Origin of the sequence: Luteipulveratus mongoliensis (assembly GCF_001190945.1) — a bacterium.
GTDB lineage: Bacteria > Actinomycetota > Actinomycetes > Actinomycetales > Dermatophilaceae > Luteipulveratus > Luteipulveratus mongoliensis.
Genome location: NZ_CP011112.1, coordinates 2,598,714 through 2,714,056 on the forward strand (window position 1 = coordinate 2,598,714; position 115,343 = coordinate 2,714,056).

Annotated in this window: 104 protein-coding genes, 1 tRNA gene, 1 pseudogene and 1 riboswitch (2 of these 107 cut by a window edge); of the genes and pseudogenes, 57 read left to right on the forward strand and 49 right to left on the reverse strand. The window is 68.0% G+C overall.

Annotated elements, in window-relative coordinates; translation table 11 throughout:
* The 10 genes from VV02_RS12430 to VV02_RS12475 all read left to right on the forward strand — a co-directional run.
* Window positions 1-53: the 3' end of a winged helix-turn-helix transcriptional regulator gene (locus tag VV02_RS12430; protein WP_052591839.1), read on the forward strand. 442 nt of this gene lie to the left of the window's left edge; only the last 53 of its 495 coding nucleotides appear in the window; the start codon falls outside the window, past its left edge; its stop codon occupies window positions 51-53.
* Between the two features lie 57 nt (window positions 54-110).
* Window positions 111-851, forward strand: coding sequence for a TIGR03936 family radical SAM-associated protein (locus VV02_RS12435; protein WP_052596927.1), 741 nt, complete (start codon window positions 111-113; stop codon window positions 849-851).
* A 324-nt stretch (window positions 852-1,175) separates the two neighbouring features.
* Complete coding sequence (locus tag VV02_RS12440; RefSeq protein WP_052591840.1) at window positions 1,176-3,674, forward strand: Rne/Rng family ribonuclease; 2,499 nt, start codon at window positions 1,176-1,178, stop codon at window positions 3,672-3,674.
* 179 nt (window positions 3,675-3,853) lie between these two features.
* On the forward strand, window positions 3,854-4,162 hold the full coding sequence (gene rplU, locus VV02_RS12445) for a 50S ribosomal protein L21 (protein ID WP_052591841.1): 309 nt from the start codon (window positions 3,854-3,856) through the stop codon (window positions 4,160-4,162).
* Between the two features lie 13 nt (window positions 4,163-4,175).
* Entirely contained in the window at window positions 4,176-4,448 is a 273-nt protein-coding gene (gene rpmA / locus VV02_RS12450) for a 50S ribosomal protein L27 (RefSeq protein ID WP_052591842.1), read from the forward strand.
* Window positions 4,449-4,589: 141 nt separating this feature from the next.
* Entirely contained in the window at window positions 4,590-6,119 is a 1,530-nt protein-coding gene (gene obgE / locus VV02_RS12455) for a GTPase ObgE (RefSeq protein WP_052591843.1), read from the forward strand.
* 77 nt (window positions 6,120-6,196) lie between these two features.
* Window positions 6,197-7,342, forward strand: a complete 1,146-nt coding sequence (gene proB, locus VV02_RS12460) for a glutamate 5-kinase (protein WP_083450120.1) — start codon at window positions 6,197-6,199, stop codon at window positions 7,340-7,342.
* A gap of 26 nt (window positions 7,343-7,368) precedes the next feature.
* Window positions 7,369-8,166, forward strand: a complete 798-nt coding sequence (locus VV02_RS12465) for a DedA family protein (protein ID WP_169787680.1) — start codon at window positions 7,369-7,371, stop codon at window positions 8,164-8,166.
* 73 nt (window positions 8,167-8,239) lie between these two features.
* Window positions 8,240-9,508: a glutamate-5-semialdehyde dehydrogenase gene (locus VV02_RS12470; protein WP_052591846.1), complete on the forward strand. Its 1,269-nt coding sequence runs from the start codon at window positions 8,240-8,242 to the stop codon at window positions 9,506-9,508.
* A gap of 9 nt (window positions 9,509-9,517) precedes the next feature.
* On the forward strand, window positions 9,518-10,213 hold the full coding sequence (locus VV02_RS12475) for a class I SAM-dependent methyltransferase (RefSeq protein WP_052591847.1): 696 nt from the start codon (window positions 9,518-9,520) through the stop codon (window positions 10,211-10,213).
* On the opposite strand, the gene VV02_RS12480 is transcribed toward VV02_RS12475, so the two are convergent.
* Window positions 10,179-11,195, reverse strand: coding sequence for a glycosyltransferase family 2 protein (locus VV02_RS12480; RefSeq protein ID WP_052596929.1), 1,017 nt, complete (start codon window positions 11,193-11,195; stop codon window positions 10,179-10,181). The two genes, VV02_RS12475 and VV02_RS12480, sit on opposite strands and share 35 nt — an antisense overlap.
* 61 nt (window positions 11,196-11,256) lie before the next feature.
* Here VV02_RS12480 and VV02_RS12485 point away from each other — a divergent pair, with 61 nt between their 5' ends.
* The 6 genes from VV02_RS12485 (at window position 11,257) to VV02_RS12510 (ending at window position 13,792) form a co-directional block, all read left to right on the forward strand.
* Window positions 11,257-11,448 (forward strand): hypothetical protein, encoded by a 192-nt coding sequence (locus VV02_RS12485; protein WP_052591848.1) that lies wholly within the window; start codon window positions 11,257-11,259, stop codon window positions 11,446-11,448.
* A gap of 17 nt (window positions 11,449-11,465) precedes the next feature.
* Window positions 11,466-12,053 carry a nicotinate-nucleotide adenylyltransferase gene (nadD, locus tag VV02_RS12490; protein WP_052591849.1) on the forward strand — a complete coding sequence of 196 codons (588 nt, stop codon included), beginning with the start codon at window positions 11,466-11,468 and terminating at the stop codon, window positions 12,051-12,053.
* Window positions 12,054-12,410 carry a ribosome silencing factor gene (gene rsfS / locus VV02_RS12495; protein WP_052591850.1) on the forward strand — a complete coding sequence of 119 codons (357 nt, stop codon included), beginning with the start codon at window positions 12,054-12,056 and terminating at the stop codon, window positions 12,408-12,410.
* Between the two features lie 68 nt (window positions 12,411-12,478).
* Window positions 12,479-13,138 (forward strand): histidine phosphatase family protein, encoded by a 660-nt coding sequence (locus VV02_RS12500; protein ID WP_245633063.1) that lies wholly within the window; start codon window positions 12,479-12,481, stop codon window positions 13,136-13,138.
* Complete coding sequence (locus VV02_RS12505; protein ID WP_052591852.1) at window positions 13,135-13,629, forward strand: DUF4442 domain-containing protein; 495 nt, start codon at window positions 13,135-13,137, stop codon at window positions 13,627-13,629. Before VV02_RS12500 ends, VV02_RS12505 begins: the two co-directional genes overlap by 4 nt.
* Before the next feature lie 90 nt (window positions 13,630-13,719).
* A tRNA-Ala gene (locus tag VV02_RS12510) sits at window positions 13,720-13,792 on the forward strand.
* On the opposite strand, the gene VV02_RS26020 is transcribed toward VV02_RS12510, so the two are convergent.
* The 6 genes and pseudogenes from VV02_RS26020 to VV02_RS12530 form a co-directional block, all read right to left on the reverse strand.
* Window positions 13,784-15,007: a DUF3322 and DUF2220 domain-containing protein gene (locus VV02_RS26020; protein ID WP_083450121.1), complete on the reverse strand. Its 1,224-nt coding sequence runs from the start codon at window positions 15,005-15,007 to the stop codon at window positions 13,784-13,786. The genes VV02_RS12510 and VV02_RS26020 overlap by 9 nt on opposite strands.
* Window positions 15,004-17,685, reverse strand: coding sequence for an ATP-binding protein (locus tag VV02_RS12515; protein ID WP_245633064.1), 2,682 nt, complete (start codon window positions 17,683-17,685; stop codon window positions 15,004-15,006). The genes VV02_RS26020 and VV02_RS12515 overlap by 4 nt, the downstream gene beginning before the upstream one ends.
* 453 nt (window positions 17,686-18,138) lie before the next feature.
* A pseudogene (locus VV02_RS27445) lies at window positions 18,139-18,342 on the reverse strand (ATP-binding protein); the annotation flags it as partial.
* On the reverse strand, window positions 18,339-18,980 hold the full coding sequence (locus VV02_RS12520) for a DUF4194 domain-containing protein (protein ID WP_052591854.1): 642 nt from the start codon (window positions 18,978-18,980) through the stop codon (window positions 18,339-18,341). The pseudogene VV02_RS27445 and the gene VV02_RS12520, both read right to left, overlap by 4 nt.
* Window positions 18,980-20,494 (reverse strand): DUF3375 family protein, encoded by a 1,515-nt coding sequence (locus VV02_RS12525; RefSeq protein ID WP_083450122.1) that lies wholly within the window; start codon window positions 20,492-20,494, stop codon window positions 18,980-18,982. Before VV02_RS12525 ends, VV02_RS12520 begins: the two co-directional genes overlap by 1 nt.
* A 369-nt stretch (window positions 20,495-20,863) precedes the next feature.
* A complete protein-coding gene (locus VV02_RS12530; protein WP_052596931.1) occupies window positions 20,864-21,286 on the reverse strand; it encodes a TIGR03668 family PPOX class F420-dependent oxidoreductase in 423 nt (140 codons plus the stop codon).
* A gap of 57 nt (window positions 21,287-21,343) precedes the next feature.
* Between VV02_RS12530 and VV02_RS12535 the strand changes: the two genes are divergently transcribed.
* From VV02_RS12535 to VV02_RS12545, 3 genes are all read left to right on the forward strand, one after another.
* Window positions 21,344-21,868, forward strand: coding sequence for a carboxymuconolactone decarboxylase family protein (locus VV02_RS12535; RefSeq protein WP_052591856.1), 525 nt, complete (start codon window positions 21,344-21,346; stop codon window positions 21,866-21,868).
* Window positions 21,869-21,929: 61 nt separating this feature from the next.
* On the forward strand, window positions 21,930-22,274 hold the full coding sequence (locus VV02_RS12540) for an ArsR/SmtB family transcription factor (RefSeq protein WP_245633065.1): 345 nt from the start codon (window positions 21,930-21,932) through the stop codon (window positions 22,272-22,274).
* A 141-nt stretch (window positions 22,275-22,415) separates the two neighbouring features.
* On the forward strand, window positions 22,416-23,432 hold the full coding sequence (locus VV02_RS12545) for a LacI family DNA-binding transcriptional regulator (protein ID WP_218917407.1): 1,017 nt from the start codon (window positions 22,416-22,418) through the stop codon (window positions 23,430-23,432).
* 8 nt (window positions 23,433-23,440) lie between these two features.
* Here VV02_RS12545 and VV02_RS12550 read toward each other — a convergent pair whose 3' ends face one another.
* From VV02_RS12550 to VV02_RS12560, 3 genes are read right to left on the reverse strand one after another with little or no spacing between them, the layout of a single operon-like run.
* Window positions 23,441-24,331, reverse strand: coding sequence for a carbohydrate ABC transporter permease (locus VV02_RS12550; RefSeq protein WP_083450124.1), 891 nt, complete (start codon window positions 24,329-24,331; stop codon window positions 23,441-23,443).
* Window positions 24,321-25,268: a carbohydrate ABC transporter permease gene (locus VV02_RS12555; protein WP_157063392.1), complete on the reverse strand. Its 948-nt coding sequence runs from the start codon at window positions 25,266-25,268 to the stop codon at window positions 24,321-24,323. Before VV02_RS12555 ends, VV02_RS12550 begins: the two co-directional genes overlap by 11 nt.
* Before the next feature lie 28 nt (window positions 25,269-25,296).
* Window positions 25,297-26,679, reverse strand: coding sequence for an ABC transporter substrate-binding protein (locus tag VV02_RS12560; protein WP_052591858.1), 1,383 nt, complete (start codon window positions 26,677-26,679; stop codon window positions 25,297-25,299).
* Between the two features lie 276 nt (window positions 26,680-26,955).
* Between VV02_RS12560 and VV02_RS12565 the strand changes: the two genes are divergently transcribed.
* The 9 genes from VV02_RS12565 (at window position 26,956) to VV02_RS12605 (ending at window position 38,677) form a co-directional block, all read left to right on the forward strand.
* Window positions 26,956-28,320: an ABC transporter substrate-binding protein gene (locus VV02_RS12565; RefSeq protein ID WP_218917408.1), complete on the forward strand. Its 1,365-nt coding sequence runs from the start codon at window positions 26,956-26,958 to the stop codon at window positions 28,318-28,320.
* A complete protein-coding gene (locus tag VV02_RS12570; protein WP_052591860.1) occupies window positions 28,317-29,249 on the forward strand; it encodes a carbohydrate ABC transporter permease in 933 nt (310 codons plus the stop codon). The genes VV02_RS12565 and VV02_RS12570 overlap by 4 nt, the downstream gene beginning before the upstream one ends.
* Window positions 29,246-30,124: a carbohydrate ABC transporter permease gene (locus tag VV02_RS12575; RefSeq protein WP_052591863.1), complete on the forward strand. Its 879-nt coding sequence runs from the start codon at window positions 29,246-29,248 to the stop codon at window positions 30,122-30,124. The genes VV02_RS12570 and VV02_RS12575 overlap by 4 nt, the downstream gene beginning before the upstream one ends.
* A 41-nt stretch (window positions 30,125-30,165) precedes the next feature.
* Window positions 30,166-30,870 (forward strand): hypothetical protein, encoded by a 705-nt coding sequence (locus VV02_RS12580; RefSeq protein ID WP_157063393.1) that lies wholly within the window; start codon window positions 30,166-30,168, stop codon window positions 30,868-30,870.
* 10 nt (window positions 30,871-30,880) lie between these two features.
* The gene (locus VV02_RS12585; protein WP_052591867.1) at window positions 30,881-31,969 is read left to right on the forward strand and encodes a glycoside hydrolase family 172 protein; all 1,089 of its coding nucleotides are present in this window, start codon (window positions 30,881-30,883) and stop codon (window positions 31,967-31,969) included.
* Window positions 31,966-34,437: a GH116 family glycosyl-hydrolase gene (locus VV02_RS12590; protein ID WP_083450125.1), complete on the forward strand. Its 2,472-nt coding sequence runs from the start codon at window positions 31,966-31,968 to the stop codon at window positions 34,435-34,437. The genes VV02_RS12585 and VV02_RS12590 overlap by 4 nt, the downstream gene beginning before the upstream one ends.
* Window positions 34,438-34,510: 73 nt before the next feature.
* A complete protein-coding gene (locus tag VV02_RS12595; RefSeq protein ID WP_052591869.1) occupies window positions 34,511-36,049 on the forward strand; it encodes an FGGY-family carbohydrate kinase in 1,539 nt (512 codons plus the stop codon).
* The gene (locus VV02_RS12600; RefSeq protein WP_052591874.1) at window positions 36,046-37,680 is read left to right on the forward strand and encodes a fucose isomerase; all 1,635 of its coding nucleotides are present in this window, start codon (window positions 36,046-36,048) and stop codon (window positions 37,678-37,680) included. Before VV02_RS12595 ends, VV02_RS12600 begins: the two co-directional genes overlap by 4 nt.
* Window positions 37,681-37,714: 34 nt before the next feature.
* Window positions 37,715-38,677, forward strand: a complete 963-nt coding sequence (locus VV02_RS12605) for a DUF3500 domain-containing protein (protein ID WP_052591877.1) — start codon at window positions 37,715-37,717, stop codon at window positions 38,675-38,677.
* A gap of 10 nt (window positions 38,678-38,687) precedes the next feature.
* Here the strand turns inward: VV02_RS12605 and VV02_RS12610 are convergent, their stop codons facing one another.
* The 23 genes from VV02_RS12610 to VV02_RS12715 all read right to left on the reverse strand — a co-directional run bounded on the left by VV02_RS12610 (window position 38,688) and on the right by VV02_RS12715 (window position 64,402).
* The gene (locus VV02_RS12610; RefSeq protein WP_052591879.1) at window positions 38,688-40,499 is read right to left on the reverse strand and encodes a glycosyltransferase family 39 protein; all 1,812 of its coding nucleotides are present in this window, start codon (window positions 40,497-40,499) and stop codon (window positions 38,688-38,690) included.
* Window positions 40,500-40,863: 364 nt separating this feature from the next.
* Window positions 40,864-41,367, reverse strand: a complete 504-nt coding sequence (locus tag VV02_RS12615; RefSeq protein ID WP_052591881.1) for a DUF6328 family protein — start codon at window positions 41,365-41,367, stop codon at window positions 40,864-40,866.
* Complete coding sequence (locus tag VV02_RS12620; protein WP_052591886.1) at window positions 41,364-41,567, reverse strand: hypothetical protein; 204 nt, start codon at window positions 41,565-41,567, stop codon at window positions 41,364-41,366. Before VV02_RS12620 ends, VV02_RS12615 begins: the two co-directional genes overlap by 4 nt.
* 41 nt (window positions 41,568-41,608) lie before the next feature.
* Window positions 41,609-42,013 (reverse strand): rhodanese-like domain-containing protein, encoded by a 405-nt coding sequence (locus VV02_RS12625; protein ID WP_218917409.1) that lies wholly within the window; start codon window positions 42,011-42,013, stop codon window positions 41,609-41,611.
* Window positions 42,010-42,510 carry a cysteine dioxygenase gene (locus VV02_RS12630; RefSeq protein WP_052591889.1) on the reverse strand — a complete coding sequence of 167 codons (501 nt, stop codon included), beginning with the start codon at window positions 42,508-42,510 and terminating at the stop codon, window positions 42,010-42,012. The genes VV02_RS12625 and VV02_RS12630 overlap by 4 nt, the downstream gene beginning before the upstream one ends.
* 27 nt (window positions 42,511-42,537) lie before the next feature.
* Window positions 42,538-43,506 carry a GNAT family N-acetyltransferase gene (locus tag VV02_RS26025; RefSeq protein ID WP_245633066.1) on the reverse strand — a complete coding sequence of 323 codons (969 nt, stop codon included), beginning with the start codon at window positions 43,504-43,506 and terminating at the stop codon, window positions 42,538-42,540.
* 7 nt (window positions 43,507-43,513) lie between these two features.
* Window positions 43,514-44,488 (reverse strand): ABC transporter substrate-binding protein, encoded by a 975-nt coding sequence (locus VV02_RS12640; protein WP_052591892.1) that lies wholly within the window; start codon window positions 44,486-44,488, stop codon window positions 43,514-43,516.
* 115 nt (window positions 44,489-44,603) lie between these two features.
* Entirely contained in the window at window positions 44,604-44,699 is a 96-nt protein-coding gene (locus VV02_RS27450; protein ID WP_425412269.1) for a putative leader peptide, read from the reverse strand.
* A 29-nt stretch (window positions 44,700-44,728) separates the two neighbouring features.
* Window positions 44,729-44,842: riboswitch (SAM riboswitch) on the reverse strand.
* Window positions 44,843-44,933: 91 nt separating this feature from the next.
* On the reverse strand, window positions 44,934-46,412 hold the full coding sequence (locus VV02_RS12645) for an MFS transporter (protein WP_052591893.1): 1,479 nt from the start codon (window positions 46,410-46,412) through the stop codon (window positions 44,934-44,936).
* A gap of 68 nt (window positions 46,413-46,480) precedes the next feature.
* Entirely contained in the window at window positions 46,481-48,061 is a 1,581-nt protein-coding gene (locus VV02_RS12650; RefSeq protein WP_218917410.1) for a glycoside hydrolase family 3 protein, read from the reverse strand.
* On the reverse strand, window positions 48,058-48,882 hold the full coding sequence (locus VV02_RS12655) for a carbohydrate ABC transporter permease (RefSeq protein ID WP_052591896.1): 825 nt from the start codon (window positions 48,880-48,882) through the stop codon (window positions 48,058-48,060). The genes VV02_RS12650 and VV02_RS12655 overlap by 4 nt, the downstream gene beginning before the upstream one ends.
* Window positions 48,879-49,775: a carbohydrate ABC transporter permease gene (locus VV02_RS12660; protein ID WP_052591902.1), complete on the reverse strand. Its 897-nt coding sequence runs from the start codon at window positions 49,773-49,775 to the stop codon at window positions 48,879-48,881. The genes VV02_RS12655 and VV02_RS12660 overlap by 4 nt, the downstream gene beginning before the upstream one ends.
* Before the next feature lie 4 nt (window positions 49,776-49,779).
* Complete coding sequence (locus VV02_RS12665; protein WP_052591904.1) at window positions 49,780-51,096, reverse strand: sugar ABC transporter substrate-binding protein; 1,317 nt, start codon at window positions 51,094-51,096, stop codon at window positions 49,780-49,782.
* Between the two features lie 271 nt (window positions 51,097-51,367).
* Window positions 51,368-52,624, reverse strand: a complete 1,257-nt coding sequence (locus VV02_RS12670; protein ID WP_052591906.1) for an acyl-CoA dehydrogenase family protein — start codon at window positions 52,622-52,624, stop codon at window positions 51,368-51,370.
* Between the two features lie 12 nt (window positions 52,625-52,636).
* Window positions 52,637-53,968 carry an acyl-CoA dehydrogenase family protein gene (locus VV02_RS12675; protein WP_052591908.1) on the reverse strand — a complete coding sequence of 444 codons (1,332 nt, stop codon included), beginning with the start codon at window positions 53,966-53,968 and terminating at the stop codon, window positions 52,637-52,639.
* 118 nt (window positions 53,969-54,086) lie between these two features.
* Window positions 54,087-54,536, reverse strand: a complete 450-nt coding sequence (locus tag VV02_RS12680) for a type II toxin-antitoxin system PemK/MazF family toxin (RefSeq protein ID WP_052591910.1) — start codon at window positions 54,534-54,536, stop codon at window positions 54,087-54,089.
* Window positions 54,537-54,613: 77 nt separating this feature from the next.
* Window positions 54,614-55,381, reverse strand: a complete 768-nt coding sequence (locus VV02_RS12685) for an IclR family transcriptional regulator (RefSeq protein ID WP_052591913.1) — start codon at window positions 55,379-55,381, stop codon at window positions 54,614-54,616.
* Window positions 55,378-56,730 (reverse strand): (Fe-S)-binding protein, encoded by a 1,353-nt coding sequence (locus VV02_RS12690; RefSeq protein ID WP_179945360.1) that lies wholly within the window; start codon window positions 56,728-56,730, stop codon window positions 55,378-55,380. The genes VV02_RS12685 and VV02_RS12690 overlap by 4 nt, the downstream gene beginning before the upstream one ends.
* Window positions 56,730-57,944, reverse strand: a complete 1,215-nt coding sequence (locus VV02_RS12695; RefSeq protein ID WP_052591916.1) for an FAD-binding oxidoreductase — start codon at window positions 57,942-57,944, stop codon at window positions 56,730-56,732. Before VV02_RS12695 ends, VV02_RS12690 begins: the two co-directional genes overlap by 1 nt.
* Window positions 57,944-59,413, reverse strand: coding sequence for an FAD-linked oxidase C-terminal domain-containing protein (locus VV02_RS12700; protein ID WP_052591918.1), 1,470 nt, complete (start codon window positions 59,411-59,413; stop codon window positions 57,944-57,946). Before VV02_RS12700 ends, VV02_RS12695 begins: the two co-directional genes overlap by 1 nt.
* Window positions 59,414-59,417: 4 nt before the next feature.
* Window positions 59,418-61,022, reverse strand: coding sequence for a malate synthase A (gene aceB / locus VV02_RS12705; RefSeq protein ID WP_218917411.1), 1,605 nt, complete (start codon window positions 61,020-61,022; stop codon window positions 59,418-59,420).
* Window positions 61,023-61,123: 101 nt separating this feature from the next.
* On the reverse strand, window positions 61,124-62,104 hold the full coding sequence (locus VV02_RS12710) for a phosphotransferase family protein (protein WP_052591921.1): 981 nt from the start codon (window positions 62,102-62,104) through the stop codon (window positions 61,124-61,126).
* Between the two features lie 69 nt (window positions 62,105-62,173).
* Window positions 62,174-64,402: a SulP family inorganic anion transporter gene (locus VV02_RS12715; protein WP_052591923.1), complete on the reverse strand. Its 2,229-nt coding sequence runs from the start codon at window positions 64,400-64,402 to the stop codon at window positions 62,174-62,176.
* 214 nt (window positions 64,403-64,616) lie between these two features.
* Here VV02_RS12715 and VV02_RS12720 point away from each other — a divergent pair, with 214 nt between their 5' ends.
* The 3 genes from VV02_RS12720 to trmB all read left to right on the forward strand — a co-directional run bounded on the left by VV02_RS12720 (window position 64,617) and on the right by trmB (window position 68,610).
* Window positions 64,617-65,897, forward strand: a complete 1,281-nt coding sequence (locus VV02_RS12720) for an MFS transporter (protein WP_083450129.1) — start codon at window positions 64,617-64,619, stop codon at window positions 65,895-65,897.
* Between the two features lie 91 nt (window positions 65,898-65,988).
* Window positions 65,989-67,833: a translation elongation factor 4 gene (gene lepA / locus VV02_RS12725; protein WP_052591924.1), complete on the forward strand. Its 1,845-nt coding sequence runs from the start codon at window positions 65,989-65,991 to the stop codon at window positions 67,831-67,833.
* Entirely contained in the window at window positions 67,834-68,610 is a 777-nt protein-coding gene (trmB, locus tag VV02_RS12730) for a tRNA (guanosine(46)-N7)-methyltransferase TrmB (protein WP_052591926.1), read from the forward strand.
* A gap of 6 nt (window positions 68,611-68,616) precedes the next feature.
* Here the strand turns inward: trmB and VV02_RS12735 are convergent, their stop codons facing one another.
* Window positions 68,617-69,144 carry a GNAT family N-acetyltransferase gene (locus VV02_RS12735; protein ID WP_052591937.1) on the reverse strand — a complete coding sequence of 176 codons (528 nt, stop codon included), beginning with the start codon at window positions 69,142-69,144 and terminating at the stop codon, window positions 68,617-68,619.
* Window positions 69,144-70,325 carry a GNAT family N-acetyltransferase gene (locus VV02_RS12740; protein WP_052591939.1) on the reverse strand — a complete coding sequence of 394 codons (1,182 nt, stop codon included), beginning with the start codon at window positions 70,323-70,325 and terminating at the stop codon, window positions 69,144-69,146. The genes VV02_RS12735 and VV02_RS12740 overlap by 1 nt, the downstream gene beginning before the upstream one ends.
* 43 nt (window positions 70,326-70,368) lie before the next feature.
* Between VV02_RS12740 and VV02_RS12745 the strand changes: the two genes are divergently transcribed.
* Window positions 70,369-70,842, forward strand: coding sequence for a hotdog fold domain-containing protein (locus VV02_RS12745; protein WP_052591941.1), 474 nt, complete (start codon window positions 70,369-70,371; stop codon window positions 70,840-70,842).
* A 219-nt stretch (window positions 70,843-71,061) separates the two neighbouring features.
* Complete coding sequence (locus VV02_RS12750) at window positions 71,062-71,640, forward strand: TMEM165/GDT1 family protein (protein WP_052591943.1); 579 nt, start codon at window positions 71,062-71,064, stop codon at window positions 71,638-71,640.
* A 48-nt stretch (window positions 71,641-71,688) separates the two neighbouring features.
* Here the strand turns inward: VV02_RS12750 and VV02_RS12755 are convergent, their stop codons facing one another.
* Both VV02_RS12755 and VV02_RS12760 read right to left on the reverse strand, forming a co-directional pair.
* Window positions 71,689-72,402 carry a hypothetical protein gene (locus tag VV02_RS12755; RefSeq protein ID WP_218917412.1) on the reverse strand — a complete coding sequence of 238 codons (714 nt, stop codon included), beginning with the start codon at window positions 72,400-72,402 and terminating at the stop codon, window positions 71,689-71,691.
* A gap of 214 nt (window positions 72,403-72,616) precedes the next feature.
* Window positions 72,617-73,507: a LysR family transcriptional regulator gene (locus tag VV02_RS12760; RefSeq protein ID WP_052591945.1), complete on the reverse strand. Its 891-nt coding sequence runs from the start codon at window positions 73,505-73,507 to the stop codon at window positions 72,617-72,619.
* 70 nt (window positions 73,508-73,577) lie between these two features.
* On the opposite strand from VV02_RS12760, the gene VV02_RS12765 reads away from it, so the two are divergent.
* Window positions 73,578-74,600 carry a YeiH family protein gene (locus VV02_RS12765; protein WP_052596953.1) on the forward strand — a complete coding sequence of 341 codons (1,023 nt, stop codon included), beginning with the start codon at window positions 73,578-73,580 and terminating at the stop codon, window positions 74,598-74,600.
* Here the strand turns inward: VV02_RS12765 and VV02_RS26030 are convergent, their stop codons facing one another.
* Together VV02_RS26030 and VV02_RS12775 are read right to left on the reverse strand one after the other, a co-directional pair.
* Window positions 74,601-75,227: a DUF4232 domain-containing protein gene (locus tag VV02_RS26030; RefSeq protein WP_169787683.1), complete on the reverse strand. Its 627-nt coding sequence runs from the start codon at window positions 75,225-75,227 to the stop codon at window positions 74,601-74,603.
* Entirely contained in the window at window positions 75,224-75,973 is a 750-nt protein-coding gene (locus VV02_RS12775; protein ID WP_169787684.1) for a ribonuclease FAU-1 family protein, read from the reverse strand. The genes VV02_RS26030 and VV02_RS12775 overlap by 4 nt, the downstream gene beginning before the upstream one ends.
* Before the next feature lie 38 nt (window positions 75,974-76,011).
* Between VV02_RS12775 and hemW the strand changes: the two genes are divergently transcribed.
* Window positions 76,012-77,247: a radical SAM family heme chaperone HemW gene (hemW, locus tag VV02_RS12780; protein WP_052591950.1), complete on the forward strand. Its 1,236-nt coding sequence runs from the start codon at window positions 76,012-76,014 to the stop codon at window positions 77,245-77,247.
* Between the two features lies 1 nt (window position 77,248).
* On the opposite strand, the gene VV02_RS12785 is transcribed toward hemW, so the two are convergent.
* Entirely contained in the window at window positions 77,249-77,650 is a 402-nt protein-coding gene (locus VV02_RS12785) for a DUF4870 domain-containing protein (RefSeq protein WP_052596955.1), read from the reverse strand.
* Window positions 77,651-77,817: 167 nt separating this feature from the next.
* Here VV02_RS12785 and VV02_RS12790 point away from each other — a divergent pair, with 167 nt between their 5' ends.
* From VV02_RS12790 to VV02_RS12815, 6 genes are all read left to right on the forward strand, one after another.
* Window positions 77,818-78,864, forward strand: coding sequence for an NlpC/P60 family protein (locus VV02_RS12790; RefSeq protein WP_052591952.1), 1,047 nt, complete (start codon window positions 77,818-77,820; stop codon window positions 78,862-78,864).
* 152 nt (window positions 78,865-79,016) lie between these two features.
* Window positions 79,017-80,189 carry a hypothetical protein gene (locus VV02_RS12795; protein WP_052591954.1) on the forward strand — a complete coding sequence of 391 codons (1,173 nt, stop codon included), beginning with the start codon at window positions 79,017-79,019 and terminating at the stop codon, window positions 80,187-80,189.
* A gap of 124 nt (window positions 80,190-80,313) precedes the next feature.
* Entirely contained in the window at window positions 80,314-81,171 is an 858-nt protein-coding gene (locus tag VV02_RS12800; RefSeq protein ID WP_052591957.1) for a hypothetical protein, read from the forward strand.
* Window positions 81,171-82,493, forward strand: a complete 1,323-nt coding sequence (pgsB, locus tag VV02_RS12805; RefSeq protein ID WP_052591959.1) for a poly-gamma-glutamate synthase PgsB — start codon at window positions 81,171-81,173, stop codon at window positions 82,491-82,493. Before VV02_RS12800 ends, pgsB begins: the two co-directional genes overlap by 1 nt.
* Window positions 82,486-83,496 carry a poly-gamma-glutamate biosynthesis protein PgsC/CapC gene (locus VV02_RS12810; RefSeq protein ID WP_052591961.1) on the forward strand — a complete coding sequence of 337 codons (1,011 nt, stop codon included), beginning with the start codon at window positions 82,486-82,488 and terminating at the stop codon, window positions 83,494-83,496. Before pgsB ends, VV02_RS12810 begins: the two co-directional genes overlap by 8 nt.
* Window positions 83,493-85,604 (forward strand): CapA family protein, encoded by a 2,112-nt coding sequence (locus tag VV02_RS12815; RefSeq protein ID WP_052591962.1) that lies wholly within the window; start codon window positions 83,493-83,495, stop codon window positions 85,602-85,604. The genes VV02_RS12810 and VV02_RS12815 overlap by 4 nt, the downstream gene beginning before the upstream one ends.
* An 8-nt stretch (window positions 85,605-85,612) precedes the next feature.
* On the opposite strand, the gene VV02_RS12820 is transcribed toward VV02_RS12815, so the two are convergent.
* Window positions 85,613-86,461 carry a DUF3097 domain-containing protein gene (locus tag VV02_RS12820; RefSeq protein ID WP_245633067.1) on the reverse strand — a complete coding sequence of 283 codons (849 nt, stop codon included), beginning with the start codon at window positions 86,459-86,461 and terminating at the stop codon, window positions 85,613-85,615.
* Window positions 86,462-86,679: 218 nt separating this feature from the next.
* Between VV02_RS12820 and hrcA the strand changes: the two genes are divergently transcribed.
* The 3 genes from hrcA to VV02_RS12835 are packed head-to-tail and all read left to right on the forward strand — an operon-like array spanning window position 86,680 to window position 89,588.
* Window positions 86,680-87,705 (forward strand): heat-inducible transcriptional repressor HrcA, encoded by a 1,026-nt coding sequence (hrcA, locus tag VV02_RS12825; RefSeq protein WP_052591967.1) that lies wholly within the window; start codon window positions 86,680-86,682, stop codon window positions 87,703-87,705.
* On the forward strand, window positions 87,702-88,829 hold the full coding sequence (gene dnaJ, locus VV02_RS12830; protein ID WP_052591969.1) for a molecular chaperone DnaJ: 1,128 nt from the start codon (window positions 87,702-87,704) through the stop codon (window positions 88,827-88,829). Before hrcA ends, dnaJ begins: the two co-directional genes overlap by 4 nt.
* Window positions 88,830-88,847: 18 nt before the next feature.
* Window positions 88,848-89,588: a 16S rRNA (uracil(1498)-N(3))-methyltransferase gene (locus tag VV02_RS12835; RefSeq protein WP_052591970.1), complete on the forward strand. Its 741-nt coding sequence runs from the start codon at window positions 88,848-88,850 to the stop codon at window positions 89,586-89,588.
* Here VV02_RS12835 and VV02_RS12840 read toward each other — a convergent pair.
* A complete protein-coding gene (locus tag VV02_RS12840) occupies window positions 89,535-90,353 on the reverse strand; it encodes an ArsR/SmtB family transcription factor (RefSeq protein ID WP_052591973.1) in 819 nt (272 codons plus the stop codon). The genes VV02_RS12835 and VV02_RS12840 overlap by 54 nt on opposite strands.
* A gap of 65 nt (window positions 90,354-90,418) precedes the next feature.
* Here VV02_RS12840 and VV02_RS12845 point away from each other — a divergent pair, with 65 nt between their 5' ends.
* The 6 genes from VV02_RS12845 to VV02_RS12870 are packed head-to-tail and all read left to right on the forward strand — an operon-like array spanning window position 90,419 to window position 96,424.
* A complete protein-coding gene (locus tag VV02_RS12845) occupies window positions 90,419-91,786 on the forward strand; it encodes an MFS transporter (RefSeq protein WP_169787685.1) in 1,368 nt (455 codons plus the stop codon).
* A 43-nt stretch (window positions 91,787-91,829) separates the two neighbouring features.
* Window positions 91,830-92,930 carry a PhoH family protein gene (locus VV02_RS12850; protein WP_052591977.1) on the forward strand — a complete coding sequence of 367 codons (1,101 nt, stop codon included), beginning with the start codon at window positions 91,830-91,832 and terminating at the stop codon, window positions 92,928-92,930.
* Window positions 92,927-93,421, forward strand: coding sequence for an rRNA maturation RNase YbeY (gene ybeY, locus VV02_RS12855; RefSeq protein ID WP_052591979.1), 495 nt, complete (start codon window positions 92,927-92,929; stop codon window positions 93,419-93,421). Before VV02_RS12850 ends, ybeY begins: the two co-directional genes overlap by 4 nt.
* 13 nt (window positions 93,422-93,434) lie before the next feature.
* Window positions 93,435-94,778, forward strand: a complete 1,344-nt coding sequence (locus VV02_RS12860; RefSeq protein ID WP_052591981.1) for a hemolysin family protein — start codon at window positions 93,435-93,437, stop codon at window positions 94,776-94,778.
* The gene (gene era / locus VV02_RS12865) at window positions 94,775-95,689 is read left to right on the forward strand and encodes a GTPase Era (RefSeq protein ID WP_052591982.1); all 915 of its coding nucleotides are present in this window, start codon (window positions 94,775-94,777) and stop codon (window positions 95,687-95,689) included. Before VV02_RS12860 ends, era begins: the two co-directional genes overlap by 4 nt.
* Window positions 95,690-96,424 carry a class I SAM-dependent methyltransferase gene (locus tag VV02_RS12870; protein WP_052591984.1) on the forward strand — a complete coding sequence of 245 codons (735 nt, stop codon included), beginning with the start codon at window positions 95,690-95,692 and terminating at the stop codon, window positions 96,422-96,424.
* Window positions 96,425-96,429: 5 nt separating this feature from the next.
* On the opposite strand, the gene VV02_RS12875 is transcribed toward VV02_RS12870, so the two are convergent.
* From VV02_RS12875 to VV02_RS12885, 3 genes are read right to left on the reverse strand one after another with little or no spacing between them, the layout of a single operon-like run.
* Window positions 96,430-97,062, reverse strand: a complete 633-nt coding sequence (locus tag VV02_RS12875) for a DUF1345 domain-containing protein (protein ID WP_052591986.1) — start codon at window positions 97,060-97,062, stop codon at window positions 96,430-96,432.
* On the reverse strand, window positions 97,059-97,859 hold the full coding sequence (locus tag VV02_RS12880) for a family 1 encapsulin nanocompartment shell protein (RefSeq protein ID WP_052591988.1): 801 nt from the start codon (window positions 97,857-97,859) through the stop codon (window positions 97,059-97,061). Before VV02_RS12880 ends, VV02_RS12875 begins: the two co-directional genes overlap by 4 nt.
* A complete protein-coding gene (locus tag VV02_RS12885; RefSeq protein ID WP_052596957.1) occupies window positions 97,856-98,878 on the reverse strand; it encodes a Dyp-type peroxidase in 1,023 nt (340 codons plus the stop codon). The genes VV02_RS12880 and VV02_RS12885 overlap by 4 nt, the downstream gene beginning before the upstream one ends.
* 211 nt (window positions 98,879-99,089) lie before the next feature.
* On the opposite strand from VV02_RS12885, the gene VV02_RS12890 reads away from it, so the two are divergent.
* The gene (locus VV02_RS12890; protein ID WP_052596959.1) at window positions 99,090-101,363 is read left to right on the forward strand and encodes an FdhF/YdeP family oxidoreductase; all 2,274 of its coding nucleotides are present in this window, start codon (window positions 99,090-99,092) and stop codon (window positions 101,361-101,363) included.
* 378 nt (window positions 101,364-101,741) lie between these two features.
* Here VV02_RS12890 and VV02_RS12895 read toward each other — a convergent pair whose 3' ends face one another.
* Complete coding sequence (locus VV02_RS12895) at window positions 101,742-102,881, reverse strand: M4 family metallopeptidase (protein WP_245633068.1); 1,140 nt, start codon at window positions 102,879-102,881, stop codon at window positions 101,742-101,744.
* 119 nt (window positions 102,882-103,000) lie between these two features.
* Between VV02_RS12895 and VV02_RS12900 the strand changes: the two genes are divergently transcribed.
* Window positions 103,001-104,011 (forward strand): right-handed parallel beta-helix repeat-containing protein, encoded by a 1,011-nt coding sequence (locus VV02_RS12900; RefSeq protein WP_083450135.1) that lies wholly within the window; start codon window positions 103,001-103,003, stop codon window positions 104,009-104,011.
* 6 nt (window positions 104,012-104,017) lie between these two features.
* Here VV02_RS12900 and VV02_RS12905 read toward each other — a convergent pair whose 3' ends face one another.
* Window positions 104,018-104,602: a hypothetical protein gene (locus VV02_RS12905; protein ID WP_052591992.1), complete on the reverse strand. Its 585-nt coding sequence runs from the start codon at window positions 104,600-104,602 to the stop codon at window positions 104,018-104,020.
* A gap of 91 nt (window positions 104,603-104,693) precedes the next feature.
* On the opposite strand from VV02_RS12905, the gene VV02_RS12910 reads away from it, so the two are divergent.
* The 3 genes from VV02_RS12910 (at window position 104,694) to VV02_RS12920 (ending at window position 108,999) form a co-directional block, all read left to right on the forward strand.
* Entirely contained in the window at window positions 104,694-105,467 is a 774-nt protein-coding gene (locus VV02_RS12910) for a hypothetical protein (protein WP_157063395.1), read from the forward strand.
* A 244-nt stretch (window positions 105,468-105,711) separates the two neighbouring features.
* On the forward strand, window positions 105,712-107,463 hold the full coding sequence (gene leuA, locus VV02_RS12915) for a 2-isopropylmalate synthase (protein ID WP_052591996.1): 1,752 nt from the start codon (window positions 105,712-105,714) through the stop codon (window positions 107,461-107,463).
* A 168-nt stretch (window positions 107,464-107,631) separates the two neighbouring features.
* A complete protein-coding gene (locus VV02_RS12920) occupies window positions 107,632-108,999 on the forward strand; it encodes a ferredoxin reductase domain-containing protein (protein WP_052591998.1) in 1,368 nt (455 codons plus the stop codon).
* A gap of 4 nt (window positions 109,000-109,003) precedes the next feature.
* Here the strand turns inward: VV02_RS12920 and VV02_RS12925 are convergent, their stop codons facing one another.
* Both VV02_RS12925 and VV02_RS12930 read right to left on the reverse strand, forming a co-directional pair.
* On the reverse strand, window positions 109,004-111,523 hold the full coding sequence (locus tag VV02_RS12925) for a glycoside hydrolase family 65 protein (protein WP_052591999.1): 2,520 nt from the start codon (window positions 111,521-111,523) through the stop codon (window positions 109,004-109,006).
* Window positions 111,520-112,263: an HAD family hydrolase gene (locus VV02_RS12930; protein WP_425412294.1), complete on the reverse strand. Its 744-nt coding sequence runs from the start codon at window positions 112,261-112,263 to the stop codon at window positions 111,520-111,522. Before VV02_RS12930 ends, VV02_RS12925 begins: the two co-directional genes overlap by 4 nt.
* A 263-nt stretch (window positions 112,264-112,526) precedes the next feature.
* On the opposite strand from VV02_RS12930, the gene VV02_RS12935 reads away from it, so the two are divergent.
* Complete coding sequence (locus tag VV02_RS12935) at window positions 112,527-114,323, forward strand: methylmalonyl-CoA mutase family protein (RefSeq protein ID WP_052592003.1); 1,797 nt, start codon at window positions 112,527-112,529, stop codon at window positions 114,321-114,323.
* Window positions 114,320-115,343, forward strand: the 5' end (the start) of a protein-coding gene (gene scpA, locus VV02_RS12940) for a methylmalonyl-CoA mutase (RefSeq protein ID WP_083450136.1). Its footprint extends 1,208 nt past the window's final position; only the first 1,024 of its 2,232 coding nucleotides appear in the window; it begins with the start codon at window positions 114,320-114,322; the stop codon falls past the right edge of the window. The genes VV02_RS12935 and scpA overlap by 4 nt, the downstream gene beginning before the upstream one ends.

The window sequence follows — 115,343 nt, forward strand, 5'->3', positions numbered from 1 at the left end:
TGCTGGCCGACATGTCCGCCGCGGTTGCCGCCGCCCCGCCGTCAGCGGGCTGACGAGTCTGGCGGGCGAGGCTCAGAGCGCGGATCGGGCAGGCCGTACTCTCCATGCTCATGGCCAAGCGTGTTCCAGAGGGTCCAGCCCCCGACCCAGCAGTCCAGAAGCTGCGCGTGCAGTACGCCAAGCGTGGCCGGCTGCGGTTCTCCTCCACCCGCGACTTCCAGCGTGCGCTGGAGCGCGCGCTGCGCCGGGCGCAGGTTCCGATGGCGTTCTCGGCCGGCTTCCACCCCCATCCCAAGATCAGCTATGCCAACGCGGCGCCGACGGGCACCGCGAGCGAGGCCGAGTACTTCGAGATCCAGCTGCGTGAGCGTCGCGACCCCGACGATGTTCGGGACGCGCTCGATGCTGCCCTGCCGACCGGGCTCGACGTGCTGGTCGTTCGTGAGGCCGAGGCGGGCTCGTTGGCCGACCGGTTGCAGGGCAGTGAGTGGCGGCTGGACTTCGCCGGCGTGGACACCGCGGTGGTCGGGTCGGCAGTCGAGGCGTTGCTGTCCCGGGAACGGGTCGAGGTCACCCGGATGATGAAGAACGGGCCACGGACGTTCGACATGCGCGAGGCAGTCCTGTCCGCTGTCGTGACCGAAGGTGACCGTACGCCGGGGGCCGCCTCGGGTGCGCGACTCACCCTCGTGCTGCGGCACACCACGCCGACCGTGCGCCCGGATGATGTGCTCTCCGGGCTGCGTCAGGTGGGCGATCTCGAGCTCGACCGGACGCCACTGGTCACCAGGTTGCGGCAGGGTCCATTGGTCGACGACACGGCCGTGTCGGACCCATTGGAAATCGATTGACATTTCAGTGTGTGCGATACTGGCTGACGGTCGCACAGAGTTCCACAGTGCCTGTGTGCCCCGATCACGTTCCGACCGCGAGCGCGCCAGCATCTGGCTGCCCGCACCGCGTGGGTGGCTGACGCTTTCTGGCGAAGCCGCCGACCTGAGCTGATCGGCGCCGAGGTTCCGGTGACGCGCAAGCCGCGAGCCCCCTCGTCGTAGCAGACGACTTCCGTCCGTCGCGATCCCGCGACAGCGGCGGCGTATCACCGCACCACGCGGGCGCGTCGAGCCACCCGGCTCGCGCTGTGGGCCGCCCGTGTGCTGACGGGAGGAGGGGCTTTGACCCTCGACTTTTCTGACCAGTCCGAGACGGACGAACAGACCACGCAGCCGGACGAGGCTGCCGCCAACGAGTCCAAGCAGGACGCGCCGACCGAGACGACGCCTGAGGACACGAGTGCGGCGGAGGCCCCCATGGGCGCCTCGGCGTTCGGACTCCTCTTCCAGGCTCCTGATCTCGAGCAGCGCGTGCCGCGCCGTCAGGCCCAGGTCGTCCTGGAGGACGACGACGAGACCGATGACGAGGACGACTCGATCGAGAGTGCGGACTCCGGTCCTCGCGACGACGACTCCTCGGCCGATGACGAGTCCGGCCAGGGCCCGCGGCGTCGGCGCCGCGGCGGACGCGGTCGGCGTGGCACTGCGCGCGACGACCGTGACGAGCGGGACGGTCAGGACACCGACTCCGAGGACACCCCGTCCGAGAGCCAGCAGGCCGGCAACACGTCCGGCAAGGGTGGCGGCCGCACCAAGAACGCCAAGAAGGACGCCGAGCAGGACTCCCAGCAGTCCGAGGAGTCCGACGCCGGGCCTGAGGACGACAGTCAGGGCGACTCCGATGAGTCCGGCACCAGCCGTCGTCGTACGCGCCGTCGTCGCCGTAGCGGCACCAGCGCACCCGAGGGCGAAGACCCGCCCGGCACCGTGACCAAGGTCCGTGAGCCGCGCAAGGGTCGCGACGAGGTCACCTCGATCAAGGGCTCCACCCGTCTTGAGGCCAAGAAGCAGCGTCGCCGCGAGGGACGCGAGGCCGGTCGTCGCCGCACCGTGATCACCGAGGCTGAGTTCCTCGCCCGGCGCGAGAGCGTCGAGCGTCAGATGGTCGTGCGCGAGAGCGAGGGCCGTACCCAGATCGGTGTGCTCGAGGACGGCGTGCTCGTCGAGCACTACGTCTCCCGCGAGAGCCAGCAGGCCTCGATGGCCGGCAACGTCTACCTCGGTCGAGTCCAGAACGTCCTGCCCAGCATGGAGGCGGCGTTCGTCGACATCGGCCGTGGCCGCAACGCGGTCCTGTACGCCGGTGAGGTCAACTGGGATGCGGCCGGCCTGGAGGGTCAGCCCAAGCGCATCGAGCACGCGCTGAAATCCGGTGAGAGCGTCCTGGTGCAGGTGACCAAGGACCCAATCGGCCACAAGGGTGCGCGGCTCACGTCGCAGATCTCCCTGCCGGGTCGCTACCTGGTCTACGTACCGGGCAACTCGATGACCGGCATCTCGCGCAAGCTGCCCGACACCGAGCGGGCCCGTCTGAAGAAGATCCTCAAGGAAGTCGTCCCCGAGGACGCCGGTGTCATCGTGCGCACCGCTGCTGAGGGCGCGAGCGAGGCCGAGCTGAAGGCCGACGTCGAGCGACTGACGAAGATCTGGGAGAAGATCCAGAAGACGTCCCAGACCGCCTCGGCGCCCTCGCTGGTGCACGGCGAGCCCGACCTGACCGTCCGCGTCATCCGCGACGTGTTCAACGAGGACTTCGCCAAGCTGATCGTCTCGGGCAACCAGGCCTGGGAGCAGGTGAGCGACTACGTCAGCTCGGTGGCTCCTGACCTCGCCGACCGCCTCCAGAAGTGGACCGGTGAGAAGGACGTCTTCAGCGTCAACCGCGTCGACGAGCAGCTGGCCAAGGCGATGGACCGCAAGGTCTGGCTGCCCTCCGGTGGCTCACTGGTCATCGACCGCACCGAGGCGATGACCGTCATCGACGTCAACACCGGCAAGTTCATCGGCTCCGGGGGCAACCTCGAGGAGACCGTCACCAAGAACAACATCGAGGCGGCCGAGGAGATCGTCCGCCAGATGCGGCTGCGCGACATCGGCGGCATCATCGTCGTCGACTTCATCGACATGGTCCTGGAGTCCAATCGCGACCTCGTGGTCCGCCGCCTGCTGGAGTGCCTCGGGCGCGACCGCACCAAGCACCAGGTCGCCGAGGTCACCTCGCTCGGCCTCGTGCAGATGACCCGCAAGCGGGTCGGCACCGGCCTGATTGAGATCTTCTCCGAGCCCTGCGAGCACTGCGGAGGCCGCGGCATCATCGTGCACGACCACCCGGTCGACAAGGGCGGCAGCAGCAACGGCGGCAGCTCCAGCGGTGGCGGCGGCAAGGGCAAGCGCAACAAGGGTGGCGGTGGCCAGGGCAACCAGGGCGGCGGTCAGTCCAGCAAGCCTGCCGACAAGGAGGAGGCGACCGAGAAGGTCGACTCCAACGGTCGTACGGCGGCTCAGATCGCGGCTGCCGCACACGCCGCAGCGGTCGGCACCGGTGAGGAGAAGGCCGACGAGTTGCCGGTCGAGGCGCCTGCGGTGGCCGCTCCGGCCGCCGCGCCCGAAGCCGACAGCCTGCCGATCGTCGTGGCCGAGGCTCCGGCGGACAGCGCGCCTGCTCGCCGTCCCCGTCGCAAGCGCGCACGGGTCGTGGCCCCGGCTGGGCCTCCCGGTGCGGCCGCCGCGACGTTGGTCGACCCGACCAACGAGGCAACCACCGCAGCCGAGTCCAACTGAGTTTGGTTCTGACGGGAGGCACCGGGTAGTCTTGATCCTCGGTGCGTCCCGTCGGACCGGTCACACGGATGAGTACGACTGTATTCGTGTGCCATGTTTGAGGTCCCAGCGCTGAGCGCCGGGACAGCACCCATGTTCTTCGTGAACTGACCCCTGAACGACTAGAGAGTGAGACAGACGTGTACGCGATCGTTCGCGCGGGCGGCCGCCAGGAGAAGGTCTCCGTCGGCGACGTCCTCATCATTGACAAGGTCAACGGTGAGGCCGGCGACAGCATCGACCTCACGCCGCTCCTTCTCGTCGACGGCGAGACCATCACCAGCGACGCTGACAAGCTCGCCAAGGTGACGGTCAAGGCCGAGGTCGTCAAGGCCGAGAAGGGCCCCAAGATCACGATCATCAAGTACAAGAACAAGACCGGTTACCGCAAGCGCCAGGGTCACCGTCAGCCGCTGACCCGCGTCAAGGTCACCTCGATCGAGTCCTGAGGGAGATACAGAGATGGCACACAAGAAGGGTGCGTCCTCGACCCGCAACGGTCGTGACTCCAACGCACAGCGACTCGGCGTGAAGCGCTTCGGTGGTCAGGTGGTCAACGCCGGCGAGATCATCGTTCGCCAGCGTGGCACGCACTTCCACCCGGGCCAGAACGTCGGCCGTGGCGGCGACGACACGCTGTTCGCGCTGTCGGCCGGCGCCGTCGAGTTCGGCACCAAGGGCGGCCGCAAGGTCGTCAACATCGTCGCCCAGGAGACCGCTGACGCGGCCGTCTGAGCAACGCATGACCTCACGTGAGGGGGCTGGCCTGCACGGCCCGCCCCCTCTCGCATGTCCTCAAGCAGGTACGCCACGCGTCACCTCCCGAGGGCGCCCGCACGTCACACTTGGTCACATCAGCTGACCGACAGGAGCACCATGGCTACTCAGTTCGTCGACCGCGTCGTCCTGCAGGTCGTCGCCGGCAACGGCGGTCACGGAGTGGCCTCGGTGCACCGAGAGAAGTTCAAGCCGCTCGGCGGCCCGGACGGTGGCAACGGCGGTCGTGGCGGTGACGTCGTCCTCGAGGTCGACCCGCAGTCCACGACCCTGCTGGACTACCACCGCAGCCCTCACCGCAAGGCCACCAACGGCAAGCCGGGCGCCGGAGACGAGCGCAACGGTGCAGACGGCGACGACCTGGTCCTTCCGGTCCCCGAAGGCACGGTCGTCAAGGACGGCAGCGGCGAGATCGTCGCCGACCTGGTTGGCGCTGGCACCCGGTTCGTGATCGCCCAGGGCGGCCGCGGGGGACTGGGCAACAAGGCGCTCGCCTCGGCGCGTCGCATCGCTCCTGGATTCGCGCTGCTGGGTGAGCCGGGCGACGAGCTCGACGTCGTCCTGGAGCTGAAGACGCTCGCCGACGTCGCTCTGATCGGCTTCCCGTCGGCCGGCAAGTCGAGCCTGGTGTCGGTGATGTCCGCTGCCAAGCCGAAGATCGCCGACTACCCCTTCACCACGCTCGTGCCCAACCTCGGCGTCGTCACAGCCGGCTCCGAGCGCTACACGATCGCCGACGTACCCGGCCTGATCCCCGGCGCCAGCCAGGGCAAGGGTCTGGGGCTGGAGTTCCTGCGCCACGTGGAGCGCTGCTCGGTCCTGGTGCACGTGATCGACTGCGCCACCCTCGAGCCGGGCCGCGACCCCATGACCGATCTCGACGTCATCGAGCACGAGCTCTCCGAATACGTCCCCGACGCCTCGCTCGGCGGCAAGCCGCTGTCCGAGCGCACCCGCATCGTGGTTCTCAACAAGGCTGACGTGCCCGACGCCCGTGAGCTGGCCGAGATGGTGCGCCCCGACCTGGAGGCCAAGGGCCTCGAGGTGCACATCGTCTCGGCGGTCGCGCACCAGGGTCTCAAGGAGCTCTCCTTCGCGCTGGCCGGTCACGTCGCGACCGCCCGCGCCGAGGTCGAGGTCGCCACACCGGCCCGAATCGTGTTGCGCCCCAAGGCTGTTGACGACTCCGGGTTCGAGGTTCGTCGTGAGCACACCTCCGACGGCGATATCTTCCGCGTCGTCGGTGAGCGCCCGACGCGCTGGATTCGCCAGACTGACTTCGCCAACGACGAGGCTGTCGGCTACCTCGCGGACCGGCTCAACCGGCTCGGCGTCGAGGACGCACTCTTCAAGGCCGGTGCCGTCGCCGGGTCGACGGTCCTCATCGGACCGGTCGACAACGCCGTGGTCTTCGACTGGGAGCCCACCATGGCCACCGGCGCTGAGCTGCTCGGTGCGCGCGGCACCGACCTGCGGCTGGACGAGCAGCACCGTCCGACTCGCGCCGAGAGGCGCGATGAGTTCCACTCCCGCAAGGACGGCCAGCGCGAGGCGCGAGAGTCCCTGCAGGCCGAGCGTGAGGCCGGGATCTGGACCGAGCGCCCGCCTGTCGAGGTCGACGAGGACTGAGCGCCGACGTACGACGTCCGTTCCTCTGACATGGACATCGAGGCGACCGCCGCCCGCGCGAACTACGCTCGGCTCCTGTGAGCGAGCCCAGCACGACGTCGGCACGCGCGGCAGTGGCCTCGGCGCACCGCGTGGTCGTCAAGGTCGGCTCCAGCTCGCTGACGGACGAGGCGGGCAACCTGTCGCCCGACCGCCTTGCGGCGCTGGTCGATGTGCTCGCCCGACGCCGTCTGGTCGGCAGCGAGATCGTGCTCGTCTCCTCTGGTGCGATCGCGGCCGGGATCAAGCCGCTCGCGCTCTCTCGTCGCCCGCGTGACCTGGCCACGCAGCAGGCGGCGGCTAGCGTCGGTCAGGGCGCGCTGCTGGCCGCCTACACGGGGGCGTTCGGCCGGCACGGCCTGACCGTTGGGCAGGTGCTGCTCACCGCTGACGACGTCACGCGGCGTACCCACTACACCAACGCGCGGCGCACCCTGGAACGTCTGCTCGCCCTGGGCGTTGTCCCGGTCGTGAACGAGAACGACACCGTCGCGACGCACGAGATCCGTTTCGGCGACAACGACCGGCTGGCTGCCCTGGTGGCGCACCTGGTCGATGCCGACGCGCTCGTGCTGCTCTCGGACGTCGATGCGCTGTACGACGGCCCGCCGAGTCGTGCCGGCAGCGCCAGGATCGCCGAGGTCGCCTCCGTGGAGGAGATCGCACATGTCGACATCGCCGGGACCGGATCCGGCGTCGGCACCGGCGGGATGCAGACCAAGGTGGAGGCCGCGACCATCGCTACGGCGGCTGGCGTACCCACGGTGCTGACGGCCACGCCCCTGGTGCAGGCTGCGCTGGACGGCGATGACGTCGGGACGGTCTTCCACCCGACCCACGGGCGAGGCCGCGCACGACGCCTGTGGCTGGCGTACGCCACCACACCGCAGGGGCGCCTCGTCCTGGACGACGGCGCCGTGGCGGCCGTCACGCAGCGAGGCAAGTCGTTGCTCCCGGCGGGGATCGTGGGGATCAACGGACGCTTCTCCGAGGGCGACCCGGTGGACCTCGTCGACACCCGCGACCAGGTCGTGGCGCGCGGTCTGGTCAACTACGACGCGAAGGAGCTGCCCGACCTGCTGGGTCGCAGCACCCGTGATCTGGCTCGCGAGCTCGGACCCGAGTACGAACGAGAGGTCGTCCACCGCGATGACCTCGTAGTGATGCACGGACACCGGCGATGAGCCCGGCCGACGAACGGAGAGACGACGTGGGGCAGCCCGCGCACGAGGGGACGGCTCCGGCCGACACCGAAGACCTGGACACTGCGCACCTCGACGGTGCGACCGCCAGTCGCGAGGTCGAGGGCGAGGAGGCCGAGGCCGAGGGCAAGGAGTGGTGGGAAGACCCGCGGATGCCCTGGAAGGGCAAGCCCGGACGCGCCGATCTGTGGTGCTGGGGCGCGATCTCGCTGATCGGCATCTACGGCTTGGTGACGCTGCCGTTGCGGCCGATCCTGCTCAGCCTCAACCCGTATGCACTGGCCGCGGTCAACGGCTCCTCTATCGCGATGGTCGACATCGGCGCCGACGTCAAGCTGGGTGACGAGCCCTACTGGTGGATCGGGATGCTGCTCGCGTCCCTGTCCGTGATCAAGTTCGACTGGATCTTCTGGTGGGCCGGGCGCCTGTGGGGGCACGGGATCATCGAGGTGATCGCGGGTCGGTCGCGCTGGGCCGCACGCACCGCGCATCACGCCGAGCGACTGGCTCACCGGTTCGGCGCTCCGGCGCTCTTCCTCGTCTGGTTCATCCCGTTCATCCCCAGTGCGATCGTCTACGCCTTCCTCGGCAACGCCCGGATGAAGCTGCGGACGTTCCTGCTGATCGACTTCCTCGGTGCGCTGTGCAACCGGGCCGTCTACGTCTATCTCGGCTACCGCATCGGTGAGCCCGCCAAGGACGTCGTCAACCTGATCAGCAAGTACAGCTGGTACATCTCGATCGCGCTGATCGTCGGGATCTTCGTCAGCAGCGCCCTGCGAGCTCGCAAGCAAGCTGCCGCCTGAACGTGCTGCCGGCGCGTACGACATGTGAGCACGCCTTCGTCATCGCAGCGATCCGCACCTAGGCTTGACGGTTATGCAGACTTCACAGCTTCGGGTGGCGGTCGCGGGGAAGGCTGCGCTAGCGGCGAGCCGCCGGCTGGCGCTGCTCCCGAGGGCAGACAAGGACGCCGCGCTGCTGAGCCTCGCCGATGCGCTCGAGGCCGCGACCGACCGCATCGTCGCGGCCAACGGCAAGGATCTGGCTCGCGGTGAGAGCGCTGGGATGCCGGACAGCCTGCAGGATCGGCTGCGGCTGACACCGGAGCGCGTCGCGGCCATCGCGCAGGCCCTGCGTGACCTCGCGGCCCTGCCGGACCCGGTCGGGGAGGTCGTACGCGGGTCGACCCTCGCCAACGGCCTGCAGGTCACGCAGGTCCGCGTCCCGATGGGCGTGGTCGGGATGATCTACGAAGCCCGTCCCAATGTCACTGTCGATGCGGCCGGACTCGGCCTGAAGTCCGGCAACGCCATGATCCTGCGTGGCGGCTCGGCCGCCGCGAGCACCAACGCCGCGCTGGTCGAGACGATGCGCGAAGGACTGACGCGGCTGGGTCTGCCCGCCGACACCGTTCAGCTGCTGAACGGCGGTCGCGAGGACGTGACCGCGCTCATCACCGCTCGAGGGCTCATCGACCTGGTGATCCCACGCGGTGGCGCCGACCTCATCCAGACCGTGGTCACTCAGTCCACGGTGCCGGTGATCGAGACCGGTGTCGGCAACTGCCACGTCTACATCGATGCGGCGGCCGACCTCGACATGGCGCTGGCGATCGCGGTCAATTCCAAGACACATCGTCCGAGCGTCTGCAACGCCGCGGAGTCCTTGCTGGTCCACCAGAAGGTGGCGGCCGACTTCCTGCCCAAGGTGCTCGCCGAGCTCGGGGGAGCGGGCGTTCTGCTGCACACCGACGAGCAGGCGAGCGCGGCCGCCGAAGCCGCCGGAGCCGCGTACGAACCAGTGACCGACGAGGACTGGGCGACTGAGCACCTGGCGATGGAGATGAGCGTGGGTGTCGTGCCGAGCCTGGACGCGGCCCTGGACCACATCGCGCTCTACGGCACTCAGCACACCGAGGCGATCGTCACCCAGGACCGGGCTGCGGCGCGGCGATTCACGGCGGAGGTCGACGCGGCCGTCGTCACGGTCAACGCCTCCACGCGGTTCACCGATGGCGGCGAGTTCGGTTTTGGTGCTGAGATCGGTATATCCACACAAAAGCTGCACGCGCGTGGTCCCATGGCGCTGCAAGAACTGACGAGTACCAAATGGATTGTCAACGGCGACGGCCAGATCAGGGTTTAGGGAGCAGTTTTGGAAGGCACAGAAGTTCGCAAGCTGGCCGCGGTCGAAGACCGTCACTGGTGGTACGCCGAGCGGCGCGCCATTCTCGCCAAGGCGTTGGCCGGTCTGACACCTGGCAAGGCCGTCGACATCGGGGCGGCCGGTGGCGGCAACACCCGAGTTCTGGTCGAGCACGGCTGGTCGGCAGCACCGCTGGAGTACGGCGCCGACGGTGCCGAGGTCGCCAATGAGCGCGGACTCCCGGTGCTGCGTGCCGATGCCATGAAGATCCCGATCAACGACGGCTCGTTGGACCTCGTGGTCGCCTATGACGTCCTCGAGCACCTTGAGGACGACGACCGCGCGGTGGAGGAGATCCACCGTTGCCTGCGGCCCGGAGGCGCCTTCTTGATCTCGGTGCCGGCCGACCCACGTCTGTGGTCGGCGCACGACGAAGCCGTTGGACACGTGCGGCGCTACACCCGCCCGGAGCTGATCGGTCTGCTGGAGCGGCACGGGTTCGAGATCGACTCTGTCGTCTCCTGGATGGTGCTGCTGCGTCCGGCCGTTGCCTGGCGGCGGCGTTCGACCTCCGGCAGCGACCTGGACGACCCGCCGCGCCTCGTCAACGCCGCCCTTCGGTCGGTGGTCGCGATGGAGCGGGTGCTGCCCCTCGGCAAGCTGCCGGGCGTCAGCCTGGTCGTACGCGCTCGCCGGCCTGCCTGACCTCGGCGTCGGGCCGGCGTTCGCTTGGGCTCACAGCCTTCGCGTTCACCGGCCCGAGCAGTGAGTCGTAGGCGACGTAGTAGGTCGGCCGGGCCTGCTGGGTGGAGTAGATCCGCCCGACGTACTCGCCGAGGATGCCGAGGCACAGCAGCTGCAGTGCGGCGAACCCGGCGACGATCACCACCGTTGAGGTCCAGCCCGAGATGGCGTTGCCCATGAGCTTGCTGATCACGGCGTAGGTGAGCAGCGCAGCCGCGATCGCGAAGCCCCCCAGCCCGAACCACGTCGCCAGGCGCAGGGGTGCCAGGCTGAACCCGGTGACCGAGTCGATCGTGAGCTTGAGCATCTTGGACAACGGGTACTTCGAGTCGCCAGCAGCGCGAGCATCCCGCTTGTAGCCGACCTCCGCCTCGGGAAAACCGAGCGTCGGGATGACCAGCCGCAGCACGCGGTGGTGCTCCGGCAGGGCGTTGACGGCGTCGACCGTCGCGCGGGACATGAGGCGGAAGTCGCCGGCGTCCATCCGGATGTCGTCGCCGCCGATGATCCGCATCATGCGATAGAACCCGCGGGCCGTCGTGCGCTTGAAGGCACTGTCGGTGCTCCGGTCGCTGCGGACGCCGTAGATGACGTCGGCACCCTGAGCACGGCCCGCCTCGAGCATCTCGCCGATGACTTCGGGCGGATCTTGCAGATCGGCGTCGATCGTGGCGATCCAGCCGCCTCGTGCGTTGCCCAGGCCGGCCGAGATCGCGGCCTGATGCCCGGAGTTGGCGCGCAGCCGGATCACGCGCAGCTGCGGCCACTCACGCAGGAATCGCTGCAGCAGCACGGGTGTCTGGTCGCCTGAGCCGTCGTCCACGGCGACGACCTCGTACGACACGCCGAGCGCGTCCAGGGTCGGTCGTAGTCTCTCGACGAACAGTGGAAGGACCTCTTGCTCGTCGTACATGGGCACGACGACGGACAGCTCTGGAGTCATGGTGCGCACAGGATAGACGACCCTTTCTGGGTCAACCCGGTGCAGCAAGTAGGCTGCGCCCATGACGTCGTCCTTGATCTCTTTCGCCGCTGCAGAAGGCGAGCACGCCGAGCGTGAGCTGCCCATGCCGCCCATCGGTTACGGGCTGTGCGCGATCGGCTTCTTCCTGATCCTGCTGGCCATCCTCTGGTCGTTCCGCAACACCGCAGCCAAGCTCGGCGCGACGACGCCACACCACGAGCAGGAGCACTGACCATCAGGCTTGGCGTCATGGGCGGCACGTTCGACCCGATCCACCATGGTCACCTGGTCGCCGCCAGCGAGGTGCAGTCGCTCCTCGACCTCGATGAGGTCGTCTTCGTGCCGACGGGTCAGCCCTGGCAGAAGGCCGGCAAAGTCGTCACCGAGGCCGAGCACCGCTACCTCATGACCGTCATCGCGACGGCTTCCAACCCTCGCTTCTCGGTCAGCCGGGTCGACATCGATCGTCCCGGCCCGACCTACACGCTCGATACGCTCAAGGACCTGAAGCGCCAGCGGCCGGACGCCGAGCTGTTCTTCATCACCGGCGCCGACGCGCTCGCGCAGATCCTGTCGTGGAAGGGCGTGGACCAGATGTGGGACCTCGCCCAGTTCATCGGGGTGACCCGCCCCGGGCACGTGCTGACCGACGACGGCCTCCCGCCGGACAAGGTCACCCTGCAGGAGGTGCCCGCCATGGCGATCAGCTCGACCGACTGCCGCAAGCGAGTCGTCAACGACAAGCCGGTCTGGTATCTCGTGCCCGACGGTGTCGTCCAGTACATCGGTAAGTACAACCTCTACCGGCCTGGTGCCGGAGAGCTTCAGGAGGACTGAGTGGCCGCCACGACCCGAGCCATCGATCTGGCCAAGGCCGCAGCCGCAGCCGCCCAGGACAAGATCGCGACCAGTGTCATCGCCATTGACGTGAGCGACCAGCTCGCGCTGACCGACGTGTTCGTGATCGCCTCGGCGTCCAGCGAGCCCCAGGTCTCCGCGATCGTCGACGCCGTCGAGGAGCGCCTGCATGCGTTGCAGGTCAAGCCTGTTCGTCGAGAGGGCCAGCGCGAAGGGCGCTGGGTCCTCATCGACTTCGGAGACATCGTCGTCCACGTCCAGCACGAGGAGGAGCGTGAGTTCTACGCCCTCGAGAGGCTGTGGCGTGACTGCCCGACGATCGATCTGACGGTATGAGCGGCAACGTTGCCGGCTCGGCGGAGCCTGCGACGCCGGACGGAGGAGGCGCTGCGCGAGGGGGCATAGTGAGCGAGAAGGCCCACGGGCCTTCTGAACGACTCATGCGCGCCGGCTCGAGCCGGCGCCGGATCATCGTGTGGCGCCATGGTCAGACCACGCACAACGCGGCCGGCATCTGGCAGGGACAGCTCGATACTGAGCTGTCCGAGCTGGGTCGTGAGCAGGCCGCTGCTGCAGCCGCCGTCATCGCCGGCTACGAGCCGGGACGGATCATCGCCTCCGACCTCAAGCGCGCGTCCGAGACCGCGCGGGCGCTGGGCGACCTCGTGGGTCTCACACCGGCGTACGACCCCCGCCTGCGTGAGATTCATGTCGGCGAGTGGCAGGGCCTCACCGCGGGGGACGTGGCTGAGGGCTATCCCGAGCTGCAGGACGCACTGGCCCGTGGTGAGGACGTCGCACGTGGCGTCACCGGCGAGACGATCGCACAGGTCGTCGACCGGGTCAGCGAGCTGCTCGATGAGCTCACGGCAACGCTGGGGGAGGGCGAGACCGTGGTCCTCGCGACGCACGGTGTCACCGGACGTGCGCTGGCCGCACACCTGGTCGGCATCGACCAGGGTGTCGCGTGGATGTCGCTGGCCGGCCTGCACAACTGCCACTGGGTCGAGATCGTGGAGCACCGGTTCGGCTGGCGGATCGAGTGCTGGAACCTCGGCGCATGAGCACGGACACGCCGTACCGGTCGCGCAAGCACCTGCAGCCCCAGCTGCTCGCTCGCGTCATGAACTACTGGCCGCCGATGCTCGGCACGGGCATCCGGGTGCAGCAGATCGCCGACGACTGGACACGCGCGCGGGTGAAGCTGCCGTTGACGCGGCTCAACCGCAACCAGCACGGCACCGCGTTCGGCGGCTCGATCGGGGCCATGTCGGACGGGTTCTACGCGCTGCTGCTGATGCATCAGCTCGGTAAGGACTACAAGGTCTGGGACCAGGCGGCCGAGATCGAGTACGTCAGTCCGGGCACCGGCACGATCTACGCCATCTTCGAGATGCCGGTCGAGGTCGTGGCCGATATCCGGCGGCGCTGCGAGGGCGGAGGCAAGGTCCTGCAGTGGTTCGAGACGGATCTGACGCTGCGCGACGGCACCGTCGTGGCACGGGTTCGACGGCAGGTCTACGCCCGCAAGAAGCGCGAGGCAGCAGCGACCTGAGCCGGTCGTTCGGCGGGCGGGCCCGATTTGGTCGCGGGGAGATCGACTGGCTAGAGTATGCCGGTCGCCGCGATTCGCGGAGATGCACCTGGGGCTGTGGCGCAGCTGGTAGCGCACTTCCATGGCATGGAAGGGGTCAGGGGTTCGAGTCCCCTCAGCTCCACCCAGAGGAAGAAGGGCCCTGATCGCGGATCGCGGTCAGGGCCGTTCTGCGTTGGAGTTCGAGCTCTCCCACGGCCGCATCCAGGGGAATCCGCTCTTGCTCGACGCGTCGATGCAGTCGGTGGTCCTCGGCAGTGATGTGCAGGAGCACCTCAAGTTCGGGGGTAGTGAGGTCGGCCGGCTTCCACTTGAGCCCAGCCTTGATGGGCTGGTTCCCGCGGTCGGTGTTGGTGCCGTACACCTCGTACTGCGTGTAGGCATCCAGGTGCATGAGGATCGACCGCGTCTTTCGGATTCGTGCCCGCAACGAGTCGAGGATCCGGTAGCCGTCGGCGTCGATGTCGCCCCAGTAGATGACGTTGTCGGCGCCCGCGACCCACTCGCACTCGGCGAGTCGTGCTGGAGCCATGTCGCCGACGCCCCACACGACAATCAGGCCGGGCTGCTGTGGAAAGTAGAAGTATGTGTCCTGGTTCTCGACGATGAGGACGGTAGTCGGGGTGTACGCCAAGGTGGTCACGTCCCCGCGCACCCATGTGTCGTGTCGCCGCCCGCCGGCCGCCAGATGCGCCGGGTCGCAGTAGCTAAACCTGATCGTGGCGGGGCGGCCGAGTAGTTCGATCGGTCCGATGCCGGTGAGGGCGGTGATCTCCCTGTGGCGTGATGCGGCGTTGAGCCACTTGCCGTGGACGCCGGGCAGCGGGATCTGGCGAGGGGTGAGGTACTGCCAGCCGTTCGGGTTCTCCTGAAACCACTGAGCGACGTTCAGGAGGGTTGTGACATCCGCATCGTCCCAGTTGCGCGTGCGCCGGAGAACGCTGATGGCGTCCGGCGCCGCCGGAAATCGCTGGCGAATGCTTTCCCAGCGGGAACCTAGATCGATGAGTCGCGCAGTCCAGTCACCTTGAGCGAATCGGCACATCGTCTCGATGTCGGCGAACTGGAGATGCGTCGGGAGCGGCTGGTCGCTCAGCCCGACCTTGCGTATGACCTCGTCGATGCCGACACCGGCTGGGAGAGTCCAGTCAAACCACGTACGAGCCCACGCCTGATAGTCGGGCCACCGCGTTTGCAGGGTCGTCTTGCTGACCGTCCCGAGCAGCGGCACGCTGCGTCCTGCGGTCCAGGGGCTGGGTTCGACACCGGCCACGACGGAGCTCAGGTGCGTTCCGAGCCACTTGCGCACGCCCTCACGAGCCTCTTCCAGCGTCTTCACGGCTTCGTCCCAACGACCTTGCGCATGAAGTCCAGACGCGAACGGTGCTGGTCGTCCTTCGCCACCGCGTAGATCAGCGAGGTGGCGCTGGTCGCAGCCTCAAACTTTCCGACAGGCGCGGCGATGATCGGCTGGAAGCCGAACCGCAGCCAGACGTTGATGGCGCGCTCGGTGAACTGGTCGTCGGCCTTGATGAGCGCCTCGTCTAAGAAGACGGTGGCGAACTTCGGTCGGCTAACTCCCTCGGTTCCGACGTGATAGCGAACAGCGGCCGCCAGGACGAACGCGGTCAGCTCTTGGGTCTCACCACCGGACTTCTCGCCGCTGAAGTGGTTGTAGGTCGTGGCGGTGCCGTCCTTGTGCTCTGCGCGCGCCTGGATGGTCATGTGTCGTCGTACGTCGAACAGGTCGGAGACCTGCTTCTCGGTCGCGACCATGTCCATCGCTGCGTCAAAGGCGGGGAAGCGTTCGAGAGCGGCCTCGTAGGTGATGCCCTTCGTGGCACCGGAGCCAAGCGAGCCCAGCTGGGCAAGGAAATCCTTGGTGTCGGCAGGCTTCTCGTCGCGCAGGATCTGGATCGACAGGGTGCTGTCGCCACCGAACGGTTCAGGTGCGAGCAGCTCATTGATGGCGTTGATGCGGTCTCGGATAATGCGACGCTGGGACTCATAGCTGTCCGCGATGCCGCCGACGTTCACGTTGGTGAAGTCGAGGACTTGCTGTGCGAACTGCTCCTGGGCAAGTGCCAGTCCGTAAGTTGTCTGCTGGCTGCGGATGCGGGCGTACTCGACGTAGTCGGTCTCGGGGTGTGGATTCTCAACTGAGACACCGATCGGAACGACGGTGGTGTATTCCCGGTTGAACGCCACCATCACGTCACGGATGTTCTTGAGCGCCACACCCTTCTGACCAGCTGCACCGGACTGTGCCTTGCGGAGGTGCTGAGCGAGTCTGCCCAATGAGCCCGGCTGCAGGTTCTCGTGAATGAGTTCGTCGACGTTGAATGCGCTGCGCGCTTCGTCGTCGAGACGCTTCATGTCAGGTTCTTCGACGCCACGTCCGCGGAGCATGTCGCGCGACCGCTCTGCGCCTTCCTTGTCGTCTATGACCTTGTCGCGGAGGAGTACGGCCTTCTCGGCAGCATCCTGCGCTTCAAAGAAGCGGCGGCCGGCGGTGTCAGCCTCGGCCCTTCGGCCCTTGGCCGCCTTCTCCAGCTCATCGAGCTCGTCGTCGCTGGATAGCGCGGCTCGCTGCCTGCGCAGCGAGTCCAAATGCTCTTCAGCTGCGACCAGGTCGTATCGATGCCACTCGCGGGTGGCTTCCTGGAACCATTCGTGCGCCGCCTGCGCCTGAGTGAGGTCAAGATGCGCTTGCTTGAGTGCCTGCGCCTCCTCGTTCGCTTTCACGGCCTCCGAGTCGGTCTCGGCCATCTTGATGTCGAGTTCCTCCAGCAATCGCTGGGGCGAGAAGCCGATGTTCCGGCGACCGGCACCGCCGTGCTTGCCGGTGCCCTTCGGACCGCGGACCTGCCCGCTCTTGGACACACCCCACGTGCCGTCGGTGAGCTGGTTGAGACCCTCGCCGTCTTCGACGCATTTGTGGGCGAAGCGGCGAGCAACCTCGTGCGACAACCAGCCGGCGTACCGGTGTTCCGCGTAGAACACGCGGCCCGCGATTTGATGCTCGGGGCCTGTCACGAGGTTGTACGTGCCGCTCGGGACAGCCTGGGAGTGGATGATCGGTGGCGTCTTGACGTGGTTGACCTTGCGCCGGAACTCCTTGATGGTCTCCTCGGGCACCAACAGCGTCAGCGCCCAACCGCCGACCGCGCCTTCGAGGGCGTCACGCCACTCCTCGAACTCCGGTTCCACGTCCATCAACTCGCCGACAAACTTCAAGTCAGCCGCGGGGATGCCGGTCAGCCTCGCCCACTCGTCGCGGCGGGCAGCCATGTTCTGGGGAATGAGATCCTTGCGATTCGCGTAGTACGCGCGCTCCTTGCGTAGCGTCGTGAGACGCGACTGCGCATCCCACTCGGCGCCGTTGGCCTTGCGTAGGGGGTCGGCGATGTAGGCCAGGTGGCGAGACACCGTGCCCAGGAAGGCCGTGGTCTCGGCGCGCTGAGCGGTTAGATCGTCCAGAGTCAATGGAGGCGCCAGATGGGTTCCGACGCGCTCGGACATGTACGCCCGCGCCGTCCGGACTTCATTAGCGCGGCTCTCCGCAGAGCGGATGTCGGTTTCGAGCGAGGCTGCTTCGGCCCCACCCGCTTTGAGGTAACGAATCTGGGCGTTGAGGGCTGCCGCGTCCGCGGTGTCCTTCTCGATCTGAAAGTTCGACACTGCAGCGGTCGCGTCGCGTGCCTCCTGCGCCAGCCGAGGCTCCAAGTCATCGAGGATGCTGAACTCACGCTCTCGCACCCAACGCCAGAACGGGGTGTCTGCCTGAAGGCGACCATCGCCGTAGCCGAGGTCTTGGAAGAAGGCGTCGGCGTTGGCATTCGTCTCGAATGACTGCCGATAAGTCAGCAGATCCTTAAGAATCTCGGCCTTGCGCTGCCGGTCGTATAGCTCCTTGCGGGCCTCGCGAACCTTATCCCAGAACTCTCGTGCCTCACGTACCGAGGCCAGTAAGTCTGCTGGCTCGTCCAGAACGAGGTTCGTGAACAGCCAGTCCACGCCGGGGATCTCCTGACTCGCCTGGATCCGGTACAGGATGTCCATCAGGTTGGTGAAGTTGCTCGAGAGGCCGAGCTCGTCGGCCAGCCACGTAAGATTCGCGGTCTTCGTCTTCGCGGGCACCATGTCCGGAAAGGCAGCCCGGAGGCTCTTGCCGTGCAGTGGAACGTGCGGTGGGCGCGTGTAGGCGTCCAGCTGGCGTACGTCAAAGAAGCCCTCGATTCGTCCGTGTGCTTCATGGGACGGCTTCTCATCGTCCGTGTTCATGAAGTAGGCGGAGAAGACGGTTAAGGATTCACCGTCAAGGTTCGCCCAGGTGTGGGCGATGGCCGACCAGGTGGCCCGCTTGTCACGGAGAGCGAACACGCGAGTGCCCGCGAGCGACTCTTCCTTGTCGTAGACACCGCGGACGTATGTAGCAATGGAGCGCGCCTTGCCGCCGCCCGCGGATGCCTTGTTGAACATTCTGCCGGGGTGTAACAAGGCCGACGTGGCGTCGAGGTAGGACGACTTTCCCGTGCCGGTACTGCCTGAGATGAGCGTAGCCTCGCCGACGCCGGCAGGGTCCATGCGGTGGTAGCCCGTGAACGGACCCCAATTGAATACCTGAGCCGAGGCGAGGTACCACTGGGCAGGAAGGAGCGTCGCGTCGTTCACTTGTCACCATCCAGGCCATCAGCTCGACCTTCATCTTCTCGGTCGTTGTCCTGCTCTTCGCCGAGCAAAGAGACGGTAATGGTCTGCAAGACATCCGGCCCGTAGAAGACGGGCACCGCGGGGGAGATCTTCCAGCTCTCGCCACCGTTGGCGGGAGACCGGCCCATGATCAAGCCGGTCTCGAAGAGTCGCTTTAAGGCAGCCTCGGCATTCTTGTCACGGGCAACGCGGTCCTTTTCCCGCTCGCCCCACATCTGTTCCCAGGCGTCGGCGAACTCTCGGCGCGCAACGCTAACGGTTGGGGCGTTGGCGACGGCAGCGCGTTGATATCGGTCGACGAGGACAAGCACGGCCATTGCCAGCTCGCGGCTCATCGCTCGCTGGGGCGTCAGGATCCGGTAGTCCTGGTCGGCGTCGACCTGCTTCTGGTAGGCGATCCGATGGCCGGGGGCGACGACCAACTCTAGATAGAAGTCGTGGAGGCGGGATCGCACGTGGCCCTCATGCTCAATGAGAACGTTCCACAGGCGAACGCGCTGGTTGCCGTCGAGCAGGTGATCCTTGAAGAGGACGGTCAACAGTTCGCGGATGTCGGACGGTTCGGTGCCGAGGTCTCCGTCGAAGAGGGGTGGTTCCATCAGTTCCCCTCGGTCGGCTTTCGATAAACGATGCGGGTGATCTCATAGCGGACGATCGACCCGTTGGGTGCAAGCGTCTCGATCACTTCTAGCGCATCGCTGTAATGGCTTGATTCGCCGACCTCGGCGACCTTGTGGGCACGCTCGAAGTACGGAACAAGTTCCACGGCGCGGCGGAGGCTTTCGGGCGACAGGTCCCAGATCTCGGCCGTCGACATGGACTGCCCAGGCTCGAGAGCATCGAGCGTCGTGGCGATGTGTGTGGCGACGTCGTTAGTGTGCGGACCGGACCAGCGGGCAAGCAGTGCTGGATCAGTGTGCGTGGCTGTGGACATCTCGAGTTCGTCCAGAGTCTGGGGAGCAGCAGGCGCCTCGCGGACCCTATACGAGGGAGGCGCATGGTTGATCTCGACGCGGACGGGGAACGGGATCACCCCCGCCGGCACCTTTCGTTGCGTCGTTGCGCGCAGAGCCGCTGCGGCCTCGCGGAGCGCGGCCATCCACGCTGTACGGTCCGTCGAGGTTACGGCGCGCTTCTTGAACGCGTACGTGACGTCCTCGAGGCTTGCGTTGAAGATATCGATGAGCGGCTTGATCTGGGTGTAGAGCCCAACCGAGGTGTCGGCCAACGCGCGCTTCTCCCGGTCGTTGAGGAGGCCGCCGAGCTCGCTCTCGGAGATGGCGGCGACGTTGCGGGTTAGCGACTGACGCTGCGAGGGATCTGACAGAACCGCGAGCGCCTCCTTAGTCGCGCGACCCTGTGGAGTGTCGGTCACCTCATCCCATGCTTCGGCGTACGCGTTGATGTGAGTGATCCCGTCGACCTCGTCCTCACGCACCTTCTCCAGGAGCGAGCGACGTGTGCGGGGGAGTTCCTGCGCCATCCAGCGCAGCGCGAGCGAGATTCGCTGCTGGGTGTTGAGGGTGTCGTCGTACCAGCGCTCGAACTCGTCGAGGCCAACGCCGCCAGCCTCACCAGATTCGAGGAGGCCCTTCCGGATCGTGAGGGCTTCGATCTCGTCGTCGATCTGCTGGATCTGCCGTTCGATGTCCCCGCTGAGTCGGGCCGACATGCGCCCGAAGCTCGCCACCATCTCGCCTACAGCGGCAGCGGCCGTACCACGGCGTGAGTCCCCGAGTCTCTGGACAAAGGCGACCGCCTCGTGGGCCTCTGCCGTGCGTGTAAAGCACGGTGTGCCGTTTTCGTCATCGGTGCGCCAGAGCCAGTCCGCCTTTACCCAGTCCCGGCAGAGGTCGGAGAGCTTGCGGCCGCTGCCGTGTACCTCGCGCACCTTCGGGGTCTCGAGGTCGTTCGCGTTCAGGGTGCGAAGGAGGGACTCGACCTCGGTCTCGAATACGTCGGTTGGAATCGAATCGCGCTCGGTGGAGAACGTGTTGGCCAGGACAGTGATGAGGATGCCGGCGTTGCCCTTCTGCAACATGCTGACGGCGGCATGGTCGTCGAGCATGCGGAGCAGAGAATCGTGTTCAGCCAAGAGCTCTGCAGGGGTCATGTCGGATCTCCCTTCCCCGAAGAGTCATATTCTGGTTGTAACCACCGACAGACTCGATCACTGCGATGTGAGTCGCCCCAGCCGTACGTCAAGAGGCATCGGGATGCTGCTCGCTCTGACGGCGATCGAACGTCACACCCGACAGCTGGTCCATGGCCTTTGAGCACGGCAAGCGTTCGGCCGGTGGGTTCTGGCGTCGCGTTCGTTGCAGGCGCCTGGTGCGAGGAGGAACGCGCCGTGCCCGGCATTCCTGAGGCGTGGCCCGACCGCTGGACCGAGATCGCCTGAGGGCCGGCACGTCACCCGGCGCTTCGGGTCGCCTCACCGACCCGGTCGTGTTGTCTCTGGTCGCCGCCGTCGACGTCGCCCTCAGCTGCTTGACGCGGCCCAGCCGGTCCAGGCGGTGATGTCGATGCGGACGACCAGGTCGTGCGGCGGGCGTTCGCGGTACTGCTCGTACTTTCCCTGGAGGGCACGCATGGCGGCCGCGATGTCGGCGGGGTCATCGAGCACTGCGGCCTGGCCGTCGACGCGCGCCCACCAGAGCTGGGACCAGTCCTCGTCGTACTCATCAGCAAGGACGCACACGGCCGGGTTGCGCTCGATGTTGCGCAGCCGCTGCAGGGCGGTCGTCGTCTTGGGCTTGTGGTCGACCGCGAACAGCAGCGCGTCGCCGTCGACCACGAACGTGATGGGCACCAGGTGCGGCGCGCCTGACGATCCCACCGTGGCCAGCCGGGCCACTCTCGCTGGGGTGAGCCGCCGGCGTACGCCGTCCTCGTCGAGTCGCACGACGGCCACGCTAGCGTTGCGATGGTGAGCTCAACGTCGGGAACGAGACCGGTTCGAGTGCCTCCGCTGCCACCCGAGGAGCGTGACGAGCGACAGACGGCGCTGGTCGCAGCCGCAGGTGCCGAGCTCGGGGTCTACACGACGCTCGTCCGGAGCACTGATGTCTTTGCGGACCTGCTGCCGCTCGGTCAGCGGCTGCTGCAGAAGTCCACGCTGGAGGACTCGGTACGCGAGCTGCTCATCCTGCGCGTCGCCTGGCGGTGTCGTGCGCCGTACGTGTGGTCTCACCACGAGGTCATCGGCCGGTCGGCGGGACTGACCGACGATGACATCGCTGCGCTTGCCACCGACTCCACCGCGTCCCAGGACGCGACGCGGGCTTTGCTGCTGGACGCGGCCGATGACCTGGTGGCCGACCATCGGCTCAGTGACCGCACCTGGCAAGGCTTGTCCGATCCGTACGCGACCGAGCAGCTCATCGAGATCTGTCTGCTCGTCGGCCTGTACGCCATGCTCGCCGGGACACTGAACTCGCTCGGCGTCGCCCTCGAGGACGGGCAGCAGCCGCCGACCTGGGCCTAGGCGTGTCGCTGGTCCAGCAGCATCCTTCGATGACTGTCGAACTAGCCCGTACGATGGGCGGGTGCCAGCCATCGCGTCCGACAGTGCCTCGTCCCGCGAGGCGACAGGCCATCGAGCGGTCGGCACGATCCAGGACGTGCTGACGGCGTTGAGCGACCCAGTGCGTCTCGAGATGGTTCGCCGGCTGAGCGCGGCCGATGGTCAGCTGCCGTGCGCCGCGCTCTACGACGGCATCTCCAAGTCGACGGCGAGCCATCACTTCAAGGTCCTGCTCGAGGCCGGCGTCAGCGAACGGGTGGTCGAGCAGGGGCAGGCGTGTCAGCGCCTGCGGTCTGCCGCCGTCGAGAAACGCTTTCCCGGGTTGCTCGACTCGGTCATCTCGGCTGCCAATATCGACCGCATCTGAGGGCAATGATGATTTCGAACAGTGTTGTGCTGCAACGAGTAAACGATTGCCTGACGCTATTCTCTGCACAACGTGTGTAGCTGCCGACCAGAGAAGATCGGTAGCGAGGGGTAGGAGACGACCATCGCCAAGATCAAAGACGTGGCCGAGCTGGCAGGTGTGTCAGCTGCGACCGTCTCGCGGGTCCTGAACAACGTCCCGACCGTGGACGCAGATCTCGCGGAGCGCGTACGCGACGCCGCCAACGAGCTGGGCTATCGCGCCAATGGTGTCGCCCGGAGTCTGCGCCGACAGCGCACGGATGTCTGGGCGCTCATCATCAGCGATATCGGCAACCCGTTCTTCACCTCTGTGGCACGCGGTGTCGAGGACATCGCCCAGCGAGAGGGCTTCTCGGTCGTGCTGTGCAACACCGACGAGGACCCGGCCAAGGAAGCGCGTTACATCGACGTCGCCGAGCGGGAGCAGGTCGCGGGAGTTGTGATGTCTCCCAACGCTTTTGGCAGCGACATCTCTCGCCTGACCGCGGCCGGTATTCCCGTCGTGGCCATCGACCGTCCGCTGCGCGAGCCGGTCGACTCGGTCCTGGTGAGCTCGGCTGATGGGGCGCGGCTGGCCACGGAGCACCTGTTCGAGCAGGGCTGGACCCGTCCGGCCTGTGTCACCGGTCCGGCGCGCGCCGACACGGCCGAGCAGCGGCTCGCGGGCTACCGCGATGCGTTCGCCGCACTGCGTCGCCGACCTGCCAAGTCACTGGTCCGGCACACCGACTACCGCGCCGAGTCGGCGCGCGAGGCGGTGGCGTCACTGCTCGACTCGGCGAGCCCGCCGGACTCCTTCTTCCTAGCCAACTCCTCGCTCGCGCTGGGAGCGCTGCAAGAGTTCCGTCGTCGCGGGCTGCTGCCCGGCCGTGACGTGGGTCTGGTGTCCTTCGACGACCCGCCGTGGGCCGGTTTCGTCAACCCGCCGATGTCCGTCGTGGTGCAGCCGACCTACGAGATCGGCGTCCAGGCCGGCGAGCTGCTGCTCAAGCGGATCGGTCACCCGCTGGCCGGCAAGGACGCTCGCACGATCACGCTGTCGACCGAGCTGATCGTGCGTGACAGCTCCCTGCACAAGCCACGCCGGACCAGGGCCAAGGCCGCCCAAACTGCTTGATACGAGGGCTACTTCAGCCCTGAGGTCTTCATCGAGTCGACCAGCCAGCGCTGGCCGATCAGGAAGACCAGGATCGTCGGGATGACGGCGATGAGCGCCGCCGCGAGGACGTAGTTGTACGCCGTGGCGTACTGCCCCTGCAGACTGGCCATGCCGACCTGGATCACCGCGAGGTCCGGGTCGGACGTCGTCACCAGCGGCCACAGGAACGCGTTCCAGTTGGCCAGGAAGAACAGCACGGATAGCGACGCCAGGGCCGGCCGGGACAGCGGCAGGATCACGTGCCAGTACAGACCGGGATAGCCGCACCCGTCGAGCTCGGCGGCATCCTCCAGCTCCTTGGGCACATTGAGGTAGTACTGCCGTAGCAAGAAGATGCCGAACGCGTTGAAGATCGCCGGCACGATCAGTCCGGCATAGCTGTTGAGCATCCCGAGCTCGCGCACGATGAGGAACAGCGGCACCAGGATGACCGGCAGCGAGACCAGCATCGTCGACACGATCGCACCGAAGGCGAACCCGGAACCGCGAAAGCGCAGCCGTGCCAAGGCGTACGCCGCCATGGAGTGGAACAGCAGCGCCAGGACGGTGACGACCACCGACACGATCGCGCTGTTGAGCAGGTAGCGCTTGATGTCGATCTCGGTCAGGACGTAGCGGATGTTCTCCAGCGTCCAGTCCTTGGGCCAGCCGGAGGAGAACGTCTCGGCCGACGGCTTGAACGCGGTGAGCAGCAGCCACGCGATCGGGAAGAACACGATGAGGGCGATCACCCACGCGATGACTCCGCGCAGCGCCTTCTTGGCGCGCGGGCGGCGACGGCGTACGCCGGGCGCAGCGCTGCTGGCCGGCCGTGACTTCGTCGCCGAGGTCGTACGGACCGTGGTGTCAGCCGGCATGGAAACGTCCACCCTTCGTGAACCGGAACAACAGACCCGTCACCAGCATCAGGAAGGCGACGAGGATGACGGTGATCGCGGCCGCGTAGCCGTAGTGCCCGAAGGTGAAGGCCTGCTGGTAGACGTAGAAGACGACCGTTGACGTCCGGTTGTCCGGTCCGCCCTTGGTGAGGACGAAGACCAGGTCGAACGCCTGCAGGCCGGTGACCGACGCGACCAGCGAGGTGATCAGCACGAAGAAGCTGGTCGGCTGCAGCAGCGGCCAGATGACGTGCCGGAACCGCTGCCAGGGCGTCGCTCCGTCGATCTTCGCGGCGTCGAGGTACTCGGGGTTGATGTCCTTCAGCCCCGCCATGAACAGCAGCATCTGGTAGCCCATCGTGAACCAGACGCTGATGAGCACGTAGCTGATCAGCGCGTACTTCGGATCTCCCAGCCACGAGATGCCGTCGAGGCCGACCTTGTCCCCGGCCTTGGACAGCACACCCTGCTTGTCCACCAGCAAGAACTGCCACAGCAGGCCGACGACGACGAGGCTGACGGCGTTGGGCAGGAACAGCAGGGTTCGTACGATCGCCACGCCGGGGAAGTAGTCGCGCACCAGCAGGGCGAGCCCGAGGCCGGCCACGAACGACAGCGGGACGAACAGCACGACGTACTTCACGGTCACCCAGATGCTGCTCCACAGCATCGGGTCGCCGAACATCCGCTGGAAGTTGTCCAGGCCGATGAAGTCGTAGTGGCCGAAGCTGTCGACCTCGAACAGCGCGATACCGAGAGCGAGCACCATCGGGATCGCGACGAAGAGCAGGAGCCCGATCGCGTCCGGGGCCAGGAACAGCCAGCCGGCAAGGTTCTCCCGGCGTCGGCGTCGAGAGCCGAGGCCCTCGCGGGAGGGCGCGACGGGTGTCGCGTCCGATGAGGTGATGGTGGCCATGACGGGCCGACCTCCTTGTGGCTGGTCGCTAGAGGATGGTGGCGCCGTCGTACGTCTGCAGGAAGTTGTCGATCACATCGCTGGCCCGTCCGGCGGCGCTGCCGGTGGCCTTTCCACTGAGCTGGGTGCCCTGGATCGCGTCCGAGATCGCCTTGTAGACCTCGGGTGGATACCGCGGCTCGGAGCGCACGGTCGGGACGATGACATCGGCGAATGTCTTCAGAGGCCCGGAAGTGAAGGCGCCATGAGCCCGAGCCGAGGCTTGCACCGAGGCTCGCGTCGGCAGGTTGGTCTTGGCGACGGTGTTCCACTGGCGGCCCCGCTCGACACCCTCCGGGCTGGTCGACGCCAGCGCCCAGGTGATGAACCTTGCGGCGGCCTCAGGGTTGTCGCCGTAGGTGTTGGCGGCGAAGGCCCAGCCACCCCCGCACGTCTGCTCCTTGCCACCGGCCGGGGTCGGCAGCGGCATCACGCCGTAGCGGTACTTCGGCTTGAGGTTGCGCATGTCGGAGACCGCCCAGATGCCGCTCTGCTGCATGGCGCTGAAGCCCGCCGCGAGGTTGGAGGGCACGTCCCCGGCGCCACCGCCGAGCGCCTGCTTGGGTGCCAGGCCTCGGCGCTGGGTGTCGCTCCAGAGGGCGAGCGCGCGGCGTACGGCCTCGGAGTCGAACTCGCTGGCGGAGGCGTCGGCGGTGACGGGAGTGCCACCGGCCTGCCACATGAAGGGGTACCAGGTGAAGTTCTGGTAGTAGCCGGGGACCGTCTCGAACTGGACGCCGAAGCGCTGCTTGGTCGTGAGCTTCTCTGCGACGTCGAGCATCTGGTCCCAGGTGCGGGGGAGGTCCGCCTCGGACAGCTTGGCCTTCTCGAACGCTGCGATGTCGTAGTACAGCGCCAGCGGCTCGATCTCCATCGGCATCGCATAGACCTTGCCGCCCACCGTCCGAGTCTCCAGCGCACCCTTCACGAAGTCGGAGCGCACGCCCGGCTCGAGGTGCGGCGTCAGGTCCACGCACGCGCCGCCGTTGTAGTAGCGCAGGAAGTCACCAGGGCTGATCAGGAAGATGTCCGGACCCTCACCCGTGGAGAACGCGGTCTGCAGGACGTTGCCCCCGAGGTACTGGCTGCCGGGGATGAAGCGCAGCTTGATCCTGACGTCGTTGTTGCGATTCCACTCGGCGACCATCGACTCGAACCACTTGCTCTGCGGGCTGCCCGTGGGGTCCGGCGCATAGAAGTTCCAGAAGGAGAGCTCCTTGGTGTTCTTGCCGCCTCGGCTGCACCCGGTGAGGATCGGGGCGCCGGCCAGGCCGGCGACTGCGAGCCCCGTGCTCAGCCTGAGGAACTGACGTCGACCGACGGTCGAGCGTGTGACCCGAGGGGAGGGGTCAGCCGGTGTCTCTTCGCGCATCTCACGACCTTGGGGCATCGGCGAGCGCGGCACTGCGCCCGAGTAATCGATTTCTACGACCGTAGAGCCGCGCCTGTGGCCCGTCAAGGGATTCGCCGGAAGGCGCCGTTCCGAGCGTGCTGTCCACGCTTTCACGAATGTGTTGCGCGGGTGCGCACCCCCTGCGTACATTGCGAACCAACGGCCAGTAATCGATTCCCCGACGTGCGCGTGTACGCCGTCGCGGGGCCTGTGAGTGGCCGATCGACCTTGCAACGACGCACGGCGGAGGCAGCCATGTCGCAGTTCCCGATCCACGACCCCGACGACTCGACCCCTTCACTCGAACAGCGGGCAGGTGGTGAGCAGCCGCAGTCGTACGGCCGGCGTACGGTCCTGCAGATGGTGGGCGCAGCGGCGCTTGCCCCGGCGCTCGCCGCGTGCGGCGGCTCCGACGGAGGTGGCACGTCGGCATCCGGTCCGCTGTCCCTCGTCTACCTCGGTGACGCCACGCAGCAGAAGGCCTTCAACGAGCTCTTCGGGGCGTTCAACAAGAAGCACCCCGACATCAAGATCAACGCCCGGGGCATCGCCGCGAAGGACTGGGCCACGTTCGCCAACACGGTCTCGACGCAGATCGCCGGTGGCAAGACCCCCGACATCGTCAGCGTCGCGACCGAGGGCCAGAAGCTGTTCTCGTCCAAGGGTCTGCTCGCTCCGCTCGACCCCTTCATCGCGAAGGACAAGAAGCTCGTCGACGACTTCTACGCCGGCATCGACCCGCACCTCAAGGACTGGACCAAGAAGTACGGCTCGACGGACGGCAAGACCTACTTCATCCCCGGCGGCTACAACCCTGCGCTGATGTACTGCAACACCGAGGTCTTCGCCAAGGCGGGCGTCACGCTTCCGACCAAGGACTGGACGTGGGAGGAGTTCATGGCGGCGGGCAAGCAGATCAAGGCCAAGACCGGCGCGTTCCTGCTGCCCATCGGCTACGGCTTCCCGTTCGTCGACATCATGCCGTGGCTGCTGACCAACGGCGCCAGCACGCTGAACGCTGACTGGGACGAGCCGACGTTCAGCTCGCCGGAGGCGATCGAGGCGGCGACCTACGTCAAGAGCCTGCTCGATGCGGGACTCTCGCCCAAGCCGGGTGGCACGTTCGATGCGGCCGCACAGTTCGAGAAGGGCAAGGTGGCGACGCTCGGCGGCGGTCGCTGGCCGACGCTCGACATGCGGCGCCTCAAGGTGGTCGAGAAGACTCGAATCGTCAACTGGCCCACCAAGACTGGGCACGGCGCACCGATCGGCTGGGACGGCTGGCCGATCATGAAGGCGTCCAAGCAGAAGGACAAGGCCTGGACGTTCCTGAAGTGGATCATGTCCAAGGAGGCCTCCGAGTTCTACGCTCAGATCGGCGGCACCAACGTGCCGGCGCTGACCAGCGTCGCCACCAGCGCGACCTTCCTGAACAACGCGCCCAAGGGTTCCGAGCTGCTCGCTGAAGCCATCACCTACGGCACACCGATCCCGTCACCGGACCGAGGCGCCGAGATGCAGGCCGTCGTCACGGCCGGGTGGCAGGCGGCCATCACCGGCACCAAGCCCGTCAAGGACGCGCTCGAGCAGGCCAACACCAAGCTGGCCGGGTTGGTATGACAGCAGCGCTCAGCCGTCGTACGGCGGCCGCCGGGTCTTCCCGGAGGTCGCCGGCGACTCGGCAGCGCTGGGTGGCGTACGCGTTTCTCAGCCCGGCCGCGCTGCTGTTCCTGGTCTTCATCGCCGGACCGTTCATCGCGGCGATCGTGCTCAGCTTCTACAGCTGGGACATGCTGACGCCGGCGCGGTTCAACGGCGTCAGCAACTTCACCGAGATGTTCTCGGACTCGTTGCTCTACAAGGCGCTGGGCAACACGTTCATCTTTGCGTTCGCGTCCGTCATCACCCACATCGGCGGGGGGCTGCTGCTCGCGCTCGGCGTGAATCGCGTGATGAACCGGGCACTTTCGTACTTCGTGCGGACCACGTTGTTCTTCCCTTTCGTGATCTCGTGGGCGGCGGTCGCGCTGCTGTGGAAGTACGTCCTCGACCCGACGTTCGGGATCGTGACCTACTACCTCGGCGAGGTCGGCATCACGGCGCCGGACTGGTTCACCGATCCGACGTGGGCGCTCCCGTCGATCATTGCGATCGACTTCTGGCACACCATCGGATTCACCTTCGTCATCATGCTGGCCGGCCTGCAGACCGTGCCGAAGGACCTGGTCGAGGCGGCCCGTATCGACGGCGCCGGGCCGTGGCAGATCTTCTGGAACGTGACGGTGCCGCTGATGTCGCCGACGATCTTCTTCGCGGGCGTGGTGACCTTCATCGGTGCCTTCCAGATCTTCGATCCGGTGCAGATCATCACGCCCAACGGCGGACCGGACAACTCCACCATCACGATCGTGATGTACCTGTGGCAGAAGGGTTTTCAGGCCTTCCAGGTCGGCTACGCCTCCGCCGTCGCGCTCCTGGTGTTCGCGGTGATGATGGTCGCGACCCTGTTCCAGCTGTGGCTCAGCCGAAAGTGGGTGCACACGCAATGAGCGATCTCATCCCCAAGATCGATGCGCCCAAGCCGGCGGCCGTACGACGCCGGCGTCGCCCCACCGCCGGCTCGCTCCTGATCGATCTCGTGCTGCTGGTGATCGGCGTGGTGATGGTCGCGCCGCTGGTCTGGCTGGTGGTCCAGAGCTTCACGCAGGAGAGGTCCGCGTTCTCGATCCCGCCGGGCTGGGTGCCCAAACCCTTCACGACCGACAACTTCGAGGGGATCTCCGGACTCATCCCGTTCGGGCGGATGGCGCTCAACAGCCTGCAGGTCGCGGTGATCTCCACAGCAGGCTCCATGATCGTGAGCATCCTTGCGGCGTATGCGTTCTCGCGGTTGCAGTTCCGCGGGCGGGACTCGATCTTCGTGGTGATGCTGGCGGCTCTGATGGTGCCCGTGCAGATGACCGTCATCCCGGTGTTCATCCTGATGCGCCACCTGGGTCTGATCGACCACCTGGCGTCGCTGTGGCTGCCGGCGCTGATCAACGTCTTCGCGATCTTCTTCTTCCGGCAGTACTTCAACACGATCCCGCGTGACCTCGACGAGGCTGCGACGATCGACGGCGCGGGCCATCTCTGGATCCTGTTCAGACTGCTGGTGCCCCTGTCGGGTCCGGCGATCGCCGCGATGACGATCCTGGCGTTCGAGGCCTCGTGGAACAACTACTTCGGACCGCTGATCTTCTTGAGCAGCCCCGAGAACATGACGCTCCCCATCGGCCTGGTGACACTGCAGAACGGCCAGGGCGGCTCGTCGGTCATCGTGTTCGCGGCGATCACAGCCGTCGTGGTGCCGGTCCTCCTGCTGTTCCTGCTGTTCCAGCGCGCGTTCGTCGCGAGCATCGCCACCGCCGGGATCAGGGGGTGAGTGCCGTGACCACCGCACCGACTCCCGCGCAGACTCAGGTCATGAGTCGCACGTTGCGCGGCTGGTGGCCGCACCTGCCGACTCTGCTGTGCGCGAGCGTCGCGATCTGCCTGTCCGCAGGCCTGACGGTCGCGCTCGCGCCTGGTGTCACACCGGTCTCCGTGCTCCTGGCCGCTCTGCTCCTCGGGCCGTGGGCCGCTGGGCTGGTGGCGTGTGTCCACCAGATCGTGATCGAGGACGACACCTCCGTGCGCCAGTGGGTCCATTCCGTACGCCGGTTCGCCGTCTTCGGCGTGGTCGTCAGTACGCCTCCTGCCGTGGCAGCCGCACTGCTCGTGGTCGCGCTCCGCGCCTGGCACCTGAGCGGCAGCGTCGTCGCACTGGCTCCGGTGGCCGTCAGCGGGGCCGTGACCGTGCTGCTCCTGCTCGGTGGAGTGGCTGCCCTCCCGCTGGGCATCGCCCGGCCCCACCTGCGTGGCACGCGGCTGTGGTTGACGGCCTTCCACCTGGTGTCCCGCTGGCCGGTGCGGTTCGTGGCGGGTCCCGTGCTGGTCGTACTCGGCGTGTGGGCCTCGACCTCGTTGACCGCCTCCTTGCTCCTGCTCGTGCCCGCACCCGCAGCGCTCGTCCTGGGCGCCGCATTCTGGACGTCTGCGCTCGAGATGGGCGCGAATGACCTTGATATTCAAGAGAACTCGGAGTCTCCGAGCCAAACCACACCCGAGAGGATCACTCGTGCAGCTTGACCGTCAACCGATGGATCTGGCCCGACTTCGCGACGTCCAGACCCGCTCCATCTCGCCGGAGAACTTCGACGGCGCGAAGGGCGGCGGTGGTCGCGCCACCGAGGGCACCGGCAAGGACTGCGCGGTCGATCTCGGGCGTGGCTGGAAGGTCTCGCCCAGCGTCGACATCGCCGGGCACGCGACGTACGACATGGCCGCCATCGACGAGCCCGGCAAGATCACGCACATCTGGCTGACCACCCATCGCAACAACTGGCGCACGCTGGTGCTGCGGGCGTACTGGGACGGCTCGGACCAGCCGGCGATCGAGGTGCCGCTCGGCGACTTCTTCGCCAACGGGTGGGGTCGGTTCTCGCAGGTCACGTCCTCGATGGTCGCGGCCAACCCCAACGGCGGTTTCAACTCCTACTGGCCGATGCCCTTTCAGAAGGGTGCCCGCCTGACGATCGAGAACCTGTCGCCCGAGCAGGCCACGGTCTACTACCAGGTGACGTACGAGATCGGCGGCGACGTCGAGGGCTCGGGCTACCTGCACACGCAGTTCCGTCGCTCGAACCCATTGCCGGACAAGGAAACTCACCCGATCGTCACCGGCGTCGAGGGCAAGGGCCACTACGTCGGAACCTACATGGCGTGGGGCGTCAACAGCCCGGGCTGGTGGGGTGAGGGCGAGATCAAGTTCTATCTCGACGGCGACCGCGATCAGTCGGACGGCGCGTTCCCGACCATCTGTGGCACGGGCACCGAGGACTACTTCGGCGGCGCGTGGAACTTCGACGTGCCCGGTCAGGGCTACACCGAGTTCAGCACGCCCTACCTCGGTATGCCCCAGGTGATCCGTCCGGACGGGCTCTACCACTCGCAGCAGCGCTTCGGTATGTATCGCTGGCACGTGCTCGACCCGATCCACTTCCACCAGGACCTCACGGTCGACATCCAGGCGCTCGGCTGGCGTTCGCGGCACCGCTACCAGCTGCTGCACGACGACATCGCGTCGACCGCGTTCTTCTACCTCGACCGCACCACGGCCGCACGTCCTGACTTCCCGTCGGCGGACGATCTCGAGCTGGCCGGCGAACCGATGGAGCCGCTGACTTGAAAGACGCCCAGCCCTGGCCGGTCGTCTGGGAGCGCACCGGAAACGACCTGACGCGGATCGCGATGCCGGTGGGCGGTATCGGGACCGGGTGCATCAGCCTGGGCGGGCGTGGTCAGCTGATCGACTGGGAGCTGTTCAACCGACCGGCCAAGGGGCACAACCCGGACTCCTTCTTCGCGATCCACGTCAGCGGAGCCGGCGGGGCGCACACCCGAGCGCTGGAGGGCGCGCTGCTGCCGGCGGAGTACGACGGCCACCAGGGCAGTCCGTCACCGGGCCATGGGCTGCCGCGCTTCGAGAACGCGCGGTTCGCGTCGGCGTACCCGCTCGGGCAGGTGCAGCTGAGCGATCCCACGCTGCCGGTCACGGCGACCTTGCAGGTCTTCAACCCGTTGGTGCCAGGTGATGCCGACGCCAGCGGCCTGCCGGCCCTCGTCTACCGAGCGCGGGTGCACAACCCGACGCAAGAACAGCTGTCGGTGAGCATCTGCGGCAACCTGCAGCATGTGGGCGGCTACCGCCCTGGCAAGTCGCTGCCGGACGGCAACGTCTTCGAGGCGGTGGACGGAGGCGTCGGCTCGATGCTCGTCGGCCGGTCCACCCAGGTCGATCCGGACAGCGAGTCCTGGGGCACGCTCGCGATCGCGTCCACGGACGCCGCGAGCAGTACGCGTACGACATGGGCCCGGCGATCGTGGGGCGACTCACTGCTGGACTTCTGGGACGACTTCAGCGACGACGGCCAGGTCGAGGAGCCCGACGACGGAGCGCGAGTCCCGACCGCATCGCTGGTGGTCGCGCACGACATCCCGGCGGGGGAGTCCCGCGACTTCACCTTCGTGATCGCGTGGCACATCCCGAACCGCCGCGGCTGGTCGCACCAGTTCCAGGGCCCGCCCGACTACGGCTACAGCACCGACGTCGTCGGCAACCACTACGCGACGCGGTACGCCGACGCCGCGGCCGTCGTACGCGACCTCGTCGCTCGTCTGCCTGAGCTCGAGGACGCGACGCTGCGCTACGTCCGCACGCTCACCGAGTCCGACCTGCCGGGTGCTGTCGTGGACGCGGCCCTGTCCAACGTCGCCGTGCTGAAGTCGCCGACCTGCTTCCGGATCGAGGACGGCACGTTCCTCGCGTGGGAGGGCGGCAACCTCGACCACGGCAGCTGCCACGGCAGCTGCACGCACGTCTGGAACTACCAGTACGCCTTGGAGCAGCTGTTCCCGGATCTCGCCTGGACGATGCGTACAACCGAGCTGGTCGACGCGCTCGACGAGCGCGGGATGATGAGCTTTCGGATCGGTCTGCCGCTGAAGACGCAGGGCAACGCCTGGCGGGTCGGCGCCGCGGACGGGCAGATGGGAGCCCTGGTCCGACTGCATCGCACGTGGCTGCTGACCGGCGACGACGAGCGACTTCGCGAGCTGTGGGCGTCGGCTCGGCGGGCGATGGAGTTCGCGTGGATACCGCTTGGATGGGACGCCGACCAGGACGGCCTGATGGAGGGCTGCCAGCACAACACGATGGACGTCGAGTACTACGGGCCGAGCGGCGTCAACCAGTCCTGGTACCTCGGTGCGCTCGCAGCCTGTGTCGCGATGGCCGAGGCGCTCGGGGACACCGAGTTCGCTGGGACCTGCGCCGACGTGCTGCGCCGCGGTGCCGCCGCCACGGACGCCACGGTGTTCAACGGTGACTACTACCAGCAGGTGGTCATGCCTGCGGGATCCGAGGACCGCATCGCCGAGGGCCTGCGGATCCGCTACGCGGGCGACAACCCGGACGTGGGCTCGGACGACCTCGAGCGCCCCGACCTGCAGATCGGCTCCGGCTGCACCAGCGACCAGCTCGTCGGGCACACCATGGCGCAGCTGGGCGGGCTCGACACCGGACTGGACGCCGCGCACACCAGGTCGGCCCTGGACCAGGTGTGGGAGCACAACCGCCGCGAGGAGTTCCGGTCCCACTTCAACCACCTGCGCAGCTTTGCGCTCGGCGCCGACCGTGGCCTGCTCAACGGCACGTTCCCACGCGGCGACCGGCCCGAGCGTCCTTTCCCGTACTGCAACGAGGTCTGGACCGGGCTCGAGTACTCCGCTGCCGTCGGGCTTGCCCTGCAAGGCGACCGGGAGCGGGCCGAGACGGTCGTGCGCGACGTCCGCGGGCGCTACACCGGACGAACGCGCAACCCGTTCAACGAGGTCGAGTGCGGCAACCACTACGTCCGGTCCATGGCGTCGTTCGGGCTCGTGCACGGCTGGGCCGGTGCGGTGGTCGATCAGGTGACCGACACCATCACCGCCGATCCGGTGGTGGGTCGGTGGCCGGTTGTGGTCGGTGGCGAGTTCGGGCACGTCGTTGTTCGGCAGGGGGAGGGAGACCATGAAGCGACGTACGAACCGGTGTCGGGCGACGCGAGCTGGCGTGTCGTCGTACGCGAACGCCTGGCCGGCCAATCTGCCTGACTAGTAAGGGAATACACGATCTGAGGGGAGGCACGTCTTGACGGTGAAATCGATTACTGGCAATCTGGCGGCCATGCCATCCACCGCCGTCCTCGGGGTGGATATCGGCACGTCGAGCAGCAAGGGCGTGCTGGTCGGCATGGACGGGCGCGTGCTGCGGTCGGCTCAGCGCGAGCACCCGGTCCAGAGGCCGCGCGCCGGCTGGGTCGAGATGGACGGCGAGGTCTGGTGGGACGAGTTCGTCTCGATCGCACGTGAGCTCGTCGATGACGACGCGCCGCCAGTGGTCGCTGTGGGGGTCAGCGGCATGGGGCCCTGTGTCCTGCTCGCCGATGAGCACGATGTCCCGGTGCGGCCGGCGATCCTCTACGGCGTCGACACCCGTGCCGGCGCTCAGATCGAGCGGCTGGACCGCGAGCTCGGCAGCGCCGAGATCATGCGGCGGTGCGGCTCCGCGTTGTCGAGCCAGGCGGCCGGAGCCAAAGTCGCGTGGGTCGCTGAGACCGAGCCGGACGCGTACGCACGGGCGCGTCGTCTCTACATGCCCAGCTCGTGGCTCGCACGACACCTGACCGGTGCGTACGTGCTCGACCACCACTCGGCGAGCCAGTGCACTCCGCTGTACGACGTCGACGACCAGGCGTGGATCGAGCCTTGGTGGGACGATATCGCCGGCGACCTCGAGCAGCCCCCACTGCAGTGGGCCAACGACGTCGCCGGCCAGGTCACTGCCGACGCGGCGGCGAGCACGGGTCTGCCGCAGGGGATTCCCGTCATCACCGGCACGATCGACGCGTGGTCCGAGGCGCTCAGCGTCGGAGCGCATGGCGTCGGCGACCTCATGCTGATGTACGGCACCACGATGTTCCTGGTCAACACCGTTGCCGAGCGCGTCACGCAGGAGTCGCTGTGGGGCCCGGTCGGTGCGCTGGCCGGCACCCGGAGCCTCGCTGGAGGCATGGCCACGACGGGAGCAGTGACCGGTTGGCTGCGGGAGATCTTCGGCTCTCCGTCCTACCCGGACCTTCTGCGTGAGGCTCAGGACTCGGGTGCGGGTGCGAAGGGCTTGCTCATGCTGCCGTACTTCGCGGGGGAGCGGACGCCGATCATGGACCCGGACGCACGGGGTGTGATCGCCGGCCTCACCGTCTCCCACACGAGGGGCGACCTCTACCGAGCTGCGTTGGAGGCCACTGGGTTCGGCGTGCGCCACAACATCGAGACGATGGTCGAGGCCGGTGGGGACATCCGCCGGGTCGTCGCTGTCGGCGGTGGCACCCAGGGCGATCTGTGGCCGCAGGTGGTCTCCGACATCACTGGTCGCGAGCAGGTGATCCCGAGCCAGACGATCGGGGCGAGCTATGGCGCCGCCCTGCTCGCCGCACAGTCGGTCGGCGATGCAGACATCGCCACCTGGAACCCGCCCGTCGGTCGGTGTACGCCCAACCCGGCTCACGCTGAGACCTACGACCTGGCCTACCACCAGTACCGCGAGCTGTACGCCGGGTCCGCCTCCGTCGTACACGCACTGGCCGATGCGCAACGCACCGGCGATGACGCGAAAAACGTTGCGAATAAACAAGACTCGACCCACGAAGGAGCCACGTCATGACGACCTACACACTTCCGGAGCTGCGCGAGCCGGTGCAGTCCGAGCCAGGGGTCGTCTGGACCGTCGCGAGCGGCGACCTTCGCCCTGCGGCCAACGAGACCTGCTGGCCGGTGCAGCAGAAGCTGGAGTCCGACCTGCGTACGGCGGTCGAGCAGCTCGGCTGGAAGGTCCAGCGTGGTCACGAGCCCGACGAGGTCAAGAAGCACGGCTTCATCGACAGTCAGCGCGCCGGCATCGAGGTGTTCAAGAAGATCCCGAAGGACGTTCCGCTCGTCGTCGTCGAGGGCGTCTGGCAGTACTCCCACCACGTCCTCGCGGGCCTGCGCGACCACCAGGGACCGATTCTGCTGGTCGCCAACTGGGAGGGTGAGTTCCCAGGCCTGGTGGGCCTGCTCGGACTCTCGGGCAGTCTCACCAAGGCGGGTGTGAAGTACTCCTCGCTCTGGAGCAAGGACTTCACTGACCAGTGGGCGATCGACGGCTTGAAGACCTGGTTGGAGACCGGCGAGCTCGAGCACGACCTGAGCCACGTGCGGGACCTGCCTCAGCTGCCAGACAACGCAGAGACGCAGCTCGGTCGTGCGCTCGCGGGCCAGCTGCGGACCGAGAAGGCCATCGCCGGAGTGTTCGACGAGGGCTGCATGGGGATGTACAACGCGATCTTCGACGACGAGCTGATCAACCCGCTGGGCATCTACAAGGAGCGGCTCTCCCAGAGCGCACTTGTCGCGGAGATGAAGAAGGTGACCGACGAGGAGGCACAGGCCGTCCACCAGTGGCTGCTCGACGCCGGCATGACCTTCCATCTCGGTGAGGACGAGGCGACCGAGCTGACGCTGGCGCAGCTGATGAGCCAGTACCGCATGTACATCGCGGCCCTGCGCATCGCTGACGACTTCGGCCTCGACGCTGTCGGGATCCAGTACCAGCAGGGTCTCAAGGACACCGTGCCTGCGAGCGACCTCGCCGAGGGTCTGCTCAACAACGTCGAGCGCCCGCCCGTACTCAGCCGGGACGGCTCGCACGAGCTGTACGCCGGCGCTCCGCTGCCGCACTTCAACGAGGTCGACTGGGGCGTGGCTGTCGACGCCCTAACCACCAACCGCATCTGGACCGCGATGGGGCTGGACCCGGCGACGACGCTGCACGACATCCGGTGGGGCGAGGACTACGACGACCAGTTCGTCTGGGTCATGGAGATCTCCGGATCCGTGCCCGCCGCGCACAACGGCGGCTACGACAAGTCGTACTCCATGCGACAGCCCCCGATGTTCTTCCCGCTCGGCGGCGGCACCCTCAGCGGTGTCTCGAAGCCGGGCGAGATCGTCTGGTCCCGCGTCTTCATCATGGACGGCGTGCTGCACGTCGACCTCGGGCGCGGCTCGGCCATCGAGCTGCCGGCCGAGGAGACGCAGCGTCGTCTCGATGCGACCAATCCGCAGTGGCCGATCATGCACGCGGTGCTGCACGGCGTGGGGCGCGACCAGCTGATGGCGCGGCACAAGGCCAACCACCTCAGCGTCGTCTACGCGCCCGATGCGGCGACGGCAGACAAGGCGATCACGGCGAAGGCGGCGTTCTTCGCAGAGCTAGGACTTCAGGTCCACCTCTGCGGCGAGGTCAAGATCTAGCTAGTGTCGGTGGGAGGCCGACAAGGAGTCCCGAATGTCTCATCGCGACAACGCCGTTCAGCGAATGACCGATCTCGCCAAGCAGCTCGAGGCGACTCTCACGCCCGAGCAGGAGGGGCGCATTCGCACGAGTCTCGATGACCCTCAGCTGCGCGAGTGGCGCTACTTGCCGGGTGACCGGCCCGGCGTACCACTGGCCGATCTGACTGCGGAGCAGGAGGCGATCGCGCTCGACCTCGTGGCGGCATCGGAGTCCCCGGACGGAGCCGATCTCGCGCTCGGAGCGATCGAGGTCGAGCGCGTCCGCCGGACGATTGTCGGGGGAGTCGAGCCACCGGCGGGCTCGGATCGCTACTGGCTCAGGCTGATCGGGCGCCCGGGGCAGGAGCCGTGGGGCTGGCGGATCAACGGGCACCACCTGGCGGTGCACGTCTTCGTCGCCGGCGGAGAGTGCACGGTGACTCCGCACTTCATCGGCTCAGAGCCGGCCGTCCTCCCGGATGACAGCCGGTGGCCAGGTCGCCGGATGCTCGGCCCGGAGGAGGACATGGCGCGCGACCTGCTGGACGCGTTCGAGCCGGACCGCCGCGCTCACGCCGTTGCAGGCGACCGGGCGCCGGACGACATCCTCACGGGCAACGACCCGGTCGCCGAGCCGTCGGTCCTGCCCGCCGGTCTCGCCCGCGGTGACATGACCACTGACCAGCAGGCGCAGCTCGATGCGCTCGTGCACCGCTACTTCCGTCGCGCGCCGCAGGCCCGGGCGAGCGCGGCGTGGAGTGCAGCCGTGGACGCCGATCTGGATCGCATCACGTTCGCCTGGGCCGGTGCGGTCGAGCCCGGCGTGGGTCGCTACTACTGCCTGCGCGGCCCGACGTTCCTGATCGAGTACGACAACACGCAGGACGATGCCAACCACGCCCACTCGGTGTGGCGCGACGCGGCGTTCGACTGGGGCGAGGACCTCCTCCGTCAGCATCGCGCCACCGACCACTGATGTCGTCGGGCTACCTGTGGAGTGACTCCGCGCGGCATCTCGACAGGTCGAAGAACGGTGTCGTGTCGATGGTCGCGACCGGACAGCTGCTCTGCACCCAGGCGTAGATGAGGTACGCCTGCGAGCGCGGAGACTTCAGTCCGACGGCCGCGGGACCGGGTGATGTGTAGAGCCACCTCACCCGTCCGTCAGAAGCCATCTCTTGGAACTGACGCACCGTGGGGTACGGATCCAGACCGGAGTAGCCACCGATCGGTAGTACCGCGCGGTCCGTGCCGAGCTGGAAGAGCGCCGCGCGCGTGGCACCGATGATCGCGACGGGCCACCGGGCGGGGCTTGCCTCAACCGCCCGTCGAAGTGGCGGGCTGACCACTGCTGCTTCGACAGGCCCATGGAATCCATGACCTGGGCGTGGCCACATGGGGGCACGGCGGTTGAAGCCGCCATCCATGGGAGGCCCGGCGACGGGGATGGGGCCTTGGGTCGGGCGCTTGATCGTGTATGCCGTGAAGGCCGCCGGACCCGCGCTGAGGGCTACCAACGCGAGCACCATGGCGATGACCCCCGAAGTCCGAGCGCGGTCGTACGCATGTCGAGCAAGGGCCAGGACGGCCGCGACGGCACACGCCACCACGACGTACTTCAGCTGGGGATGAAAGGAGTGCACTCGCCGAAGCAGGGCAACCGACCACGCGGCTCCGACCAGCACCGCGAGCGCTCCACCGGCCAGCACCGCACGCCGACGATGATTTCGCCACACGATGCCGGCGCCGACACCGAACAACCCGGCAACCGCGGGCGCGAGCGCGACCGTGTAGTACGCGTGCACGATTCCTTTCATCATCGAGAACGTCCCGCCGACCACGACGAGCCAACCACCCCAGGCGAGGAGCTGCGCGCGGAGCAGATCCGTGCGCGGGCGTCGCGACGTGAGGGCGAGACCGAGCAGCCCGAGAACGATCGCGCTGGGGATCAGCCAGGAGATCTGCGAGGCGATCTCGCCTGACATCAAGCGGGTCGGACCGTTGTCCGGTCGGACGGCGCCGACCTCGGCATCGCCGGCCAGCCAGGACGGGATCTCTTCACCGGTCAGTCGGCCGAGTCCGTTGTAGCCGAGAGCCAGACTGACGATGGAGTTGTCCAAGGTGCTGCTGACGAACGGACGGTGGCGCGACGGCGTGAGCTCGACCAGGAGGAGGTACCACCCAGACGCCGCAACCATGGCCGCGCCAGCCGCAGCCAGATGCACGAAGCGCTGTCGGAGGGCGAGCGGACTCACCAGGAGGTATAGACCGGCCAGAATCGGAGCGAGCATCACGCCCTGCAGCATCTTGGCGAGAAACGCAGTCCCCGTCAGTGCTCCCGCGAAGATCAACCATCGCGCCTGCTCACGCTCGATAGCGCGCAGCGTTGCCCAGATCGAGGCCGTCATCAGCAGGGTCAGCAGTGCGTCTGGATTGTTGAACCGAAACATCTCAGCCGCAACGGGTGTGATCGCGAGAGTGAGCCCCGCCGCTACGCCACCGACGATGCCGACGCCGCGCGTGACAATGGCGAAGACGAGCAGGACGCACGCGGCGCCCATGACCGCCTGCGGCATGAACATCGCGAAAGAGTTCTCTCCGAAGACCCGGACAGACAGCCCGTCGATCCACAGGGCCGCCGGGATCTTGTCGACGGAGATTGCGCTGTGCGGGTCGCTGCTCCCGAACAACCACGCGCGCCAGCTCTGGCTTCCCGCCTGTGCGGCGCCGCTGTAGAACGCGTTGCCCCATCTATTGGCCGAGAGGTTGTAGAAGTTGATCGAAACGCTGAGCAGCAAAAGAAATGACACTGCAGCCGCATAGCGCTGTCGAGCGTTTGATGGCTCGCCAAATGTACCCAGCACCGTTGACACCCCTGTCAATTCCGCCCAAGAGCGGACCACTGCTGGCGCGCGTCAAAGTGCGCCGACCCCCGTCGGCCCCCGTGCCCCAGACACCATCACTGCCTTTGCGTGGTGTGTTGTTCAACGTACCTCTGGAATGCGGATCAGTCTTTTACGGGCGTGTTCCAGGGATCGAAATCGCTCGTGTGTCGGATCTGTAGCCGGATCCGTCGAGCGTCAGATTTGTTGATATTCCGGGGCTGCTGAGAATTCGTGCCGGCGGCAATTTCCGGTTGCGGAAACTTCGGTCGCGATGCCCTCAGGGCAGCTCGTCGGGGCCGTAGTCCTGGTGCTGGCGTGCGCGTGACCGGATGAGCACCGGGAGGCCCCACCAGAAGCCGGCAAAGACGAGAGCCGCGCCGATGCCCGCGATGATGCCGGCCGGGGACCCGAGCACGACATCGAAGATCAGGGCGGCGACGGCAATCATGGCGAGTGCGAGAGTTGCCAGGCCGGCCTTGGCCAGCACGTTGGATGCCTCGACGAGGTCATCCCGCACCCTTCGGCGGAACATCACCCGATGCATGCTGACCGGCGCGACGATGAGCGCGGTGGTGAGGAGCGCCAGGACGAAAGCGCTGAGATAGAGCGTGCGTTCGCCGTCGTCCATGCTCGCGAAGCGCTGCTGGAACGGCAGGATCAGCAAGAACCCGGTCAAGATCTGCACGCCGGTCTGCGCGACGCGCAGCTCCTGCAGCAGCTCTCCCCAGTGGCGGTCCAGGCGTTCGGCGGGAGACTCGTCGCGACCGTCCTCGTCCGTCATGAGTCGTCCGCCTCTGCGCTCAGGTAGGCCAGGGCGGCCGCATCCTCGGTGACGAACCGCTCGACCTCTGGTCCGTCGCACCGGCACAGGGACACGGTGGCGGTGCCAGAGCCCTGCTCGATCACCCGCCACTGCCCGCCGAAGTCGGTCCAGCGGCGTAGCCGGGCGACATCCGTTGACTCCGGCGACGGTGTGCTCATCCGACCATCATGCCGCTTCAGCGCGGTCGGCCCCTGGACGCTCAGCGACCTTCTGCCACGGGCAGCCCGGCCTCCCGCCACGCACGGAAGCCGCCGATCACGTCGGTCGCCCCGGGCAGACCGACACGCTGCAACGACTCCGCCGCGAGCGATGAGGCGTAGCCCTCCTGGCACAGCACCAGGATCCGCGCGTCCTGGCTCGCCTCCGGGATGCGCGCCTCACTCCACGGATCGAGGCGCCACTCGAGCACGTTGCGCTCGATGTAGAGGACAGGCACGTCGACCTCACCCTCCTCCTGTCGCTGGGCGACCGGGCGGATGTCGATGAGCAGCGCACCATCAGTGAGCTGGTTGTACGCCTCGCGCACCGTCACGCGGTCCAGCTCGGTGCGCGAGTCCTCCAGGACGGCGTCGATGCCCCGGGTGTCGTGGACCTCGGCGGTCACCACTGCGCGCCCTCGTCCACCTCGGTGACCGTGAGCCGGTCGTCGACGAGCGCGTACCGGGTCATCGTGTCCAGGCTGGGGGAGTACGCGTGGACGGACAGGGCGGGGACCTGCCCGACGTTGCGGACGTCGTGGATGTGCTGGCCGGAGAAGACGCGGAGGTCTCCCGAACCGAGGCTTCGGGTGTGGTCGCCGTCTGCCCAGAAGTGCTCCTCGAGTCCGCCACGGACCACCCGGAACGCGCCCACGGCACCGCCGTGGTCGTGCCATCCGGTGCTGGTGCCAGGTGGCCAGGAGATGGCCCAGACCTGCATCTGAGAGGTCTGGGCGACCTGGTGCCACTGGCGCTCGGTGGCGTTGAGGTCGACCAGGTCGAGCAGTGCCGGGTCCTCGGCAAACAGTCGAAGGGTCAGCAGAAGGTGGGAGCGGGTGACGTTGGCGTCGGTGCTGTCCGTGCCGTCGGTGCGTTCGGTACGACGAGTGGTGGCGGTGGTCATGACGTCTCCTGGGTGTGTGCAGGGTGCCTATGCGGCGCCGTGGGCGGATGAGGTCTGGCGCAGGGTCTTGGTGAACACGTGCCGGCCGATGGCCTCGGGTGCTGCGTCGAGGTCGAAGCCGGGGGAGTAGCCGGCGGCGAGATACAGGGCGCGCGCCTCCGGCTGGCGTGGCCCGGTGGACAGGAAGATCCGCGTGTATCCGAGATCGCTTGCCGCGAGCTCGAGCTCGTCGATCACCCGTCGGCCGAAGCCTTGCCGCCGTACCTCACTTGTCGTCCAAACCCGTTTGATCTCAGCGGTACTCGCGTCCAGACGTCGGATCGCGCCACCGGCGAGAGTGCGTCCGCTCCTGACCAGCACGACGAAGGTGCCGTGCGGCTGGACGAAGTCGGTCGGCGGGACCTCGGTGAGGGTGGTGTTGGCGGTGTCCCGGGCGTACCTCGTGGCGTACTCGACTCGCAGGTCGGCGAGCAGCTCGGCGAGCTCGGGAGCGTCGTACGACACGCGGCGCGCCACGATCGGCGCGGGATCCTGAGCCTTGGTCCCACCGGTGGACCGCTGCTCGCCGGTCACGTGGGCGAGAAGGCGTTCGACGTCGTTGCGCAGCGACGTGGCCGCGGCGCTCGCCAGCACGAATCCGCCGTCGTTGAAAGGCAAGATCTGTTGGGCGGCAACAGGATTCGCGGTCAAGATGACCGACCGTCGCTCGGATGATGCTTGGAGTCGCCTGGCTGTCTCAGCGATGTCCTTGTCGTGTCCTCCGACGATGAGCACGGCACGAGCGTGGCTGCTCCGGAGCGCGTCGACCGCGTTGACCATCAACGAACGGGCGAGTGCGGCGACGATGAGACCGTCCGAGATGTCGACGTCCGAGACGTCGGCGTGCGCGGCGCGGACGCGGTGTCCCAGTGCCTGGAGCCGCCGTGTGATGTAGGTGAGCTGGGCCGTCGACGGGTGGGTCGCCGCGGCCGGTCCCAGGGTGGTGAAGGTGCTCATGCCGAGATCACCCCTGAGCCTTCGGCAGGCCAGGTGGGTTGATCTGTGAGGTCTTGACGGCCTCGCTGTTCAGCTGCCAGCGCTGCAGGACCTTGCCGTAGCTCCCGTCGGCGATGGCCGAGTTGAGAGCAGCTGCAAGTGGTTTCGCCAAGCCTGACCCCTTCTTGCTGAGTGCTGCGATGAGTCCCTGCACGTGGTTGCCGCCACCCGAGAACGTGCCGACGACCTCGGTCTTTCCTGACGTCGCGACGTGATAGCGCGCCGACGGACTCGGACCGAAGTAGGCATCGATGCGACGCGAGCTCAGTGCGAGGTAGTAGTCCGAGGAGTTCTGGTAGTACACGATCTTGGCCGGCTTGAGGCCGGCCTTGATGTTCGCGCTGTTCCAGTCGACGAGGATCTTCTCCTGGTTGGTGCCGCTCGCCACCGCGATCGTCTTGCCTGCAATGTCCTTGCCACTGCTGACTTTCCAGCCCTCGCCCTTGCGCGCCTCGAACGAGACGTCGTCCTTACGGTAGGTGGCGAAGTCGTACTTCTCCTTGCGCTCCTCGGTCACGGTGACGTTGGAGAGCACGGCGTCGTAGCGTCCGGAGTCGACCCCGAGGAACAGGTTCTCGAATCCGGTGTGCTCGAGGTCGAGGCGAAGGCCGAGCTTGCCCGCGACGAGGTAGGCGAGGTCGACCTCGACGCCGATCGGTGTCTTGTTGTCATCGGCGGTGAAGGCCAGGGGAGGGCTGCCGGACGCTCCGGCAGTGTCGGCGATGGTGATGGCGCCCTTGCGGCGGACAGGATCGGGCAGCAGGGCAGCGGCCGTGGCGTCCTTGGTCACCGCAACCCGCTTCTGCTGGGCGCTGACATTGATCGCAGGCTGCGCCCGGTCCTGCGGCGCGGCGCTCGACGGATCGCTGCACCCGGCCACGGCCGTGGTGGCCAGGAGGGCCGCAGCCGCCGGGAAGGCAGAGGCATACTTCGAAGAGGGCATGGTGAATGTCCTTGAGTGTCAGCGGAGTTCGCGCGTTGAATGCGTGACGGGTGAGCCCGTCAGTCAGCAGAGATGACCTGGGCGCGTGGCTCGAGGCGACGCGTACGGTGAGCGGTCAGTGACAACACTGCGCGGAGGACACGCGCAGCAGGTCGACGTGACGCCGACGGTGCAGGCGTCGCCGCGGCATGCGGCCTCGTCCTTCCGTCATCGCGATCTCCCCTGGTCATTGGACCCGAGGGTCCGCGCTTGCGAGGTGCCGGGCGGCACTCACCTGGTCGTCACCCGGAGCACCCCACCGCGGAGGAGGGTTGCTGTCCAGCAAGCCGGGGCTGTGCGCTGGAGCTCAAGACCTTGCGCGTGACGCTACGACCCACGCGGGTGCCCGGCAACCCCATGCGGACCACGTCTCATAACGTAAGATAGTTTATAGAGTTATCAGACGTTATGGATGGCTTGCCGCACGCGCGCGGCCGGGGTCGTCGCGGTCCTCCAGTCCGGCCGCGGCCAACAACGCTTCCTCGCGCTCGTACGCCGTCAGCTCGCGATCCGTCTCTAGGGCGTCGGTGGGCGAGCCGGGCAGCAGCCAGGCGCACACCGCTGTGAGGACGCCGACGCCCGCTCCGACGAACGCGGTCATGCGGTAGGCGTGCAGCGTAGGAGTGCCATCACTCCCGAAGGCCTGCAGCAAGGTCACCGCCAGACCGCTGCCGATCGCAAACCCGACGAACCGAGACACCTGGTAGAAGCCCATCGCGCTGCCGGTCTCCTCCGGCGGCACGGCAGAGACGATCAGCCCGGGCATCGCGGCGAACGTGTAGCCGAGCCCAACACCCAGGATCGCCATGGTCACGAATGCCTGCCACAGGTGCGAGGCCGTCGAGCCGAAGAACACTGACGCCACGACGACACAGAGTGCTCCCGCCGGGATGATCGGTCGGAGGCCGAATCGGCGGGTGAGCGCTGGAAGCGTCCGGCTGACCGACGCGCTCAGCACGGACAGGGGTACGAGTGTGAGGCCGGCGACGAAGACCGACTCACCAAAACCGAAGGTCGACAGCTGGACGAGCTGAGTGATGGTCACCATCGACAGGTACATCGTGACCCCGAGCAGCAGACCGCTGACGTTGGCGGTCAGGACTGCTCGGTGCCGGACCAGCCGCAGGTCGACCAGAGGCTCGGACGTGCGCAGCTCGTGGGCCACCCACAGCGTGAGGAGAGCGATGCCGCTGACCAGGAGGACCAGCGTCCGTGCCGACCCCCAGCCCCATGCGGCCGCCTTGTCGAGAGACACCAGAAGCGCGACCAGGCCCGCGCCGATGATGGCCGCTCCGGTGTAGTCGATCCGTTGATGGGAGTCCCGCGACTCGGGGCTCGGGATCGCCCAAATCGCGGCTGCGAGAGCCAGCGCGCTGACGCCGGTGCCCGCCCAGTAGGCGGCGTGCACGCCGCCGTGGTCGGCGATGAGACCGGTGATCGGATAGCCGAGGCCCACTCCTGCTGCTCCCACGACGGAGAGCGTTGCGATGACCCGCCCAGCGTGGTCAGGCCTCAGGTGCTCGCGGGCGGCGGCCATGGTGAGCGGCATGAGGGCCAGGCCGAGACCTTGGAGTGCGCGGCCGGAGATGAGGAGAGGAAGGGATGTGGCCAGCGCGGCCAGGACGCCTCCGATGACCACGCTGCTCTGGCACACCACGATGACGGTCTTGCGGTGTCGTCCGTCGCCGAGCCGTCCGACCAGAGGTGAAGCGACGCCGGCAACGACCACCGTTGCGGTCAGAGCCCATTGGGCGTTGCCGACTGTGGTGTGCAGCTCGTCGGCGAGGCGTGGGATGAGTGGCGCGCCGAGGCTGGAGACGATCGAGACCACCGCCCCGATGAAGATGAGAGCCGGGACGAACGCGCGCTGTCGGAGGCTGGTCACGCGAGTTGACTATACAGATAGCCTATGTATGCGAGCGGTGAGCCGCACTCACCGTCGGAAGCGTTGCGTCAGGGCGACGTGAGCAGGTCCGCGACAGCCTCGGCCGTCGGGAGAGAGTGGCCGAACGTGCGCACCGTGCGTCGTGCCGGCTGGAGAGCATCGGTGTCCGGCACCCAACCCGTGCAGATCACGATGGCGTCGGGTGAGGTGGCGAGCAGGTGAGCCAAGGCGTTGGCCTCGCTCGGGTCCATGCCAGGTGTGCCGGTCACGATGACATCGGCTCGCTCGTCTTCGCCGAGGACTAGCCGTCGGGGCCCGTCGACCGCTCGGCCCTCGACCGTCGGTCCCTGGTCGAAGGCGCGGGCGGCCGAGCTCTCCGGCAGCCGGCGCATCAGGGCTTGGGTGATGACGCTGAGGTTGCTGCCGCTGGCGATGTTGCGGAGTCGACGGATGTCGATGATGCGCACCGGACCCTGGAGGGCACCGCTGACGTCGCCGGTGGTCAGGAGACTCTCGGTCGCGGCTCGCGCGTCGACCGTTGGGTCCGGCTCGGGGACTTCGCCACTGCGACGGTCGCGCACCCATCGATCGAGCCGGTCGATCCGTCCGGCGGCCTCGCGCAGCCGGTCGATGTCCAGACGGCCCTCGTGGACCGCCGCGATGATCGCCTCGAGCGCCGACCGGAACGTGTCCTGGTCGTCGCCCTCGGGAGTGTTGAGGACCGGGTTGCCGAGCCCGATCAGGTCGACGCCGGCGATGAGCGCCTGGACCGAGCCTTCCGCCATCCCGATGGTGGCGGCCACGGCCCGCATGTCCATGGCGTCCGACGTGATGACGCCGTCGAACCCGAGCTCGTCGCGCAGCAGACCGATCACCTTGGGACTGACCGTGGCCGGCTGCTCGTCCAGCGCTCGGAACACGATGTGTGCCGTCATGATCAGCTGGGTGCCGGCCTCGATCGCAGCGCGGAAGGGCACCAGCTCGCGAGTGCGCAACGTGTTCAGGTCGGCATCGATGACCGGCAGCCCGGCGTGCGAGTCGACGTTGGTGTCGCCGTGGCCCGGGAAGTGCTTGGCGCACGCGGCGATCCCGGTCGACTGCAGGCCGGTCACAAACGCGGCGCTGTGGCGCGCCACATGCTCGGGGTCGGCCCCGAACGCGCGGACACCGATCACCGGGTTGTCCGGGTTGCTGCTCACATCGACGACGGGTGCCAGGTCGATGTCGACGCCGGCGTAGCGCAGGTCGCACGCGATCGATCGGGCCACCTGCTCGGTCAGATCTACGTCATCGACCACGCCGAGCGCGGCAGCGCCGACATGCGCCGAGCCCTGGCGCGCGCCCAGGCGGCTGACAATGCCGCCCTCCTCATCGATCGCGACGAGCGTCCGGCCCAGGCCGTGCGCGTCATCGGTCATGGCCCGCAGCTGAGTGGGGGACTCCACGTTGTGACCGAACACGCAGATGCCGCCGAGCCCGTCGTGGATCGCCCGTGAAAGCCAAGACGGCAGGCGAGTCCCGGAGAACCCGGGCATGAGCACCCGGTGCGCGAGACGTCGTACGTCGTCGGTGTCCTCCTGACGAGACTCCTCCTCCGGCCGATGTCGCAGGCTCCATCGGGCCGGCATCGTCGTCTCGTCCTCGCTCACTTGACGGCTCCTGACACGAGTCCTGCGCCGAGCCGACGCTGGGCGAGCACGAAGATCACCACGACAGGGATCGTGACCAGTGTTGAGGCTGCCATGAGTCCGCCCCAGTCGTTGACGTTCTGGCCGAAGTACTGCCGCAGGCCGGCGCCGACTGTCATCCGCGCGTCGCTGTTGAGGAAGGTCACCGCGAACAGGAACTCCTCCCACGCCATCACGAACGAGAAGGCGCTCGTCGCAATCAGACCCGGGATCACGAGCGGGAACAGCACCCGCCGGAACATCTGCCACCACGAGCACCCGTCGAGGTAGGCCGCCTCCTCGAGCTCGACCGGGACCGCCGCCACGAAGCCGCGCAGGTTCCAGATCGCGAAGGGCAGCGAGAAGGCGATGTAGACCAGGCTCAGCCCCGCGAGCGAGTTGAGCATCCGGAGGTCCTTCATCTGCAGGAACAACGGGATGACCAGCGCCTCGGCAGGCACCATCTGCACGATCAGGATCATCACCAGCATCGTGGTGCGCAGCTTGAACTGGAACCGCGCCATGGCAACCGCGCCGAGGAGGGCGAGAGCGCAGGAGATCACCACGGTCGCCACGGTGACGATGGCGGAGTTGACCATGTAGGTGCCGAAGTGGCCATCGCCCATGGCATGCGTGAAGTGCTCGAACGTCCAGTGCTTGGGCAGCAGCGAGTCCGTGCCCGAGCCCGCCCGCTCGTTGAACGCGGTGCTGAGCATGAAGTAGACCGGGAACAGCGTGAACGCCAGCAGGGCGGTGACCGCGACGCCCTTGCCGAGCTTCGCAAGTGGGGAGGACCGCCTCATCGCAGCTCATCCTCTCGGAACATCGCTCTGACATAGAACAGCGTGATCACCAGCAGGAGCAGGGTGAGCAGCACCGCGATGGCCGAGCCGAAGCCGTACTCGGTCCGGTTGATGGCCTGGATGTAGGACCAGACACCGAGGTTGAGGACTTCCGGGTTCTGCCCGTCGCCACCGGGCATCAGGTAGATCTGCGTGAACACCTTGAAGTCCCAGATCGTCGACAGGATCGTGACGACCGCAAAGACGGGCCGCATCAACGGCATCGTCACCGACCAGAAGCGGCGCCAGGCGCTCGCACCGTCCAGCTTGGCCGCCTCGTGCAGCTCCTCCGGCACGGTCGCGAGCCCGGCGAAGATGGTGATCGCCACGAACGGGAAGCCGTGGTGGATCACGTTGAGGGCGGCGATCGCGTAGAACGACATCCGGTCCAGGAACCAGTTGGTGCCCTCAGGACCCAGCAGCCCGATGGACTGCAGGGTCCGGCGGAAGATCCCGCTGTCGGGGTCGAAGACCCAGACCCAGACGTACGTGCCGGTCACCGCCGGCAGCGCCCACGCGACGAGCGCTGATCCGATGACCAGCGCCCGCAGCGTGGGACCGAGCTGCTGAAGCAGCAGCGCGACGAGTGTGCCGAGGATGATCGTCCCGGCCACCGCGACCAGCGCGAAGACCACCGTGTTGGGGAGCACGGTCTTCCACAGGTACGAGCCCGAGAGGGCCTCGCGGTAGTTGTCCAGTCCGATGAACTCGGGCTTGCCGGAGATGATCTCCTTCAAGCCGTACTGCTGGAAGGACAGGACGGTGACACGGACGATCGGGTAGAGCAACAGGCCGGCAATGACCAGCAGCGGTCCGGCCAGCAGCAGCCACGGACGCCAGCGGGATGACGGCAAGGGGCTACTTCTTGTTGAGGGTGTCGGTGATCGACTTCGAGGCCTTGGAGGTCGCGTTGTCGACGGAGGTGCCGGTCAGGATCGACTGCAGCATCTGGCTGACGGTCTTGTCGCCCTCGACAGCACCCCACTGCGGCGCGGTCGGGACGTTCTTGCCGGCTTCTGCCATCGCCTTGGCGAAGGGTGCGACCAGCGGGTCGGTGCTGGCGGCGTACGACTTCATCCCCGTCGTCGTGGACGGGAAGAAGTTGGTCTGGTCCGCCCACTGCTTGGCCAACGTCCCGGTCGTCACCATCTGGACGAGCTTCCAGGCGAGGTCCTGGTTCTTGGAGGTCTTCAGGACCGCGAGGTTGGAGCCGCCCAGGAACGTCGGGGCGATGCCGCCGTCCTTGCCCGGCACCGGGAAGGCGCCGATCTTGCCCTTGAGAGTCGGGTCCTTCTCGACCGCGGCCTTCGGCGTCCAGTTGCCCTGGATCACCATGGCCGACTTGCCCTGGGTGAAGGAGTCGAGCAGGTCGGTCTCCTTCCAGGTGGCAGCGCCCTTGCTGGACGAGCCGTCCTTGGTGGCCAGGCCGGTGTAGAACGACAGGCCCTCACGAGCCTTCGCCGAGTCGAGCGAGCCGTTCCACTTGTCGCCGTCCTTGGTCGCGAAGTCACCGCCCGTGCCCCAGATGAACGGCGCTGCGGCGTAGGCGCTGGCGCCCGCGATCGGCATCGGCAGCATGCCCGGCTGCTTGGTCTTCAGCGTCTTGATCGTGCTCTGCAGGCCGGCCCACGTGGTCGGCGGCTTCAGGCCGAGCTTGTCGAAGATGTCCTTGCGGTAGACGATGCCGCGCGTGCCGGCGTACCAGCCGACGCCCCACTGCTTGCCGTCGTAGGTCGAGGAGTCCTTGAGCGCGGGGAGCAGGTCCTTGTTGAGGCCTGCCTTGTCGATCTGGGAGGTGAGGTCGACCAGTCCGCCGGCGGCCGCGAACTCCGGGTTCCAGGTCGTCCCGATCTCGCTGACGTCCGGTCCACCACCGGCCGCGAACGCGCGCACCAGCTTGTCGTGCGCGGTGGCCCAGTCGGCTTCCTCGATGTTGACGGTGGCACCGGTCTGCTTCTTGAAGGCGTCCTTGACCGCGGTGTAGTACGCCGAGGCGTCCGGGTTGGTGCCCTTCATGACCCACCAGGTGATGGACTTGCCACTCGCCGCGCCGCCTGCAGCGGCCGATCCGGTGGAGCCTCCACCCGTGTCACCGGAGCCGTCATCACCGCACCCGGAGAGCATCAGGCCGACAACCGCGACTGCGGCCACCCCTGCAGAACGAGACCAACGCATCTGACTCTCCTTTGTGCCCGGTGGACTGACCCCGAAAGTTCCGCACACGGGAGGGGTCTGGAGTGAAAATAGTTTCCACAGGGTTGGCCGTCAACGAACTCCGGGAAACCCGATCTCGATCGTGACCATTCAGCCGCCGCGCACGACGAAGGGCTTGGTACGACGTCTGCCGTACCAAGCCCTTCGTGCTGAGCTTTTCCTGACGAGACTCCTCCTCCGGCCGAAGTCGCAGGCTCCCTCGGTCCGGCATCGTCGTCGCGTGCCGTGGCGACTACTTCAGCTGGGAGGAGCTGAGCTCCAGTAGCCGTCGTGCCACGACCAGCAGCTGGATCTGCTGCGTGCCCTCGAAGATGTCGAGGATCTTGGAGTCACGCGCCCACTTCTCGAGCAGCTCGGTCTCGGCGTAACCGGTCGCGCCGGCCAGCTCCACGCACGCGAGTGCGACGTTGACGCAGGTGCGTCCGGCCTTCGCCTTGGCCATCGACGCCTGCATCGAGTTGGGCTTGCCGTTGTCCGCCATCCACGCCGCGCGCAGCGTCAGCAGGTAGGCAGCCTCGAAGTCGGCCTCCATCTGCACGAGCCGGGCGGCGGCGTACGACTGGCTGTGCAGCGGAGCATCCACATCGGGCGTGACGCCGGCCTTGGCCAGCAGCTCGGTGGTGGTGTCGAGGCAGGCGCGCGTCAGGCCGCACGCCATGGAGGCGACGAGCGGACGCGTGTTGTCGAACGTCTGCATCGCGCCACCGAAGCCACCCTCGGTGCGGATCTCCGGGTCACCCAGGAGGTCGTTGGCCGGGACGCGGCAGCTGTCCAGGTGGAACGCCGCGGTGTCGGAGGACCGGATGCCGAGCTTGTGCTCGAGGCGGACCAGCTTGAGGCCCGGGTTGGAGCGCTCGACCACGAAGGACTTGATGGCCTTCTTGCCCAGGGAACGGTCCAGGGTCGCCCACACGACGACCAGGTCGGCCCGCTCGCCGGAGGTGACGAAGATCTTCTCGCCGTTGAGGACGTACTCGTCGCCGTCCTTCTCCGCAGTGGTGCGGATGGCGCCGGAGTCCGAGCCGGTGTCCGGCTCGGTGATGGCCATGGCCGCCCAGCGGTTGCCGTAGCGCTCCTTCTGCTCGTCGTTGGCGACGGCCGCGATCGCGGCGTTGCCCAGACCCTGGCGCGGAATGCTCAGGGTCAGGCCGACGTCACCGCGGCAGGTCTGCATGATCGACAGCACCGAGGACAGGTTGGCGCCGTTCTTGTTGCCGCCGTTGCCCTTGGTGTTGCGGCCCGAGCCGACTCCCGCCGGCTTCTTGTCCTCGACCTCCGCCGCACGGGTGGAGCCGCTGGCCCCGGCACCCTGGCTGGCGCCGGAGTCACTCAGGCCGTCGATGAGGGCAGAGGTCAGATCGAGCTCGCGCGGGTACTCGTGCTCGGCGAGGTCGTACTTGCGGCTGATGGGGCGGAAGACCTCATCGGCCAGCGACGACGCCTGCTTGACGAGAGGGACGAACTTCTTCGGAACTTCGAGATCAATCATGTGCTCGTCCTCTCAGACCAGGAGGGAGCCCTCGAGGACCCCCGTTGCTCGTAGGTCGCGGTACCAGCGCTCGTTGTCGAACTCCTTGACGAAGCCGTGGCCGCCGAGCAGCTGGACGGCGTTGGAGCCGATCTGGGCGCCGTAGGTCGCGGCGAGGTGACGGGCGTGCGCGATCTGCACACTCGCGTCCTTGCCGGCGTCCAGCAGCGAGGCCGCACGCCACACCACGAGTCGCAGGCCCTCGAGCTCGATCGCCACGTCGGCGACGGTGAACGCCACCGCCTGGCGGTAGCCGATCGGCTCGCCGAACGCCTTGCGCTCCTTGACGTATCCGGTGAGCTGGTCGAGCACGGCCTGCGAGGTGCCGACCGCAGCGGCCGCCCACGCGAGGCGAGCGCGGCGTACGGCATCGCGGTGGTCCTCGGCGGTGCCGAGGAGATTGGCCTTCGGCACCGTCACGTCCGTGAAGGTGAGGCGGCCCGTGCGCGCAGCGCGGACACCCATGGCGGGGTCTTCCTCAAGGGTGATGCCGTCGGTGCCCGGCTCGACGATGATCAGCCGGCTCTCGCCGTCGACCTTGGCCGAGATCACGAAGAGCTCGGAGCTGTCGGCGTTGGGGACGAGTGCCTTGATGCCGTTGATGACCAGGGAGTCACCGCTGACGGTGGCCGTGGTCTGCAGCTTGAACGGGTCGAAGAGCGGCTGCGGCTCCATGAGAGCGAGAGCAGCCACGGGCGGGTTCTTCTCGTCGGTGAACGCCGGGAGGTAGGTCTCCTGCTGGCTCGAGTCGCCGTACGACGCGATGGCGGTCGCGACGGCGCCGGTCGCCATCAGTGAGACGGCCAGACCCATGTCGCCGCGGGAGAGCTCTTCGATCACGAGTGCGGCGGTGACGGCGGAGCGCTCCTCGGCGACACCACCGAGGTCGGCGGGTACGCCGATCAGGGTCAGGCCGAGCTCGCCGGCCTGGGCGCGCAGCTCCTGGGGAGTCGTGCGCTCGGCGTCCGCGGTCGCGGCGGCGGGCCGCAGCAGCTCATCGGCGAGCTCGCGCGCGACCTGCTGGATCATCGCCTGGTCCTCGGTGGGCGTCAGGTCGAACTCGCGCTTGGGCTTGGTGGTCGACACCCGGGTCGCAGCGCCCTTGGACTGCTGCTTGGCGAAGGCGCGACCGGCAACGGTCTGGGCCTTGAAGCCGTGCTTGGCGCCGCCATAGAGGACCTTCTCGACTGCGCGGCGGACGCCGGGGTTCTTCATCGACTCAAGTCCGCCGGCGCGGGTGATCAGGCGCAGCCCGAGCGCCTGGCCGCGGTCGGCCAGAGTCGGCTTGCTCTGCAGATCGCTCATCTCGACCTTTCGTGTGGCCCGGTGACTGGCTCGCAACCGGGGCGGTGGTGCATCGAACGAGATGTTACTAGGAAGTTGGTACTTTGGGTATCAGGTACAGCGCGTACTAGTAATTTTCTCAGCCTGCGGACTGGTGGATGGCGGCCGCCACAGTGTCGAACGCGGCCCGATCGAGCACCGCACCCTCACGGCGGATCGCGGCTGGATCGACGCGGAGCACCCGGTTGATCCGTACCTCGCTCGGCCGGTGCTCCTCGTCCCAGTCACCGGTGCCGATGTCGAGCCAGATCCGCCCGGCAGCGCGCTCCTGCTCGGCGTCGTGGTCGTGGTCCTTGCTCGTCAGCTGGAGCCCGAGCAGCCACTGCTCGTCGTGACCGATGAGCAGGACGGGCCGGTCCTTGCCCTGGGTGTGGTCCTCCTCGAACGGGACCCAGGTCCAGACGATCTCACCGGGGTCGGGTACGCCGTCGGGCTTGGGGGCGTACTCCATGTGCGGGGCTCCGGTGTAGTCGCCGGGGTACGGCGCTCGGGCCCTGGCGGCGACGTCGTCGGGCGCAGTCTCGGTCATGCGGGGTCCCCGCGAAGTATCGGAGCGAGGTACGAGCGGAGAACTTCGTGGGGTGCTCATGCGCCCATCGTGCCGCGTCAGCTGCGTAGAGCGCGCGCAAGATCGGCGGCGACTTCGCGGACGTGCTCGGCGGCCGCGTGTGCAGCGGGGCGGGTGAATCGCTCGGTCGGGCCGGACACCGAGAGCGCAGCGTGCAGGCCGGCAGACGGTACGACCGCGGCCACGCAGCGGACGCCGAGCTCCTGTTCCTCCTCGTCGAACGCGAAGCCCTGTCGGCGTACGACGTCCAGCTCTGTGCTCAGGGCAGGCACCGTCACGAGGGTCTTGGGTGTCGAGGGCTTCAACGGGGCTCCCTCTAGGAGCCCGGTCGCCTGCGGCGCCGGCATGGAGGCCAGGACGGCCTTGCCAACGGCTGTGCTGTGCAAGGGAACTCGGCGCCCGACCTCGGCAAAGATGCGCAAGGAGTGCGGCGACGGGCTCTGCGCGATGTAGACCATCTCGTGGCCCTGGAGGACGGCGAGGTTGACGGTCTCGCCGCACAGCGCCGTGAGCCGGGCGGCATAGATCTGCCCGACGGCCGCGAGCGAGCGCTCGCCGGCGTCGGCCAGACGTACGGTCGCGGGGCCCATCGCGTAGCGCCGCTCGTTGTCCTGGCGCACATAGCCGCGCTCGGCGAGCGTGGCGAGCAGTCGGTGCACGGTGCCGAGCGGGAGACCGGTGGCGCGTACGACCTCGCTGACGCCCATCGGCGTACCGCCGCTCAACGCCTCCAGCACGTCGAGCGCACGGTCGACGGATTGCACGCCGGTACGCCGGACGGAGGGTTCGGCTGCAGGTTCGCTCATGCGGTGCGCCTCTTGGTCAGGGCGTCTGGTGCGAGGCCGCGAATCGATGCGTCGAGCACTTCGGCGGTGTGTGCGAGGGCCATCTGGTGACCGAGGCCGGTGATCGCCGACGAGATCTGCATGAGACACCCAGGATTGGCCGTGACGAGCAGCTCGGCCCCGGTGGCCAGCACGTTGCGTGCCTTGCGCTCGCCGAGCTCTTTGGCCGGTTCGGGTTGCAGGATGTTGTAGACGCCGGCTGAGCCGCAGCAGAGTGCGGCGTCGGCGATCTCCTTGACCTCGAGCTGCGGGATCCCGGCGAGCAGCTCACGCGGCTGGCTACGGATGCCCTGCGCATGACCGAGATGGCAGGCGTCGTGGTAGGCCACCGTGAGTGGGATCGGGTGGCGGATCGCGCGTGGTCCGAGCTCGACGAGCACCTCGGACAGATCGCGGACCTTCGCACGAAAGGCCTCGACCCGAGAGCTCGCGACGCCTGTGGGCTCCTCGTCATCGGACAGCAGGAACTCGTAGTCCTTCATGGCGCTGCCGCAACCGGCGGAGTTGACGACGACGAAGTCCACACCGGCGCGCTCGAACGTCTCGATCGTCTTGCGGGCAAAGGACTTTGCTTCGTCCTCGCGACCACTGTGGCTGCTCAGCGCACCGCAACATCCTTGGGACGGGGGCACGACGACCTCGCACCCCTCGGCCGCCAGCACGCGGGCGGTCGCTGAGTTGACGCCCGGGAAGAACTCGCGCTGGACACACCCGGTGAGCAGGGCCACGGTCGCGCGCTTCTCGCCCTGCGCGGGGATGCGCTGGGGGAGCGGCTCTCGCGCTCCGAGAGACGGGGCGAGCTGCTGCATGGCCGCGACGTGCGGCGAGAGTCGCTCGACCAGGCCGCTGCGCCGCAGCCAGCGGTCCACGCCGGTCCGCTGCGTCAGACGCAGGGGGCCTCGGATCGCGCGAAGCCGACGGGGATACGGGAAGAGCGCGAATATTGCTGCGCGCAAAGCCTTTTCGCTGGCCGGACGCTCGTGGTTCCGCTCCACCTGGGCCCGCGTCTGCTCGATGAGGCGGTCGTACTGGACGCCTGAGGGGCACGAGGTCACACAGGCCATGCAGCCCAGACAGGCATCGAAGTGCCCCACCATCTCGTCGGTGAGTGGCTCGCCCTCCAGCCCGGTCTTCATCAGGTGGATACGACCGCGTGGGCTGTCCATCTCCTCGCCCCACAGCGAGTAGGTCGGACACGTCGTCAGACAGAACCCACAGTGCACGCAGTCGTCGATCAGCTCCTGGCTGGGCGGGTGATGGTCGTCGAACGCGCCGATGCCCGGCATGCCCACATCCACAGGGCCCCTCATCAGATGCCTCCTACGAAACGGCCTGGTGCCAAACGGTTCTCAGGGTCGAACTCGTGCTTGACGCGGCGCATCAGATCGAGGCCGTCGACCGGACCCCACACGTCGAGGTGAGGCTTGATATGCGGGGGTGCGTCGAGCACCACCAGCGCGCCGCCGGTCCGTGCGGTGAGGGCACGCAGTGCGGCGATCGCTCGTATGACGTCCTCCGGAACTTCCGTCAACGTCGAGGCGTAGAGCACGCCGACGCCGGCTGAGCCTCGGATGTGCAGGCCGAGATCGACTGCAGCCTGGGCGATCTCGGGCACTGAGGAGATCTGACAGGTGATCTTCAAGAGCGTACGTCGACCGGCCGCGTCACCCGGGTAGCCAGTGACCTTCGTCGGGGGCTCGTGATGGATCACTGCGGAGGAGCCGAGGAACGCAGCCGCCCGGTTGGCGCGATTCAGGACACCTTGTGCAGTGCCCTCCAGCAGCAGCGACACCGTAGTCGTCCGATGCGGGGCGGCGTCGATCTCGACGGCCGCTGGGACCACTTGGGAACGTACGGCAGCGGAGATGAACGCAGCCGACGCGAAAGGCGACTGCGCCTCGACGGTGACCCACGTCGCCGCCGCCGGCACCGGGTGAAGCCGGAAGGTCGCCTCGGTGATCACCGCGAGAGTCCCGAACGAACCGATGATGAGCTTGCCCAGGTCGTAGCCAGCGACGTTCTTGACAACCTTGCCGCCGGCTTTCGCGATGACCCCGTCGGCGCGGACAACGGTCACACCGATGAGCAGGTCGCGCACCGTGCCCAGGGCCATCCGGCGAGGACCGCTGGGGTTGCTGGCAATCAGTCCGCCGACGGTCGTGCCGGGCACGACCTCGTCCACTCCCAGTCGCTGCCCCGCGTCAGCGATGGTGGCGTCCACCTCCGCCAACGACGTGCCCGCTTGCGCCGACGCGATCAGGTCGCCGGCGGCGTGCTCGATGACGCCGGACATGTGGCCGAGGTCGAGGACGAGGTCACAGCGTGTTGGAGGGTTGCCCCAGGTGGACTTGGTGCCGGCACCCCGAACGACGACCGAAAGGTGTTGGGCCGCCGCGACTTTCATGACTGCGGAGACCTGAGCAGTGCTGGTGGGCCGAGCAACATAGGAAGGTAGGACACCGTCGACGACGTCAGCATCGGTGGCGTCATGTAGCTCGACGCGCGGAATGGCACTGGCCGGCATCAGAACACCTCAGCGACGCCGGCAGCCTGCAGCGGGTGCTCACCCTGGTGCTTGCCAGGACGCTCGCCGCACAGTCGCGGAGTCGGATAGATCTTGCCGGGGTTGGAGATCCCGGCCGGGTCGAAGGCACATCGGACGAGCTGCATCGTGTCGAGGTCGGCGGCGGTGAACATCTTGGGCATGTGCTTCGCCTTGTCCGAGCCGACGCCGTGCTCACCAGTGATGGAGCCGCCGTGTGCCAGGCACAGGTCGAGGATGGCTCCCGAGAGGTCCTCTGCCTGGTCGCCCTGACCCGGCACGGACTCGTCGAACAGCACCAGGGGGTGCAGGTTGCCGTCGCCGGCATGAAACACGTTGGCGACCCGGATGCCTCGTTCGTCGGCAAGCCGGGTCATCTCGCGCAGCACCTCGGGCAAGGCGGTGCGCGGGATCACGCCGTCCTGGACGATGTAGTCGGGACTGATCCGACCGACGGCCGCGAAGGCCGACTTGCGGCCCCGCCAGATCGCGGCGCGCTCGTCATCATCGGCGGCGACCCGATGCTCGAAGGCGTGCGATTCTCGACAGAGCCGCTCCACCTCGGCGAACTCGTGCTCGACCTCCTCTGCTGCGCCATCGAGCTCGACGATCAGGACGGCTCCGGCCCCATCGGGGTAGTTGCAGGAGACCGCTGCTTCCGCCGCCTCGATCGCCAGCGCATCCATCATCTCGATGGCCGCCGGGACGATGCCCGAGCCGATGATGGCCGATGTGGCCGCACCGGCGTCGTCGGTGCTGTGGAAGCCGGCCAGCAAGGTCTGCACCGACTCCGGGGAGCGTACGAGCCGCACGGTCACGCTCGTCGCGACACCGAGAGTGCCCTCGGAGCCGACGACGGTGCCGAGCAGGTCGTAGCCGGGAGCATCGGGCGCGCGGGTGCCCAACGTGACTGAATCCCCTTGCGGCGTCACGAGATCCACGGACAGGACGTGGTTGGACGTGAAGCCGTACTTCAGGCAGTGGGCGCCGCCGGAGTTCTCCGCGACGTTGCCGCCGATCGAGCAGATCTGCTGGCTGGACGGGTCGGGAGCGAAGTAGTAGCCATGGGGTCGGGTGGCCTGCGAGACGGCCAGGTTGATGACCCCCGGGTCAACGACGGCGCGCTGGTCCTGCGGCGCGACCTCGCGGATGTCGCGCAGCTGCGAGGTCACGATCAGTACGCCATCGGCGTGGGGGAGTGCGCCGCCGGACAGTCCGGTGCCTGAGCCTCGGGCGACGAACGGCACGCCCTCGTCCGCACAGGCGGCCACCGTCGTACGGACATGCTCGGCGGAGCCGGCCAGGACCACGAGAGCCGGGATGACGCGGTAGTGCAGGAGGCCGTCGCACTCGTAGGTGCGCAGCCGGGTCCGGTCGGTGACCAGGGCTGCCTCGGGCAGCTGAACGCGCAAGCGCTCCAGCACCCTGGCCACCGATCCGGTGTCGGTCACGACGTCACGGCATCCGGGCGTACGCGGGGAGAGTCAGGAAGTCGGCGTACTCATCGGCCACGGCGACCTCGAGGAAGGTCGCCTTGGCGGCGTCGTAGTCGCTCGCATCACCCGGCAGCTCGGCGACGACCTCGTCGACGATCTTCAGGACGAGGTCCTTGCTGATGAGCTCATCAGTGTCGGCAGTTTTGACCTGGTTGTTGATCTGCTGCCAGATCTGCGAGCGCGAGATCTCAGCGGTAGCAGCGTCTTCCATCAGGTTGTGGATGCCGACTGCACCGCGGCCCTCGAGCCACGACTTGAGGTACTGCAGCGCGACGTCGATGTTGCTGCGCAGACCCGCAGCGGTGACCTCGCCCGGAGTCGACTTCACATCGAGCAGCTGAGAACCGTCGCCTGCCTGTACGTCCTCACGCTTCTTGTCGATCTGGTTGGGGTTGTCGCCCAGCACCTTGGTGAAGACCTCCTTGCAGGTCTCGACCATGGCGGGGTGCGCGACCCAGGACCCGTCGAAGCCGTCGCCGGCCTCGCGCGTCTTGTCAGCCGTGAGCTTTTCGTAGGCCGCGGTGTTGACCGCCTCGTCCTTGCTCGGGATGAACGCGGCCATACCGCCGATGGCCGAGGCGCCGCGCTTGTGGCAGGTGCGCACGAGCAGCTCGGTGTAGGCGCGCATGAACGGCACGGTCATCGTCACCGTGTTGCGGTCCGGGACGATGTAGTCGGCGCCACGGGTGCGGTAGGTCTTGATGACCGAGAAGAGGTAGTCCCAGCGGCCGGCGTTCAGGCCGGAGGAGTGGTCGCGCAGCTCGTAGAGGATCTCCTCCATCTCGAACGCCGCAGGCAGCGTCTCGATGAGGCAGGTGGCGCGGATGGTCCCCTGCGGGATGCCGACGAAGTCCTGACCGATCTTGAAGGCGTCGTTCCAGATGCGCGCCTCGAGGTGGGACTCCATCTTCGCGAGGTAGAAGTAGGGGCCGCGGCCCTTGTCGATCTGCTTCTGGCCACACGCGACGAGGTAGAGCGCGAAGTCGACGAGTGAGCCCGAGGTCTCCTCGCCGTCGACCTTGATGTGCTTCTCCGGCAGGTGCCAGCCGCGCGGCCGCACGATGATCGTCGGCAGCTCCTCGTCGGGCTTGAGCGTGTAGGCCTTGCCCTCGGGGCTGGTGAAGTCGATGGTGCGGTCGAGCGCGTCCCGCAGGTTGAGCGGGCCGAGGACGACGTTGCCCCACAGGGGTGTGTTGGCGTCCTCCTGATCGGCCAGCCACGCCTTGGCGCCGGAGTTGAGCGCGTTGATGACCATCTTGCGATCGGTAGGGCCGGTCATCTCGACGCGGCGGTCCTCCAGGCCGGGTGCGAGCGGGGCGACCTGCCACGAGTCGTCCTCGCGGACGCTCTTGGTCTCCTCGAGGAAGCCGAGGTCAGCACCGTCGGCGATCTCTTTGACGCGCTTGGCGCGAGCCTCGAGGCGCTCCAGACGCCGGCCGTTGAGCTCGCGGTGCAGCTTCGCGATCAGCTCGAGCGCCTGCGGCGTGAGGATCTCCTCGTAGCGGTCCTCGATCGGACCAGTGATCTCGACGCCGTCGGGCAGGGCCAGGGGGGACATAGACATCTCTTTCCATGATGCGGAAACATTGGCTCGCTTCGTGGAAAGGCTAACAGTCGTGCCGTCCCATGTCGCGACCGTCTCGCGCATCGCCGAGAGACTGGGGCCTAACGCCAGCCGCGGCGATCGGCGAGCAGGCCGACGAAGTCATGCGCGTACAACAGCTGGTGCTGCCGCATGGCTGGCAGGCACCCGGGCAGGGGAGGCCGGCCCTGCTCCGCGAGGAAGTAGACGACAAGGTTGGCGAGGAACGCGTCGATGTTGTCGGCGGCGGCATCGGCGACCAGTGGGCGTTGCGTCCACCGGGAGATATCCAAGCCCTGTCGGTGTGCCATGGGCAGCAACCCCACGAAGTCGATCCAGACCGGACCTCGGGTCAGCCAGTTCCAGTCGAGCAGGACGGCTCGGCCCGCATCGTCGATGAGAAGGTTGTCGGGACGCAGGTCGTTGTGCACCAGCGCATCCCCCTCGGACGTGCTGATGTGGTCTGCGAGTCCGACGATGTCCGGCCCGTACTCGGCCAGGACCTCGTCCAGCCAGGTGGGTTCGTGCTCGGCGGGTCGGGTGAACCGCCGGGCGCGCAGGGCCTCGCGAGTCTGTACAGCGGATGACGACGGAGCTCCGTGGCCGTACTGGCGGACGGTGAGATCTGCCCCTATATCGGCGATGCCCACGTCGATGACCGACTGATAGGCAGCGTCGAGATCCGTTGCGGTCCAAGGGATTCCGGGCATCCGTCCAGGGATGAAGTCGACAGCAAGGCCAACCCAGCCGTCGATCTCAAGCTGGCCGGCGAGCCGCGCGTGCGGCACGGAGTCCGGAAGGTGAGCGAGGACGTACGCCTCCTGCCGCAAGGCCCGTACGGGGAAATCCAGCCAGGGCGGAGCAACCTTCGCAAACACCGCGCGACCGTCGGCAAGAGCGACGCGACCGGCGTAGTGCGAGCCGAAACCGGAGCCAACGGGCGTGGAGGCGCCGACAACCGGTGCACCGACGACCTCACCGAGCAGCTGCGTCACCGTGGGCGGGACCTGGTCCCAGGTGATCCGCTCCGAGGTGCGGGTGTAGTCCACGCCGGTCGAGTCCATGGCTCGCACTGTGCCCGAACCGTCGCCCGGGCCGCCAACGGATTCCACGCCCGCCGACCGGATCCCGGCTCAGGCGTCGGCGACGTCCGTGGTCAGCGCGGCGGGGCGTTCAGGTGCAAGCTCGATGACCTCCGTCGTGGTCACGTGCAGCACCCGCGCCGTAGCGATGTCGAAGAACAGCCCGGCGACCGTCACCCGACCCGCGGCGGCGGCTCGACCGACGATGGGGTGACGCCCGAGCCGGCTCAGCTGTGTTGCGACGTTGACCATCGCGAGCTGATCGACCTCGTTGAACCCGCTCCCGCGGGCCTGCCTCCCGACCGGATGGCCGGCGAGGTGAGCGGTCATCGACTGTTGTCCATGTGTCAGCCAGGCGCCGATCGCAGGGTCGTCCGTGCCCTCGGCGAGGGCCTGCATGGCGCCGCAGCCGGAGTGTCCACAGACCACGACCGACGTGACCCCGAGCTTGTCGACGGCGAAGGCGAGTGCGGCGTCGACCGACGTGTCGTCGCCATTCGTGTGGTCCGGGACGAGGTTGCCAACGTTGCGAACCGTGAACAGGTCGCCCGGTCCCGTGGTGGTGATGAGGTTGGGCACGACCCGAGAGTCGGCACACGTGAGGAACAGTGAGTCCGGGGACTGCGACGTGGCCAACGGCCGCAGGAGAGACCGCACTCGGCGGGCGTCACGGCGGTGGAACAGGTCGACCCCGTCCAGCACCGGACGCAGGGCATGCGGCACCCGTCGAGCCAGCTCGAGCGAGGACGACCCTTCCGTACGCCGCTGCCACCCTGGCGTCGGCGGCACAGGCTCGTCGTCGCGGCGAGGCGGTCGTTGGTCGACGGTCTCGAGCCTCGGGTGCCCGTGCTCCTCGACGGTCACCGTGCCTCCTCGTGCCCGATGCTGGTCCGCCCAGTCCGAAAGAGCTTGGGACGCAGGGTGATCCAGGTAGTCGACGTCCAGATCGACCACGACATCGGTCGACGGTGGGACCGAGCGCAGGGCGGCGGTGAGGCGCGGGAGCGACAGGAACGAGCAGGAGCCCTCGATGGCGACCTGCCAGCGCTCGGCGCCGAGCTGCTCGACCCGGATCTGGGCTCGAACGACCCGGCTCAGCAGGATGACGACCGCGAGCGCGAGGCCGATGCCGACCCCCTCGAGCAGGTTGAGGAACACCACGCCGAGCAGGGTGACGACGTAGACGAGGAGATCGCCCGTGCGGCTGGCGAGCGAGATGTCACGGGGTTTGACGAGCTGGGCACCGATCACGATGAGCAGGCCCGCGAGCGCCGCGAAGGGGACCTGCTCGATCAGGGCCACGCCGACGATCGAGAAGGCTATGACCCAGACGCCGTGCAGGATCGTTGAGCCCCGCCCGACCGCACCGGCCTGCACGTTGGCCGAGCTGCGCACGATGACTCCTGTCACCGGGAGGCCGCCGACCATGCCCGAGGTGATGTTTGCCGCGCCCTGACCCATCAGCTCGCGGTCGAAGTCCGTCCGAGGACCGTGATGCAGCTTGTCGATCGCCACGGCGGACAGCAGTGACTCCACGCTCGCCACGAGGGCAACGGTCAGGACGCCGATCGCGAACGAGCTCCACGCACCATCCGGGATCTGCGGCAGGCTGACCGCGTCAAGGATCGACCCGTCGAGTGCAACCCTGCGGACCGACGGTTGCAGGAGCACGGCTGCGAGCGTCACCCCGACGACGGCCACGAGAGGTCCCGGCACCCGGCGTGCACTCGCCGGTGCGTGCCGCCAGCCGATCAGGATCGCGATGACCGCGAGTCCGGTGGCGAGCTCTGCGACCTCGAGCCCGCTCACGCTGCGTGGCAGCGTGGCGATGTTGTCCCAGGCGGTGCTCTGAGAGGCGGCCCCGAGCAGCACGTGGACCTGCTGAAGCATGATCGTGAGACCGATCCCGGCAAGCATGGCGTGCACGACGACGGGCGAGATCGCCAGAGCGGCCCGGGCCACGCGACTCGCGGCGAGCAGGAGCTGGACGACTCCGGCACATGCCGTGACAGCGCACGTGGTTCGCCAGCCGAACTCCGAGATCAGTGACGCGACGATCACGGTGAGGCCGGCGGCCGGGCCACTGACCTGGAGCGGGGATCCTCCGAGATAGCCGGCCACGATGCCTCCGACAGCGGCGGCGACCAGTCCGGCCATCACCGGTGCTCCTGAAGCGACGGCAATGCCCATGGACAAGGGCACGGCCACGAGGAAGACGACGAGCGACGCCGCGAGGTCGGCGCGGAATGGAGACGAGGTGGGTGCAGGCAGAGCTGTCATGGGTCCTCCAGGGGGAGGGGCGGGGGAGGGCAGACATCCTTGTCTTGCCTGCCTCCAACGCGAAGACACTCGCTTGAGTTCGCTTAAAAGGCAAAGGTTTTCGCCTGACTTGTTCAAGATATAGACGGTCGATAAATCGCCTTGTGACTGATGTCATAGAGCGCGCGGACTGATGAGATTTGGGGATTCCGCGATACGAGCGGACCCTCGGAGAGTGACCGAACCCGCTGCGCTGCGCGACATCTGTGACGACGATGTCGTCGCGAGCCCACCCTCCAACGCGCATGTTCGCCTCGCGCTGCTGGCGTTGGCCATGGGCGGTTTCGGGATCGGCACGACCGAGTTCGTCACCATGGGCCTGCTTCCCCAGATCGCGGACGGGGTCGACATCGACATCCCGACCGCGGGTCACGTCGTCGCGTCGTACGCCATCGGTGTCGTCGTGGGTGCCCCGACGATCGCGGCACTCGCGGCGCGGCTGCCCCGCTGGAAGGTGCTGATCTGGCTGATGGTGCTGTTCGCCGTCGGCAACCTCGCCTCGGCACTCGCGCCGTCGTACCCCATCCTCATGATCGGCCGGTTCGTCGCCGGAGTCCCGCACGGTGCGTTCTTCGGGATCGGGTCCGTCGTCGCCGCGTCTCTCGTCCCTGCTCATCGGCGGACCTGGGCCGTCGCGATGATGCTCGCTGGTCTGACCGTGGCCAATATCGTCGGCGTCCCGGTCGCCACGCTCCTCGGTCAACGGGCTGGCTGGCAGTGGCCGTACGCCCTCGTCGCCGCCATCGCGGTCGTGACCGTTGTCGCGCTCATCGCCTGGGTGCCCCGGCAGCAGGGAGACCCGAGCGCCACGGTCGCCGCCGAGCTGAGAAGCCTCCGCCGCGTGCAGGTGTGGCTCGCGCTCGGCATCGGCACGGTCGGCTTCGGAGGGATGTTCGCGACGTTCTCCTACATCGCGCCGACGATGACCGACCTCGCGGGCTTCTCCGAGGACGCGGTGCCACTCATCCTCGTCGTCTACGGCATCGGCATGACGACCGGCGCGATGATCGCCGGACGCATTGCCCAGCACGGTCTGATGCGCGGAATCTTCTTCTCATTGCTGGCGATTGCGCTGCTGCTCGCCATCTTCGGCTTCGCTGCGCAGCATCAGGTGACGGCGGTCCCGGCGGTGTTCCTGCTCGGACTCGTGCCGACCATCCTCGTGCCGATGCTGCAGACCCGGCTGATGGACGTCGCACACGAGGGCCAGTCGCTCGCCGCCGCTCTGAACCACTCGACTCTCAACATCGCCAACGCGCTCGGCGCCTGGCTCGGCAGCGTGGTGCTGGCGGCCGGCTACGGCTATGAGTGGCCGAGCCGGCTCGGTGCCGGGCTGGCCGTGCTCGGCCTGCTGGTGGCGGGCTACTCGGCGTGGCTCGGCCGCCGGCCCTCGACCTACGACGGAGCCGGGTTCGCGACCGAAGGTCCCACGGCCGCAGCCGCAGAGTCCTCGTAGCCGGGCGACGGTCGGGGCCATGGCCGCAGGCATGGGAGACTGGGTCGATCCCGCCGACGACTCTTCTTCGAGGTACAAGCCTGTGTCACCGATGGCCCGCACTGCGCTGCCGCCAGCAGCGACACCGCCGGACCTGATCCGCAACTTCTGCATCATCGCCCACATCGACCATGGCAAGTCGACGCTCGCGGACCGGATGCTGCAGATCACGGGCGTGGTCGAGGAGCGGGCCATGCGCGCTCAGTACCTCGACCGCATGGACATCGAGCGGGAGCGCGGCATCACGATCAAGTCGCAGGCCGTGCGGATGCCGTGGGCCTCTGAAGACGTGACCTACTGCCTCAACATGATCGACACCCCGGGGCACGTCGACTTCACCTACGAGGTGTCGCGCTCGCTCGCGGCCTGTGAGGGTGCCGTCCTGCTCGTCGACGCGGCGCAGGGGATCGAGGCGCAGACGCTGGCCAACCTCTACCTGGCCATGGAGAACGACCTCACGATCATCCCGGTGCTCAACAAGATCGACCTGCCAGCCGCGCAGCCGGAGAAGTACGCCGCCGAGCTCGCCGGTCTGATCGGCTGTGACCCGAGTGAGGTCATGCGGGTCTCCGGCAAGACGGGCGAGGGTGTCGAGGACCTGCTCAACGAGATCGTCGCGCAGCTGCCCGCGCCGACAGGCAACGCGGATGCTCCTGCCCGGGCGATGATCTTCGACTCGGTCTACGACACCTACCGCGGCGTGGTCACCTACGTGCGAGTGATCGATGGGCAGCTCAGTCCGCGCGAGAAGATCGCGATGATGTCGACCAAGGCGACGCACGAGCTGCTCGAGATCGGTGTCATCTCACCGGAGCCCAAGCCGTCCAGGGGCCTGGGCGTCGGCGAGGTGGGTTACCTCATCACCGGGGTCAAGGACGTACGCCAGTCTCGCGTGGGCGACACCGTCACCAACTCGGCCAAGCCTGCGGCCGATGCCTTGGGCGGCTACCGCGACCCCAAGCCGATGGTCTTCTCGGGGCTCTACCCGATCGACGGATCGGACTACCCGATCCTGCGCGATGCCCTCGATCGGCTGAAGCTCAACGACGCCGCGCTCGTCTACGAGCCCGAGACGTCGGTTGCGCTGGGCTTCGGCTTTCGGGTCGGGTTCCTCGGCATGCTGCACCTGGAGATCGTGCGAGAGCGTCTCGAGCGCGAGTTCAACCTGGACCTCATCTCGACCCTGCCCAACGTCGTCTACGAGGTCGAGGTCGACGACGGACGCGTCATCACGGTGACCAACCCGAGCGAGTTCCCCGAGGGCAAGATCGCCCAGATCACCGAGCCGGTCGTGCGCGCAACGCTGCTTGCGCCGAGTGAGTTCGTCGGCGCGATCATGGAGCTGTGCCAGTCGCGGCGCGGATCGTTGCGCGGCATGGACTACCTGTCCGAGGACCGGGTCGAGATGCGCTACACCCTGCCGCTGGCTGAGATCGTGTTCGACTTCTTCGACGCGCTCAAGTCCAAGACCCGCGGATACGCCTCTCTCGACTACGAACCCGACGGTGAGCAGACCGCCGACCTGGTCAAGGTCGACATCCTCCTCCAGGGCGACACGGTTGATGCCTTCAGCTCGATCGTGCACCGGGACAAGGCCTATGCCTACGGCACGATGATGGCGACCAAGCTCAAGGATCTGATTCCGCGGCAGCAGTTCGAGGTGCCGATCCAGGCAGCCATCGGCGCGCGGATCATCGCCCGCGAAAACATCCGCGCCATCCGCAAGGACGTCCTCGCCAAGTGCTACGGCGGCGACATCTCCCGTAAGCGCAAGCTGCTGGAGAAGCAGAAGGAAGGCAAGAAGCGGATGAAGATGGTCGGCTCCGTGGAGGTCCCGCAGGAGGCGTTCATCGCCGCCCTGTCGCAGGACGCCGGTTCTGAGAAGGCCAAGAAGTAGGTGGGCCCGGCTGACCTGCCGGAGCACGAGCTGGCTCGGACCCGCTCGTTCACCCGTCGCGGTGGCCGGATGCCGCAGCGGCACCGCCGGGCGTTCGCCGAGCACGGATCGACCTACGTGCTGGACGTTCCTCGGCAAGGCGTCGGTACGACGGTGGTGCCGGGTTCGACCCTCGACCTTCCGTCGGTGTTCGGCCGGGTCGCACCGGTCGTCGTCGAGATCGGTTCCGGCTCGGGAGATGCGATCGTCTACGCGGCGCAGCAGTCGCCGGAGCGCGACTTCGTGGCGCTCGAGGTCTGGCGCCCCGGGTTGGCCCAGACGATCGCCCAGGCAGTGCACGCCGGCGTACGCAATGTGCGTCTGGTGGAGGCGGATGCGGCGCAGGCGCTGCCGGAGCTGTTCGGTCCGGAGTCGATCTCTGAGCTGTGGACGTTCTTTCCCGATCCGTGGCCCAAGAGCAAGCACCACAAGCGGCGGCTGGTGACGCCTGAGTTCGCTGACAAGGTCTCCAAAGTCCTTGCGCCCCAGGGCGTCTGGCGCCTCGCGACGGATTGGGCCGACTACGCCTGGCAGATGCGCGATGTCATCGAGGGTTGCCCTGGTCTGCTCAATCCGTACGCCGGCAGGCTCGCCTGGCCGGGCGACGAGGACCGCGACCCGGAGGGTGGACGCGGCGGATTCGCGCCGCGGTTCGACGGGCGGGTCGAGACCCGCTTCGAGACCAAGGGTCTCCAGGTCGACCGGTTCGTGCGCGACGTCGAGGCTCGCCGCGCCTGACCTGCGTCAGAGGTCCTTGCGGTAGCCGACGAAGTCCTTCGACGAACCTGCAGGTCGCTCCGCCTGCCCGGTGCCGACGAAACCGCACTTCTCCAGCACACGCTGTGACGCCACGTTCGCCGTCGATGCGCGGGCGGCGACCGTCCCGACTCCACGCGTGCCTGCCACCTGGAGTGCTGCCTGCACGGCGCGAGTGGTCACGCCCTTGCCCTCGGCATGCTCCGCCACCCGGAAGCCCAGCTCGGTGCGCTCGGGCTGATCGATGTCGTACACATTGACCCGCGCGACTACCTCGCCGCCCGAGTCCACCGCAACGAAGAACAGGCTCCGCGCGGAACGGTTCTCCTCCGCCAGCGCCGCCAGTCCGTGCTCGAACTGCTCGAAGTACTCGTCGCCCCGGTCGCTCACGTGACGGGCGAAGAACTCACGGTTCGCGCGCTCGAACCGCTCCAGCGCCTCGGCGTGGCCCATCTCGACGAGCTCAAGTCGCAGGGGCGGCTCGCCCGGCACCTCCCAGGAGTCCACGGACGCCATCAGAAGTAGTCCCGAATGTGCACGCTCGGTCCGCTGAACACAGCATCCCAACGGTCATCGTCGTCCGTGGGGCCGGTCATGAAGCCGGCCCGCCGAAGGTCGGTGCACGAGTGTGACCCAGCGAAGCGCAACGCGAGTCCTCTTGCGGTGTAAGCGATCTCGGCCCTCTCGGCACGCTCGACATCGGCGCGACCGTCGCGAACTCGCAGCTGGTAGGCGCCGTCCTGCCCCGCCACGGGGAGCCCGTCGACCGCGAACCGCAGGTCGAGATCCAGCCAGGTCGGATAGCTGCGTGAGGTGAAGGTGCCTGCCACGTCGAGGATCGCGATGCCGTACGGGTTGGCCTGCTTGATGCTCCACGGATGGCTCGGGAGGACGATCTGGGCCAGGTCCGGCGTCGACATGGAGATGATCGTCGTCGGCGCGACCGTGGCGGATGTGCCGAGCGCGTGCAACAGCTGACGCAGGCCCTGATCGCTGAGCGCGATCAGGTCCTGGACCTCCACGACTCCGCTGTCGTGGTAGCCGTCGATGCGCGTCCAGAGCGCATATCCGGTGGGTGTGCCCTCGTCGTCGACCGCGATCGTCATGCCGGGGAAGGCCTTGGCCAGGTCCTCGTCGGTCGCCGGAAAGCTCGCGCCGTCGCGGGTCAGCGGGCCGTTGTGCGAGGAAGCCCAACGGTCGTAAAGGTCCCGGATGGTGGGGACGTCGGCGACCGAGCCCCGGCGTACGGCGCCTCCGGTGGTGCGGACCGCGGCCAGTGCGGCGGTCGGGACACTCAGCTCGTCATAGCTGCTGATGAGCTCATAGCCGAACCGGCGATAGATGCCTGGCGCCGTGGGATAGAGCGTGCTGATCGTGACGCCTTCCTGGACCGCGTCGGCCAGCATGCGCTCGAACAGCGGTGTCAGCAAAGCGTTTCCGCGATGCTCCAAGGCGACTTTGACGCTCGCCACGCCACAGGTCGAGAACCGTGAGCCCCAGAACCACGAGTCGTAACGACGATCCATGACTGCGGCGACGACCCGGTCGTCGTGAGTCGCGACATAGGTACGCCATCCCGCAGCGTTGGGTGATCGCGGGGGAGTGTCCGGGAGGGGGTAGCCGAAGCTCTCGCTGCTCAGCTGCGCCAGCTCGGTTGCGTCGCGTTCGTCAGCCGCCCTGATCTCATATCCATGCACGTTCCCGATCCTAGATAACCTACTCGTGAGTAATATGGCGGTTATGACTTCGACCTACGGCCTGTACCGCAAGCTCGCCGACCGACCGCTGGGCAAGCAGGCATTCGGACTCGGCTACATGCTCAAGGCGCCCTACTTCGCGACCGTGCGTCCCAAGGTCATCGAGATGGGTCCCAACCGAGGCGTCGTGCAGATCCGCAAGCGTCGTGCTGTGCAGAACCACATCGGTACCGTCCACGCGATCGCGGTCGCGAACGGCCTGGAGGCGGCGATGGGATTGCTCTGCGAGGCAACAACGCCACGCGGAATGCGCTGGCTGCCCAAGGGAATTCAGCTGGAATACGTGGCCAAGACGCCTAGCGACGTGCGTTGCATCGCCGAGACCGACGCTGCCGACTGGGACAAGGAGCCCCCGTTCCAGGTCGACGTCCGCTGCAGCGCGACCCTGCCGGACGGGACCGAGGTCGTACGCGGTGTCATCCCGGTCTGGGTGACCGCGTCGAAGCCCGCTGGGTGAGCGCGAGTTGGCCGCGACCACAGAGGTCGCGTAAGGTCATCGGCTGAAAGGGAGTAGTCCCCAACGGCCGTATCGACACACTGACCTTCGGGTCCGGTACGGCAGGCCGCACCGCGGCGGACGAGACTTTCGACCAGTTCATGACCCCTAACAATGGGCGTACCTGGTCGAAGGACGTCCCCGGGCGGGTCCTCGGCCAGTGCGCCAGAGGAGCGCCCCGTGCAAGCCTTCCTGCTGAGTACAGCAGTCATCTTCGTCGCCGAGCTCGGTGACAAAAGCCAGCTCATGGCTATGACCTTCGCTGCGCGCTACAGCGTTCGACAGGTCCTCATCGGCATCACCGTCGCCACCGCCCTCGTGCACCTGGCCTCTGTCGCCATCGGAGCGTTTGTCGGCGACCGCTTCACCGAGAACCAGTGGATGATCTCGATCATCGCCGGGGTGGCCTTCCTGTTCTTCGGCCTGTGGACCCTCCGTGGTGACGAGCTCACCGAGGAAGAGGCCGACAAGGCGCGTCGCAGCACCGGCGCCGCGATGCTCGCGGTCGGCACCGCCTTCTTCCTCGCCGAGCTCGGCGACAAGACCATGCTCGCCACCATCACGCTGGCCACCCGCGAGGGCTGGTTCGGCACCTGGATCGGCAGCACGCTGGGGATGGTCTTGGCGGATGCCCTGGCGATTGTCGTGGGGGCGTTGCTGGGCAAGCACCTGCCGGAGAAGGCGATCAGGTACGGCGCGGCCGCGCTGTTCGGGATCTTCGGGGTGCTGCTGCTGATCGAGGGTCTGACCTCGCGCTGAGCGAGGCCGTACGCCCTCGGTGAGTAGCCGGGCTCTCGACGGAGAGCCTCAGCCCACCGTCCCGCGGGTCACGTGCACACCGGCGCCGACCGTGGTCACCTGGGTATCACCGTCACCGAGGCAGTCGCCGTATTCCTTGACCCACGTGGTGGTGCCAGACAGAGAGCCGGATGATGGTGCGCCGAACGTGACGTCGTAGCGTTGTTGGCGATCGCAGCTCGGTACGTCGTAGTACTCGATGAAACCCGACTGCGATGCCTTCAGATTGCCGGATCCGGCCGGCAGCTCGTACGTTCCGACCGGGGTCCGCTGTCCGTTGTTGGTGTCCACCACGGTGCCCGACCAGGTGTCCGTGCCGACTTGAGCGATCTCGACCCGGAACGTGTGTCCGTACACCGCATCGAACTCCACTCCGCAGCTGACGCCCGGGCCGCCGTCGGCGCCGTCCGAGCAGTGGGAGTCGGTGCTTGTCGTGCCGCTGATGAAGGAGGAGAAGACTCCTCGCAGGCGCTGGTGTCCGTTCGCATCCGGCCGCGGCTGCAGCCCTGCGTAGCCGATGTCGCTCTGCCCGGTGAACCCGTACTGCATCGCGAAGTAGGTTCCGGACACATGAGCGGTGCCGGTGTTCACGGTGATCGGGAAGTCGAGGGACGTCAGTCCTCCGCTGGGGGCCCCGCTGACGGACCACGCCAGGAGCTCGTTCCCACCGAAGGTCTGCGCCCGGGCTCCGGGTGCGGCGATGAAGGGGAGGAGTGCGGTCACAGCTGCAACCGCCGTACATGTCAACGCGCGTCTCATCTGAATCTCCTCATTGAGATGTTGAGCTGAGCCGGCCGTCATGCTTGGCACGTTTTCGAAACGTAGCAGCGCTGATGACCTCGTAGTGTCCATCGGTGCTCGAAATCTTTCGAAATCATGCACGTTCAGTCACTCGCGAGTGTCTTCGCGCGAGCCGAGCGGGTGGCCGGGTCGTCGGTCAGGTGCGTGCGATGGCGACCAGGTCCGCGGCTGGGCCGTGCAGACGGCGCGGACCGCCCCAGACCGCGCGCAGCGAACGGTGCAGGTCGAGCCCGGTCATCGGGACCTCGCGCAGAGTCCCGGCGGCGAGTGCGTCGCTGACAGCCAGGCGGCTCAGCACAGCGGGTGCGGTGCCGGCCGCCACGCTGACACGTACGGCGGCGTTGCTCGGGAGCTCCAGTGCGGGAGGCGTGACGGCCCGCGGCGCCAGCGCCTCGTCGAGCGCGACGCGGGTGCCCGACCCGGCCTCCCGGGTGACGAGAGCGGTCGCGGCCAGTTCGTCAGGGGAGACCGGCTCGCGCCGCCCGGCCCAGGGGTGCGTGGGAGCCACGACCAGGACCAGCTCGTCCTGAGCGACGACCGTGCTGTGGGTTCCGCGAGGTGCGCTCGGCCCCTCGACGAAACCCACGGTCGTACGGCCCGTGAGCACGTGGTCGGCCACTTCAGCGGTGTTGTGCACGTGGACGGTGACCGACACCTCGGGATGGGTGGCGCGCAGCGCGCTGAGCCAGGCGGGCAGCAGGTGCTCAGCGACGGTCTGGCTGGCGGCGACCGTGAGGGTCGAGCCGGCACCCTCGGAGCGAAGCGTTGCAGCGCCCTCGGTCAGAGCGGTCGCCGCCGACAGCACCTGACGAGCCCAGTCCACGACGAGCAGGCCCTCCGGTGTCAGCGTGGAGCCCTGAGTGGAGCGGACGACGAGTGAGAGCCCGAGCTGGCGCTCCAGCCGAGCGACCGACCGAGATGCGTTGGGCTGGGCCATACCGCTGGCGCGAGCACCGGCGCTGAGGCTCCCGTGATCGGCCACGGCGGTCAGCAGCGCCAGCGCAGTCAGATCTGGCCAGGTCGACATATGCGCAGGATATGCCCGCATGGTCGACGAGGGGCTACCGGTGAGCACGCTGCCGTCCGAGTCTGGAGAGGTGACCACGACGCAGACCCGCCGGCCGGTAGCCGCTCCGTCGCACACCGCGGGCGTGCCGCCTGGTCTCGGTCTGGCGGCGGGAGGCGCGCTGATCGCGTACGTCGTCAGCCGGCTCGTGCCGGTCGCGAGTCCACTGCTGATCGCGATCGTGCTCGGCGCTGCGGTGGCCGGTGCGGGTGGCGTGACTCCGCGACTGGCGCCCGGGCTGGCGTTCAGCAGCAAGCGTCTGCTGCGGGCCGGGATCGTGCTGCTGGGGCTGCATCTGTCGGTCCAGGACGTGTTCGGGCTCGGGCCAGGCATGCTCGTGGTGACGGTCGCCGTCGTCGCGCTTGGCATCGGCTCGGCGCTGTGGTTCGGTGCCCGGCTCGGGCTGACCTGGAACCAGCGTCTGCTGATCGCGTGCGGCTTCTCGATCTGTGGTGCGGCCGCGGTCGCCGCCACCGATGGCGTCATCGACGCGGACGAGGAGGAGGTCGTCACGTCGGTCGCGCTCGTCGTGGTGTTCGGGACGGCGATGATTCCAGAGATCCCTTACCTCGCAATGCTGTTCGGGCTGAACGACCGTCAAGCGGGGCTGTGGGCGGGGACGTCCATCCACGAGGTCGCACAGGTCGTCGCCGCTGGTGGCGCGATCGGCGGGGGAGCGCTGACGGTGGCCGTGGTCGCCAAGCTGGCGCGGGTGCTGATGCTCGCGCCCGTGATGGCTGCGGTCGGCTGGCACGAGCGGCAGGCCGGCCGAACGCCTGGTGACGGCACTCGTACGCCGCCTCTCATGCCCCTCTTCGTCGTCGGGTTCATCGCGATGGTCGCCTTGCGCAGCGTCGTGGTGCCGCCGCCCGTCGTGGTGGACGGACTCAACGTGGTGCAGACAACGCTGCTCGCGGCCGCGATGTTCGCGCTCGGGACCGGGGTGTCGTGGGGCGGGCTGCGCCGGGTCGGCTGGCGACCGCTGGCGCTCGGTGCCGTCACGACGGGTGTGGTCGCCTCGGTCGGTCTGGGCGGCGTGCTGCTGGTCGGCTGATCAGTGCCGCTCGGGCACAGCCCGCCAGCCGCTGATGGCGAAGGTTGAGCCCTGCACGATGTCGATGGGCAGGCTGTGCGCCGTCAGTGTGACCGGCGCCAGCGCACTGCCCTTGGTGGCGATCATCCGCAACGACTTCACCTGAGGTAGACCCGCGATGGCGCTCTCCCCGCGCCATGCCAGATACACCTGGGCTGACTTCCCGGGTGCGAGGCGGTGACGCTCGGCGGCGACCAGCTTGTCGTCCATCATCGGGACGCGAGGCAGCTGCTGGCCCTTGATGGCCCCGCCGTTCTCGTCGGCGAGCGCGAGCGTCGCGTGGCCGGTCAGCGTGCAGCGGACCGGGCCGACGTTGGTCGCCGTGATCACCATCTCGCGATAGCCCATGGCGGCGTCGCTTCCTCCGGAGACGAGGCGCAGCTGAGAAGGCTGACACGGGCCGTTCGGGACAGGACTGCTCGCATCGGTGGGAATCCAGGTCGGCACGGGGACCGGACGCCTCGGCGCTGCGGGAGCCGGAGTAGTCGCCGGAGTGCTCGAGGACGGCGCATCGGCGATCTCGGACCCACACCCCGCCGTCACCAGGCCGGCCGCCGCCAGGAGGGCAACGGCCAGTCGGCGGCTCACGGGGCGGGGACGTCGGTCGTGAGGTCGAGCGTCCAGCGAGCGTTCTCGGGCAACGCGGGCATGGTCCATGCGGGATCGGGGTGCCAGGTGGTCCACGCGCGATCGAATGGCCAGTCGCCCGCGACGTACGACGCTCGTGCGGCCTCCCCGTAGGTCCGGATCTCGTCCGCCTCGGCCGGCGTCAGGCGGCCCTGCTCGGTTGCCGCCTGCAGCTCGTCCTCGTCCTTCATGTTGATCGTGCCGTCCGCCTCGATCCAGAGATCGAGGATGTGGTCGGTCGTGAAGACGTCGGATCCGTCGCGTTGACAAGGGTTTTCGAGGTTGACGTACCAGCCCGCGAACGTCCCGTCCTCGTCGTGGAACAGCCACACAGACCACGGCTTGCCCGTCGGTGCGATGCGGAGGGTGCCAGCCCCATGCCACGCCACCCGCGCCTGGACGATCTCGTGTGCGCGAAGGAAGCGTCGCTCGAGGGGGCCCGAATGGCCGCCACTCCCGTCGGGGTATCGCCCGACCAGACAGCGCGTTCCCGGAGCGAGCCAGACGACGAGCCCGGCTTCGTCATCTCGCACGACTCGCATCGGAAAGACGCCTTCGACGCCCCCACCCTCCTGCCACGCGCCGCCTCGATAACGCCAGAAGATCGCTTGGCCGGGCTCCCAGAACGGCGCCTGGCCGGTCGGTGTCGCGGAAGCGGGCGCATCGGTCGGGCGCAGCCTTGTCCTGGATTCCCCCTGCTGTGTCACGGGCCCACCTTGCCTCATGGCCGGACGCGGGGCGGACAATGGCCCCCGTGCCGAGCGCCCTACCCGACGGAGAACCCGCCCCGACCGACGGAGCCCTGCCCCCATCTGCCCTCAGCACGCTGGGGGAGCGGCCTTTCGGGATCTACCTGCACGTGCCGTTCTGCTCGGTGCGTTGCGGCTACTGCGACTTCAACACCTACACGCTCACCGAGCTGGGCATGCCCGGGGCGGGAGTGTCGTCGTACGCCGATGCCGCCCTGAGCGAGATAGCGCTGGCCTCCCGAGTGCTTGGTGGGCGGGCGCCGAAGGTCGAGACGGTGTTCGTCGGCGGTGGCACGCCCACCATGCTCGCGGCCCACGACCTCGTCCGGATGCTGGCAGGCGTCCGAGACACGTTCGGGCTGGTCGACGGTGCCGAGATCACCACGGAGGCCAACCCGGACTCCGTGACGCCGGAGTCGCTTCAGGTGCTCGCGGACGGTGGCTTCACCCGAGTGAGCCTGGGGATGCAGTCGGCGGTGCCGCATGTGCTGAAAACCCTTGAGCGGACTCATAACCCGGCCAATGTGAGCAAGGCCGTGCAGGCTGCACGTGATGCCGGTCTGCAGGTGAGTGTCGACCTGATCTACGGCACGCCAGGCGAGTCGCTCGAGGACTGGCGGACCAGCCTGGAGGCTGCGACCGCTCTGCAGCCGGACCACATCAGCGCGTACGCGCTCGTGGTCGAGGAGGGCACCAAGCTCGCTGCGCAGGTGCGCCGCGGCCAGGTCGCGTTGCCCGACGATGACGATGAGGCCGACAAGTACGAGCTCGCCGACGAGGTACTCAACCTGGCCGGCCTCGGCTGGTACGAGGTGAGCAACTGGGCGACGTCTCAGGACACGCGCTGCCGGCACAACGAGGGCTACTGGGCGGACGGTGACTGGTGGGGGATCGGGCCTGGTGCGCACAGTCACGTGGGTGGCGTCAGGTGGTGGAATGTCAAGCATCCCAACGCATTTGCCACGCGACTGGCGGCCGGTGACTCGCCCGCGGCCGGTCGAGAGCTGCTCACGGACGAGCAGCGCTACGACGAGAGGGTGCTGCTCGGCGTACGGCTCGTGGGTGGGCTGCCGCTGGACGTCCTGCGGCCCGAGGGACGTACGGCCGTCGCCGGGCTGGTGGCCGACGGGCTGCTGGACGGAGCCGCAGCAGTCCGCGACGCGCGAGCAGTGCTCACACGCCGCGGACGGCTGCTGGCCGACACGGTCGTACGTCGGCTGCTGGGCTACTAGCTCAGCTGAGGACGCGCAGCTGCCAGGGGTAGTCGTACGACTCGCCGTTGGCTGCGCGCATTGCGCCCTTGATGTGGCACCAGGCGGCGACCACGAAGATCACGATCAGCAACGGGACGCCGATGAGGGCACCGACGACCGTGAAGATCAGGATCCAGCTGATCAGGTAGAGCACCCAGAACGACAGGTTGAAGTTGAACGCTCCGGCCGCGGCCCGGCGGACGGCGGGGTTCTTGTCCTTGTAGATGAACCAGACGATCAGCGGGCCGACCATGCTCAGCCAGCCGGCGCTGAGGATGGCCGCGATCGGCGCGGACAGGTGCGCCATGATCGAGGCGGTGCGGTCCTCGGTGCCGGGTATGGCCTCGTTGGTGCTCTGCGGCGGTGGGGTGGGATAGCTCATGGTCATCAGCTCCTGCGATCGGGTCTTGCTCCAGTGAACCGCAGGAAAAGCACCGTTGATCCCGAAGCAAGGGTCGATCCGAGCAGGTCCAGGGTGAGGTCAGGGCCGACCCTGACCACAGGGCTTCTAGACTCTGGCGAACGCCAGCACGAGGGGGAACGGAAGCGGTGAACGCCAGCAGTTCGTCGCAGGCCGACGTCCCTCGGCGGGCCGTGCTGGGCATCGCTCTGGGCGTCGGGCTCGCTGCGTCCTCCTACGGCCTGGTGCGATTGACGTCGTCTGACGGCAGCCCGTCGCCCGCCGCCGATGACGGGACTGAGACAGCGATCCGGCCGCTCGACGCGGCTGAGCTGACCTTCAAGCGCGACCCAGCCGCACGGTGCACCCTGGTCCTCGATCGCGACTCCAAGCAGGTGGCCACGCTGACGGACGGCGCCCGGACGGTCACGATGACCGGTCCCGCCCGTGTCCTGGCCGAGGTGGCGAGCACGGGGGCGTCCGTGCACTCCACGACACGCGTCCACCTGGCGCCACGCGCCTGGAGCCCGGAGCAGGAGAGCGCTCCCTGGGTCAAGCCGTGGCTGACACGGACGTACCGCGATCGTCGACCTGACGTGCTCGACATCGCCATGCAATACATCCAGGGAGCACCAGAACGCCGAGATGCCAAGGGTGTTCGGTACGCCGGCGACGCGGCCTTCGGTCCCTACGGCGGCCCAGGGGAGGCACGACTCGAGGCCTCGGACTTCTACGACTTCCTCGGCGTGCCCTGGACGTTCATCGACGGAGTGACCAAGCAGCCCGAGGCGAGGCGGCTGGGCGCGGTGGACTGCTCGGGCTACCTGCGGCTCGTCCTGGGCTATCGCCTCGGCTACCCGCTGCTGAGCGGCAACACGGCAGGCCCGGGACTGCCGCGGAGGGCGTACGCCATGGCCGGCCTCGGTCCGGGTCGGCTGCTCATCCCGGACACCGGTCGGCAACCCACAGACCTCAGTCGCCTCCTGCCAGGAGACCTGGTCTTCTTCATCACGGATGACGTGCCAGGAATCGACCACTCTGGGATCTACCTCGGCCTGGACAGCGACGGCAAGCACCGCTTCATCTCCAGCCGCGGCAACCCCAACGGCCCCACCATGGGCGACGTCAGTGGCCGGTCGGTGCTGGACGGCGCGAGCATGTTCACGCGCGGTTTTCGCGCGGCCCGCCGCATCTGACACCCCTGCCGGGACGCTTCGGGACGTCGGTACCACGCCCGAAGTTACGGTGACGTAAGTCACCGTACTTTTTTTGGTAACTCTTTCAACATTCACATATCGTTCACTGGCTGCGTGAATTACTCTCCCCGACCCCCAGGCGGACCAGTGTCATGACGACGTCGACCGTTCGTCCTCGCTCCAACCACACCCCCGGACGCTCCACTGCGCAGGACGAGGTACTCGCCTCCCTGCCACGCCTGGTTGCCGATGCGCTCGACGTACCCGCTGTCATCGTCGTCACGGCGGACGGGACCGGCTCGATGCTCAATCACCTCGAGCGGCGGTCCGTGCACCAGGCGCCTGCCCCCACGGTCGAGCTCTTCCAGCTCGGCCTCGTCGTCCCCGGCGCCGTCGTCAACGGCCTCGTCGTCCGGGCGATTCAGCCGATCGAGGCATCAGATGGTCGCCGGCTGGGTGTGATCGGAGTTCTCGCGCAGCACCTGCGCCGGGCGACCGACGACGAGCAGGAGCGGCTGCGAGCGATCGCGGCGTACACCGCTGAGTACCTCTCCCCGGTCCCGCGGGTCGACGCAACGTCGGCGCGGACCACGTCCGCCGAGCCCCGGCCCATCGAGATCGACCACCTGAACGACGGCTTCGTCGACCAGGTCGCCGGCGCGACGGACGCCCTCCACTCCTTGCTCGACGCCGTCGACGAGCGGACGGACCTGGTCCTGCACCGTCACGCCGCGGCAGTGCGTGAGCGCTTCAAGGTGGTCGAGCAGGCCAGCGCGTCGCTACGTGCCGGCGCATCGCTGCGTCGGGCTCGGCACCGCCACGCGCTCGTCGGCCCCGGCCCCAAGGCCGATCTGGTCGACCTCCGGCTCGCGGTGGCGGAGGCCGTCGCGGTGGCCCAGGCATCGATCCCTGGGTCGCGGTTCGTCGTGGTGATGGACGATGCGTCTCTGCTGGTCTGCGCCGCCTCATCGTCAGTTCGGCGCGCGGTGACCATGATGCTGACCAGTGCCGCGGAGGCCGCCTCGAGTCATGAGGTGCACGTCACTGCCGCGATCCGTGCGATCGACGGGACCTCGATCCAGGGGCGGGTCAGCGTGGAGCTGGAGGCGACCTTCCAGGGTCCCCCGCTCAGTGCGTCGCAGCTGGCGCGGCTCGCGTCCCGATTCATCGACACCCGGTCCGAGCAGACCCCGACGGACACGTCGCACCGCGGCACCCTCCTCGTGGAGGCGGGCGAGCGGGTCCTCACCGTGCCCGGTTTCGAGGTTCGGTCCGGCGCGGAGCGTACGACGATGGTGGCCGACTGGCCCCTGGACATCGGCTGACCGCGTGACGCTGCTGTGAGCTCTTCGGGATGGATCCAGCCCCTGGCACATGCCGGTCTGGGCGCATCGATGTTCGTCGTGGTCTACAACATTGCGCGCATCCGGCACCGAAAGGGGGCCGGCCATGACGGCGCACCGACAGACCAGATGGACTGACCAGCACTGGCTCGCGCTGTTCTGTGTGGTGTCCACGCTGGTCACCGGCATCGTGATCGGTGGTCGACCGCGAGAGCTCGCACTGGGTCTCGGTGCCGTGACCGTGCTCGCCGGTCTCGCGGCGCTGTGCGTGGACGGCTTCTTCGCGCTGATCGTGGGAGTTGCGGCCGTGGGCGGTGCGCTCCTGCTGTTCCATCACGAAGGTGTGTGGGGGCCGCAGAACTTCTATCTCATCCTCGTGACGTCGGGCCTCATGGCACTGATGTCCTGGCTCGCCGGGCAGCTCGGCGCCAGCCTCCGGCAGCAGGCTCGGGCCCGCGTCAACCAGGACAAGGACCAGCCGGTCCGTCCGGTGGCCGGTTCACTGGGCATGCTGGACGGCGCGTCGGCCTATGGGCTCCTGCAGGAGGAGATCACCCGCGCCCGGCACACCCGTCAGCCCCTCACGGTCCTGAAGCTGCAGGTACGACCACGTGACACCGGAGCAGACGCGGCGACCCGTCACCGGCTCAGCCGTGCCGTCGCGCGACTCGTGGAGAGTCAGGTCCGTCCGAGCGACATCCCTTTCGCGACGGCCGAGGACCAGCTGGGCGTCATCCTGCCGGACACCGGCGCGCCCGCAGCCTGGGACATCGCCGGAGCGGTCATCGACGCCGCCGCTCGTGCGTCGTACGCGGACGGCACCGACCAGGGCCGACGTGTGGTGGCTGACTCGGCCGCCCTGCACGCGAGCCTCGAAGAGCTCGGTGCCGGGACCGACGCCGACTCCCTCCTCTCAGTCATCACACCCGACACCGCCGGGCCGCCGGGGCACAGGACCGACTGATGCTCGCGTCCTTCTGCGGCCTCGGAGTCCTGGTGCTTGCCACCGCGGCGCTCGTGGCCTACTGGCACCTGTCCGTACGCGCCCACAACCGGCGTCTCGACCAGCTGGACATCCGGGTCCACGTCAACGGCATCCGCGGCAAGTCGACGGTCACCCGCCTCGTCGCCGGTGTGCTGCGCGAGGGCGGCTTCGTGACGGTCGCCAAGACCACCGGTAGTGCCGCGCGGGTGATCGGGCCGACGGGTGCCGAGACACCGATCAAGCGTCGTGGTGCGGCCACGATCAACGAGCAGATCGACATCGTGGCTGAGCACGTGACGCCCGAGGTCGAGGCGCTGGTGATGGAGTGCATGGCGGTTCGCCCGCTGTACCAGGAGTACTCGCAGGAGTACATGGTCCGCTCGCACATCACGATCATCTCCAACGTCCGCGAGGACCATCAGGAGGAGATGGGCGAGACCCTCGAGGAGATCGCCGACTCGATGTCCAAGACCATCCCCACGAACGGGATCGTCATCACGGCTGAGGACCGCCCGCACCTGCGCGAGCGGCTGCGTCGCAATGCGGAGGCCAAGGGCAGCACTCTCGTCTACGCCGATCCGGCCGGCATCTCCGATGCCGACATGCGCGGCTTCGACTACCTCCAGTTCAAGGAGAACGTCGCGATCGGCCTCGCCGTTGCGCAGCATGTCGGCGTCAGCCGGGAGGCGGCCCTGACAGGCATGTGGAAGTCGGTGCCCGATGTGGGCGTCGTCCGGCTCCGGTCGTACGACATCCGCGGCAAGGAGGTGCTCTGGGTGCCGATGTTCGCGGCCAACGACCGCGAGAGCGTCGTTCTCACCTTCGACACCCTGCGCTCGCAGTTCCCGCCCGACGCGACCGTGATCGGCATCCTCAACAACCGTCGCGACCGCGGCCGGCGGGCGGAGCTGTTCGCCGAGATGGTGCCGAACGACCTGGAGCACCACCTGGACCAGGTGATCACGTTCGGTGCGTACGAGGACACCGTCACCAAGAAGATGATCGAGAGCGGCTACGGCGCCGAGCGCATCCACAACATGGGCGAGACGGTGCAGCCGTCGCTGGACCAGATCCTCGACAAGATCGCCTCGCTCATCCCGGGGACCCACGGCGTGCTGGTCGGCATGATCAACATCCACACCGAGCAGGCCGAGCTGCTCATCGAGCACTTCCAGCACCTGCGGGGCGATGAGCACCGGGACGAGATCGATGAGTCTCGTGACATCGCACGCGCGCCCATCGGCGTACAGCGCCTGCAACGTGCCGCGGCCAGGGCCCACGACAGGGCGGGCGATGGCTGAGTACGCCGCGAGTCCCGAGGTCGTACGCGTCGCCCTCGCCTTCGGGGTCATCCTGAGCATCCTGTTCTACGAGCGCGTTCATCTCACGACCGGCGGCGCGATCGTGCCGCCCTATCTCGCGATCGCCATCGTGCGCCCGCTCGCGGTCGTCCTGACATTGCTCATCGGGTACCTGACGTACGTGATCGTGCACGTCGTCGTGTCGAAGTACCAGATCCTTTATGGGAGAAGGAAGTTCGAGACCGAGGTGCTCGTCGGTCTGGCCCTCATCATGGTCAGCACCGTGGCAGCGCACGGCCTGGGTCAGGTCGACCCGCTCTTCCTCGGGCTGACCGGCGTCGGGTTCCTCGTGCCGGGCATCATCGCGCACGACATGGGTCGGCAGCGTCCGGGCAAGACGCTGCTCGCGATCGGCGCGACCACGGCTGTGCTGGCTGTCGTGGTCCACTCGGTGACGGCGTTCTTCTCGATCCTCCCGGGCAAGGCTTCCGACCCGGTTCAGCTCGCGTCGATCATCGGCTACCCGCGCGAGTTCCTTGTCGTGGCAGTCGCTTTGAGCGTGCTCACCGGAATGATGGTGTTTGCCAAGACCGGCCTGCGCTCGGGCGGTTTCATCACCGGCGCCTACCTCGCGCTGATCAGCCCGCGCTGGTTCGACCTGCTCTTCGTGCTGGCGGCGGCCCTCGTCACCTGGTTCATCGTGGTGAAGCTGATGATGCCGCGGCTGCTGCTCTTCGGTCGGCGGAAGGTGTCGATCATGATCCTCGTCGGCGGCATCGTCGCCTGGGCGGGGGAGATCGCGATCCAGCTGGCCACCGACGGCAGCTACACGCCGTGGCGCGGCCTGACCCTGGCCACCCTGATGGTCCCTGCGCTGATCGCCAACGATGCCCAACGTCAAGGATGGGAGCGCACCATGCTCGGGACGGCGATGTCCGGTCTGGGTGTCTACACGACGGTCAACCTCATCGTGGCCGCAGCCGAAGCGGTGAAGCTGCTGTGACCAAGGCATCGTCACGTCTGATGGCGACCGGCGCACTCGTCGTCACCGCGGTGGCAGGAGTCGGAGCGCTGACCCTTGCCGACCGACCAGCCGGATCTCACCGACCCACTGGCGCGAACGAGACCCGCGGCGTGATCGTCGACGAGCTGGGCCAGGCCGTCTCCGGTGCACGCGTGCAGACCCGCGAAGGTGAGGCCGTCACGACCAACCGATCCGGCGCATTCGTCGTCCATCTCGACAACCCCACCCTGGTCACGGCCACGGCACCCGACCACAAGTCGCGAGTGCAGGCGATCGCGCCACGGACAGCTCCGAGGATCGAGCTGACCGGACAGGCATCTCGCACCATCAGCATCCGCTTCGGCGGCGACGTCATGATGGGGCGACGGTTCTATGAGCGTGTGGACGGCCGCCCGGCGCAGCTGACCGATCCGCACAACGTGCAGCAGCACTCCGCGATCCTGAGCTCGGTGGCGCCGCTGCTCGCAGACGGCGACCTGTCCGTCGTCAACCTTGAGACGCCGCTGGTCGACGAGCCGTACTACAACCCAAATCGCCCACGCCCCAAGGCATTTCATCCGACCAAGGACCTCGCGTTCGCCAGCGGTCCAGCAACGGCGAAGGCGCTGAAGGCGGCCGGAGTCGATGCGGTCTCGCTGGGCAACAACCACAGCTTCGACGTCCTCGGCCCCGGTCTGGCCAGCACGATCAAGGCTCTCGACGCAGCCGGCGTGAAGCACTTCGGCGCCGGCACCAATGACGCTGAGGCGTGGAAGCCGGCGATCGTCCAAGCGGCCGGCCGGCGGGTCGCCCTGCTGGCGTGCACCACCGTTGACGGCTCCGACCACGCGATCCCGTACGTCGCCGCGGCGAAGCGCGCGGGCGCGGCACTGTGCACCCCGGCGGCGTTGAAGAAGGCGGTGACCGACGCACGCAAGCAGGCGTCGTACGTCGCGGTCATGATGCACGGCGGCGTGGAGTACCAACGCGATCAGACCCCTGAGTCCCAGTCCATCTTCAAGGTCGCGACCGAGGCCGGCGCCCAGGTGGTGATCGGCGGGCACCCGCACGTCGTCGGCGGTCTGACCCAGAGCGGTGGGAGTGTGACCGCCGAGTCGATGGGCAACCTGACGTTCGACCAGAGCCTGTGGTCGACCTATCCGGGCTACCTGCTGCGGGTCGACCTGCGCGATGGAGCGGCATTGCGCAGCACGGTCGACCCTCTCGTCATGGAGCACTATCGACCGGTCCCGTCGGTCGGCGGTGTGGCCCAGAGCGCGTCCCGGCTCGCGGCCGGCTCGGTCGCCGGACCCGCCCGGCTGGCGGACAACGGGGCTCAGGTCAACGCCTCGCCACCACCGCCGGCGATGGTCAAGGAGCAACGGCTGGGCGAGCGGCAGATCCAGGCCATGGCCCCGGGATGGTGGTACAGCGGGACGTCGGCGCCGGTCAATGCGGTCCGAGCCGGCACCGACCTGCTCAACGGCACCGGCTCGTTCGAGCAGCAGGGCACCGATCCAGGAGTGCCTCCGGGCGGGCTCTGGACGCTCGGCAACTACGCGCGCCTCAGCAATGAGTCGCGCTGCGACGACGGCGAGATCAAGGGCGACCTCGGCCTGGAGCTGCTGCGCAGTCCCCTCAGCAAGGACGACGTCGTGGCCTCGCCGCTCAACCGTCAGCAGGTGCGTCCGGGGCAGTCCCTGTCACTCGTAGCCGATGTGCGTCACGCGGCCAAGGGCGCTCGCCTTGAGCTGCGGTGGTACCGCGGCGCCGAGGGGAGCAGCCTGCGGACGACGAGCGAGACGATTCCTCAGGTCGACAAGAGTGCTGCGGGGTGCCGCAGAGTGACCATCAACGCCACCGTGCCGTCAGACGCCCGGGCCGTGCAGGTCTTTCTGCGGCTCGAGCCACCCAAGGGCGGTCAGGAGACCCGACGACTCGCGGTCGACAATGTCCGCCTCGCCCAGTGGGCGCCGGAGGGCATCAGCGGCCGTCAGTACGACATGGTGCGGACGACCGCTGCCGCCACCGGCCGATTCGTTCGAGACCTGCCGGGCGCGAGGGCCAGCGCGGAGACGCCGGTCCTCGAGGCGCCTGAGCCGCAGTGAGGTGGGGGTCAGGCCGGTGCGGTGACGAAGTCGATGAGCTCCTCGACCCGGCCGAGCAGCGAGGGCTCGAGGTCGGCGTACGTCCGCACGGTCGACAGGATGCGCTTCCACCCGTGGGCGACATCGGCCTGGCTGGAGTGTGGCCACCCGAGCTCGGCGAGGATGCCGTGCTTCCACGACGTGCCGCGCGGGATCACCGGCCACTGCGACCAGCCCAGCCGCTCGGGCCGCACGGACTGCCAGACGTCGACATACGGGTGACCCACGACGAGCACATGGTCAGGGGAGGCCGCGTGGCGCGCCTGCTCGACGATCTTGGCTTCCTTGGTGCCGGGCACGAGGTGGTCGACCAGGACCCCCATCCGGCGCGACCGGTCCGGCGCGAACTCGCGGATCACTGCGGTCAGGTCATCGACACCGTCCAGCATCTCGACCACCACACCCTCGACGCGCAGGTCGTGACCCCAGACCTTCTCGACCAGCTCAGCGTCGTGCCGGCCCTCCACGAAGATGCGCGAGCCCGACGCCACCTTGGCCTTGGCGTCGTGCACGGCGACCGAGCCCGATGCCGTACGCCGGCCGGCCTCCTTGGCAGCCTTCAGCGCCTCGCGCTGGCTGGCCGTCGGAGGCGTGAGGACGACGGGCTTGCCGTCGAGCAGGAAGCCGGGTCCGAGAGGGAACGCCTTGGTCTTGCCGCGCCGGTCCTCGAGGTGGACCACGTGCATACCGCCGGCCTTCTCGACGCGGACGACCGCGCCGCACCATCCGGTCTGTACGTCCTCGACCACCAGGTCGGGCGTCGCCTCGACCTCGGTGGACCGACCCCGCTTGGGGGCCTTCCAATCGGTGCTCAGCACGTCGCTGCCGTATCGGTCACCTGATCCCACTGGACGTGACTCCTCCTCCGGCCTAGGTCGCAGGCTCCCTCGGTCCGGCATCATCGTCCCGTCGATCGCCACCCGCAGAGGCTAGGTCACCGCCCGACCGCGCCGTGGTGGCGACACGCGACCGTACAAGGAGCACGTAGACTTGGCACTCGGAACGCAGGAGTGCCAAGCACGGCGAGGAGGTGTCGATGAGCGAGGAACGCAGGCTGCAGGTGCTGCGCGCGATCGTGCAGGACTACGTCTCGACGTCCGAGCCGGTCGGCTCCAAGGCTCTGCTGGACCGGCACCAGCTGGGTGTCTCGGCCGCGACCGTACGCAACGACATGGCCGTCCTCGAGGAGGAGGGCCTGATCGCTGCGCCGCACACGTCAGCGGGTCGGGTTCCGACCGACGCCGGCTACCGCGTGTTCGTCGACCGGCTCAGCCAGGTCAAGCCCATGAGTCACGCCGAGAAGTCGGCGATCCGTGAATTCCTCGAGCAGTCCCTCGACCTCGATGACGTGGTGGACCGGACGGCTCGCCTGCTGGCCTCGCTGACCCAGCAGGTCGCGGTCATGCAGTACCCGTCCCTGTCCCGGTCCTCGGTGCGACACGTCGAGCTGGTGGCCCTCGCTCCGCAGCGGCTGATGGTCGTCCTGATCGTCTCCAGCGGGCGGGTCGAGCAGCGTGTCCTGGAGGTCAGCGAGGACCTGCTGACCCCCGAGGGCGAGGGGTTGGTGGCCGATCTGCGCACCCGGCTCAACGCCGAGGTGGCCGGTCACCTGCTCGCCGAGGCGACCCAAGGGCTTGCCGACCTGGCCGAGGCGTTCCCGCAGCGCGACCGCGAGACGGTGCGACTCGTCGTACAAGCGCTGACCGACGCGATGGCCGAGCAGCGTGAGGAGCGGGTCGTCCTCGCCGGCACCGCCAACCTGGCGCGCACAGGAGCCGACGGCCTCACCCTCGCGCCCGTCCTCGAGGCGCTGGAACAACACGTCGTGCTGCTGCGTTTGTTGTCGACAGTGGATGCCGACGCGTCGAACGCGGTCGCGGTGCGCATCGGGGCGGAGAACCCGTACGAGGGCCTCCACACGACCTCGATGATCACCACCAGCTACGGCACCGGGGCCGTTGCCGGGCTCGGAGTGCTCGGCCCCACCCGGATGGACTACCCCTCGACCATGGCGGCCGTTCGCGCCGTCGCACGCTACGTCTCGGAGATCCTCGATCAGTGAACGACTACTACGCCGCCCTCGGTGTCGCCCGCGACGCGAGCCCGGAGGAGATCAAGCGCGCATATCGCAAGCTCGCTCGCAAGCTCCACCCGGACGTCAACCCCGGGCCTGAGGCAGCCGACGAGTTCAAGAAGATCTCGCAGGCCTACGAGGTCCTGTCCGACCCCGAGAAGCGCCAGGCGTTCGACATGGGCGCCGACCCCTATGCCCAGGCGGGCGCTGCAGGATTCGGCCAGGGCTTCTCGTTCAGCGACATCATGGACGCGTTCTTCGGCGGTCAGGCGGCCGGTGGCGGCCGCGGGCCGCGCTCGCGCCAGCAGCGCGGTCAGGACGCGCTCGTCCCGCTCGAGATCGACCTGGCGACCGCGGTGTTCGGTGGCAACGCCGACCTGGTCTTCGACACCGCCGTCATCTGTCCGACCTGCAGCGGCGACGGTGCACGACCCGGCACGGGCACCCGCACCTGCGATGTCTGTCAGGGTGCCGGCCAGGTCCAGCAGATCCAGAAGTCCTTCCTCGGTCAGGTCATGACGACCCGGCCGTGCACCAACTGCCGCGGGTTCGGCGAGGTCATCACTGACCCGTGCTTCGAGTGCTCCGGTGACGGGCGAGTGCGCAACCGCCGCACCATGACCCTCAAGGTGCCGGCCGGCGTCGACTCCGGCACCCGGATCCAGCTCTCGGGCGAGGGTGAGGTCGGTCCGTCCGGCGGCCCGTCCGGTGATCTCTATGTCGAGGTACGGGTGCGCAAGCACGCGATGTTCCAACGCCAGGGCGATGACCTGCACTGCTCACTGGAGCTGCCGATGACGGCGGCCGCCCTGGGCACCACGCTGCCGCTCGAGACGCTCGATGGCACTCGGGACGTGGACATCAAGCCGGGCACACAGGCCGGCGACACGATCACCCTCAAGGGCCTCGGCGTCACCCACCTGCGGTCGGCGGTGCGGGGCGACCTGCTGGTGCACGCCAACGTCAGGACGCCCACCAAGCTCGGTCCCCAGCAGGAGGAGCTCATGCGCCAGCTGGCCAAGGAGCGCGGCGAGGAGCGGCCCGAGGCCAAGTTCCAGCCGGTCAACCATGGTCTCCTGGGTCGCCTGCGCGACGCGTTCGCCGGCAAGTAGTCCCCACCTCACGGACTCATGACCGCCCCGCTGTTCTACGTCGAGCCGGGCGCGCTAGACCACGTGACCGGCGGTTCGAGCCTGCTGCTCGATGGCCCCGAGGGGCGGCACGCCGCGACCGTACGCCGGATCGCGGCGGGTGAGTCCGTCCAGGTGGCCGACGGCACCGGCCGGCTGGCACAGGCGGTCGTACGCGCGGCAGGACGGGACGAGCTCGACCTCAGCATTGTGTCGGTCGAGGTCGTCGAGCCTGCAGCGCCCCGCTTCGTGCTGGTCCAGGCGCTGGCCAAGGGCGACCGGGACGACCAGGCCATCGAGGCGGCGACCGAGCTCGGCGTGGACGAGGTCGTGCCGTGGCAGGCCGAGCGCAGCATCGTGCAGTGGCGCGGCGAGCGTGGGGCGAAGTCCCTGCGCAAGTGGGCCGGCGTCGTACGCGCCGCAGCCAAGCAGTCGAGGCGCCCGGTCGTGCCGGTCGTCGCCGAGCCGGTCGATCGAAAAGCCTTGTGCGACAGGGTTTCTCGTGATGCACGCACGCTCGTGCTGCACGAGGAAGCGACGGCGTCACTCAATGACGTCGAGCTGCCCGCGGGCGGTGACGTGTTACTGGTTGTCGGTCCCGAGGGCGGCATCAGCCCCGCCGAGCTCGACGCGCTGACCGAGGCGGGTGCGGTTGCCGTACGCCTGGGGCCGACGGTCCTGCGGTCATCAAGTGCCGGACCGGCGGCTCTGGCCGTCCTGCTCGCTCGCACTCGGTGGTAGCCCACCCGTCAGCCGGCTGATCGATCGTTCGCCGGCGTCGGTGAGGACCAGCTCTCGGTCTCGCGCCCCGTCGGCGACCCAGCCAAGGTCGCGGATCGAGGTGAGCAGCGCCGCGCCCAGCCGACCCGCCAGGTGGTAGCGCTGCTCGGTCCAGTCCGCGCACATCCGAAGCAGCGGCCGGCGGGTGCCGCCGCCGGCCTGCAGCGCATCGAGGTCGACACCCCACCGCGACAGCTCCTCCGCGGCGGTCGGACCGAGCTCGAAGGGCATCGTCCGCGACGCCGAGGACAGCGCGTCGGCGGGGGCGCGTTCGACTCCGGTGCCTCCGTCCGTCCGCTGCAGAGCCTCCTGCGCCACGAGGTGAGCCAGGACGTGGACACCGAGACTCCCGGCGAGGTGGTCGTAGCACGTGCGGGCGAGTCGGAGCCGCCGCGCGCGGGTGCCCTCACGTAGGGACGTCACCGGTGGCACGGGAGCCAGTTGTGAGAGCGACTCGAGGGCAGTGGCGACATCGGCGCCGGCCAGTGAGTAGAACCGATGCCGACCGCTGGGCTCGACCGTGACCAGACCTGCCTGCAGCAGCCGCCCGAGGTGTGAGCTGATCGTCTGCTGGCTGACGCCCGCCTCCAGCGCGAGCCGTGAGGCGGGCAGCGCCCGGCCATCGAGCAGCGCCGTGAGCAGCCGCGCCCGCGAACGATCAGCGAACAGGGCAGCCACGACCGCGATGTCTGGCTCCCCACCTCTACGTCGTCCCTCAGCTGTCATGACTTCATCATCGACCGCCGACACCTCGACCGGGGTCGAAGCAACCGGCCCCGAGCATGGAGGTCATGGACGACCTCAAGGCAGCCACGGACGCCGCGACCGTCGTACGACCTCGGCTCACGCTCGCGGTGCTGTGCGCCGGCATGTTCCTGGTGCTCTTCGACGTCACTGTCGTGAACGTCGCCTTGCCGAGCATGGTGCGGACGTTCGGTGACGCCGGCATCGTCACGCAGGGTGTGGTGGTCGCCTACACCGTGCCGCTGGCCGCCCTCCTGCTGAGCGCAGGTGGGCTGGTCGACCGATGGACGTCGCGGCGTGTGCTCATCGGTGGACTCGCGCTGTTCGTGGTCGGCTCGGTCGCGGCGACCGTGGCCTGGAGTGTGCTGCCCCTGCTGCTCGCCCGGGCTGTGCAGGGAGTCGGCGCAGCGGGAATGCTGCCCGCCGGTCTCGCGTCCGTCAGTGAGCTGTGGCCCGAGCCTCGGGCGCGTGCTCGCGCGATCGCGACCTGGTCGGCGGTGTCGGCGTCGGCCCTGGCCGCCGGCCCTCTCATCGGTGGCGAGCTCGTGGAGCTCCTCGGGTGGCGGAGCATCTTCGGGGTCACAGCGGTCATTGCCGTCGTCGCTGCGACCGCCACCTGGACGGTGCTGCCGGCGCGTACGACGGGTAGTCGCCGCCGCGTCGACGTCGCCGGCTCCCTCCTCGCTGCGGTCGCGCTGGCCCTGCTCGTCTCTGCTGCTGTCGTCTCGCGGGACTCGGCCCGGGGAGTCGTTCTGCTCCTTGTCGCGTGCGGGCTCGTCACGGTGGTGCTCGTATGCCATGAGCGCCGCGCAGCCCAGCCTCTGGTGCCGCGCGAGCTGTGGCATTCTCGGCCGCTGTTCGGCTCATGCTCGGTGGCCTTGCTGATGAACCTGGTCGGCAACGGGACCTTGCTGCTCGTGACCCTCCTCCTGCAGGGCGTGCAGCATCGGAGCGCTGCCGAGGCCGGCCTCTCGATGGTCCCGTTCTTCGTGCCGCTGGCCGTCGCACCCCTCGTCCTGCGCAGGTGGGCTGCGCACGTGAAGCCGGCCCATGTCGTACGCCTTGCGCTCGCCCTCGGGGTCGCCGGCCAGCTCTGCCTGCTGTCGGTGACGAACGGCAGCGGACTCGCCATGGTCCTGGTGGCGATGGTGCTGGTGGGTACCTGCCTCGGTCTGCTCGTCCCGCCGCTCGTCACGGTCACGATGGCCGCAGCGCCCGCACTGCCTGGACTCGCCGGCGCACTGAGCAACGCCTCGCGTCAGGTCGGGACCTCGCTCGGAGTCGCCGTACTCGGCGCCGTGGGTGGCCCGGCACGAGCGCTGGGGTTCGTACCGGGGCTGCATCGCGCTGCGCTGGTGTCCATCGGACTCTGGGTGCTGGCTGCCTGCATCCCGCTGGGCGACGAGGGCACATAAGTCGTTCGCGGCGCGCGGCCCGGACCGTAGACTGGTCTGCGAGATGACAGACGACCATCAGCCGACCACAGCCCCCACCGGCGCCAGCCCTGACCTGGACGACGCCGCGCCGACCACTGAGGCCCCGCACACGATCGTGATCCCGCCGGACATCGCGATGGTGACCCTGCTCGGGCCGCGCGATGAGCTGCTGCGCACCATGGAGCGCGCGTTCCCGCAACTGACGATCCACGTGCGGGGCAACGAGTTCCATCTGCGGGGCTTGGACGCCGATATCGCGATCATCGAGGATCTGATTGCTCAGCTGCTCACCATCATCGACGCCGGCCAGCCGCTCAACCGCGACGCTGTCGAGCGGTCGATCGGCATGCTGCAGGCCAAGACTCGCGAGCGCCCGGCCGACGTGCTGACGATGAACATTGTCAGCAGCCGTGGCCGCACGATCCGGCCCAAGACGCTCGGTCAGAAGCAATATGTCGACGCCATCGACAAGAACACCATCGTCTTCGGCATCGGCCCGGCCGGCACCGGCAAGACCTACCTGGCGATGGCCAAGGCGGTCGCGGCGCTGCAGGCCAAGGAGGTCAACCGGATCATCCTGACCCGTCCGGCCGTCGAGGCCGGTGAGCGGCTGGGCTTCCTGCCCGGCACCCTCAACGACAAGATCGACCCCTACCTCCGGCCGTTGTACGACGCCCTGCACGACATGGTCGACCCGGACTCGATCCCGCGGCTGATGGCGTCGGGCACCGTCGAGGTCGCGCCGCTGGCCTACATGCGCGGCCGCACGCTGAACGACGCGTTCATCATCCTCGACGAGGCCCAGAACACCTCGGCCGAGCAGATGAAGATGTTCCTGACGCGGCTGGGCTTCGGCTCCAAGATGGTCGTCACCGGCGACGTCACCCAGGTTGATCTGCCTGGCGGGACACAGTCGGGGCTGCGCGTGGTTCAGAACATCATCGGCGATGTCGAGGACGTGCACTTCTCCTTCCTCAGCGCCCAGGACGTCGTACGCCACCGGCTGGTCAGCCACATCGTCGAGGCCTACGGGGTCTGGGACGCCCGCGGCCAGGCGAAGAACCACGGTGGGGCTGGCGCCCGGCGTACGACCCGGATCGCAGGAGAGCGCGAGCAAGCATGAGCATCGACGTCCTCAACGAGACGGACGTCGAGGTCGACCTCGACGAGCTCTATGCCTGTGCTCGCTACTCGCTCGATGAGATGCGGGTGCACCCGCAGGCCGACCTCTGCATCCGCGTGATCGATGAGGCGGCCATGGAGGTCCTGCATGTCCAGTGGATGGATCTGCCCGGACCGACAGACGTCATGAGCTTTCCGATGGACGAGCTGCGCCCGGCACGTGACGACGCCGAGCCCGAGGAAGGCGTCCTCGGTGACGTCGTGCTGTGCCCGACGGTCGCGGCCGCGCAGGCCGCGCAGGCGGGACACACGACGCAGGAAGAGCTGCTGCTGCTGACGGTGCACGGCATCCTCCACCTCCTAGGGTTCGACCACGCCGAACCGGACGAGCGCAAGGAGATGTTCGACCTGCAACGCACCCTGCTGCTGACCTTCCTCGCGGGCCGCGGCAGGCCGGCTGCGCAGATCACACCGCCCTCCGGCACCGAGTGAACGACGCGATCTCATGATGGGCCTGTGGATCACGGCGCTGCTGAGCGTCGCCGTCGGATTCCTGCTCGCCGCAACCGAATCCGCGTTCTCACGACTCGGACCGCACCGCGTCGATGACCTGGTCGAGGAGGGCCGGCGTGGAGCGCCCGCGCTGAAGGGTCTGCTGCAGGAGCGCGGCGCCGTCCTCATGGTGCTCAACTTCCTGCGGGTGCTGTCCGAGGCGACCGCGGCTGTGCTGGTGACCCTGGCGGTCGACCGGATCGTCGACGGCTTCTGGGCCACGCTGCTCATCGCGATCGCTGTGATGGCGGTCATCTCCTTCGTCCTGGTCGGCGTCTCACCGCGCACGCTCGGTCGTCAGCACGCCGAGGCAGTGGCGCTCGCGACCGCACCGATGGTGCGCTGGCTGCGCACGGTCCTGGCCCCGGTCGTACGCCTGGTCGTCCTGGTCGGCAACGCCGTGACACCTGGGCGCGGCTACCGCGACGGCCCGTTCGAGACCGAGGCCGAGCTGCGGGAGTTCGTCGACCTGGCGCAGGAGTCGGAGCTGATCGAGGCCGACGAGCGCAAGATGATCCACTCCGTCTTCGAGCTCGGGGACACCGTGGCGCGTGAGGTGATGGTCCCGCGTACGGACATGATCACCATCGACCGCGCCAAGACGCTGCGTCAGGCGATGGTGCTGTTCAGCCGGTCGGGCTTCTCGCGGCTGCCGGTCGTCGACGGCAGCCCGGACGAGGTCGACGGTCTGCTGTTCTTCAAGGACGTCTCCCGCCGCGTCTTCACCGACCCGGCGACCGACTCCACGCCCGTGCACGAGGCGATGCGCCCGATCGCCTACATCCCGGACAGCAAGCCGGCCGATGACCTGCTGCGCGAGATGCAGCTCGAACGTCGCCACTTCGCGATCGTCATCGACGAGTACGGCGGCACGGCCGGCCTGGTCACGATGGAGGACATCGTGGAGGAGATCGTCGGCGAGATCGACGACGAGTACGACCGCGCCACGCCTGGTGTCGAACCGATGGCTGACGGGCGCACCCGGGTGCCGGCCCGGATGCACGTGGACGACCTCGCCGAGCTGTTCGACGTGACGATCGACGAGGACGACGTGGACACCGTCGGAGGACTGCTCACCAAAGCCGTCGGGCGAGTGCCGATCCCCGGCGCGACCGCTCAGGTGGCCGGGTTGCGGCTCACCGCTGAGCGAATGGCGGGCCGTCGACACCAGCTGGCGACCGTCGTGGTGGAGCAGGTCGTCGCCACGAACGGTGAGGCAGGAGAGAATGGTGCGACTGACCCGGCCGAGACCCGCGCCGGGGACGACGACGTGTTGGGCGAGGAGAAGGTCCTGTGAGCGACGATTTTCGAGCGGGTTTCGCGTGTCTGGTCGGTCGCCCCAACGCCGGCAAGTCCACGCTCACCAACGCGCTGGTCGGACAGAAGGTCGCGATCACCTCCAGCAAGCCGCAGACGACGCGCCACGCGATCCGCGGCATCGCCACGAGCGAGGCAGGCCAGCTGATCCTGGTCGACACCCCGGGCCTGCACAAGCCGCGCACGCTGCTGGGACAGCGGCTCAACCAGCTGGTGCGCGAAACCCTGCTCGAGGTGGACGTCATCGGGTTCTGCCTGCCCGCCGACCAGCGGATCGGGCCGGGCGATGCCTTCATCGCCGCGGAGCTCAAGGAGCTGCGTCGAGGGCGTAAACGACCGATGGTCGCCATCGCGACCAAGACCGACACCGTGGACAAGCAGCGGCTGGCGGAACACCTGATCGCGGTGGATCAGCTGGGGGAGTGGGACGACATCGTGCCGTGCTCGGCCACCAAGGGTGACCAGGTCGACATCGTCGCCGAGGTCCTCATGGGCTTCCTGCCGAAGTCGCCCGCGCTCTACCCGGATGGTCAGCTCACCGACGAGCCGGAGGCGGTGATGATCGCCGAGCTGGTCCGCGAAGCCGCGCTCGAGGGCGTGCGCGACGAGCTGCCGCACAGCCTGGCGGTGGTGGTCGAGGAGATGATCCCGCGCGAGGACCGTCCCGAGGACAACCCGCTGCTGGACGTCCGGGTCAACGTCTATGTGGAGCGGTCCAGCCAGAAGGCCATCATCATCGGCCGCGGCGGTTCGCGGCTGCGCGAGGTGGGCACCACGGCGCGCAAGGGCATCGAGGCGCTGCTCGGCCAGCGGGTCTACCTCGACCTGCACGTCAAGGTCGCCAAGGACTGGCAGCGAGACCCCAACCAGCTCAGCAAGATGGGCTTCTAGGTGAAGGACTACGAGGCCTGGGCCGAGTTCGGCGACACGCTGCGTCTGCCGGTCGACCCCGCGAACGACTTCGTGGCCACCGTGCCGTGGGAGGGAGCGGCCTTCGATGCGTCACTCCCGCTCATCGACATCGGACCTGGCAGCGGTGTCACCACGGTGGCGTTGGCGCAGCGATACCCGGACTCCGAGGTGATCGCGGTCGAGCCGGACTGGATCATGCGCTCGCTGCTCATGCTGCGCATCGCCGAGCACACCGAGGTCCGTGAGCGCACCACCGTGATGCCTGAGTCGATCCTCGACTCCTGGCTGCCCGACCAGTGCGGTGGCGCGTTGCTGTTCAACGTCATCTACTTCCTCGGCGAGCGCGAGCGCGAGCAGTTCTGGGCCCGGATGGCCAAGGTGCTGGCACCGGGCGCGTCGGTGCTCATGAGCCGCTCCTACGGTGCGGGTGACGGAGCCGTCGCGCGCAAGCTGTCGAAGTCGGCCACGATGGGCCGCCACGAGTACCAGCGCTGGTTCGAGGCGCAGCCGCTCGAGGACGGTCGCGTCGAGATCACCAACACCTACGTCGTGCTGCGGGACGGCGAAGTCGTGCGCGAGGAGCAGACCCAGGTCACGCCGTACGGCCTGAGCGAGGACCACGTCGTCGACGAGATCCCCGTGGGTCAGTTCGGCATCGAGGAGCTGGACGAGGAGTTCCTCGCCATCCGGCGTCACCCCGACATCATTCGCTGAGTCCCTTAGCCGGTCAGGATGCCCGCCACCAGGTTGATCGTCGCCGCGAGGATGACGGTCCCGAAGACGTACGACAACAACGAGTGGCGCAGCACCACAGCCCGGATCGGTGTCGTCGAGACGTTGGTATCGGAGACCTGGTAGGTCATCCCGAGGTTGAAGCTGAAGTAGAAGAAGTCGCGGTACGACGGCTGGTCGTCGTTGTTGAAGTCGATCCCGCCCTCCGGGTCTCCGTAGTAGAGGTGGGCGTATCGCGCGGTGTACATCAGGTGCAGCATCGCCCAGGTCATGAAGACGCCGCCCAGCCCGACGGCGGCCGCTGCGTCCTCCGATCCGGAGTGATGAAGCACCAGGAGCACGACGATGCCGATCAGGCTGCCCAGGGCAGCGACCACGACCACGAGCTCTTCGATGATCGGCTCGAAGTCCTCGCGGCGCGCATTGCTACGAGTGGCCGACGCCGACATCGGCCACAGCAAGAAAACCCCGACGGCGACGAAAGACGTTGCCATTGCTGCAAGTCCAGCGAGGACGCCGAGTGGCGCGTTGGTGAGTGGGCCGACGACGGCCCCAACAACCAGACCGACGACGACAGCCGCGACCAGCCGGGTCGGAGCGGACAGCGGAGGTCGGGTCACGGCCCGGTGATGACGACGCTGGACTCGGCAGTGTTGACCAGGAAGGTGAACGACTCCTGCAGGTAGAGCTGGACGGTGTCGGCGTCGTGTGACAGGTAGCCGATGGACAGGTCCTGTCCGAGGTGCAGCTCGTAGTCACCGCCGCGCTCGGAGACCAGCAGCGCACCATCGAGAGCGGGAGCCCAGATGATCCGGCCGTCGACGATCCGTGCGAGGTGGTCGCGGATCGGGTAGCCGTGGTCGGTGGTCTCGGCGACCTCGGTGTAGAGGTCGGCCGACAGCAGCAGGCTGTACGCGCCATCGACACCGGCGAGGCGCAGCTCGGAGATCGCCTGCGCGACAGCCGCCGGGTAGGCGGTGACCTCGGGCGGCAGGGTCACGGGCTCGTTGGAGCTGCTCGGCCCGATGCCGACGATGCCCGCGGCCGGAGCGCCGTGCAGCACGACCCGGTCCTCGGCGGAGGCGATCTGGGTCGCCGCGTCCTTGACCGGCTGCCAGTCGGAGTCACGGGAGCCGCGCTCGACGTCGTCGACCGCCTCTCGGGTGACGGTGAAGGGGACCCGCAGCTCGATCACGGGCTGTGCCTCACGTCGATGCGCGACCACGCCGTCGACGGGGGACTCCACCGCGCTGATGTGTCCGGTCCCGACGGCCGCGAGCTCGCTCCCGGCCGGGTCAGGCATGTCGATCACCCGGCGGCCGGCCACCCGACCGCTAAACGTCCGCCGCGCCTCGTCGTCGATCTCGTCCCAGGCCGCGTCCGAGATCGGCGCGAGCTCCCGATGCAGATTGTTCACGTCGTGCCCTTTCCGTTCGTGTGCTGGAGGCTGCCGATGCCGAGTGAGCCATCGGTCGTCGTACGGTCTGCCGGTGTGTCGCGGTCGGCGGCGTCCGCCGGCTCGGCCGGCGCCGGGTCTTCCAGGAAGTCCGCGGTCGGGACGAAGAACAACGCGCCCGTCTTGGCTGTGGAGAAGTCGAGGATCCGGTCGTACGTGCCCGGCGGCTTGCCGATGAACATGTTGCGCAGCATCTCCTCGATCACGTCCGGATCCGCGGCGTAGCCGATGAAGTAGGTGCCGAACTCCTGGGCGCCGACGGCTCCGAACGGCATGTTGTCGCGCACGATCTGACGGTCGTTGCCGTCCGCGTCCTCGATCGTGTTGAGCGCGACGTGCGAGTTCGCCGGCTTGATGTCATCGGCCATCTCGATGTCGTCGAGCTTGCTGCGGCCGATGGCCCGCTCCTGCTCCTCGACCGGCAGAGCATTCCAGGCGTCGAGGTCGTGCAGGTACTTCTGCACGAGGACATAGGAGCCGCCGACGTACGCAGGGTCCTCGTCACCGATGTAGACCGCGGCTTCGGCGTCGGCGCCCTCGGGATTCTCGGTGCCGTCGACGAAGCCGAGCAGGTCGCGCTCGTCGAAGTAGGTGAACCCGTGCACTTCGTCGACGACCGTCGCATGATCAGCCAGCCGGGCCACGAGGTGGCGCGCCAGCTCGAAGCACAGGTCGGCCCGACGGGCGCGCAGGTGGATCAGCAGGTCGCCCGGAGTCGACACGGCGCGGTGCTTGGCGCCCACGATCTCCTCGAAAGGGTGCAGCCCCACCGGGCGGGGCAGGTCATAGAGGCGGTCCCACAGGTGTGCACCGATCCCGACCACCGCGCTGAGCCCGTCATGAGGCGCACGGAACGACACCGAACGCGTCAGACCGGGTGCATCGGCCAGCACCTCGAGGACGTCGCTCTCGCTGCCGGCATTGACGGTCAGGACCAGGAAGACCGCAGCCTTCGCCGGAGGTTCCACTACCTGCTGCATGACCACTGTCGTACAACCTCCTGTGCGCCGGTGAGACCCTCAGACTGGCACGCCGATCGAGGACGGGGAGACCGACCTACCGAGCAGCATCACATCACCGCCGAGGGCGCGCGTCGAGACCTGTCCACCCAGCGCCGGCGTGCTTAGGGTGGGTCCGTACGACCTGCGCGAGCGCTCGTGCTCGTGGCCGGGACGACGAGAGGAAGCCGGCGTGGGCGATCGAACCGAGAACGGTCCTCTGGGCTACCGTCACCCGGCCGCCGGCTGGGGAGCCGCGATGTCGGTCGGCAAGGTGCTGCTCCGCGAGCGTGAGCCTCTTCTCGGTCCGAAGGCCATCTTCAAGATGAACCATGAGAATGGCGGCTTCGACTGTCCCGGCTGCGCCTGGCCGGACGACACGAAGGGCCTCAAGCTCGACATCTGCGAGAACGGCATCAAGCACGTCACGTGGGAGATGACCGGCCGTCGTACGACCGCGGAGTTCTTCGCGGAGCACAGCGTCACCGAGCTCGAGACGTGGAGCGACTTCCAGCTCGAGGACCAGGGTCGGCTGACCGAGCCGATGGTCTATGACTCCGAGACCGACCACTACGTGCCGATCGACTGGCCGTCGGCGTTCGCGCTCATCGGGCAGGTGCTGGGTGGGCTCGGGAGCCCTGACGAGGCGGCGTTCTACACCTCGGGGCGGCTCGGCAACGAAGCGACGTTCCTCTATCAGCTGATGGCGCGCGAGTATGGCACCAACAACCTGCCGGACTGCTCCAACATGTGCCACGAGGCGTCGGGCCGCGCGCTGCAGGCGGCGCTCGGCACGGGCAAGGGCACCGCTGACCTCGCTGACTGGCAGGCGGCTGACGCGCTGTTCATCATGGGCGTCAACGCCGCGTCCAACGCGCCGCGCATGCTCACGGCACTCGCCGAGGCGACCAAGCGGGGCGCGCAGGTCGTGCACATCAACCCGTTGGTCGAGGCGGCCGGGACGCGCACGATCGTGCCGCACGACTTCGTGGACATGGCGATCAACAAGGCGACCGCGACCAGCACCCTGAACCTCCAGGTACGCCCCGGCGGGGACCTGGCTCTGCTGCGCGGGATCGCCAAGGCGCTGCTCGAGGCGGACCGGACGGACCCGAAGGCGGTCGACCAGGAGTTCGTGGATCGCTTCACCGACCGGTTCGAGGCCTACCGCGAGCTGTGCGAAGCCACGCCGTGGGAGGACCTCGAGCGGCAGTCCGGACTGAGCCGCGCCGACATCCTCAAGGCTGCCGACGTCTACTCCCGGTCGGACCGGACGCTCATCAGCTGGTGCCTCGGCGTGACCCAGCACGAGCACGGCGTCGACACGGTCCGCGAGATCGTCAATGTGCTGCTGCTGAGGGGCAACCTGGGCCGCGAAGGTGCCGGGCCGTCGCCGGTGCGCGGGCACAGCAACGTGCAGGGCAACCGCACCTGCGGTATCGACCACCGTCCGAAGCCGGAGTTCCTCGACCGCCTCGCTGCGGCCTGCGGGATCGACCCGCCCCGCGAGCACGGCCTGGACACGGTGAGCACGATCAAGGCCATGAACGAGGGCGGGATCAAGGTCTTCATCGGGATGGGCGGCAACTTCGCGAAGGCTGCCCCAGACACGGCGTACACCGAGGCCGGCCTGCGCAGCTGCGACCTGACCGTGCACGTGAGCACCAAGCTGAACCGCAGCCACATCGCGCATGGCAAGAGGGCCTTGATCCTGCCGTGCCTCGGCCGCACCGAGAAGGACGAGCAGGTCGCCGGCCTGCAGTCGACCTCGGTCGAGGACTCGATGAGCATGGTCCACCTGTCGGTCGGGATGAAGAAGCCCGCCTCGCCCCACCTCCTGTCCGAGCCGGCCATCGTGGCCGGCATGGCGCGCGCGACGCTCCCGGACAGCGCGACGCCGTGGGAGTCCTACGTCGAGGACTATGACCGCATCCGCGACGTGATGGCCAAGGCGCTGGTCGGGTTCGAGGACTTCAACCGTCGGGTACGCCTGCCGCTGGGTTTTCGGCTCCGGCAACCGGCGCGGGAGCTGGTCTTCCAGACGCCGTCCGGGCGGGCGGAGTTCTCCTCGGCGCCGCTACCTGACGTGATCCCGACCGATGGTGACGTGCTGGTCCTGCAGACGATGCGCTCGCACGACCAGTGGAACACCACGATCTACTCCGACGACGACCGCTATCGCGGCATCAAGAACCTGCGCACGCTGATCCTCATGCACGAGGCCGATCTGCGAGAGCGCGGTCTTGCATCGGGTGACCTCGTGGACATCGTGGCCACGTCCAAGGACGGGTCAGTGCGCAGGCTCGATCGATATCGTGCCCTCGCCTATGACCTGCCGCGCGGGAGCGCTGCGGGATACATGCCGGAGATGAACGTGCTCGTGGGTGCGGCCGACTACAGCACCCAGAGCGACCAGCCCCTGATGAAGAACCTCAAGGTCCGAGTCACGGCCTCGCCGGTCGAGTAGCCGGAGCGCTAGCCCACACCACCGCTGGTCGAGTAGCCGGAGCGCTAGCCCACACCACCGCTGGTCGAGTAGCCGGAGCGCTAGCGGAGGCGTATCGAGACCTGGTGACCGCGAACGACGAGTCTCCCTGGTACTCAAGGGGTTTCGACTCGGGCTCACCGGAGCGATGGGTGTCGTGGAGAAGGACAACGAGGTTGTACATATCCGCAACGCCGTTGTCCTCTCCTTCGAAGGGCCATCGCGATCTGGCCCCTCTCGCTGGTCGAGTAGCCGGAGCACTAGCGGAGGCGTATCGAGACCCCGTGACCGCGTGCACCTGGTCTCGATACGGCCTCGCCTAGCGGCTCGCCCTACTCGACCGGCGGCGGTAGATAGTGATCAGGGGAGGACCTTGACGGTGGACCAGGCCTGACGCACGGCGTCCTCCTGGTCTCCGCCCGCACCGAACCGCGCACCCGCCGCCTTGATCGTGGCCTCGGCGAACGCGGTGAAGTCAGCGTCCTTGGCGAGGCCACCACCGGTCATCACGTCGAACCAGATCTGGCCGGCGCCCTCCCACGCATTGCCGCCGATGCCGGTCGCCGCCAGGTAGAACGCCCGGTTGGGGATGCCGGAGTTGATGTGCACCCCACCGTTGTCGTTCTGCTCGTCGTGCGGCAGGTCCTGATAGCCGGCCATGTCCGCCGGCTGCGGGTCCTTGCCGAGGTGTGGGTCGTCGTACGCCGTGCCTGGGTCCTTCATCGATCGCAGCGCGACGCCCTTGACCTTGTCGGTGAACAGGTGGTCGCCGATCAGCCAGTCGGCCTGCTCGGCGGTCTGCTTGAGCGCGCGCTGCTTGACCAGCGAACCGAACACGTCCGACACCGACTCGTTGAGCGCGCCGGACTGGGCGACATAGGTGAATCCCGCTGTGAACTGGGTGAATCCGTGGGTCAGCTCGTGCCCGATGACGTCGATGCTGTCGGTGAAGGAGTTGAAGTACTCGCCGTCTCCATCGCCGAAGACCATCTGCTCGCCGTCCCAGAACGCGTTGTCGAAGTCACGGTCGTAGTGGACGCTCGCGACCAGCTCGAGACCGGCGCCGTCGAGGGAGTTGCGGCCGTAGGCCTCGGCATAGAGCGCGAAGGTCTGGCCCAGACCGTCGTACGCCTCGTTGGCCGACTCGTCGGCGACGGCCGCCTGACCCTCGGAGCGGACCAGTGTGCCCGGGAGCGTGGTGCCCTGCTGCGCGTCGTGGATCGATCGCTTCGGCGCGGGTGCAGGAGCGGCTGCACCCTGCGCGGGGGCGCGGGTGGAGCCGTGCGGTCCGCGAGCGCGCTCACGGAGGTCGCCCGGCAGCAGCCCGGTGCCGCCGAGGCCGCCCGCTTCGCGGCCCGATCGGGCGGCCCGCACCTCACGCCGCGTGTGCAGGTCCTGACCGACCGCGAGGGTGCGCTCGGCCGCCCTGGCGATGCGCGGGTCACCGACCGCGGCGAGACGGACCAGGATGTGCGGCGGGACGATGAGGCAACGAGTCATGCGCCCACTCTGCCCGCTCATGCCGACACAGCGCGGTGTCGCGTTGCATCTTTCGGATCGCTCGATCTCATTGCAGGCCTTAGGGACCCGTCCCTGGGAGAACTCCGTACGGTCGAACGATGACGAGAGGACTGACACGTCGGCGGTTCGAATGGGCAGTGGTGGCGTGCGTTGCTGTAGGCGCGAGCGCCGGCCCTGACCTCCAGGCCGTGGCGGCCGCTGAGCCGGCCAGCAGCGTCGAGGTGCACGACGCCGCTGAGCTCACGACCGCTCTGCAGGATGCCCGCCCCGGAGACACGATCCAGCTGGCCGACGGGACGTACGCCGGGCACTTCCAGGCGGCGACCTCCGGGACGGAGGATGCGCCGATCACGCGCACCGGCTCGGCGGGTGCGGTCCTCGACGGCGGTGGGAGCGGGTACGGGTTCCACCTGGACTCCGCGTCGTACTGGGCGTTGAAGGGCTTCACCATCCAGAACTCGCAGAAGGGTCTGATGGGGGACGGCGCCAACCACAACGTGATTGATCACCTCCAGGTGCAGGGCGTGGGTGACGAGGGGATCCACTTCAGATGTGCGAGCTCGGACAACGTGGTTCAGGACAGCACGATCACCGACACCGGGCGGGTGCAGCCGCAGTACGGCGAGGGCGTCTATCTCGGCTCGGCTCACAGCAACTGGGACAGGTGTGATGGCGGCGGCGAGGATCACAGCGACCGAAATCGCGTGTCTGGCAACGTGATTGGGCCCGATGTCCGCGCGGAGAGTGTTGATGTGAAGGAGGGGACCACGGGCGGGGTGATCTCTGGCAACACGTTCGACGGCACGGGCATGAGCGGCGAGAACTACGCCGACAGCTGGCTCGACGTCAAAGGCAACGGCTACCAGATCATCGACAACCGTGGATCGCATGCCCTGCTGGACGGGTTCCAGGTCCATGAAGCTGTCGACTCGTGGGGGAGCGACAACTTCTTCGCGCGCAACAACGCCGACGTCGGCGCCGACGGGTACGGCTTCGACGTCGATGGCGACGACCGCGGCAACATCGTCTGTGCCGACAACACGGTGACCAACGCGGGCTCGGGAGCGGCGAACGTCGACCTCACCGATCCGTGTCCCATCACGGAGTAGGCACGCTCAGCAGTTCTTGATGAACCAGATCGGGTCCCAGTTGTATTCCTGCGAGTTGCTCGGAGCGAAGACGTTCTTGACGGTGGTGTGATCTCTCAGCTGGAACAGCGACTGGGTGCCAGCAGTCTGGTTGTCGCCCCACGAACCGAACCCGGACCAGCCCGGGAGTGAGTACGTCCCGCACCTGTACATCCCCAGCTGGGAGCCGCGGCCGAAGGTCGAGCTGTAGGCGCAGAACCAGCCGGGCGCGGTCCCGCCGTCGCACGGGCTCGCCGCGAGACCTCGTCCGCCGAGATGGCGCGGCCGACTCTCGCCAGGGAGCGCGATCCGGAGCTGAGCGCCTTCCCGCTGCACGACGTTCAAGGCGACCTGCTGGCCACCGGACCGGGAGATGTCGCGATCGACCTCGGCCTGCAGCCATCCGATCTGAGACCCGGTCAGTCCCGCTGCCCGTCCCGCCTGCGAGAACCGTGCCGTGGGGTCAGAGGTACGACTGGCTGACGCCACGTTCGTACTCGTCAGGCCGAGGACGCCGACCAGCGCGCCGACCGTCGCCAGGGTGATGCGAGTGGCTCTTCTTGGGTGGCTCATCGCGGGTGCTCCTCGTCGTGGGGGTGTGACCTCATCTCTAGCGGGCGCCGTCAGGGACCGGTCCCTGACGGGCACTGCTTCAGTGATGGCCATGACAGCTCCCCGCGGGATGACACGCGTACGCCCGGTGCTTGCTCTCGTCGGCGCCATCACGCTGGCAGCCATCGGCGCCGCGCCGGCGTCGGCTGCGCCGCCACCACCCCCGCAGCCCTCGGGGCATGAGCAGGTCCAGGGGGTCTACCTGCTCAACAGCCGCTACAAGGGCGACATCTCTGCGACCCGCGGCTGGCAGGTCACCTGGCAGGTGCCGGCCGTAGCCAACACCGGCGACGACCCGTGGGGTGCGGTCGGCGCGTGGTACTACAACCTCGAGTCCGGCATCTACTACAACAACGACGTCGGCTGGGCGGTGTACTTCTACAACGACGATGACGGTCTCGCCGACAACCCGGACTGCCCACCGACCTGGGAGGCCGGCAGCATCTGCGGTGGCCTGTCCCACCTCCAGCCGGGCCAGCAGGTCACGTTCATGTACGAGCACTGCGCCGACGACGACACCAAGATCTGCCTCTCGGTCGATCTCCACGACGGCGACGGACCAGGTTTCCTCGCCTCGGACACGCCGACCACCGTGGAGATGTACGCCCACGACATCGAGACGTTCGACGACGGCGGCTTGGTCGAGCCGGTTATCTCGTGTGATCAGCGGACCGAGATGGTCCAGCAGTCGGTCAAGGACGCGGACGGCACCTGGCGAACCATGACCGGCGACCAGTGGACGTTCGAGGACGGCACCGACCGCTACCAGTTCGTCGACGTGGACACCGCAGCCGACCCGGCGCACTGGGGCAGCTGCTCCGGCTGACAGCGCGGGTCCAGGCGACCAAGGTGTACGACGCCCTCGGCGACACGGACGTGTCGCCGAGGGCTATGGTGGGCGGGTGCGGACGGCGTACGAGCTTCTTCTTCGCTGCCGCGGCGAGGTCTGACAGATCGGCCTCCCTCGCCGCGGAGGCTCGACGTGCCTGGCCGACTTCCGAGCGACTGACGCCCTTCTGGTGATTCCAGGGCGAAGTGCTCACTCCGCGCGACACACCTGAGGCGAGATCATGATGCACCCCCAGCAGCCGACGTCGATGCCGATCGGCAAGTACGTCCCCTTCCACGAGCAGATCAAGGTCGACCTCCCCGACCGCACGTGGCCCGACCAGATCATCAGCAAGGCGCCGCGCTGGTGCGCGGTCGACCTGCGAGACGGCAACCAGGCCCTCATCGACCCGATGAACTCCGAGCGCAAGATGCGGATGTTCAAGCTGCTGGTCACCATGGGCTACAAGGAGATCGAGGTCGGCTTCCCGTCCGCGAGCCAGACCGACTTCGACTTCTGCCGCGAGCTGATCGACGGCGGCCACATCCCCGACGACGTCACCATCCAGGTGCTGACGCAGTGTCGTGACCAGCTGATCGAGCGGACCTACGACGCGATCCGCGGCTCCAAGCAGGCGATCGTGCACTTCTACAACTCCACCTCGGTGCTGCAGCGCCGCGTGGTGTTCGGGATGGATCAGGACGGCATCGTCGACATCGCGGTGCAGGCCGCGCGGCTGTGCCGCAAGCTCGAGGAGACCATCCCGGAGACGGCGGTCTACTACGAGTACTCGCCGGAGTCCTACACCGGCACCGAGCTGGAGTTCGCGGCCCGCATCAGCAATGCGGTCATGGACGTGATCGACCCGACTCCCGATCACAAGATGATCATCAACCTGCCCGCGACCGTCGAGATGGCCACGCCCAACGTCTACGCCGACTCGATCGAGTGGATGTCCAAGAACCTCGACCGGCGCGAGTCGGTCATCTTGTCGCTGCACCCGCACAACGACCGCGGCACGGGCGTCGCCGCCGCTGAGCTCGGCTACCAGGCCGGCGCGGACCGTATCGAGGGCTGCCTGTTCGGCAACGGCGAGCGGACGGGCAACGTGTGCCTGGTGACGCTCGGGATGAACCTCTTCGGCCAGGGCATCGACCCGCAGATCGACTTCAGCAACATCGACGAGGTACGCCGCACGGTCGAGCACTGCAACCAGCTGCCCGTCCACGAACGCCACCCCTACGGCGGCGACCTGGTCTTCACAGCCTTCTCCGGCTCCCACCAGGACGCCATCAAGAAGGGCTTCGAGGACATGGAGCGGCAGTCCAAGGAGAGCGGCAAGGACATCGACAAGCTGGTCTGGGGCGTGCCCTACCTGCCGATCGACCCGCACGACATCGGCCGCTCCTACGAGGCCGTGGTCCGGGTCAACAGCCAGTCCGGCAAGGGTGGCGTCGCCTACATCCTCAAGACCGAGCACCAGCTGGACCTGCCGCGTCGCCTACAGGTGGAGTTCAGCGGAGTCGTGCAGCGTCGTACGGACACCCAGGGCGGAGAGGTCACGCCGGAGCAGCTGTGGCAGACGTTCGTCGATGAGTACCTCCCGGGCACCGGGGAGGGTGAGTCCGCGTGGGGCCGGTTCTCGCCGATCACCCACACGATCGACAGCTCGGCCGATGGCAAGGACCACATCGTCGCGACGATGACCGACCGTGAGCACGGAGCCAAGCCGATCACGATCGAGGGCACCGGCAACGGTCCGCTGGCTGCGTTCATCGACGCGCTCTCGACGTTGGGTGTCGACGTCCGCGTCCTCGACTACGCCGAGCACGCCCTGTCCGGTGGTGAGGACGCCAAGGCTGCCGCGTACGTCGAGTGCGCCATCGGTGACCGCGTGCTGTGGGGCGTCGGCCGGCACAGCTCGATCGTCAAGGCCTCCCTGACGGCGATCCTGTCTGCCGTCAACCGCGGCCTGCGCGACGACGAGGTCTGAGCACACACCCGCACACACTGCGGCCCCGATCGCTCCACGCGGTCGGGGCCGCAGTGCGTCGTGGAAAGAGATTCGGTCCGGGAGACAACCTGATCTGACCGCCGTGCGTCTGTGCCTGTAGCCGCTCGGTCGGGGGGACCGAGAAGGCTTGTTTCCGGGGGGAAATCAATGTCACTGCTGTCGATCCTGCCTGCCCAGATGCGGGCGGACGCTCGACCATCATTCGCAGCACTGCTCCATCACGTACGTCGAAAGCGTGCCCATCCGGCGCTGCTCGTCTACTACCGCTGGGCGGCCTTGATGGTCGTCCTCAATGTCGCGGTCGCCGTCAGTGGCTGGTCGTCAGGGTGGCTCCTGCGGGCCGATGCAGCCACTCTTGGCCGGCTCTCGCTCATCGCTCAGCTCAACCTTGTGCTGGGAACGCTCGTACGCCAGCAGCACGTCGTCAACCTGCTGTCGGCGGTCGCCACCCGCGCGCCCGTCACCTGGCCGTTGTCGGTGCGCTGGGCGCTGGGCAAGGTGCACCATCTCGGGGGAGTGCACATCGGCGCAGCCATCGGCGGATCGGTCTGGTACCTCTTCTTCGCTGTCGGCGTCGCGCGCGCCGGCATCCGCGACGAGGGCACCGTCACCGGCGCAAATGTGTTGCTGTCGCTCGTGATTGGCGTGCTCCTGGTCTCGCTCTGTGCGTTGGCGATGCCACCGGTTCGGCGGCGCGCACACGACGTGTTCGAGGTCAGCCACCGCATTGGTGGCTGGTCACTGCTGGTCGCCGTCTGGATCAACGCCGTCGTGTTCGTCGCGCACCAACGTCCTGACGAGCCGGTCATCCGGGTGCTGCTGACGTCCCCGACGACCCTGTTGGTGCTGCTGTCGACCGCGCTCGCTGTCGAGCCGTGGCTCCGGCTGCGCAGGGTTGCCGTGACCGTCGAGCGACCGTCTGACCACGCCGCCGTGGTGCGGCTTGCCCACGGCAGCCCGCCACCCATCGGGTCGACCCGCGCGATCAGCCGGTCGGCCGTCCTGGGCTGGCACTCGTTCGCCAATGTGCCTGCGGCACCGGGCGAGGACGGCTACCGGATGCTGGTGTCGCGGGCCGGCGACTGGACCAGCGAGCTGATCGACGAGCCGCCGACCCACGTCTGGGTACGCGGCACACCGGTGGTCGGTGTCGCCAACGCTCGCAAGCTCTTCCGGCGGGTGGTGTTCGTGGCGACCGGCAGCGGCATCGGTCCGTTGCTCGGTCACGTGCTGGCCGACCAGGGCAACGGTCACTTGATCTGGGTCACCCGCAACCCCGTCCGGACCTACGGGGCTGACCTGGTCAACGAGATCCTGGGTGCCCGGCCCGACGCCGACGTGTGGGACACCAGCCAACGAGGCAAGCCGGACCTGTTCGAGCTGGCCCTGCAGGCGGTGCGTGACACGGGCGCGGAGGCCGTGATCTGTGTGGCCAACCAGCAGGTCACCTGGCAGGTGGTCCAGGGGCTGGAGGCACGCGGCATCCCGGCGTTCGGCGCGATCTGGGACTCCTGACCGCTCAGGCGGGAAGGTCGCTCTCCTCGATGCCGAAGGTCGCCTCGGGCACGGCGGCCGTGATCATCGTCCCGTCCGCACGTCGCCCGCCGACCAGCGGCGCATCGCCGAGCGCACCGTCGATGCGCGGGCCCTGGTCGGCCAGGGCGACCGTGACGGGAGAGTCGGCGGAGACGTCGTACGACGTGCCGCGGACGCTCACCGTGACCGGGTCGCCCTCACTGACACCGAACTCGATGGCGTGCTGGGTCAGCCGGACCCTCAGCTGGGAGCCGTGCCAGCGCAAGGAGTACTCCAGGGAGGGCCAGCTCACCGGCAGGCGAGGGTCGAACGACAGCGTGCCGCCGTGGTCTCGCATACCGCCGATGCCGTTGACCACGGCGGCCCACACCCCGCCGGCGGAGGCGATGTGCAACCCGTCGACGGTGTTGTCGTGCAGGTCGGCGAGGTCGACGTAGAGCGCGTGGTTGAGGTACTCGGCCGCGACCTCGTGGTAGCCCACCTCGGAGGCGATGACGGCCTGCACCACGGCCGACAGCGTCGAGTCACCGGTGGTGATCGGGTCGTAGTACTCGAAGTCGGCCTTCTTCTCCTCGAGCGTGAACCGGTCGCCCTGCAGGAACAGCGCGAGCACCACGTCGGTCTGCTTCAGCACCTGGAAGCGGTAGATCACCAGCGGGTGGTAGTGCAGCAGCAGCGGACGCAGCTCGTCAGGCGTACGAGACAGGTCCCACACCTCACGCGCCAGGAACTGGTCGTCCTGCGGATGGATGCCGAGGCGGGAGTCGAACGGGATGTGCATCTTGGCCGCGCAGCGGTGCCACTCCTCGACCTCGCCGTCCTTGAGGTGCAGGCGCTCGGTCAGCGCGGCCATCTCGTCGGGGTAGTCGCGGCGCAGCAGGTCGACCATCTCGGCGGCACGCTCCAGGTTGTACCTGGCCATGACGTTGGTGAACAGGTTGTTGTTGACGACCGTGGTGTATTCGTCCGGCCCGGTCACGCCGTGGATGTGGAAGGACGGGTCGCCGTTGCTGCGCCAGAAGCCCAGATCGGCCCAGAACCGGGCCGTCTCGACCAGGATGTCGAAGCCACCGCGCAGCAGGAAGTCGATGTCGCCGGTGGCATCGACGTACTTCATCATCGCGAACGCGACGTCCGCGTCCAGGTGCATCTGAGCGGTGCCGGCCGCGTAGTAGGCCGACGCCTCCTCGCCGTTGATGGTGCGCCAGGGGAACAACGCACCCTTCAGGGCCATCTCGGCGGCCCGTCGCCGCGCGGCATCGAGCATCTGGCAGCGGAACACGAGGGTGTTGCGAGCGATCTGCGGCGCTGCGTAGGTGAGGAACGGCGTGACGTAGACCTCCGTGTCCCAGAAGTAGTGGCCCTCGTAGCCCGAGCCCGTGACGCCCTTGGCAGGCACGCCTTGAACGTCTGCACGGCCGGCGGCCTGCGCGATCTGGAACAGGTTGTAGCGGATGGCCTGCTGGACCGCGGGCTGGTCCTCGACGACGATGTCGGCGCCGTCCCAGAAGGTGGAGAACCACTCGCGCTGGGCGGCGTGCGCCCGGTCGATGCCGTACTGACGAGCCCGGTCGAGGGTGCGCGCACAGCGGTCCGCGAGCTCACGAACCGGGACGCCGCGCGAGCTGTGATAGGCGACGAACTTGTCCACCCGGAGGGTCTGGCCCTCGCTGAGCTCGGTGCGGAAGACCGCTTTCGCCAGGTCCTCCTCGTGGTGCGTGATCGTCTCGTACGCGACCGGGCAGGTCACCACGTGGTCGGCCGCGACCGCGACCGTCATGCGCGAGTGCGCGCACCGGTAGCCGAGCGCCAGGCGTTCGTCGGTCGCATCGCTCATGATCGGCTGCAGCACACGTTCGGTGAACTGAGCCGCCTTGCGCGGGTCTCGGCCCTCGCCCATGGCAGCGGACGGGACGTCGTACTCGTCCTTGCCGTCCTGGCGGTTGAGTATCTGCGACGAGATCAACACAGGCGTGCTGCCGGCGCTGGACAGGACGGTCACCTCGAGAGACAGGATCGCCAGGTGCCGCTGGGCCATCGAGACCATGCGAGAGCTGACGACCTTGATCCGCTTGCCCGACGGCGTACGCCAGATCAGGCTGCGGCGCAGGACACCGTCGCGAAAGTCCAGGACGCGTTCGTACTCCTCCAGGTCCGCGAAGTTGACGTTGAGCGGCTCGTCGTCGATGTAGAGCTTGAGCACCTTGGCGTCAGGGACGTTGACGAGCGTCTGGCCCGTCCGGGCGAAGCCGAACGCCGCCTCCGCGTGGTGGATCTGCCAGGTCTCGTGAAAACCGTTGATGAAGGTGCCGTGCGCGTGGGCGTCGCGGCCCTCGGCCGGGTTGCCGCGCATCCCGAGATAGCCGTTGGCGACCGCGAACAGGGACTCGGTGACGCCGAGGTCGTTCCGGTCAGTGCGCTTCTCGACCAGGCGCCATGGGTCGATGGGGAAGCGGGTCCGGTCCATCGGATCAACCGGCGAAGAACCCAGGGCCGCGCTCATGAGATCAGCTCTGCGAGATCACGGACCACGATCGTCGCGCCGGCGTCCGCGAGCGCCGATCCGGCGCCCCGGTCCACACCGACGACACCGGCGAATCCGCCTGCTGCGCCTGCCTGTACGCCGCTCACAGCGTCCTCGAGCACGATGCACCTCGCGTGGGCCACGCCGAGCTCGTCGGCGGCGTGCTGGAAGGTGTCGGGCGCCGGTTTGCCAGGCAGGCCGAGCCGCGCCGCCACGACACCGTCGATGACGACCTCGAAGCGGTCGGCAAGTCCGGCTGCGGCGAGCACGGCGGGTGCGTTCTTGGAGGAGGAGACGACAGCCATCTGTACGCCGATGGTCGCCAGGTGATCGAGCAGCGCCACCGATCCTGGGTAGGCGCGCACACCGTCACGCGTGAGCACCTCGTTGAAGGTGACGTTCTTGCGGTTGCCCAGACCGTGCACGGTGTCCAGCTCGGCGTCGTCGTCGACGGTGCCTTCCGGCAGCTCGATACCGCGCGAGGTCAGGAAGTCGCGGACGCCGTCGTAGCGCGGTTTGCCGTCGACATGGGCGAAGTAGTCCGCCTGGGTGTACGGAGGCTGATCAGGATGCTCGGCGCGCAGGTAGCTGTTGAAGAGGGCGTCCCACGCCTGCATGTGTACCTCGGCAGTGGGAGTGAGCACGCCGTCCAGGTCGAACAGCGCGGCTTCGACAGCAGTCCAGTCGAACGCAGCAGACGTTTCGGTCACTCGCGCGATGCTAGGGCTTCGGAGTGGCCAGACGTCGTAGGCGGTGTCACATTCCAGGTGCGGATCGAGCCGAGCGCCCGGCGGTCGGCCTAGGTTGGACGCATGAGCCACTGGTGGCACGTCGTGCAGGACCCGGCGCCACTACGTGCGATCTACGGAGTGGACAGCGTTCACCACTGTCCAGCTACGCGTCTTGCTTCTGGGGCGGATCTCGGCGTACCAGGAAGTGAACCGCCACTAGTGCAGACCATCGGACTGCATAAGGTGACCGCATGATCGACCTGGACGACGACGCTGCGGGTCCGCAGCGGTCGGATGAGTGGCAGGACGCCGCCCGAGCCGTGCTGGCCAAGCAGAGGCGCGCGGTCGAGGGCGATCCTCGGCAGCTCCTCGACAGCGCGACGGTCGACGGGGTGCCGGTTCCGGCGCTCGCTGAGCCGCTCGAGACACATCGCGCTGCCCCGGGGGCCTTCCCGTTCGTCCGTGGTGGCAACCGCCCGGACGGCGCTGACCGTTGGGACGTGCGGGCCTGGATGTCCTCGCGCGACGCGGCCGACGGAGCACGTGTCGCCGAGCAGGAGCTCGAGGGCGGCAGCACCTCCTTGTGGGTCGTCGTCGGTGGTGACGGCACGCCGGTCGACGCTGTGCCCGACCTCCTCGGCGGCGTCTATCTCGACCTGGCACCGGTGGTGGTCGAGGCAACCGGCGACGTCACGCCATTGAGCGCGGCACGGGCCCTGAGCGCCGTCGTCGAGAGTCGAGACGGTGCGCCGCACCCGCGCACCAACCTGGGCATCGACCCGTTCGGCCGAGCGTTGCGCCACGGTGGTGCGCCCGACGTCGCGGACGTCGGGCCGGGCGCTGAGCTCGGTGGACGACTCGGCATCCGCAGTCTGATCGTCGACGGCACCGCAGCGGCCGACCTCGGTGCGGGCGACGTCGCAGAGGTGGCGTTCCTGGTCGCCAGCGGACTCGAGTGTCTGAGAGTGCTCGAGGAGGCAGGCGTTGGCCTGCGAGATGCCTTGGGACAGCTGGAGTTTCGCGTCTCAGTGACCGATGAGCAGTTCGTCACCATCGCCAAGCTGCGGGCCGCACGGCTGCTCTGGGCGGCGGTGACTCGCGAGTGCGGCGCAGCACCGGCCGATGGCCTCATGCGCCAGCACGCCGTGACCTCGCGCGCCATGCTGACGCGATACGACCCGTGGACCAACCTGTTGCGTACGACGGTGGCAGCCTTCGCGGCCGGGGTCGCTGGCGCCGAGTCGGTGACCGTGCTTCCGTTCGACACCTCGGTCGGCCGGCCCGTGTCGCTGAGTCGCCGGATGGCGCGCAACATCTCGACGCTGCTGGTCGATGAGTCACACGTCGCGATTGCCGCCGACCCGGCTGGTGGGTCGTACGCCGTGGAGCGGCTGACGGACGATCTCGCCGAGGCCGCATGGGCGCGCGTACAGCAGGTCGAGGCTGTGGGCGGGATGCGAAAGGCGTTGGTGGACAAGACGTTCCAGGAGATCGTCGAGGAGGACCGTGAGGCGCGCAGGGTGCTCGTGGGCTCACGGCGTCGTCCGGTGACCGGCGTCAGCGAGTTCCCACTGGCGGGCGAGACGCTCCTGCAGCGCGAGCCCTGGTCGACCCCGCAGGTGTCCGGCTGGGCGGCAGACTTCGAGCGGCTCCGCGACGAGTCCGCGCCGGTCCCCGTGGTCCTCGCGACGATGGGCCCGGTCGCGGAGCACACCGCGCGAGCATCATTCGCGACCAACCTGCTCACCGCCGGGGGAGTGCGCTGCGAGAGCGCCGGCGCCACGGCCGGCCCGGCAGACGTCGTACCCCTGCTGGCCAAGAGCGGGACGGCGGCGGTGGTGGTGCTGGCGGGCAGTGACGCCCAGTACGCCTCGGACGGCGCGGCCTACATCGAGGCTCTGCGGCAGGCGGGTGCCGAGTGGGTAGTCCTGGCGGGCAAGCCGTCACCTGAGATGGCCCCGCTTGTCGACGACCACATCGCTACCGGGCAGGATGCGATCGATGTCCTGCAGCGGTTGCGTGCGCGCCTGGAAGGCGGCCATTCATGAGCATTCCCAAGTCTTTTGGCGAGGTCAGCTGGGAGCAGGTGCGCGCCCTTGGTCTCGATACGTCCTCCGCTAGCGCTTCGGACTACTCGACCAGCGAGGATGGCTCCTCGACTGGCGGGGACGGCGATGGGTGGGAGGCACCCGAGGGCATCACGATCCGGCCGTCGTACGACGCCGCTGATCTCGACGGCCTCGATGCCTTGCAGACCTATCCGGGCCAGGCGCCGTTCCTGCGCGGTCCCTATCCCACGATGTACACCACGCAGCCGTGGACGGTGCGTCAGTACGCCGGCTTCTCGACCGCCGAGGAGTCCAACGCGTTCTACCGGCGCAACCTCGCAGGCGGTCAGAAGGGCCTGTCGGTCGCCTTCGACCTGGCGACGCACCGCGGCTACGACTCCGACCATCCGCGCGTGGCCGGTGACGTGGGTATGGCCGGGGTGGCCATCGACTCGATCCTCGACATGCGTCAGCTCTTCGACGGCATCCCGCTGGACCGGATGAGTGTCTCGATGACGATGAACGGCGCAGTGCTGCCGGTGCTCGCCCTCTTCATCGTCGCGGCCGAGGAGCAGGGGGTGAAGCCGGAGCAGCTCACGGGGACGATCCAGAACGACATCCTCAAGGAGTTCATGGTCCGCAACACCTACATCTACCCGCCCGAGCCGTCGATGCGGATCATCTCCGACATCTTCGCGTTCACCGCCGAGCGGATGCCGCGCTTCAACTCGATCTCGATCTCCGGCTATCACATCCAGGAGGCGGGGGCGACGGCCGACCTCGAGCTCGCTTACACCCTCGCCGACGGCATCGAGTACGTCCGCGCCGGCCAGGCAGCAGGTCTGGACATCGACGCGTTCGCGCCGCGGCTGTCGTTCTTCTGGGCGGTCGGGATGAACTTCTTCATGGAGGTCTCCAAGCTGCGTGCCGGCCGCGCGCTGTGGTCGCGAGCCATGAAGGAGCTCGGCGCCCAGAACCCGAAGTCGCGGTCGCTGCGGACCCACTGCCAGACCTCAGGAT

Bases quoted from the DNA above. Each gene is read 5' to 3' on its own strand.
- VV02_RS12435 (WP_052596927.1), top strand. From the start codon at position 111: ATGGCCAAGCGTGTTCCAGAGGGTCCAGCCCCCGACCCAGCAGTCCAG.
- rpmA (WP_052591842.1), top strand. From the start codon at position 4,176: ATGGCACACAAGAAGGGTGCGTCCTCGACCCGCAACGGTCGTGACTCC.
- obgE (WP_052591843.1), top strand. From the start codon at position 4,590: ATGGCTACTCAGTTCGTCGACCGCGTCGTCCTGCAGGTCGTCGCCGGC.
- VV02_RS12470 (WP_052591846.1), top strand. From the start codon at position 8,240: ATGCAGACTTCACAGCTTCGGGTGGCGGTCGCGGGGAAGGCTGCGCTA.
- VV02_RS12480 (WP_052596929.1), bottom strand. From the start codon at position 11,195: ATGACTCCAGAGCTGTCCGTCGTCGTGCCCATGTACGACGAGCAAGAG.
- VV02_RS12485 (WP_052591848.1), top strand. From the start codon at position 11,257: ATGACGTCGTCCTTGATCTCTTTCGCCGCTGCAGAAGGCGAGCACGCC.
- nadD (WP_052591849.1), top strand. From the start codon at position 11,466: ATGGGCGGCACGTTCGACCCGATCCACCATGGTCACCTGGTCGCCGCC.
- VV02_RS12505 (WP_052591852.1), top strand. From the start codon at position 13,135: ATGAGCACGGACACGCCGTACCGGTCGCGCAAGCACCTGCAGCCCCAG.
- VV02_RS12520 (WP_052591854.1), bottom strand. From the start codon at position 18,980: ATGGAACCACCCCTCTTCGACGGAGACCTCGGCACCGAACCGTCCGAC.
- VV02_RS12525 (WP_083450122.1), bottom strand. From the start codon at position 20,494: ATGACCCCTGCAGAGCTCTTGGCTGAACACGATTCTCTGCTCCGCATG.
- VV02_RS12550 (WP_083450124.1), bottom strand. From the start codon at position 24,331: ATGCCGGCTGACACCACGGTCCGTACGACCTCGGCGACGAAGTCACGG.
- VV02_RS12555 (WP_157063392.1), bottom strand. From the start codon at position 25,268: ATGGCCACCATCACCTCATCGGACGCGACACCCGTCGCGCCCTCCCGC.
- VV02_RS12560 (WP_052591858.1), bottom strand. From the start codon at position 26,679: ATGCGCGAAGAGACACCGGCTGACCCCTCCCCTCGGGTCACACGCTCG.
- VV02_RS12565 (WP_218917408.1), top strand. From the start codon at position 26,956: ATGTCGCAGTTCCCGATCCACGACCCCGACGACTCGACCCCTTCACTC.
- VV02_RS12570 (WP_052591860.1), top strand. From the start codon at position 28,317: ATGACAGCAGCGCTCAGCCGTCGTACGGCGGCCGCCGGGTCTTCCCGG.
- VV02_RS12575 (WP_052591863.1), top strand. From the start codon at position 29,246: ATGAGCGATCTCATCCCCAAGATCGATGCGCCCAAGCCGGCGGCCGTA.
- VV02_RS12580 (WP_157063393.1), top strand. From the start codon at position 30,166: ATGAGTCGCACGTTGCGCGGCTGGTGGCCGCACCTGCCGACTCTGCTG.
- VV02_RS12585 (WP_052591867.1), top strand. From the start codon at position 30,881: ATGGATCTGGCCCGACTTCGCGACGTCCAGACCCGCTCCATCTCGCCG.
- VV02_RS12595 (WP_052591869.1), top strand. From the start codon at position 34,511: ATGCCATCCACCGCCGTCCTCGGGGTGGATATCGGCACGTCGAGCAGC.
- VV02_RS12600 (WP_052591874.1), top strand. From the start codon at position 36,046: ATGACGACCTACACACTTCCGGAGCTGCGCGAGCCGGTGCAGTCCGAG.
- VV02_RS12605 (WP_052591877.1), top strand. From the start codon at position 37,715: ATGTCTCATCGCGACAACGCCGTTCAGCGAATGACCGATCTCGCCAAG.
- VV02_RS12615 (WP_052591881.1), bottom strand. From the start codon at position 41,367: ATGACGGACGAGGACGGTCGCGACGAGTCTCCCGCCGAACGCCTGGAC.
- VV02_RS12620 (WP_052591886.1), bottom strand. From the start codon at position 41,567: ATGAGCACACCGTCGCCGGAGTCAACGGATGTCGCCCGGCTACGCCGC.
- VV02_RS12630 (WP_052591889.1), bottom strand. From the start codon at position 42,510: ATGACCACCGCCACCACTCGTCGTACCGAACGCACCGACGGCACGGAC.
- VV02_RS26025 (WP_245633066.1), bottom strand. From the start codon at position 43,506: ATGAGCACCTTCACCACCCTGGGACCGGCCGCGGCGACCCACCCGTCG.
- VV02_RS12640 (WP_052591892.1), bottom strand. From the start codon at position 44,488: ATGCCCTCTTCGAAGTATGCCTCTGCCTTCCCGGCGGCTGCGGCCCTC.
- VV02_RS27450 (WP_425412269.1), bottom strand. From the start codon at position 44,699: ATGACGGAAGGACGAGGCCGCATGCCGCGGCGACGCCTGCACCGTCGG.
- VV02_RS12655 (WP_052591896.1), bottom strand. From the start codon at position 48,882: ATGAGGCGGTCCTCCCCACTTGCGAAGCTCGGCAAGGGCGTCGCGGTC.
- VV02_RS12665 (WP_052591904.1), bottom strand. From the start codon at position 51,096: ATGCGTTGGTCTCGTTCTGCAGGGGTGGCCGCAGTCGCGGTTGTCGGC.
- VV02_RS12670 (WP_052591906.1), bottom strand. From the start codon at position 52,624: ATGATTGATCTCGAAGTTCCGAAGAAGTTCGTCCCTCTCGTCAAGCAG.
- VV02_RS12675 (WP_052591908.1), bottom strand. From the start codon at position 53,968: ATGAGCGATCTGCAGAGCAAGCCGACTCTGGCCGACCGCGGCCAGGCG.
- VV02_RS12680 (WP_052591910.1), bottom strand. From the start codon at position 54,536: ATGACCGAGACTGCGCCCGACGACGTCGCCGCCAGGGCCCGAGCGCCG.
- VV02_RS12685 (WP_052591913.1), bottom strand. From the start codon at position 55,381: ATGAGCGAACCTGCAGCCGAACCCTCCGTCCGGCGTACCGGCGTGCAA.
- VV02_RS12690 (WP_179945360.1), bottom strand. From the start codon at position 56,730: ATGAGGGGCCCTGTGGATGTGGGCATGCCGGGCATCGGCGCGTTCGAC.
- VV02_RS12695 (WP_052591916.1), bottom strand. From the start codon at position 57,944: ATGCCGGCCAGTGCCATTCCGCGCGTCGAGCTACATGACGCCACCGAT.
- aceB (WP_218917411.1), bottom strand. From the start codon at position 61,022: ATGTCTATGTCCCCCCTGGCCCTGCCCGACGGCGTCGAGATCACTGGT.
- VV02_RS12710 (WP_052591921.1), bottom strand. From the start codon at position 62,104: ATGGACTCGACCGGCGTGGACTACACCCGCACCTCGGAGCGGATCACC.
- VV02_RS12715 (WP_052591923.1), bottom strand. From the start codon at position 64,402: ATGACAGCTCTGCCTGCACCCACCTCGTCTCCATTCCGCGCCGACCTC.
- lepA (WP_052591924.1), top strand. From the start codon at position 65,989: ATGGCCCGCACTGCGCTGCCGCCAGCAGCGACACCGCCGGACCTGATC.
- VV02_RS12735 (WP_052591937.1), bottom strand. From the start codon at position 69,144: ATGGCGTCCGTGGACTCCTGGGAGGTGCCGGGCGAGCCGCCCCTGCGA.
- VV02_RS12745 (WP_052591941.1), top strand. From the start codon at position 70,369: ATGACTTCGACCTACGGCCTGTACCGCAAGCTCGCCGACCGACCGCTG.
- VV02_RS12760 (WP_052591945.1), bottom strand. From the start codon at position 73,507: ATGTCGACCTGGCCAGATCTGACTGCGCTGGCGCTGCTGACCGCCGTG.
- hemW (WP_052591950.1), top strand. From the start codon at position 76,012: ATGGCCCCCGTGCCGAGCGCCCTACCCGACGGAGAACCCGCCCCGACC.
- VV02_RS12785 (WP_052596955.1), bottom strand. From the start codon at position 77,650: ATGAGCTATCCCACCCCACCGCCGCAGAGCACCAACGAGGCCATACCC.
- VV02_RS12795 (WP_052591954.1), top strand. From the start codon at position 79,017: ATGACGACGTCGACCGTTCGTCCTCGCTCCAACCACACCCCCGGACGC.
- VV02_RS12800 (WP_052591957.1), top strand. From the start codon at position 80,314: ATGACGGCGCACCGACAGACCAGATGGACTGACCAGCACTGGCTCGCG.
- pgsB (WP_052591959.1), top strand. From the start codon at position 81,171: ATGCTCGCGTCCTTCTGCGGCCTCGGAGTCCTGGTGCTTGCCACCGCG.
- VV02_RS12810 (WP_052591961.1), top strand. From the start codon at position 82,486: ATGGCTGAGTACGCCGCGAGTCCCGAGGTCGTACGCGTCGCCCTCGCC.
- hrcA (WP_052591967.1), top strand. From the start codon at position 86,680: ATGAGCGAGGAACGCAGGCTGCAGGTGCTGCGCGCGATCGTGCAGGAC.
- VV02_RS12835 (WP_052591970.1), top strand. From the start codon at position 88,848: ATGACCGCCCCGCTGTTCTACGTCGAGCCGGGCGCGCTAGACCACGTG.
- VV02_RS12840 (WP_052591973.1), bottom strand. From the start codon at position 90,353: ATGACAGCTGAGGGACGACGTAGAGGTGGGGAGCCAGACATCGCGGTC.
- VV02_RS12845 (WP_169787685.1), top strand. From the start codon at position 90,419: ATGGACGACCTCAAGGCAGCCACGGACGCCGCGACCGTCGTACGACCT.
- VV02_RS12850 (WP_052591977.1), top strand. From the start codon at position 91,830: ATGACAGACGACCATCAGCCGACCACAGCCCCCACCGGCGCCAGCCCT.
- ybeY (WP_052591979.1), top strand. From the start codon at position 92,927: ATGAGCATCGACGTCCTCAACGAGACGGACGTCGAGGTCGACCTCGAC.
- VV02_RS12860 (WP_052591981.1), top strand. From the start codon at position 93,435: ATGATGGGCCTGTGGATCACGGCGCTGCTGAGCGTCGCCGTCGGATTC.
- VV02_RS12885 (WP_052596957.1), bottom strand. From the start codon at position 98,878: ATGCAGCAGGTAGTGGAACCTCCGGCGAAGGCTGCGGTCTTCCTGGTC.
- VV02_RS12895 (WP_245633068.1), bottom strand. From the start codon at position 102,881: ATGACTCGTTGCCTCATCGTCCCGCCGCACATCCTGGTCCGTCTCGCC.
- VV02_RS12900 (WP_083450135.1), top strand. From the start codon at position 103,001: ATGACGAGAGGACTGACACGTCGGCGGTTCGAATGGGCAGTGGTGGCG.
- VV02_RS12905 (WP_052591992.1), bottom strand. From the start codon at position 104,602: ATGAGCCACCCAAGAAGAGCCACTCGCATCACCCTGGCGACGGTCGGC.
- VV02_RS12910 (WP_157063395.1), top strand. From the start codon at position 104,694: ATGACAGCTCCCCGCGGGATGACACGCGTACGCCCGGTGCTTGCTCTC.
- leuA (WP_052591996.1), top strand. From the start codon at position 105,712: ATGATGCACCCCCAGCAGCCGACGTCGATGCCGATCGGCAAGTACGTC.
- VV02_RS12920 (WP_052591998.1), top strand. From the start codon at position 107,632: ATGTCACTGCTGTCGATCCTGCCTGCCCAGATGCGGGCGGACGCTCGA.
- VV02_RS12925 (WP_052591999.1), bottom strand. From the start codon at position 111,523: ATGAGCGCGGCCCTGGGTTCTTCGCCGGTTGATCCGATGGACCGGACC.
- VV02_RS12935 (WP_052592003.1), top strand. From the start codon at position 112,527: ATGATCGACCTGGACGACGACGCTGCGGGTCCGCAGCGGTCGGATGAG.